Annotated in this window: 94 protein-coding genes, 1 tRNA gene, 1 pseudogene and 1 riboswitch; of the genes and pseudogenes, 52 read left to right on the top strand and 44 right to left on the bottom strand. The window is 71.1% G+C overall.

The window, feature by feature from the left end:
• From BMZ92_RS30285 to BMZ92_RS30260, 6 genes are all read left to right on the top strand, one after another.
• Positions 1-402 (top strand): transposase (locus BMZ92_RS30285; protein WP_143249980.1); only part of this gene is annotated, 402 nt, incomplete at its 5' end.
• Between the two features lie 160 nt (positions 403-562).
• The gene (locus tag BMZ92_RS30280) at positions 563-1,666 is read left to right on the top strand and encodes a PrsW family intramembrane metalloprotease (RefSeq protein WP_091514565.1); all 1,104 of its coding nucleotides are present in this window, start codon (positions 563-565) and stop codon (positions 1,664-1,666) included.
• Positions 1,667-1,801: 135 nt separating this feature from the next.
• A complete protein-coding gene (locus tag BMZ92_RS30275) occupies positions 1,802-2,686 on the top strand; it encodes a Rossmann-like and DUF2520 domain-containing protein (protein WP_091514523.1) in 885 nt (294 codons plus the stop codon).
• On the top strand, positions 2,683-3,564 hold the full coding sequence (panC, locus tag BMZ92_RS30270) for a pantoate--beta-alanine ligase (RefSeq protein ID WP_091514521.1): 882 nt from the start codon (positions 2,683-2,685) through the stop codon (positions 3,562-3,564). Before BMZ92_RS30275 ends, panC begins: the two co-directional genes overlap by 4 nt.
• A 13-nt stretch (positions 3,565-3,577) precedes the next feature.
• Entirely contained in the window at positions 3,578-4,120 is a 543-nt protein-coding gene (gene panD / locus BMZ92_RS30265) for an aspartate 1-decarboxylase (RefSeq protein WP_091514519.1), read from the top strand.
• Positions 4,121-4,891 carry a type III pantothenate kinase gene (locus BMZ92_RS30260; RefSeq protein WP_091514517.1) on the top strand — a complete coding sequence of 257 codons (771 nt, stop codon included), beginning with the start codon at positions 4,121-4,123 and terminating at the stop codon, positions 4,889-4,891. It begins immediately after the preceding gene.
• Here the strand turns inward: BMZ92_RS30260 and BMZ92_RS30255 are convergent.
• A complete protein-coding gene (locus tag BMZ92_RS30255; RefSeq protein ID WP_091514515.1) occupies positions 4,888-5,640 on the bottom strand; it encodes a class I SAM-dependent methyltransferase in 753 nt (250 codons plus the stop codon). The two genes, BMZ92_RS30260 and BMZ92_RS30255, sit on opposite strands and share 4 nt — an antisense overlap.
• A 72-nt stretch (positions 5,641-5,712) precedes the next feature.
• On the opposite strand from BMZ92_RS30255, the gene lysS reads away from it, so the two are divergent.
• Together lysS and BMZ92_RS30245 are read left to right on the top strand one after the other, a co-directional pair.
• Positions 5,713-7,224, top strand: a complete 1,512-nt coding sequence (gene lysS, locus BMZ92_RS30250) for a lysine--tRNA ligase (protein ID WP_177228938.1) — start codon at positions 5,713-5,715, stop codon at positions 7,222-7,224.
• Positions 7,225-7,373: 149 nt separating this feature from the next.
• Positions 7,374-7,718, top strand: a complete 345-nt coding sequence (locus tag BMZ92_RS30245) for a histone-like nucleoid-structuring protein Lsr2 (RefSeq protein ID WP_091514512.1) — start codon at positions 7,374-7,376, stop codon at positions 7,716-7,718.
• A gap of 311 nt (positions 7,719-8,029) precedes the next feature.
• Here BMZ92_RS30245 and BMZ92_RS30240 read toward each other — a convergent pair whose 3' ends face one another.
• A complete protein-coding gene (locus BMZ92_RS30240) occupies positions 8,030-8,845 on the bottom strand; it encodes a (2Fe-2S)-binding protein (RefSeq protein WP_091514509.1) in 816 nt (271 codons plus the stop codon).
• A gap of 310 nt (positions 8,846-9,155) precedes the next feature.
• On the opposite strand from BMZ92_RS30240, the gene BMZ92_RS30235 reads away from it, so the two are divergent.
• Together BMZ92_RS30235 and BMZ92_RS30230 are read left to right on the top strand one after the other, a co-directional pair.
• Positions 9,156-11,708, top strand: a complete 2,553-nt coding sequence (locus BMZ92_RS30235; RefSeq protein WP_091514506.1) for an ATP-dependent Clp protease ATP-binding subunit — start codon at positions 9,156-9,158, stop codon at positions 11,706-11,708.
• Positions 11,709-11,805: 97 nt separating this feature from the next.
• Complete coding sequence (locus BMZ92_RS30230) at positions 11,806-14,934, top strand: AfsR/SARP family transcriptional regulator (protein WP_091514504.1); 3,129 nt, start codon at positions 11,806-11,808, stop codon at positions 14,932-14,934.
• 632 nt (positions 14,935-15,566) lie between these two features.
• On the opposite strand, the gene BMZ92_RS30225 is transcribed toward BMZ92_RS30230, so the two are convergent.
• Positions 15,567-16,367 carry an ABC transporter permease gene (locus BMZ92_RS30225; protein ID WP_091514502.1) on the bottom strand — a complete coding sequence of 267 codons (801 nt, stop codon included), beginning with the start codon at positions 16,365-16,367 and terminating at the stop codon, positions 15,567-15,569.
• Positions 16,364-17,314: an ATP-binding cassette domain-containing protein gene (locus BMZ92_RS30220; RefSeq protein WP_091514499.1), complete on the bottom strand. Its 951-nt coding sequence runs from the start codon at positions 17,312-17,314 to the stop codon at positions 16,364-16,366. Before BMZ92_RS30220 ends, BMZ92_RS30225 begins: the two co-directional genes overlap by 4 nt.
• A 113-nt stretch (positions 17,315-17,427) precedes the next feature.
• On the opposite strand from BMZ92_RS30220, the gene BMZ92_RS30215 reads away from it, so the two are divergent.
• Positions 17,428-18,408 (top strand): endonuclease/exonuclease/phosphatase family protein, encoded by a 981-nt coding sequence (locus BMZ92_RS30215; protein WP_245783341.1) that lies wholly within the window; start codon positions 17,428-17,430, stop codon positions 18,406-18,408.
• On the opposite strand, the gene BMZ92_RS30210 is transcribed toward BMZ92_RS30215, so the two are convergent.
• Together BMZ92_RS30210 and BMZ92_RS30205 are read right to left on the bottom strand one after the other, a co-directional pair.
• Entirely contained in the window at positions 18,395-19,222 is an 828-nt protein-coding gene (locus tag BMZ92_RS30210; RefSeq protein ID WP_245783340.1) for an SIR2 family NAD-dependent protein deacylase, read from the bottom strand. The genes BMZ92_RS30215 and BMZ92_RS30210 overlap by 14 nt on opposite strands.
• Positions 19,212-19,517, bottom strand: coding sequence for an antibiotic biosynthesis monooxygenase family protein (locus BMZ92_RS30205; RefSeq protein ID WP_091514497.1), 306 nt, complete (start codon positions 19,515-19,517; stop codon positions 19,212-19,214). The genes BMZ92_RS30210 and BMZ92_RS30205 overlap by 11 nt, the downstream gene beginning before the upstream one ends.
• Positions 19,518-19,583: 66 nt before the next feature.
• On the opposite strand from BMZ92_RS30205, the gene BMZ92_RS30200 reads away from it, so the two are divergent.
• The gene (locus BMZ92_RS30200; protein ID WP_177228937.1) at positions 19,584-20,366 is read left to right on the top strand and encodes an alpha/beta fold hydrolase; all 783 of its coding nucleotides are present in this window, start codon (positions 19,584-19,586) and stop codon (positions 20,364-20,366) included.
• A gap of 76 nt (positions 20,367-20,442) precedes the next feature.
• On the top strand, positions 20,443-21,207 hold the full coding sequence (locus BMZ92_RS30195) for an SDR family NAD(P)-dependent oxidoreductase (protein WP_091514495.1): 765 nt from the start codon (positions 20,443-20,445) through the stop codon (positions 21,205-21,207).
• Positions 21,208-21,211: 4 nt separating this feature from the next.
• On the opposite strand, the gene BMZ92_RS30190 is transcribed toward BMZ92_RS30195, so the two are convergent.
• Entirely contained in the window at positions 21,212-22,099 is an 888-nt protein-coding gene (locus BMZ92_RS30190; protein ID WP_245783339.1) for a LysR family transcriptional regulator, read from the bottom strand.
• 138 nt (positions 22,100-22,237) lie between these two features.
• Here BMZ92_RS30190 and BMZ92_RS30185 point away from each other — a divergent pair, with 138 nt between their 5' ends.
• The gene (locus BMZ92_RS30185; RefSeq protein WP_091514493.1) at positions 22,238-23,083 is read left to right on the top strand and encodes an SDR family NAD(P)-dependent oxidoreductase; all 846 of its coding nucleotides are present in this window, start codon (positions 22,238-22,240) and stop codon (positions 23,081-23,083) included.
• Here the strand turns inward: BMZ92_RS30185 and BMZ92_RS30180 are convergent.
• The 3 genes from BMZ92_RS30180 to BMZ92_RS30170 form a co-directional block, all read right to left on the bottom strand.
• Positions 23,080-23,967: an HhH-GPD family protein gene (locus BMZ92_RS30180; RefSeq protein ID WP_091514491.1), complete on the bottom strand. Its 888-nt coding sequence runs from the start codon at positions 23,965-23,967 to the stop codon at positions 23,080-23,082. The genes BMZ92_RS30185 and BMZ92_RS30180 overlap by 4 nt on opposite strands.
• Positions 23,968-23,977: 10 nt before the next feature.
• Positions 23,978-24,472 carry a beta-class carbonic anhydrase gene (locus BMZ92_RS30175; protein WP_091514488.1) on the bottom strand — a complete coding sequence of 165 codons (495 nt, stop codon included), beginning with the start codon at positions 24,470-24,472 and terminating at the stop codon, positions 23,978-23,980.
• 79 nt (positions 24,473-24,551) lie between these two features.
• Positions 24,552-25,652 carry a LacI family DNA-binding transcriptional regulator gene (locus tag BMZ92_RS30170; RefSeq protein ID WP_091514486.1) on the bottom strand — a complete coding sequence of 367 codons (1,101 nt, stop codon included), beginning with the start codon at positions 25,650-25,652 and terminating at the stop codon, positions 24,552-24,554.
• Positions 25,653-25,850: 198 nt separating this feature from the next.
• Here BMZ92_RS30170 and BMZ92_RS30165 point away from each other — a divergent pair, with 198 nt between their 5' ends.
• The 3 genes from BMZ92_RS30165 to BMZ92_RS30155 are packed head-to-tail and all read left to right on the top strand — an operon-like array spanning position 25,851 to position 28,426.
• On the top strand, positions 25,851-26,753 hold the full coding sequence (locus tag BMZ92_RS30165) for a metal ABC transporter solute-binding protein, Zn/Mn family (RefSeq protein ID WP_091514484.1): 903 nt from the start codon (positions 25,851-25,853) through the stop codon (positions 26,751-26,753).
• On the top strand, positions 26,750-27,550 hold the full coding sequence (locus BMZ92_RS30160; protein WP_091514481.1) for a metal ABC transporter ATP-binding protein: 801 nt from the start codon (positions 26,750-26,752) through the stop codon (positions 27,548-27,550). The genes BMZ92_RS30165 and BMZ92_RS30160 overlap by 4 nt, the downstream gene beginning before the upstream one ends.
• Before the next feature lie 9 nt (positions 27,551-27,559).
• Positions 27,560-28,426, top strand: a complete 867-nt coding sequence (locus BMZ92_RS30155; protein ID WP_245783342.1) for a metal ABC transporter permease — start codon at positions 27,560-27,562, stop codon at positions 28,424-28,426.
• Between the two features lie 6 nt (positions 28,427-28,432).
• Here BMZ92_RS30155 and BMZ92_RS30150 read toward each other — a convergent pair whose 3' ends face one another.
• On the bottom strand, positions 28,433-29,638 hold the full coding sequence (locus BMZ92_RS30150; protein WP_091514475.1) for a DUF445 domain-containing protein: 1,206 nt from the start codon (positions 29,636-29,638) through the stop codon (positions 28,433-28,435).
• Between the two features lie 30 nt (positions 29,639-29,668).
• Positions 29,669-30,844, bottom strand: coding sequence for a DUF445 domain-containing protein (locus BMZ92_RS30145; protein WP_425425877.1), 1,176 nt, complete (start codon positions 30,842-30,844; stop codon positions 29,669-29,671).
• 211 nt (positions 30,845-31,055) lie between these two features.
• Between BMZ92_RS30145 and BMZ92_RS30140 the strand changes: the two genes are divergently transcribed.
• From BMZ92_RS30140 to BMZ92_RS30130, 3 genes are all read left to right on the top strand, one after another.
• A complete protein-coding gene (locus BMZ92_RS30140) occupies positions 31,056-32,096 on the top strand; it encodes a coiled-coil domain-containing protein (protein WP_245783338.1) in 1,041 nt (346 codons plus the stop codon).
• Between the two features lie 207 nt (positions 32,097-32,303).
• Positions 32,304-33,944: an APC family permease gene (locus tag BMZ92_RS30135; protein ID WP_091514469.1), complete on the top strand. Its 1,641-nt coding sequence runs from the start codon at positions 32,304-32,306 to the stop codon at positions 33,942-33,944.
• Between the two features lie 10 nt (positions 33,945-33,954).
• Positions 33,955-34,338, top strand: coding sequence for a VOC family protein (locus BMZ92_RS30130; RefSeq protein WP_091514467.1), 384 nt, complete (start codon positions 33,955-33,957; stop codon positions 34,336-34,338).
• Here BMZ92_RS30130 and BMZ92_RS30125 read toward each other — a convergent pair.
• From BMZ92_RS30125 to BMZ92_RS30085, 9 genes are all read right to left on the bottom strand, one after another.
• The gene (locus BMZ92_RS30125) at positions 34,313-34,861 is read right to left on the bottom strand and encodes a hypothetical protein (protein ID WP_091514464.1); all 549 of its coding nucleotides are present in this window, start codon (positions 34,859-34,861) and stop codon (positions 34,313-34,315) included. The two genes, BMZ92_RS30130 and BMZ92_RS30125, sit on opposite strands and share 26 nt — an antisense overlap.
• Before the next feature lie 263 nt (positions 34,862-35,124).
• Positions 35,125-35,292, bottom strand: coding sequence for a YegP family protein (locus BMZ92_RS37620; protein ID WP_177228935.1), 168 nt, complete (start codon positions 35,290-35,292; stop codon positions 35,125-35,127).
• Positions 35,293-35,891: 599 nt separating this feature from the next.
• A complete protein-coding gene (locus tag BMZ92_RS30115; protein ID WP_091514460.1) occupies positions 35,892-37,325 on the bottom strand; it encodes an MBOAT family O-acyltransferase in 1,434 nt (477 codons plus the stop codon).
• A 631-nt stretch (positions 37,326-37,956) separates the two neighbouring features.
• Positions 37,957-38,916, bottom strand: coding sequence for a 23S rRNA (guanosine(2251)-2'-O)-methyltransferase RlmB (gene rlmB / locus BMZ92_RS30110; RefSeq protein ID WP_091514457.1), 960 nt, complete (start codon positions 38,914-38,916; stop codon positions 37,957-37,959).
• Between the two features lie 5 nt (positions 38,917-38,921).
• Entirely contained in the window at positions 38,922-40,313 is a 1,392-nt protein-coding gene (gene cysS / locus BMZ92_RS30105) for a cysteine--tRNA ligase (RefSeq protein WP_091514455.1), read from the bottom strand.
• A 34-nt stretch (positions 40,314-40,347) separates the two neighbouring features.
• The gene (locus BMZ92_RS30100) at positions 40,348-41,016 is read right to left on the bottom strand and encodes an HAD family hydrolase (RefSeq protein WP_091514549.1); all 669 of its coding nucleotides are present in this window, start codon (positions 41,014-41,016) and stop codon (positions 40,348-40,350) included.
• Positions 41,017-41,077: 61 nt separating this feature from the next.
• The gene (gene ispF / locus BMZ92_RS30095) at positions 41,078-41,545 is read right to left on the bottom strand and encodes a 2-C-methyl-D-erythritol 2,4-cyclodiphosphate synthase (protein WP_091514452.1); all 468 of its coding nucleotides are present in this window, start codon (positions 41,543-41,545) and stop codon (positions 41,078-41,080) included.
• Positions 41,542-42,183, bottom strand: a complete 642-nt coding sequence (locus tag BMZ92_RS30090) for an IspD/TarI family cytidylyltransferase (RefSeq protein ID WP_091514451.1) — start codon at positions 42,181-42,183, stop codon at positions 41,542-41,544. Before BMZ92_RS30090 ends, ispF begins: the two co-directional genes overlap by 4 nt.
• Before the next feature lie 37 nt (positions 42,184-42,220).
• Positions 42,221-42,712 (bottom strand): CarD family transcriptional regulator, encoded by a 492-nt coding sequence (locus tag BMZ92_RS30085; protein WP_017985377.1) that lies wholly within the window; start codon positions 42,710-42,712, stop codon positions 42,221-42,223.
• 277 nt (positions 42,713-42,989) lie between these two features.
• Between BMZ92_RS30085 and BMZ92_RS30080 the strand changes: the two genes are divergently transcribed.
• Complete coding sequence (locus BMZ92_RS30080) at positions 42,990-43,679, top strand: hypothetical protein (protein ID WP_091514448.1); 690 nt, start codon at positions 42,990-42,992, stop codon at positions 43,677-43,679.
• A gap of 33 nt (positions 43,680-43,712) precedes the next feature.
• Complete coding sequence (gene radA / locus BMZ92_RS30075; RefSeq protein ID WP_091514445.1) at positions 43,713-45,071, top strand: DNA repair protein RadA; 1,359 nt, start codon at positions 43,713-43,715, stop codon at positions 45,069-45,071.
• Here radA and BMZ92_RS30070 read toward each other — a convergent pair.
• From BMZ92_RS30070 to BMZ92_RS30055, 4 genes are all read right to left on the bottom strand, one after another.
• A complete protein-coding gene (locus tag BMZ92_RS30070) occupies positions 45,068-45,595 on the bottom strand; it encodes a Uma2 family endonuclease (protein ID WP_177228934.1) in 528 nt (175 codons plus the stop codon). The genes radA and BMZ92_RS30070 overlap by 4 nt on opposite strands.
• Positions 45,596-45,767: 172 nt before the next feature.
• Positions 45,768-48,299, bottom strand: a complete 2,532-nt coding sequence (gene otsB / locus BMZ92_RS30065; protein ID WP_091514547.1) for a trehalose-phosphatase — start codon at positions 48,297-48,299, stop codon at positions 45,768-45,770.
• A gap of 50 nt (positions 48,300-48,349) precedes the next feature.
• Entirely contained in the window at positions 48,350-49,792 is a 1,443-nt protein-coding gene (locus BMZ92_RS30060; RefSeq protein ID WP_091514441.1) for an alpha,alpha-trehalose-phosphate synthase (UDP-forming), read from the bottom strand.
• Between the two features lie 89 nt (positions 49,793-49,881).
• Positions 49,882-51,396: a threonine/serine exporter family protein gene (locus BMZ92_RS30055; protein ID WP_091514439.1), complete on the bottom strand. Its 1,515-nt coding sequence runs from the start codon at positions 51,394-51,396 to the stop codon at positions 49,882-49,884.
• Between the two features lie 210 nt (positions 51,397-51,606).
• Here BMZ92_RS30055 and BMZ92_RS30050 point away from each other — a divergent pair, with 210 nt between their 5' ends.
• Entirely contained in the window at positions 51,607-51,927 is a 321-nt protein-coding gene (locus tag BMZ92_RS30050) for a GlsB/YeaQ/YmgE family stress response membrane protein (RefSeq protein WP_091514436.1), read from the top strand.
• A 111-nt stretch (positions 51,928-52,038) separates the two neighbouring features.
• Positions 52,039-52,512: a carboxymuconolactone decarboxylase family protein gene (locus BMZ92_RS30045; RefSeq protein ID WP_091514434.1), complete on the top strand. Its 474-nt coding sequence runs from the start codon at positions 52,039-52,041 to the stop codon at positions 52,510-52,512.
• Here the strand turns inward: BMZ92_RS30045 and BMZ92_RS30040 are convergent.
• The 3 genes from BMZ92_RS30040 to BMZ92_RS30030 form a co-directional block, all read right to left on the bottom strand.
• Positions 52,509-53,930: a carotenoid oxygenase family protein gene (locus BMZ92_RS30040; RefSeq protein WP_091514432.1), complete on the bottom strand. Its 1,422-nt coding sequence runs from the start codon at positions 53,928-53,930 to the stop codon at positions 52,509-52,511. The two genes, BMZ92_RS30045 and BMZ92_RS30040, sit on opposite strands and share 4 nt — an antisense overlap.
• On the bottom strand, positions 53,927-54,628 hold the full coding sequence (locus BMZ92_RS30035; RefSeq protein ID WP_177228932.1) for a nuclear transport factor 2 family protein: 702 nt from the start codon (positions 54,626-54,628) through the stop codon (positions 53,927-53,929). The genes BMZ92_RS30040 and BMZ92_RS30035 overlap by 4 nt, the downstream gene beginning before the upstream one ends.
• Positions 54,629-54,712: 84 nt before the next feature.
• Complete coding sequence (locus BMZ92_RS30030; protein WP_177228931.1) at positions 54,713-55,480, bottom strand: IclR family transcriptional regulator; 768 nt, start codon at positions 55,478-55,480, stop codon at positions 54,713-54,715.
• Positions 55,481-55,595: 115 nt separating this feature from the next.
• Between BMZ92_RS30030 and BMZ92_RS30025 the strand changes: the two genes are divergently transcribed.
• Positions 55,596-55,668: transfer RNA gene (locus BMZ92_RS30025), tRNA-Thr, on the top strand.
• Between the two features lie 65 nt (positions 55,669-55,733).
• Here the strand turns inward: BMZ92_RS30025 and BMZ92_RS30020 are convergent.
• From BMZ92_RS30020 to BMZ92_RS30010, 3 genes are all read right to left on the bottom strand, one after another.
• On the bottom strand, positions 55,734-57,227 hold the full coding sequence (locus BMZ92_RS30020) for a DUF11 domain-containing protein (RefSeq protein WP_245783337.1): 1,494 nt from the start codon (positions 57,225-57,227) through the stop codon (positions 55,734-55,736).
• Positions 57,228-57,417: 190 nt separating this feature from the next.
• A complete protein-coding gene (locus BMZ92_RS30015; RefSeq protein ID WP_177228930.1) occupies positions 57,418-58,053 on the bottom strand; it encodes a response regulator transcription factor in 636 nt (211 codons plus the stop codon).
• Positions 58,044-59,216, bottom strand: coding sequence for a sensor histidine kinase (locus BMZ92_RS30010; protein ID WP_245783336.1), 1,173 nt, complete (start codon positions 59,214-59,216; stop codon positions 58,044-58,046). The genes BMZ92_RS30015 and BMZ92_RS30010 overlap by 10 nt, the downstream gene beginning before the upstream one ends.
• A 140-nt stretch (positions 59,217-59,356) precedes the next feature.
• Here BMZ92_RS30010 and BMZ92_RS30005 point away from each other — a divergent pair, with 140 nt between their 5' ends.
• Genes BMZ92_RS30005 through BMZ92_RS29995 form a run of 3 tightly spaced genes read left to right on the top strand, consistent with a single transcriptional unit; the run spans position 59,357 to position 63,462 of the window.
• Positions 59,357-60,106: an ABC transporter ATP-binding protein gene (locus BMZ92_RS30005; protein WP_091514423.1), complete on the top strand. Its 750-nt coding sequence runs from the start codon at positions 59,357-59,359 to the stop codon at positions 60,104-60,106.
• Positions 60,107-60,120: 14 nt separating this feature from the next.
• Entirely contained in the window at positions 60,121-62,565 is a 2,445-nt protein-coding gene (locus BMZ92_RS30000) for an ABC transporter permease (RefSeq protein ID WP_091514540.1), read from the top strand.
• A gap of 18 nt (positions 62,566-62,583) precedes the next feature.
• A complete protein-coding gene (locus tag BMZ92_RS29995; RefSeq protein WP_091514421.1) occupies positions 62,584-63,462 on the top strand; it encodes a CPBP family intramembrane glutamic endopeptidase in 879 nt (292 codons plus the stop codon).
• On the opposite strand, the gene BMZ92_RS29990 is transcribed toward BMZ92_RS29995, so the two are convergent.
• The gene (locus BMZ92_RS29990) at positions 63,452-64,363 is read right to left on the bottom strand and encodes an alpha/beta fold hydrolase (RefSeq protein ID WP_091514419.1); all 912 of its coding nucleotides are present in this window, start codon (positions 64,361-64,363) and stop codon (positions 63,452-63,454) included. The genes BMZ92_RS29995 and BMZ92_RS29990 overlap by 11 nt on opposite strands.
• A gap of 56 nt (positions 64,364-64,419) precedes the next feature.
• Between BMZ92_RS29990 and BMZ92_RS29985 the strand changes: the two genes are divergently transcribed.
• The gene (locus BMZ92_RS29985; RefSeq protein WP_091514416.1) at positions 64,420-65,286 is read left to right on the top strand and encodes a helix-turn-helix transcriptional regulator; all 867 of its coding nucleotides are present in this window, start codon (positions 64,420-64,422) and stop codon (positions 65,284-65,286) included.
• On the opposite strand, the gene BMZ92_RS29980 is transcribed toward BMZ92_RS29985, so the two are convergent.
• Entirely contained in the window at positions 65,231-65,761 is a 531-nt protein-coding gene (locus BMZ92_RS29980; RefSeq protein ID WP_091514414.1) for a hypothetical protein, read from the bottom strand. The two genes, BMZ92_RS29985 and BMZ92_RS29980, sit on opposite strands and share 56 nt — an antisense overlap.
• 135 nt (positions 65,762-65,896) lie before the next feature.
• Positions 65,897-66,304, bottom strand: a complete 408-nt coding sequence (locus tag BMZ92_RS29975) for a CoA-binding protein (RefSeq protein WP_091514411.1) — start codon at positions 66,302-66,304, stop codon at positions 65,897-65,899.
• A gap of 93 nt (positions 66,305-66,397) precedes the next feature.
• On the opposite strand from BMZ92_RS29975, the gene BMZ92_RS29970 reads away from it, so the two are divergent.
• The gene (locus BMZ92_RS29970; RefSeq protein WP_091514409.1) at positions 66,398-66,886 is read left to right on the top strand and encodes a hypothetical protein; all 489 of its coding nucleotides are present in this window, start codon (positions 66,398-66,400) and stop codon (positions 66,884-66,886) included.
• Here BMZ92_RS29970 and BMZ92_RS37615 read toward each other — a convergent pair.
• Together BMZ92_RS37615 and BMZ92_RS37610 are read right to left on the bottom strand one after the other, a co-directional pair.
• Positions 66,859-67,263 (bottom strand): cupin domain-containing protein, encoded by a 405-nt coding sequence (locus tag BMZ92_RS37615; RefSeq protein ID WP_177228929.1) that lies wholly within the window; start codon positions 67,261-67,263, stop codon positions 66,859-66,861. The genes BMZ92_RS29970 and BMZ92_RS37615 overlap by 28 nt on opposite strands.
• Positions 67,263-68,187, bottom strand: a pseudogene (locus tag BMZ92_RS37610) (helix-turn-helix transcriptional regulator). Before BMZ92_RS37610 ends, BMZ92_RS37615 begins: the two are co-directional and overlap by 1 nt.
• 62 nt (positions 68,188-68,249) lie before the next feature.
• On the opposite strand from BMZ92_RS37610, the gene BMZ92_RS29955 reads away from it, so the two are divergent.
• The gene (locus BMZ92_RS29955) at positions 68,250-69,320 is read left to right on the top strand and encodes an epoxide hydrolase family protein (protein WP_091514405.1); all 1,071 of its coding nucleotides are present in this window, start codon (positions 68,250-68,252) and stop codon (positions 69,318-69,320) included.
• 314 nt (positions 69,321-69,634) lie between these two features.
• Here BMZ92_RS29955 and ilvD read toward each other — a convergent pair whose 3' ends face one another.
• On the bottom strand, positions 69,635-71,302 hold the full coding sequence (ilvD, locus tag BMZ92_RS29950; protein WP_091514537.1) for a dihydroxy-acid dehydratase: 1,668 nt from the start codon (positions 71,300-71,302) through the stop codon (positions 69,635-69,637).
• A gap of 76 nt (positions 71,303-71,378) precedes the next feature.
• Here ilvD and boxC point away from each other — a divergent pair, with 76 nt between their 5' ends.
• The 5 genes from boxC (at position 71,379) to BMZ92_RS29925 (ending at position 77,672) form a co-directional block, all read left to right on the top strand.
• Positions 71,379-72,977, top strand: coding sequence for a 2,3-epoxybenzoyl-CoA dihydrolase (gene boxC, locus BMZ92_RS29945; protein ID WP_425425876.1), 1,599 nt, complete (start codon positions 71,379-71,381; stop codon positions 72,975-72,977).
• A 1-nt stretch (position 72,978) separates the two neighbouring features.
• Positions 72,979-74,397, top strand: a complete 1,419-nt coding sequence (gene boxB / locus BMZ92_RS29940) for a benzoyl-CoA 2,3-epoxidase subunit BoxB (RefSeq protein WP_091514401.1) — start codon at positions 72,979-72,981, stop codon at positions 74,395-74,397.
• Between the two features lie 9 nt (positions 74,398-74,406).
• Positions 74,407-75,966 (top strand): benzoate-CoA ligase family protein, encoded by a 1,560-nt coding sequence (locus tag BMZ92_RS29935; protein WP_091514399.1) that lies wholly within the window; start codon positions 74,407-74,409, stop codon positions 75,964-75,966.
• The gene (locus BMZ92_RS29930) at positions 75,963-76,820 is read left to right on the top strand and encodes an amidohydrolase family protein (protein ID WP_091514396.1); all 858 of its coding nucleotides are present in this window, start codon (positions 75,963-75,965) and stop codon (positions 76,818-76,820) included. The genes BMZ92_RS29935 and BMZ92_RS29930 overlap by 4 nt, the downstream gene beginning before the upstream one ends.
• Before the next feature lie 75 nt (positions 76,821-76,895).
• The gene (locus tag BMZ92_RS29925) at positions 76,896-77,672 is read left to right on the top strand and encodes a TIGR03084 family metal-binding protein (protein WP_425425875.1); all 777 of its coding nucleotides are present in this window, start codon (positions 76,896-76,898) and stop codon (positions 77,670-77,672) included.
• Between the two features lie 558 nt (positions 77,673-78,230).
• Here BMZ92_RS29925 and BMZ92_RS29920 read toward each other — a convergent pair.
• Entirely contained in the window at positions 78,231-78,674 is a 444-nt protein-coding gene (locus tag BMZ92_RS29920) for a MarR family winged helix-turn-helix transcriptional regulator (RefSeq protein ID WP_091514393.1), read from the bottom strand.
• Between the two features lie 95 nt (positions 78,675-78,769).
• Between BMZ92_RS29920 and BMZ92_RS29915 the strand changes: the two genes are divergently transcribed.
• The 8 genes from BMZ92_RS29915 (at position 78,770) to thpD (ending at position 85,233) form a co-directional block, all read left to right on the top strand.
• Positions 78,770-79,732, top strand: coding sequence for a ring-cleaving dioxygenase (locus BMZ92_RS29915; RefSeq protein ID WP_091514392.1), 963 nt, complete (start codon positions 78,770-78,772; stop codon positions 79,730-79,732).
• A 141-nt stretch (positions 79,733-79,873) separates the two neighbouring features.
• Positions 79,874-80,641, top strand: coding sequence for a class I SAM-dependent methyltransferase (locus BMZ92_RS29910; protein ID WP_091514389.1), 768 nt, complete (start codon positions 79,874-79,876; stop codon positions 80,639-80,641).
• A 37-nt stretch (positions 80,642-80,678) separates the two neighbouring features.
• Positions 80,679-81,056, top strand: a complete 378-nt coding sequence (locus BMZ92_RS29905; protein WP_091514387.1) for a LapA family protein — start codon at positions 80,679-80,681, stop codon at positions 81,054-81,056.
• A 31-nt stretch (positions 81,057-81,087) separates the two neighbouring features.
• Positions 81,088-81,858, top strand: coding sequence for an Abi-alpha family protein (locus BMZ92_RS29900; RefSeq protein WP_218153575.1), 771 nt, complete (start codon positions 81,088-81,090; stop codon positions 81,856-81,858).
• Between the two features lie 209 nt (positions 81,859-82,067).
• Positions 82,068-82,568, top strand: a complete 501-nt coding sequence (ectA, locus tag BMZ92_RS29895) for a diaminobutyrate acetyltransferase (RefSeq protein ID WP_091514385.1) — start codon at positions 82,068-82,070, stop codon at positions 82,566-82,568.
• A 48-nt stretch (positions 82,569-82,616) separates the two neighbouring features.
• Entirely contained in the window at positions 82,617-83,870 is a 1,254-nt protein-coding gene (gene ectB / locus BMZ92_RS29890; RefSeq protein WP_091514382.1) for a diaminobutyrate--2-oxoglutarate transaminase, read from the top strand.
• 15 nt (positions 83,871-83,885) lie between these two features.
• Positions 83,886-84,278: an ectoine synthase gene (locus BMZ92_RS29885; protein WP_091514380.1), complete on the top strand. Its 393-nt coding sequence runs from the start codon at positions 83,886-83,888 to the stop codon at positions 84,276-84,278.
• A gap of 61 nt (positions 84,279-84,339) precedes the next feature.
• Positions 84,340-85,233, top strand: coding sequence for an ectoine hydroxylase (gene thpD / locus BMZ92_RS29880; RefSeq protein WP_091514378.1), 894 nt, complete (start codon positions 84,340-84,342; stop codon positions 85,231-85,233).
• Between the two features lie 473 nt (positions 85,234-85,706).
• On the opposite strand, the gene BMZ92_RS29875 is transcribed toward thpD, so the two are convergent.
• The 3 genes from BMZ92_RS29875 to BMZ92_RS29865 all read right to left on the bottom strand — a co-directional run bounded on the left by BMZ92_RS29875 (position 85,707) and on the right by BMZ92_RS29865 (position 88,060).
• A complete protein-coding gene (locus BMZ92_RS29875; RefSeq protein WP_091514375.1) occupies positions 85,707-86,591 on the bottom strand; it encodes a hypothetical protein in 885 nt (294 codons plus the stop codon).
• On the bottom strand, positions 86,585-87,064 hold the full coding sequence (locus tag BMZ92_RS29870; RefSeq protein WP_091514373.1) for a DUF6932 family protein: 480 nt from the start codon (positions 87,062-87,064) through the stop codon (positions 86,585-86,587). Before BMZ92_RS29870 ends, BMZ92_RS29875 begins: the two co-directional genes overlap by 7 nt.
• A 189-nt stretch (positions 87,065-87,253) precedes the next feature.
• Positions 87,254-88,060: an SGNH/GDSL hydrolase family protein gene (locus tag BMZ92_RS29865; RefSeq protein ID WP_177228928.1), complete on the bottom strand. Its 807-nt coding sequence runs from the start codon at positions 88,058-88,060 to the stop codon at positions 87,254-87,256.
• Between the two features lie 225 nt (positions 88,061-88,285).
• On the opposite strand from BMZ92_RS29865, the gene BMZ92_RS29860 reads away from it, so the two are divergent.
• Entirely contained in the window at positions 88,286-88,945 is a 660-nt protein-coding gene (locus BMZ92_RS29860) for a DUF3159 domain-containing protein (protein WP_091514368.1), read from the top strand.
• Here BMZ92_RS29860 and BMZ92_RS29855 read toward each other — a convergent pair.
• Both BMZ92_RS29855 and BMZ92_RS29850 read right to left on the bottom strand, forming a co-directional pair.
• Entirely contained in the window at positions 88,914-89,840 is a 927-nt protein-coding gene (locus BMZ92_RS29855; RefSeq protein ID WP_091514366.1) for an N-acetylglucosamine kinase, read from the bottom strand. The genes BMZ92_RS29860 and BMZ92_RS29855 overlap by 32 nt on opposite strands.
• On the bottom strand, positions 89,837-90,844 hold the full coding sequence (locus BMZ92_RS29850) for an SIS domain-containing protein (protein WP_091514364.1): 1,008 nt from the start codon (positions 90,842-90,844) through the stop codon (positions 89,837-89,839). Before BMZ92_RS29850 ends, BMZ92_RS29855 begins: the two co-directional genes overlap by 4 nt.
• 228 nt (positions 90,845-91,072) lie before the next feature.
• Here BMZ92_RS29850 and BMZ92_RS29845 point away from each other — a divergent pair, with 228 nt between their 5' ends.
• From BMZ92_RS29845 to BMZ92_RS29835, 3 genes are all read left to right on the top strand, one after another.
• Positions 91,073-91,801 carry a GntR family transcriptional regulator gene (locus BMZ92_RS29845; RefSeq protein WP_091514362.1) on the top strand — a complete coding sequence of 243 codons (729 nt, stop codon included), beginning with the start codon at positions 91,073-91,075 and terminating at the stop codon, positions 91,799-91,801.
• 62 nt (positions 91,802-91,863) lie between these two features.
• On the top strand, positions 91,864-93,273 hold the full coding sequence (locus tag BMZ92_RS29840) for an MFS transporter (protein WP_091514530.1): 1,410 nt from the start codon (positions 91,864-91,866) through the stop codon (positions 93,271-93,273).
• Positions 93,274-93,415: 142 nt separating this feature from the next.
• Positions 93,416-94,261, top strand: a complete 846-nt coding sequence (locus BMZ92_RS29835) for a hypothetical protein (RefSeq protein WP_091514359.1) — start codon at positions 93,416-93,418, stop codon at positions 94,259-94,261.
• A gap of 4 nt (positions 94,262-94,265) precedes the next feature.
• On the opposite strand, the gene thiE is transcribed toward BMZ92_RS29835, so the two are convergent.
• On the bottom strand, positions 94,266-94,925 hold the full coding sequence (thiE, locus tag BMZ92_RS29830; protein WP_091514356.1) for a thiamine phosphate synthase: 660 nt from the start codon (positions 94,923-94,925) through the stop codon (positions 94,266-94,268).
• 31 nt (positions 94,926-94,956) lie between these two features.
• Positions 94,957-95,065: riboswitch (TPP riboswitch) on the top strand.
• Here thiE and thiO point away from each other — a divergent pair.
• From thiO to BMZ92_RS29810, 4 genes are all read left to right on the top strand, one after another.
• Entirely contained in the window at positions 95,060-96,148 is a 1,089-nt protein-coding gene (gene thiO / locus BMZ92_RS29825; RefSeq protein ID WP_091514354.1) for a glycine oxidase ThiO, read from the top strand. It overlaps the preceding riboswitch by 6 nt.
• Positions 96,149-96,349: a sulfur carrier protein ThiS gene (gene thiS / locus BMZ92_RS29820; RefSeq protein ID WP_091514351.1), complete on the top strand. Its 201-nt coding sequence runs from the start codon at positions 96,149-96,151 to the stop codon at positions 96,347-96,349. It abuts the gene before it with no gap.
• Positions 96,342-97,112 (top strand): thiazole synthase, encoded by a 771-nt coding sequence (gene thiG, locus BMZ92_RS29815; protein ID WP_281245238.1) that lies wholly within the window; start codon positions 96,342-96,344, stop codon positions 97,110-97,112. Before thiS ends, thiG begins: the two co-directional genes overlap by 8 nt.
• A gap of 114 nt (positions 97,113-97,226) precedes the next feature.
• Positions 97,227-97,658 carry a MarR family winged helix-turn-helix transcriptional regulator gene (locus BMZ92_RS29810; protein WP_091514526.1) on the top strand — a complete coding sequence of 144 codons (432 nt, stop codon included), beginning with the start codon at positions 97,227-97,229 and terminating at the stop codon, positions 97,656-97,658.
• Positions 97,659-98,003: the final 345 nt, after the last annotated feature.

The following is a 98,003-nucleotide window of genomic DNA, read 5'->3' as shown; positions in this document are numbered from 1 at the left end:
CTTGCCCGGGTCCTGACCTCCATGCCCGGCATCGGAGTCAGGACCGCCGCCCGCATCCTGCTCGAGATCGGCGACGCCTCCGCCTTCAAAAGCTCGGCACACCTGGCCGCCTACGCCGGCATCGCCCCCGTCACCCGCACCTCCGGCAGCTCGATCAAGGGCGAACACCCCGCCCGAACCGGCAACCGCAAGCTCAAACGGGCGTTCTTCCTGGCCGCATTCGCCGCCCTGCACGACCCGACCAGCAGGGCCTACTACGACCGCAAGAGAGCCGAGGGCAAGAAACACAACGCTGCCCTCATCTGCCTCGCCCGCCGCCGCTGCGACGTCATCTACGCCATGCTCCGCAACCGCACCTACTACCGAACCCCGCAACCCAAAAACACGCCCGCCGCCGCTTGACAACCACATAGGGACACCCCGCCGCGCACCCCGGGACCAACCGACCGGCCCCACCGACGATTCGCCGGTGGCTGGGGCCGACCTCACCCCGTCCCTTCTGCGACACCGGCGCGTCACCGTAGAGTTCCGGGCTGTGACGACGGCACCCCGCAGGATCACCGTGCTGTTGCCCGTCCTCGGCCTGGTCCTGGTCGCGGTCTGCGGGCTCACCCTGCTCGCGCTCGCCACGGTCCGCGTCGGGCCGCTCGCCGTCGTGATCGGCGTGGCGGCCGCGCTCGTACCGGTCGCCGTCGTGGTCGCCGCCGTGTTGTGGGTCGACCGCTGGGAGCCGGAACCCGCGAAACTGCTGCTGCTCGCCTTCGTGTGGGGTGCGTGCATCGCGACGATCACCGCGCTGCTCATCAACAACACCGCCGAAACCGTCGGGGACCTCCTGCTGGGCAACGGCCGGGGCAGCCGGGTCAGCGCGCTCGTGTCGGCGCCACTCGTCGAGGAGGCGGCGAAGGGCTCCTTCGTGCTGCTCCTGCTGCTGCGCCGCCGCGAGGAGTTCGACGGGATCATCGACGGCATCGTCTACGCCGGGCTCACCGCCGCCGGGTTCGCCTTCACCGAGAACATCTACTACTTCGGCCGGGCGTTCGCCGACTACGGCTTCGGCGACGGCACCAGCGCCGGCGTGATCGCGGCGTTCGTGCTGCGGGGTGTGCTTTCGCCGTTCACGCACCCGCTGTTCACCGCGCTCACCGGTGTCGGCATCGGCGTCGCCGCACGGGCACCCCGCGGGCCGGTGAAGGTGCTCGCGCCGCTGGGCGGGTACCTCGGTGCGGTCTGCCTGCACGCGTTGTGGAACGGCGCGGCCACGCTCGGCGGGGCGAAGACGTTCCTCAACGTCTACTTCCTGATCATGGTGCCGATGTTCGTCGCGGTCGTGCTCGTCGTGATCCTGCAACGGCGGCGTGAGCAGCGGATCGTCGAGGCCGCGTTGCCGGGCATGGTCCGCGCGCGGTGGATCGCGGCGTCGGAGGTGGAACTGCTGTCGAGCCTGACCGGCCGCCGGGAGTGGCGCAGGCAGGCGCGGCGGCAGTCGGGGCGGCGCGCGGCGAAGGCCGTCGCCGAGTACCAGAACGCCGTAACCGAACTGGCTTTCCTCAAGCGGCACAAGGGAAATGCCGAGGCACGCCGTCGTGAGGGCGAACTGCTCGGGCAGCTGCGCGCGGCCAGGGCCGAGGCCGTCCGGCTGGCCGGTGAGCACGCCGACGGGTGAAGCTAGTCACCAACACCGGAACAACCGCCCGCGTCCGGGCTACTCTCGCGCCGTCGTCCGGTACCCGCGACCGAAGAGCGGGACTGGAACGAAATCGAGGAGCTTTGTTGCCATGAGCGTCCACCGGGGCACGCCATGACGCGGCCGGCGAGGCTCGCCGTCGGCGTCGTTTCCGCGGGCCGGGTCGGCAGCGTCCTGGGTGCCGCCCTCGCCAGGGCGGGGCACACGGTCGTCGCCGCCTCCGGGATCTCCGCCGCCTCCCACGCGCGGGCCGAACGCCTGCTGCCGGGAGTTCCGCTGCTGCCACCCGACGAGGTGGTCGGCGCCGCCGACCTGGTGCTGCTCGCCGTCCCGGACGACGAGCTGGCCGGTCTGGTCGCCGGGCTCGCCGCGACCGGGTCGTGGCGCAGCGGGCAGATCGTCATCCACACCTCGGGCGCGCACGGGCTCGACGTGCTGGCTCCCGCCGTCGAATCCGGTGCCCTCCCACTCGCGCTGCACCCGGTGATGACGTTCACCGGGCGCGAGGAGGACCTGCAGCGGATGGCCGCGTGCAGCGTCGGGGTCACGGCGTCCGACGAGGTCGCCTGGCACGTCGGCGAGGCGCTGACCGTGGAGATGGGCGGCGAGGCCGTCCGCGTGCCGGAGGCCGCCCGCCCGCTGTACCACGCGGCGCTCGCGCACGGCGCGAACCACCTCGCGACACTGGTGGCAGACTGTCTTGACCTGCTGGCCGGTGCGGGCATCCCGAACGGCGAGCGGATGCTCGGCCCGCTGCTGTCGGCCGCGCTGGACAACACGTTGCGCCACGGTGACCGCGCCCTCACCGGCCCGGTCGCCCGAGGTGACGCCGGCACGGTCCGCAAGCACCTGGCGGTGCTGGGCGCGGAAGCGCCGGAGGTCCGCCCCTGTTACACCGCCCTCGCCCGCCGGACGGCCGCGCGAGCCGAAGCGGCGGGCCTGCTCGGCGCGGACGCCGCCGCCGAAATCACCGAACTCCTCGAAGGACCCCAACCGTGACCCCCACCCCGAAGTTCACCCGCGGGCAGCTGAACACGTTCCAGACGCCCGACGACGTGGCCCGCGTCAGCGCGGCCCTGCACTCCGTCGGCCGCAAGGTCGCGCTGGTGCCGACGATGGGCGCGCTGCACGCCGGGCACCGCGAGCTGCTGCGCCGCGCCAAGCGCCTGCCGAACACCGTCGTGGCCGCCTCGATCTTCGTGAACCCGCTGCAGTTCGGCGAGGGCGAGGACTTCGAGGCGTACCCGCGCCCGCTCGACCGCGACCTGGAGGTGCTCACCGACGCCGGGGTCGAGCTGGCGTTCGTGCCCAAGGCGGGCGACCTCTACGCCGAGGGCCACGCCGTGACGGTGCAGCCCGGCCCGCTCGGCGACGAACTGGAGGGCGCCGCCCGGCCAGGGCATTTCGCCGGGGTGCTGACCGTGGTGTCGAAGCTGTTCAACATCGTGCGCCCCGACTACGCGTTCTTCGGCGAGAAGGACTACCAGCAGCTGGTGCTGATCAAGCGGATGGTGCGCGACCTCAACTTCCCCACGAGGGTCATCGGCGTGCCGACGGTCCGCGAGAACGACGGGCTGGCGCTGTCGTCGCGCAACGTCTACCTCAGCGAGGAGCAGCGTGCCGACGCCGCCGTGCTGTCGGCGGCGCTGGCCGCCGGGGCGCACGTCGGGGCCCAGGGCGCGGAAGCCGTGCTCGACATGGCGCGGCAGACGCTCGCCGCCCGGCCGGCCGTGTCCGTCGACTACCTCGAACTCAGGGGAACCGATCTGGGTCCCGCGCCCGTCGATGGAGAGGCACGCCTGTTGGTCGCCGCGAGGGTCGGCACGACCCGGCTGATCGACAACGTGCCCGTCCTGCTCGGCGCCGCAGGGGAATGAAAGGGAACGGCACATGTACCGCACGATGCTCAAGTCGAAGATCCATCGGGCGACGGTCACGCAGGCCGACCTGCACTACGTCGGCTCGGTGACCATCGACGAGACGCTCATGGAGGCGGCCGACCTGCTGCCGGGCGAGCAGGTGTCCATTGTGGACATCACGAACGGTGCGCGCCTGGAGACGTACGTGATCGCGGGCGAGCGGGACAGCGGGGTCATCGGCATCAACGGTGCCGCCGCGCACCTGGTGCACCCCGGTGACCTGGTGATCCTGATGTCCTACGCGCAGATGGACGCCGCCGAGGCGGTGTCGTTCCGGCCGCGGATCGTGTTCGTCGACGCCGACAACCGGATCAAGCACGAGGGTTCGGACGCGGCGTACGCGCCGGAGGGCTCGGGGCTGATCAGCGGCACGGTGGCGGCCAGCCCCTCGCCCACCACCACCCTCAACGGAGACGCTGCGCGTCGCGGTCCACACTCGCCCGATGCCACGTTCCCGGTGGCGGAGACCGTGGACGCCGCGAAGCTCGACGCCCTGCTGCACGCGGAGAACTAGGTGCTGCTGGCGATCGACGTCGGCAACACCAACATCGTGCTCGGTCTCTACGACGGGTCCGAACTGGTCGGGAACTGGCGGATGCGGACCGACGCGCAGATGACCGCCGACGAGCTCGCCCTCACCATGCGCGGGTTGCTCGGGGAGCACGCTGACGCCGTCACCGGTATCAGCGCGCTGTCCACCGTGCCCGCGGTGCTGCGGGAACTGCGCGTGATGCTGTCCCGCTACTACCGGCGCGTGCCGAAGGTCGTGGTGGAGCCGGGCGTGCGCACCGGCGTGCCGTTGCTCGTCGACAACCCGCGTGAGGTGGGTGCGGACCGGCTCGTGAACACGCTCGCCGCGCACCACCTGCACCAGACGGCGTGCGTGGTGGTCGACTTCGGCACGTCGACCAACGTCGACGCGATCTCGTCGAAGGGCGAGTTCCTGGGCGGGGCGTTCGCGCCGGGTATCGAGATCTCGGTGGACGCGCTCGCCGACCGGGCCGCGGCGCTGCGGAAGGTCGAGCTGGTGCCGCCGCGGTCGGTCATCGGCAAGAACACCGTGGAATGCCTGCAGTCGGGCATCCTCTACGGCTTCGCGGGGCAGGTCGACGGGCTCGTGCGGCGGATCGTGAAGGAGCTGTCCGGCGACGGCCCGGTCGCGGTGCTCGCGACGGGCGGCCTGGCGCCGCTCGTGATCTCCGAGTCCGAGACGATCACCGACCACGTGCCGGACCTGACGTTGCTGGGCCTGCGGCTGGTGTTCGAAAGGCAGTACGCCCGCTAAGAGCGCACCGCCTTCAGCACCGTCGTCACGATCAGCAGGTCGAATTCGCCCTGTGCGGTTTCCGGGTTCTTCGCGAGGAACCGCCGGAGCCGCTCCAGGGTCGCGGCCCGTTCCTCCTCGGAGGCGGTCAGCAGGTGCGAGTGCGTCGCGATCGTTTCGACGAGCGTCTCGGCGGTGCGGCGCTGCCGGTGCGGGAACTCCTCGCGCTGGTAGGCACCGAACGCGGCGTGCGGCGGCAGTTCCGGGCGCTGGGACAGCCACCGGGTGCTGGAGTTCGTGCGGGACAACTGGGCGAATTCCGCGACCCACGGCACGGATTCGTCGTCGTGGTTCCACAGCGCGACGACCGTGCCGCCCGGCCGGAGCACCCGCGCGATCTCGGGCAGTGCGCGGTCCAGGTCGAACCAGTGGAACGCCTGCCCCGCGAGCACGGCGTCGAACTCGCCGTCGCCGAAGGGGATCTCCTCCGCGGTCCCGGCGTGGGCGGGCACGCCGGGGAGCCGGCGAGTCAGCTCGGCGCGCATCTCCGGATCGGGCTCGACGGCTTCGACGTGCAGGCCCAGTGCGAGCAGCCCTTCGGAAAGCCGGCCGGTGCCCGCGGCGAGATCCAGGACCCTTGCTGCCCCCTCGGGCAGCCCCCAGCGCAGGGCGGGCAGCGGGTAGTCCGGGCGGTGCTCGCCGTAGGCCTTCGCCCGTGCGCCGAAGGAGCGGGCGCGCCGCCGGTACGCGGCAGAAGTGGGATCGGTCACCCGATCGATACTATTCGCGGGCAAAGGTAATCCGGTTGGCCCAGCGTGGGACGGGCTTCGTACCCTATGCGTATGACCCATTCCGCCGCTTCCGAGCGCCCCCTGCCCGAAGAAGACCTGCCGGAACAGATGCGGGTTCGCCGGGCCAAGCGCGACCGGATAATCGCGGAAGGTGGTGACCCGTATCCCGTCGAGGTGCCGCGCACGCACACCCTCGCGGAGATCCGGGCGAAGTATTCCGACCTGCCCGCCGACACCTCGACCGGTGACGTCGTCGGGGTCACGGGACGCGTGCTGTTCATCCGGAACACCGGAAAACTGTGTTTCGCCACTCTGCGCGAAGGCGACGGCACGGAGTTGCAGGCGATGATCAGCCTCGCCGGTGTCGGCGAGGAGGCGCTGGCCGACTGGAAATCGGAGGTCGACCTCGGCGACCACGTTTTCGTGCACGGTGAGGTCATCACGTCCCGGCGCGGCGAGCTGTCCGTGATGGCCGACCGCTGGCAGATGGCGGCGAAAGCGCTGCGCCCGTTGCCGGTCGCGCACAAGGAGCTCGCCGAGGAAACGCGGATCCGGCAGCGTTACGTCGACCTGATCCTGCGGCCGAAGGCGCGTGACGTCGTCCGCACCAGGGCCGGTGTCGTGCGCTCGCTGCGCAATTCCTTCGAACGGCGCGGGTTCGTCGAGGTCGAGACGCCGATGCTGCAGACGCAGCACGGTGGCGCCGCGGCCCGGCCGTTCGTCACGCACTCCAACGCGTTCGACATCGACCTGTTCCTGCGCATCGCGCCGGAGCTGTACCTCAAGCGCTGCGTGGTGGGCGGTATCGAGAAGGTCTTCGAGATCAACCGCAACTTCCGGAACGAGGGCAGTGACTCCTCGCATTCGCCCGAATTCGCCATGCTGGAGTTCTACGAGGCGTACGCGACGTACGACACCAACGCGGTGATGACCCGGGAGCTGATCCAGGAAGCGGCACAGGCCGTATTCGGCAGCCTCGAAGTGACACTCGCCGACGGAACGCCCTACGACCTGTCGGGTGAATGGAAGTCGCTCACCATGTACGGGTCGTTGTCCGAGGCCCTCGGCGAGGAGGTCACGCCCGACACCACGGTCGAGGAGCTGCGGGGCTTCGCCCGGGCGCACGGCCTGGAGCCGGACCCGAAACTGGGGCACGGCAAGCTGGTCGAGGAACTGTGGGAGCACCTGGTCGGGGATCACCTCCACGAACCCACATTTGTGCGTGATTTCCCGATCGAGACCTCGCCGCTGACCAGGCAGCACCGCAGCCGGCCAGGCGTGGCCGAGAAGTGGGACCTCTACGTGCGCGGTTTCGAGCTGGCCACGGGCTACTCCGAGCTGGTCGATCCGGTCGTGGAGCGGGAAAGGCTGACCGCACAGTCCCGTTTGGCCGCGGCCGGGGATAGCGAGGCCATGAGCCTGGACGAGGATTTCCTCCGGGCCCTGGAGTACGGAATGCCCCCATCCGGTGGTGTGGGAATGGGCATCGACCGGTTGCTCATGGCGCTGACCGGCCTCGGTATCCGCGAGACGATCCTGTTCCCGCTCGTGCGTCCGGAATAGTTGCCGGCCCGCTCGCACAGACGCGCAATGCAAACGAAGTTTGCGTTGTGCGCTGATTCCGGGTATTAATGTCCTAGTCAATGGCTTCGAACAGGGGCACTCGCCCCTACCCAAGACATTCGCGGCTAGTTCAAAACAGGAGGAAACTGATGGCACAGAAGGTGCTGGTCTCCCTCGTGGACGACCTCGACGGTTCGGAGGCGGACGAGACCGTCGAGTTCGGTTTGGACGGGATCAACTACCAGATCGACCTGTCCAGTGAAAACGCGGAGGAGCTGCGGGACGCTCTCGCCCAGTACGTCGAGCACGCCCGCAGGGCCGGTGGCCGCAAGCGCGCGGGCCGTCCCTCGGCGAAGCCCGCGGCCAGCTCCGCTTCGGTGGACCGCGAGCAGAACCAGGCCATTCGTGCGTGGGCGCGCAAGAACGGCTTCCAGGTTTCCGACCGCGGACGTATCCCGTCCGAGGTCGTCGAGGCCTACCACAAGAAGAACTGACCCTTCGGGGGCAATAGCCGCGTACGGGGCCGCCGGGATTACGCCCGGCGGCCCCGTTCACGTCTCCGGCTTTCTTGAACTCTGTTCTACGCTTCTGGGGCGTCCGGTCCGGCCGGTCTTCGGCATCGTCCAATAGGTCGAATTCGGTTCCGTGCTAATCCGCGACTGCAACTTGCGCGTTGCGGGTGTGATCACCGAACACGAGCAATCGATTCCCCGCGCGGACTCCGTGGCGGTACGCGCAGGGGCCCGATGGCACATTTGCCCTGTGCGCATTTACCGGACGCGCTCCCGGGGTGTAGTGGTCAAGATCACTTCGCGCGCAGGCGCGGGCATTCGGCGCACTCCGCCTCGCCGGGCAGGAGGTAGGAGAAGCAGCAGCTCTCCCGGCGGCGGGTCCAGCACCGGCCTTCCAGCCGCAGTGCCGACGCGGCCGTGAGGGGCGGGTAGCGGGCGTCGAGCACCAGTGCCGCGTCGGCGACCCCGGCGCCTTCGTCCCCGCCCTGGCGCCCGGCCCACCACAGGGCGTTGTCGAGCGCGTCCGTCGCCGCGGCCCACAGCATGCGGCGGCCGAGCCGGCTCACCGGTGCGTAGGCGGCGACGAACCGGGCGGCGTGTCCGGTGTAGCGGGCGCGCAGCGCGGCGGCCAGTGCCCGTTCGTCCCTGACGACGGTCGCGTCGGGGCAGCCCGCCGCGGGGTCGGCTGGCAGGCAGTAGAACTCGCTCCCGAGTACGGCGATCCCCTCCGGGTGCGGCCGGTCGCCGCCCAGCCGGAAGGCCAGCTCCTCCGGCCGGAGCAGCGGCACCCTCCGTTCGTGGTGCAGCAGCAGCGCCGCGGTGTAGGCGGGCACGTGCAGGTACCACGACATGACGTAACCGGCCGTGGTCCTTCCGGGTGCTTCTCCGAACCGCGCCCGCAGCCACCCGGCGAGGGCTCTGCGCCACGCCGCGAACCGCGCGGGGTCCGCCAGCAGGTCCGCGCAGCGCTGCCACTCGCCGTCCCCGGGCAGGTCGGGGCGGAATTCGGTGCGCCGCTGGAGCGGCGCCACCCTGGTGACGGAGTCGGCGAGGCCGGGCACGGCGGGGTGCCGTCGCACGGTGTCGATCACGGCCTCCCGCTGCTCCATCCGGGTGTTAGGTCTGCCTTACCTTACCGGCTTTTGGGGGAGGCGCCACCGGGGTATCCGGCGTCTGTTCGCGGTGAGCGGACAAAGGCCGCCGGCGGAATCCCCGGCGGGGGCCACGCGTTGGAAAGAACGTCAGTAAGCAGCGAAAACGCGAGGCCGGCGAAGGTCGGCGTACTGACTTCTGTGACCTGATTCGCCCCAGTGGTAGCCCGGTGGAAGCTGTCGGCTACTACAGTGGACTCACGGTGCTGAATCCATCGCCAACGCGGGATGGAGGCTCACCGCCGGCGCAGCAGTCGAGGGAGTGGGAATGTTCGAGAGGTTCACCGACCGCGCGAGGCGGGTGGTCGTCCTGGCCCAGGAAGAGGCCAGGATGCTCAACCACAACTACATCGGCACCGAGCACATCCTCCTGGGTTTGATCCACGAGGGTGAGGGTGTCGCCGCCAAGGCGCTCGAATCGTTGGGCATCGCGCTGGAGGGCGTCCGCCAGCAGGTCGAGGAGATCATCGGCCAGGGCCAGCAGGCTCCGAGCGGGCACATCCCCTTCACCCCGCGGGCCAAGAAGGTGCTCGAGCTGTCGTTGCGCGAGGCGCTCCAGCTCGGCCACAACTACATCGGCACCGAGCACATCCTGCTCGGGCTGATCCGCGAGGGCGAGGGCGTGGCGGCGCAGGTGCTCGTCAAGCTCGGCGCGGATCTCAACCGCGTGCGCCAGCAGGTGCTGCAGCTGCTGTCCGGCTACCAGGGCAAGGAGCCGGCCGAGGCCGGCGCCGGCCGTGGCGAGGGCACGCCGTCCTCGTCGCTGGTGCTCGACCAGTTCGGCCGCAACCTGACCGTCTCCGCCCGCGAGGGCAAGCTCGACCCGGTCATCGGGCGCAGCAAGGAGATCGAGCGGGTCATGCAGGTGCTGTCGCGCCGCACCAAGAACAACCCGGTCCTCATCGGCGAGCCCGGCGTGGGCAAGACCGCCGTCGTCGAGGGCCTGGCCCAGAACATCGTCAAGGGCGAGGTGCCCGAGACGCTCAAGGACAAGCAGCTCTACACGCTCGACCTCGGCTCGCTGGTCGCGGGCTCCCGCTACCGCGGTGACTTCGAAGAGCGCCTCAAGAAGGTGCTCAAGGAGATCAAGACCCGCGGCGACATCATCCTGTTCATCGACGAGCTGCACACGCTGGTCGGGGCGGGTGCCGCCGAGGGTGCCATCGACGCGGCCTCGATCCTGAAGCCGATGCTGGCCCGCGGTGAGCTGCAGACGATCGGCGCCACCACGCTCGAGGAGTACCGCAAGTACATCGAGAAGGACGCCGCGCTGGAGCGCCGCTTCCAGCCGATCCAGGTGGGCGAGCCGTCGCTCGAGCACACCATCGAGATCCTCAAGGGCCTGCGCGACCGGTACGAGGCGCACCACCGCGTCTCGATCACCGACTCGGCGCTGGTCGCCGCCGCGACGCTGGCCGACCGGTACATCAACGACCGGTTCCTGCCGGACAAGGCGATCGACCTGATCGACGAGGCCGGCGCCCGGATGCGCATCCGCCGGATGACCGCGCCGCCGGACCTGCGCGAGTTCGACGAGAAGATCGCCGCCGTCCGCCGGGACAAGGAGTCGGCGATCGACGCGCAGGACTTCGAGCGCGCCGCGCGCCTGCGCGACGAGGAGAAGACCCTGCTGGGCCAGAAGTCCGAGCGGGAGAAGCAGTGGAAGGACGGTGACCTGGACGTCGTCGCCGAGGTCGACGACGAGCAGATCGCCGAGGTCCTGGCCAACTGGACCGGTATCCCGGTGTTCAAGCTCACCGAGGAGGAGACCACGCGTCTGCTCCGCATGGAGGACGAGCTGCACAAGCGGATCATCGGCCAGGAGGACGCCGTCAAGGCGGTCTCGCAGGCCATCCGCCGCACCCGCGCCGGCCTGAAGGACCCGAAGCGCCCGTCCGGCTCGTTCATCTTCGCCGGCCCGTCCGGTGTCGGTAAGACCGAGCTGTCCAAGGCGCTGGCGAACTTCCTGTTCGGCGAGGACGACGCGCTCATCCAGATCGACATGGGCGAGTTCCACGACCGCTACACCGCCTCGCGGCTGTTCGGTGCCCCTCCGGGCTACGTCGGCTACGAGGAGGGCGGCCAGCTCACCGAGAAGGTGCGCCGCAAGCCGTTCTCGGTCGTGCTGTTCGACGAGATCGAGAAGGCCCACCAGGAGATCTACAACACCCTGTTGCAGGTCCTGGAGGACGGCCGCCTCACCGACGGGCAGGGTCGCACGGTCGACTTCAAGAACACCGTGCTGATCTTCACCTCGAACCTGGGCACGCAGGACATCTCCAAGTCCGTGAGCCTCGGCTTCTCCGCCGGAAACGACGACACGTCGCGGTACGACAAGATGAAGCAGAAGGTCAACGAGGAGATGAAGAAGCACTTCCGGCCGGAGTTCCTCAACCGCATCGACGACATCATCGTCTTCCACCAGCTCACCCAGGAGCAGATCATCCAGATGGTGGACCTGATGGTGCGCCGGGTGGAGACCCAGCTCAAGGCCAAGGACATGGCGATCGAGCTGACCGACAAGGCGAAGGCGCTGCTGGCCAAGCGCGGCTTCGACCCGGTGCTCGGTGCCCGTCCGCTGCGCCGGACCATCCAGCGGGAGATCGAGGACCAGCTGTCCGAGAAGATCCTGTTCGGCGAGGTGCAGCCGGGGCAGATCGTCATCGTCGACGTCGAGGGCTGGAGCGGCAACCCGGAGGACAGGGACGACCAGGCGAAGTTCACCTTCCGCGGCGAGCCGAAGCCGCTCGAGGTGCCCGACGCCCCGCCCGTGTCCATCGGTGCCGGCAACGACCCGCGGCACGAGGCCGAGAACGACTGACGACCGGTAGGCCGTAGCGGACGCCCCCAGGGAACTCCCTGGGGGCGTTCGCGTTGTCGGAGGTAAATCGTTCGGGGGAATCTGGGAAGCTGGAACCGTGCGCGTGGATGTGCTCGGCCCGTTGCGGGTCCGGGGGGACGACGGGGCGTCGATCGAGGTCGGCGGCGCCCGTCTGCGCATGCTCCTGGCCAGGCTCGCGCTCGACGCCAACCACCCGGTCAGCCCGGAGTCGCTCGTCGACGGGCTGTGGGGTGCCGAACCGCCCGCCGACGCGGTCAACGCATTGCAGTCCCTCGTCTCGCGGCTGCGGCGCGCGCTGGGTGACAGCGCCCGGCTGTCCTCCACCGCCGGTGGTTACGTGCTCAAGGTCGAGGAGGTCGACGCCGCCCGGTTCGAGGAGCTGGCGACGCGTGGCCGTCACGAGCTGGCGGCCGGGAACCACGCGGCCGCGGCCACGACGCTGACCGAAGCGCTCGCGTTGTGGCGCGGGGAAGCGCTTTCCGACGTCCTCGACGCACCGTTCGCCCAGGCTCCCGCCGCGCGGCTCGACGAGCTGCGGGCGAGCGCGCGTGAGGACCGTTTCGAGGCGGAGCTGGAGCTGGGCCACCACGCGGACGTGCTGGCGGACCTCGAAACCGCCGGTGCCGAGCACCCGTTGCGGGAGCGTCTCGCGGGGCTGCGGATGCGGGCCCTCTACGCGGCCGGGCGCCAGTCCGACGCCCTCGCCGTCTACGAGCACACCCGCGCCCTGCTCGCCGACGAGCTGGGGGTCGATCCCTCGGCCGAGCTCCGGCAGGTGCACCTCGCCGTGCTGCGCGGCGAACTCGCGACCCCGCGACCCGTCAACGACAACCTGCCGGTGCGGCTGACGAGCTTCGTCGGGCGCGAACGGGAGCTGGACCTGCTCGCCCGCTCGCTCGCGTCCGCCCGCCTGGTCACGCTCGCCGGTCCCGGTGGTGCGGGCAAGACCAGGCTCGCCACGGAAACCGCCGTCCGCCATCCCGACGCCGAGCGCGGCCGGGTGTGGTTCGTGGCGCTCGCGGCCGTCCGCGATCCCGGCGACGTCATCAGCGCTGTGCTCGCCGCCCTGCGTTCGCTGGACATGCGGGTGCTCAACACGCCGCCGTCGCTGCACGTCATGGAGCCGCTCGACCGCGTGACCGACCTGATCGGCAGCGCGGGCGGCCTGCTCGTGCTGGACAACTGCGAGCACGTCGTGGGCGCGGCCGCCGAGCTCGCCCACGAGCTGCTGACGCGCCTGCCGAACCTGCGGATCCTCGCCACCAGCAGGGAACCGCTCGCGATCACGGGTGAGCTGCTGTGCCAGCTGGGGCCGCTGGAGGTGCCGGAGGCGATGCGGCTGTTCACCGAGCGAGCCGCCTCGGTCCGCCCCGGATTCGCGCTCGACGAGACGACCACCGAGCCCGTGCGTGAGATCTGCCGCCGGCTCGACGGGATGCCGCTGGCGCTGGAACTCGCCGCGGCCCGCCTGCGCTCGATGACCGTGGACCAGATCGCGCGACGGCTCGACGACCGGTTCCGCCTGCTCACGTCGGGCAGCCGGATCGCACTGCCCCGGCAGCGGACGCTGCGTGCCGTCGTCGAGTGGAGCTGGGACCTGCTGGAGAAACCCGAACGCGTGCTGGCGCGGCGGCTCTCGGTCTTTCCCGGCGGTGCCACCACCTCCGCGGCGGAGGAGATCTGCGCGGACGAGCTGCTGCCACGGGAGGACGTGCTGTACGTGCTCGGCTCGCTCGTCGAGAAGTCCATTGTGGACGCCGTGGAGGGGGACGAGCCGAGGTACCGGATGCTGGAGACGCTCCGGGTCTACGGCGAGGAGCGGCTCGACGAGGCGGGCGAGCGCGAGCTGGTGGCCAGGCGGTTCGCCGACCACTACCTGCGGATCGCCGAGGAGCACGAGCCGCTGTTGCGCACCGCGGACCAGCTGCGGGCGATCCGCGTCTTCGAGGCCGAGCACGACAACATGCTCACCGCGTTGCGCAGGGCGATCGACACCGGCGACCCCGAGACGGCGTACCGGTTCACCGCGGCCCTGTGCTGGTACTGGGTGGTCCGCGGGCTGGGCGAGCAACCCGGCGCGTTCATGGGGGACGTGCTCGCCTTCGGTGACCGGCTCCCCGAGGACGTGCGTGCCGCGTTCGAGGTGCTCGCGGCGCTCGTCAAGGCGGCTCCGATGATCGAGGACATGCCCCAGCTGCGCTCGCTGGTCGACGAGTACGCGCGGACGGAGGCGTGGCGGCGTTTCCCGGCGCTCGCCCTCGCCGTGCCGATGCTGGTCTTCCTCGCGCGGGACTGGGAGCTGGCCGAACGGGAGCTGCGCCGGGCGCTGGAGCTGCCGGACCCGTGGGCCCGTGCCGCGGCGCGGTGGGTGCAGGGTTTCGTCCTCGACGACGCCGGGGACCTCGACGGCAGCGAGCGGGTGCGGGAGCAGGCGCTCGAAGGCTTCCGCGAGCTGGGTGACCGGTGGGGCGTCGCGATGACCATCGGGATGCAGGCGAGTGCGCATTCGTTGCGCGGCAGGCACGCCGAGGCGATCGCGGGGTACCGGCACGGGCTGGCGCTGGCGCGGGAGCTGGCGTCGGCCGAGGACACCGTGCAGCAGCAGTCCCGGCTGGCGAACGAGCTGTACCGGTCCGGCGACGTCGAAGGAGCGTGGCGGGAGATCCGCGAGGCGCAGCAGCTCGCTGACGAGCTGGGGCAGCTGGAACACCGCGCGATCGTCCGGTTCACCCTGATGGACCTGGCGCGGCGGGACGGGGACTTCGCGCAGGCCCGTGAGGTGCTGGAGTGGGTGACCGGGGCGGCGGAGCGGCTGCCGTTCCCGATGGCGATGGCGGAGGAGTGGGTGTCCCTGTTGAGCGCCTCGCTCGCCGTTTCGGAGGGCGATGCGGCCGCCGCGCGCGAGGCGCTGCCCACCGCGGTCCGCACCTCCACCCGGCGGCAGGACATGCCGGACGTGGCGGCCGCGGCACAGGTCGGCGCGAGGCTGCTGGCGCTGGAAGGGAAGGCGGAGCGCGCGGCGTGGGCGCTGGGGGTGACGAAGGTGGTGCGCGGCGCCTTCGACGACGGTGACCCGGAGCTGCGGGCGCTGGTCGCCGAGCTGAAGGCGGTGTTGGGGGCGGGGTTTGAAAGCGCTTTCCGGGCCGGGGCGGAGCTCGGCAAGGAGGACGCGATCGAGGCGCTGCGGCGGGAGTTCTGCGGGTGACCGGGGGTCGGTGGTCGGCCGGTGGGCGGTGGCCTGGCGAGGGACGGTACGCGGCTGGGAGGCGGCGGGGGGCTGGCGGCCTGGGTGGCGGGGGCGGTAGGCGGCCGGTGGTCGGGGCGGCGACGGGTGGCTGGCGGTCTGGAGGGGATGACGGGCGCCGGTGGCTGGATGGTGACGGTGGGCGGCCGGTCGCTGGAATGAGAACGGCGGGCTGCCTGGATGGGACGGCGGGCGGCGAACCGCCTGAACCGAGATGGTGGCGGCCGCACCCGAACAGAAACCACGGCGGCAGCCCTGAACGGCAACGGCACCCGCCTCTGAAGGGCGAGGGCGGCCGCACTTGCCCCGAGAGGTGGCGGCCGCCCCTGAACGGCGCCCCCTCAACGGCAACGGCGGGGCAGCCGCCCTTGGCCCGAGACGGCGGCTAACCGCCCGACCCGGGACCACAGCGCCCGCCCCTGAACGGAGACGGCGGCGAACCGCCCGAACCGAGACCTCAACGCTCGCCCCTGAGCGGAGACGGCGGCGAACCGCCCGCCCCAAGACCACAGCGCCCGCCCCGAAGGCCCACCCCCGAACGAAAACGGCGGGCAGCCGGTCCCGCCGGGACCGGCTGCCCGCACCCCCTGTGATCAGCCCACGCGGCGCCGGTAGGCGCGCATCGCGAGCGGGAAGAACACCAGCACGATCCCCGCGAGCCAGGCGAGCGCCCCGAGCAGCGGCCCGGCCACCTCACCGCCGACCAGCAGACCGCGCATCGCATCGGTCAGGAGGCTCACCGGGTTGATGTCGGACCACGCCCGCAGCCACCCCGGCATCGTCGTGCTCGGGACGAACACGTTGCTGCCGAACGTCAGCGGGAAGACCAGCGCGATCATGATCCCCTGCACCGCGCCCGGCGTGCGGACCAGCATCCCGACGAACACGGCCATCCAGCAGAAGCACAACCCCGCCACGATCATCAGCACAGCGCCGACGACCGCGGCCAGCGGGTTCGTCGTGATGCGGAAACCCATGATCGTCGCCATCACCAGCAGCACCACGATCGCGACCAGGTAGCGCACGATGTCGGCCAGCACAGCGCCCACGAGCGGGGCCGAACGCGCGATCGGCAGGCTGCGGAACCGGTCGAACACGCCCTTGCTGACATCGGTGTTCAGCGCGACGCCCGCGGACAGGCTCGCCATGATCGTGTTCTGCACCAGCAGCCCCGGCGCCAGCGCCTGCAGGTACGTGCCCGTGCTGCCGGAGATCGCGCCGCCGAACAGGTACACGAACATCACCAGGAACAGGATCGGCTGGAGCGTCACGTCGATCAGCTGCTCCGGGTTCTTCCGGATCTTCAGCACGCCCCGCCAGGCCAGCGAAAGCCCGTGTTGCACCGCCTTCGCGGGGCTCACCCGCTGCGGCGGCGCGAGAACAGCGGCCGTCATGCCGCCACCTCCTCAGTCGGTTTTCCGGTCAGGGCGAGGAAAACCTCGTCGAGGCTGGGCAGCCGCAGCGCGACCTCGTCCGCGACGATCCCCGCCTCGTCGAGCTTCCTGACCAAAGTGGACAGCAACACCGGGTCGGACACGGGCGCGGTCAGCAACCCGGTGTCGTCGTCCCGCATCGGCTGCACCCCCGTCAGGTCGCCGAGGATGCGGGACACCGCGTCCAGGTCCGCGAGCGACGTCGGGCGCACCAGCATGGTCTGCCCGCCGACGCGCCGCTTCAGCTCGTCGGCCCGCCCGTTCGCCACGACCCGGCCGTGGTCGAAAACGGTGATCGAGTCGGCCAGCTGGTCGGCCTCCTCGAGGTACTGCGTCGTCAGCAGCACGGTCGCCCCGTCCGCGACGAGCTTGCGCACCACGCCCCACACCTCGTTGCGTGCGTGCGGGTCCAGGCCCGTCGTCGGCTCGTCCAGGTACAGCACCTGGGGGCGGCCGACGAGGCTCGCCGCGAGGTCGAGCCGCCGCCGCATCCCCCCGGAGTACGTCTTGGCGGCGCGGCCCGCGGCCTCGGTCAGCTCGAACTGCTCCAGCAGCTCGACGGCGCGGTGCCGGGCGTCCGGCCGGGACAGGCCCAGCAACCGCCCGATGAGCACCAGGTTCTCGGTCCCCGACAGGTCCTCGTCCACCGACGCGTACTGCCCGGTCAGCCCGATCAGCGAACGCACCCGCACGGGGTCGCGCACCACGTCGTACCCGCCGACCGTCGCGTGCCCGCCGTCCGGCCGCAGCAGCGTGGCCAGGATGCGGACCGCCGTGGTCTTGCCCGCCCCGTTGGGGCCGAGCACACCCACCACCTTGCCCGTGGGGACCTCCAGGTCGACGCCGTTGAGCGCGACCGTGTCCCCGAAGCGTTTCACCAGGCCCTCCGCCCGGATCGCCAGCGACATGTGATCCTCCCTCGTCGTGGGGACCACGGTGCACCCCCGCGCTGGCAGCCCGCGCACAGCGCGCTGTCAGCAGCTGACACCGGCTTGGCAGCGGTTCGCGTAGAAAGGAGCGTGTGCAGATCACCGACAGCGCGGGCACCGCGGTCCACCAGCACGGTTCACCGGCCAGAACGCTGCGCATGATCGCGCTCGCGGTGCTGGCGCTGGGGTTCCTGGAGATCGCCGCGCTGCGGCTGCTCGGCATCGACGGCAACCGGATCACCGCCGCGTTGCTCGCGCTGACGCCGTACGTCGCCGTCGGCGGGCTCCTCCTCGGTGGGGTGTCGCTGGCCTTCCGGCACTGGTGGATCGGCGGCGTGGTGCTGGTGGTCGCGATCGCGCTGGTCGGGATGCTGCTGCCGAGGGCGTTCGCCTCCGCGCAACCGGTCGCGCACGGGCCGAAGCTGCGGGTGATGTCGTCGAACCAGTACCTCGGCAAGGCGGACGTGGCCAGTGTCGTGCGGCTGGTGCGGGAGAACCAGGTCGACGTGCTGAACCTGCTGGAGCTGACCCCGCGCGAGGCCGCCGCGCTGGAGCGGGCCGGGCTGTTCCAGCTGCTGCCGTACCGGGTGTTCAAACCGCAGTTCGGCGGCGCGGGCTCGGGAATCGCGTCGCGCTACCCGCTCACGGAGCTGTCCCTGACCGGTCCCTCGCGGATGGAGCAGCCGAGCGCGCGGGTGGACGTGCACGGCACGGCGGTCGAGGTGGTCGCGGTGCACCCGATCCCGCCGACGACCGACCCGCAGGAGTGGAAGAAGGAGATGGCGGGGCTGCCGAGGCCGAACCCGGGTGGCACGGTCCGGATCCTCGCCGGGGACTTCAACTCCACGGTGGACCACGCGACGTTCCGGGACCTGCTCGACGCGGGGTACACGGACGCGGGGCTGAGCCGGGGCGAGGGGTTCAAGCCGACGTGGCCGTCGTCGTTCTTCCCGCCGCCGGTGACCATCGACCACGTCCTCGTCGACCCGCGTGTCGCGGTGGACGGCTACCGCGTGCTCGACGTGCCCGACTCCGACCACCACGCGGTGCTGGCGGAGGTCAGCCTGCCGTGAGCAGCTCGTCCAGCGCGGTGAGCGTGTCCAGCGCGCCGTAGGGGAGCGAGACGCCGCGGCCGTGCCGGACGTCGGGCTCACGCGGGTTGATGCGGACGAGCGCGCCGTTCGCGGCGCTGGCCAGTTCGGCGTAGCGCCGGACGGTCGGCACGGCCTGGCCCGCGCCCAGTTCGAGCACGACGACGTCCGGCCACTCGCGGCGCCACTCGTTCACCGCGCGCAGCTGCTCGTCGCTCCGGCGGGACAGCCAGTCGAAGTCGCCGAACATCAGGATGTTGGGCCGCGCGAGGCGGCCGCAGTCGAGGCATTCCGGCAGCGGTTCGGCGGCCCGCATCGTGTCCTCGTCGATCTCGACGTGGAGGTCGGCGGCCGACCAGATGCGCTCACCGCACGGCACCGTGCACTGCAGGTGGTGGATCGACCCGTGCACCTCGGCGACGAGCCCGAACCCCGCCTTCTGGAACTGTCCGTCCACATTGGACGTGAAGACGGCGGCTCCGCCCGGTTTGGCCTCGCCCCACTTGCGCAGCAGCGCGAACCCCTCGTGCGGCACGGTGCGGCGGTACAGCTCCAGGCGGTGGCCGTAGAAACCCCACGCCAGGGCCGGATCCTCGGCGAAGTGCCGCGGGTCGGCCATCTCCGCGAAGCGCAGGCCCAGCCGCTCGTACGGCGGGTATGCGCGCCAGAACCCCTCATCGCCGCGGAAATCGGGCAGGCCGGAATCGACGCCCATACCGGCGCCGGCGCAGACCAGCAGGGCGTCGGCGGCCGCGATCAGCGCGGCCGCGCGGTCCAGTTCGTCGTCAGTGCGCACTGTCGAGGTCGACGACCTCGAACTCCAGCAGGCTGGCGCCGCTGGCGACCGGCTTGGCGCGCTCGCCGGAGTGCGCCTCGCGGGACGGGCCCTCGGCCCACGCCTTGAAGTGCTCCTCGGACTCCCACTTCGTGTACACGAAGTAGCGGTTCTCGCCCGCGACGGGGCGCAGTAGCTCGAAGCCGAGGAAACCGGGCTGCGAGTCGACCGCGTGCATCCGGTTGGCGAAGCGCTTCTCCAGCTCCGGACCGGCGCCCTCGGGCACCTCGATCGCGTTGATCTTGACGACTGCCATGAAAAGACTCTACTGCGACGCGGAGCGTCTCCGTTGGGGGTGGCCGTCTCGTGCCACCCTGGCAGGATGACCGAGTTGCGGGGACCGGACGCGGAGCACGTGGGCGTGGTGGACTTCGGTGGGCAGGGGCAGCCCATCGTGTTGTTGCACGGGTTGATGGGGCGGGCGCGGACGTGGTGGCCGGTCGCGCAGTGGCTGCTCCCCTACGGCCACGTCGTGGGGCTCGACGCGCGTGGCCACGGGCGCGCGGCGCGGACCGGGCCGTGGACGACGGAGCAGTTCGTCGAGGACGTGGCGGCGCTGCTGCGGACGTTCGACGAGCCCGCGGTGCTCATCGGGCACTCGATGGGCGGGCTGCACGCGTGGGCCACCGCGGCGACGCACCCGGAGCTGGTGCGGGCGGTGGTGGTCGAGGACATGGCGCCGGACCAGCGCGGCCGGACGGTCGAGACGTGGCGCGGGTACTTCGAGTCGTGGCCGGTGCCGTTCCAGTCGCTCGCGCACGTGCGGGAGTTCTTCGGCAGCACGGGGAACTACTTCGCCGAGTGCGTGGAGGAACGGGAGGACGGCTACCACCTCATCGCTGATCTCGAGGACCTGTACGAGATCGCGGCGGAGTGGGGTCGGCGCGAGTACTGGTCCTTTGTGGACGGTGTGCGGTGCCCGCTGCTGGTGGTCGAGGCCGGTGACACGGCCATGCCGCCCGGTCAGCAGGCGGAGCTGGCGGCTCGTGTGCCGAAGGGCAGGCACGTCGTGGTCGAAGGCGCTGGTCACGTCGTGCACGACGACGCCCCGGAGGCGTACCGGGGCGCTGTCGAGGCCTTCCTGTCGGAGGTGCTGGGGCGCTGAGCCGGAAAGGGCACAGTGTTTGCCCCGTCCGCTTGCGCCACCCGATCTCCCGTTCGAACCGTGGAATTCTTTCCACATGAACGACGCTGAGTCACGCGGTGAGTGGGCCCTGGTCACGGGTTCGACGAGCGGGGTCGGGCGCGAGACCGCCCTGCGGCTGGCGGAGGACGGCTACTCGATCGTGGTGTGCGGCCGCGACCGCGACCGGGCCGCCGAGACCCGGAAGGCGGTCGAATCGGCCGGCGGGCGGGCCGTCGACCTGGTCGCCGACTTCACGGACCCCGCCTCCGTACGCGGTTTCATCGCCGAGATGAAGGAGGCCGTCGGCGACGGCACCGTGGAGGTGCTGATCAACAATGCCGGAGGAGGCATGTTCTCCCCGACCGAGGACACGACGGAGGAGATGTTCGACGCGGCGTTCAACCTCAACGTGAAGGCGCCTTACCTCCTCACCGCGGCGTTCGCACCCGCCATGGCACAGCGCGGCCGCGGCGCGATCGTCAACGTCGGGAGCCTCGGCACGACCGCGGCGACCGCGGGCACGAGTGCCTTCCAGGCGGCGAAGGGCGCGCTGATGATGCTGACGAAGTCGTGGGCCGCGGAGTACGGACCACGTGGCGTGCGGGTCAACGCGGTCGAGCCCGGTTACGTCCTGACCCCGCTCAACGAGCACGTGCGCCACATGTACGGCGGGTACCTCGCCGGTGTGCCCGCGGGCCGGGGTGCCGAGCCCGGGGAGGTGGCGGAGGTGATCCGGTTCCTCGTCTCGCCGAAGGCGTCCTACGTCCAGGGTGTGACGTTGCCCGTGGACGGCGGAAAGAACGCCGTCGTCCCGTTGTGAGCCGCTAGTCCGTGGTGGCGAGGGCCTGCGCCACCGCGTGCCGGACGAACCGGGCCACGTCGGGGGAGGTGGCGGTCGCGAGCCACGCGACGTGGACCTCGCTCGGCGGCGCCCCGGTGAGGGGTAGCGCTTTGATGCCGTCCAAGGGGATCCCGGACAGCATCGGGACCGGCAGGCCGCCGATCGCCTGACCCAGTCTGACCGCGCCGACGTACTGGGCGGTGTCGTGCACCACCGGCCCCGGCCTCAGGCCGTACTGCTCGAACACGGGCGCGAGCCTGCCTGCCGCCGCCTCCTCGGCCCAGACCGGGAAGGCCTCGCCGGCGAGATCCGCACTGTGGACCGAGGTACCGTCGGCGAACCGGTGCCCTTCGTGGACCAGCACGACGTGCTCGTCTGTCCACAGTAGATCGCTGTCGACGCCTCGGCTGTCGAACGGGGTGCGCAACAGTGCGACGTCGGCCGTGCCGTCGCGCAGCTCGTCCTCCTGCAGCCCCCGGTTGGCGAAGACCGCTCGCGCCGGCACCTCCTCCGGGTAGCGCTCGTTGTAGGACCGCACCAGGAGCTCCAGCCAGCCGATCTCGCAGCCCAGTGCGGCGATCCGGAGGTGGGGTGAGTCGCCGCCGAGGCGGGTGACGCGGGCGAGGGCGGCTTTCGTGAACGAGTCGATGTCCCCGGCCTCCGCGGCCAGTGCCCGCCCGGCCGCGGTGAGCTCGGCGCCGCGGTGCTCGCGGAGGAACAACGTTGCGTCCACGGACTTTTCGAGAGCGCGGATGGCCCGGGACAGCGCCGGCTGCGTCATGCCCAGCCGCGCGGCGGCGCGGGTGAAGTTCCGCTCGTCGGCGACAGCGAGGAAGTACCGCAGCTGCCTGAGTTCCACCTCGTCCCGCACCTGCCCAGCCTGTCACGACCTGCACCCATGCCGCACCGGCATCGCACCATGTCACCCGGGACTTGGCCCGACCGTCCCCCGCGTTGCTGAGCTGGCCCCGAGGGGCAGATCAGCCGCCCCGCGGACGGAAGGGCGCACATGGCGGAGAAGGCGGTCGTCACGGGGGGCACCGGCGGCATCGGGCTGGAGGTCGCGCGGGAGCTCGCACGGCGGGGGTACGCGGTGACCGTGGTGGGGCGCGACGAGTGGCGCGGCAAGCGGGTGGCCGACAGCCTCGGCCGGGATGCCCGGTTCCTGCGAGCCGACCTGTCGTCGCTCGCGGAGGTCCGTGTGCTCGGCGCCCGGCTCGCGGCGGAGGGACCGTTGCGGCTGCTGATCAACAACGTGGGCGGCATGTGGGTGCGGCGCTGGGAAACGGTGGACGGGATCGAGGCGGCCTTCGCGCTCAACCACCTTTCGCCGCTCGTGCTGACCGAGGCCCTGCTGGACGCGTTGCAGGCAGGCGCGCCGAGCCGGATCGTGGACGTCACGTCGTCCTCCATCACCGCCGCGATGACGCTCGGCGTGCCGGAGTACGACGAGGTGGACGTGCCGGGCGAGTACTACGGGATGGCCGTTTCGGGCCGGGCCAAGCTCGCGCACCTGGCCGCGGTGCTCGAACTGGCCGAGCGCCTGCGGGGCACCGGCGTCTCGGTGTTCGCCGCGGATCCCGGCGCCGCCGCGACACCCAACGCCGCGGAGATGGAGCCCGAGATCCTGCCCCCGCCGCTGCGTCCGCTCTGGGACACCGTGTGGCAGGGGGTGCAGCGGCCGGCGGCCGAGGTGATCGCCCCGATCATCCACGCCGCGACCGCCCCGGGCTTGGAAACCGGCACCGTCTTCGATGCCGATCTCGCGCCTGCCAACGCGCTGACCGCCCCGCTCACGCCCGAGCTGGTCGCAGCGGCCCGGGGGCTCACCGAACGCGTGCTCCGGGCGGGTTAGTTCGCCGCGTGTTCGCCGGGCAGGGCGAAACGGCCGTCGGGGATCTGCTCCACCAGGCCGTCCGTCAGCAACGACGCCAGGCACCGGTCGCGGCGGCCGGCGTCCTGCGGCCACACCACGTCCAGCTTCTCCTTCCACACCGGCTCCGGCGTACCGCGCAGCACGTCCAGCAACCGGCCGCGGATCTGGCGGTCCGTGCCCGCGAACTTCTGCACGGGTTTCGCCGGGCCCGCGTACGCCGGCCGCCCCGCCCGCTGCCACGAGCACGTGTCGTAGATCGGGCAGTCCGCGCACTTCGGTGAGCGGGCCGTGCACACCAGCGCCCCGAGTTCCATCAGCGCGGCGGAAAACCGCGCCGCACGGGCCTCCTCGACGGGCAGCAACGCCTCGACGTCCGCCATGTCGCGGGTGGTCGACGGCGGCCCGGCGTCCCCGGCACCGTGCACGGCCCGCGCCACCACGCGCCGCACGTTGGTGTCGACCACGGGCGCCCGCTTGCCGTAGGCGAACGTCGCTACGGCCCGCGCGGTGTACGCGCCGATGCCGGGCAACGCGAGCAGAGTGTCCACATCGGACGGTACGACGTCGCCGTGCTCGGCCGCGATCACCGACGCGGCCGCGTGCAGCCGCAGCGCCCGGCGCGGGTAGCCGAGCTTGCCCCACGCCCGCAGCACCTCGCCCTGGCTCTCGGCGGCCAGCGCGGACGGCACCGGCCACCGCGCGAGCCACTCCTCCCAGATCGGCTGCACGCGTGCGACGGGCGTCTGCTGCAGCATGATCTCGCTGACCAGCACACCCCAGCCGGTGCACTCGGGCCGCCGCCACGGCAGGTCGCGCGCGGTGCGGTCGAACCAGTCGATCAGGGTTTCGGCGTCGATCGGCACGGCGCCCAGGTTAGCCGTCGACCTCGGTCAGGTCGCCGGTGTGCACGTCGTAGACGAAACCACGCACGTTGTCGGTGTGCGGGAGGTACGCGCTGCGCTTGACCCGCCGCATCGAGGTGCGCACGCTGTCGGCGACGTCGCGGAACGCCTCCACCGTCCACGTCGGCCGCAGCCCGGTGTCCTGCTCCAGCTCGTCCTTGAAGTCGTCCTCGGTCACCATCGACAGGCCGCACGTGGTGTGCTGGACGATGATCACCTCGGTGGTGCCGAGCTTGCGCTGGGACAGGGCGAGCGAGCGGATCACGTCGTCGGTCACGACGCCGCCCGCGTTGCGCAGGATGTGCGCCTCGCCCTGGATGAGGCCGAACAGCTCGAACACCCGGATGCGGGCGTCCATGCACGTCAGGATCGCCACGTGCAGCGAGGGCTGCGGCGAGGAACGGTCACCCCGCAACCTGTCCTCGAGCTCCTGGTGGCGCTTGAGCAGCTCCTCGATCGCGGTCATCCGTCTCCTCCCGGCATCGGTGTCGGCCTGCTCCATTTGACCTGGCCGGCGGGCACGGGGCAATCGGGACCGACGAACATCACGGTCCGAACCAGTGCTCCTCCATCGTGCGCGGCGGCGCGGAGGTCGTGCCGATGCGCAGCTCGGTCTCGAGCGTGATCACCTTCGGGTTGACGTGCTCACCCGCGGCGAGCAGCAGCTTGCCCGCGGCCCGGCCCTTCTCCAGCACCGGCTGGTGCACGGTGGTGAGCCCGAGCCGCTCGGCCTCGGCGATGCCGTCGAACCCGGTCACGGTCAGGTCGGCGGGCACGCGCAGGCCGCGGCGCTCCGCCTCGGCGAGCGCGCCGAGCGCGAGGATGTCCGAGGTGCAGATCAGGGCCGTGACCTGCGGGTACGCGCCGAGCAGCTGCCGGGCCGCCGAGGCGCCCTCGTCCACCGTGTGCTCGAAGCGCTCGACGACCGGCACGGTCGCCCAGTCCACCCCGGCCTTGCCGAACGCGGTCGCGAGCGCCTCCAGCCGGGTGCGCTGCACGTGGAAGTGCGCGGTGCGCTGGCGTTCCAGCGACACGAAGTCGTCGTTGCGGTCCCGGCCCAGCCGCATGCACAGCACGCCGACCTGCCGGTGGCCGAGCCCGACGAGGTGCTCGGCGAGCTTCGTGATCGCCGCCGCGTCGTCGGGACCCACGCGGTCGAGCCCGTCGACCTGCGGCTGGTCGATGATCACGGTGGGCACCGGGCGGGCCAGCACGGCGGCCAGGTGGGGGTCGTCGTCCGGCACCGAGTAGACGACGAACCCGTCGACGCCCGCGCGGTGCACGGCGGCGACGTCGTCGCGGCCGGGGCTGGCGGGCACCAGGTGCAGACCGACGCCGGCGTCCTCGCACGCGAGCGCGAGCCCTTCGAGCACGCCGATGGCGGCGGGGTCGCGGAAGGCGTACGACAGGTTCTCGGTGAGCAGCAGCCCGACCGCGCCGGCCTTGCGCGTGCGCAGCGAGCGGGCCACCGGGTCGGGGCCCGGGTAACCGAGGCGGCGGGCGGTCTCCAGCACGCGGCGGCGCAGTTCGGGGGAGAGCTGGTCGGGCCGGTTGTAGGCGTTGGACACCGTGGTCCTGGACACGCCGAGTTCCGCGGCGAGCGACGCCAACGTCGCCTGTCGCCTCATGCGCATAGGACGCCCCATGAGGGAACCGTAACGGTTCAGAACGGATTCCTGAAGTCGGCGCGGAGCACGTGGGGGAAGTGCTGCCCGCAACGCGGCGTTCAGACAGCCGTAACCCGGCTTGCCAAGATCGTCACCCGGTAGCGTAAGGTGAACTCGAAAACCGTTTCCAATAACTACTGACGGTGCCGCTACCTGCCACTTTCGGGAGAAGTCGTGATGCGTTCCAGTCGTTTGCCGCGCCTGATCGGCCTGGCCTCCGCCGCCACCGCACTGGTGCTGGCGCTCGCCGCGTGTGGTGGTGGTAACACCGCGGGCGACAGCGGCGGGAAGGTCGAGGCCGTCGCGTCCACCGACGTCTGGGGCAGCGTGGTGTCGGCCGTCGGGGGCGACCAGGTGCAGGTCACGTCGATCATCCACGACCCGGCCGCCGACCCGCACTCGTACGAGACCACCCCGCAGGACGCGCTCGCCGCGCAGCGGGCGCAGCTGACGCTCGCCAACGGCGGCGGCTACGACGACTTCTTCACCAAGCTGGCCGACCAGGCGACGAACGCCAAGAAGCTGGTCGCGTACGACATCGCCGCGACGGGCGATGAGAACGAGCACGTCTGGTACAGCTTCGCCTCCGTCCAGAAGGTCGCCGACCAGGTCGCCGCCGAGCTGGGGCAGTTGCGCCCCTCGGCGGCCCAGACCTTCACCGCCAACGCGAACGCGTTCAAGACCAAGGTGGCCGAGCTGCAGGCGAAGACCGAGCAGGCCGGCGCCGCACACCCGGACAGCAAGGTCATCGCCACCGAACCGGTCGCGCACTACCTGCTGGAGACCGCGAAGGTCACCGACGCCACGCCGCACGAGTTCTCCGAGGCCGTCGAGGAGGAGAGCGACGTCCCGGCCGCCGCGCTGGCCGAGGTCAACGCCCTGATCTCGGGCAAGCAGGTCAAGGCCGTCGTCAACAACGCGCAGACGGTCACGCCGGTGACGCAGCAGGTGGTGAACAACGCGAAGCAGGCCGGACTGCCCGTGGTGGACGTGACCGAGACGCTGCCCGCCGGTGCCACGGACTACATTTCCTGGATGACCAGCGAAGTCGACGCACTGGCAGGAGCACTGAACTCTTGAGTCCCGCAGCCGAGATCTCCGGCGCGAGCCTGGCCTTCGGCGGGCGCACGCTGTGGTCCGGGCTGGACCTGAGCGTCCAGCCCGGCGAGTTCGTCGCGATCCTCGGGCCGAACGGGTCCGGCAAGACGAGCCTGCTGAAGGTGCTGCTGGGGCTGCAGCCGCTGTCCGCCGGTTCCTGGCGGATCGCGAGCGACCACCCGGTCGGGTACGTGCCGCAGCAGCGGGCGATGCAGGAGGCGCTCACCCTGCGTGGCGTCGACCTCGTCGGGCTGGGGCTCGACGGGCACCGCTGGGGTCTCGGCCTGCGTGGGCTGCGGGAGCGGCGGCGCCGTGTCGCGGCCGCGATCGACTCCGTCGGCGCGTCGGCGTACGCGAAGTCGCCCGTCGGCCGGCTTTCCGGTGGCGAGCAGCAGCGGCTGCGTGTCGCGCAGGCCCTGATCGGCGACCCGGACGTGCTGCTGTGCGACGAGCCGTTGCTGTCGCTGGACCTCGGGCACCAGCGCGCGGTGAGCGCGCTGATCGACCGGCGGCGGCGCGAGGCCGGGACGGCGGTGCTGTTCGTGACCCACGAGCTGAACCCCGTTCTGTCCTATGTGGACAGAGTGCTGTACCTCGTGGACGGCCGGTTCCGGATCGGCACGCCCGAAGAGGTGATGAACTCGAAGACGTTGTCGGAGCTGTACCGGACGAAGATCGAGGTGCTGCGGGTGGGCGGCCAGATCCACATCGCCGGTGCGCAGAGCGCGCTGTGCGAGGACGAGGCGCACCACCTCGAACCGGAAGAGCGGGTGTCCTGAGTGGACCGGATGTTCGACTTCGGGCTGACCGGGCAGCTGCTGGCCCAGCCGTTCGTGCAGACGGCGCTGCTGGCGGCGGCGGTGCTCGGGCTCGTCGCGGGTGTGCTGGGGCCGCTGATCGTGACGCGGCGGATGTCGTTCGCCGTGCACGGGACGGCCGAGCTGGCGTTCACCGGCGCGGCCGGCGCGCTGCTGCTGGGCATCGGCGTGGAGTACGGCGCGCTCGCCGGGTCCGTGCTGGCGGCGCTGCTGCTGGGCCTGCTCGGCGGCCGGGAGTCCGATCGCGACTCGGTGATCGGCGTGATCCTGTCGTTCGGGCTGGGGCTCGGGGTGCTGCTGCTGACGTTCTACCCGGGGCGCACGTCGAACAAGTTCGGCATCCTGGTGGGCCAGATCGTCTCGATCGACACGACGAACATCGTGGTGCTGGTCGCCGCGGCGGTGGTCGTGCTGCTCGTGCTCGCGGGGATCTACCGGCCGCTGCTGTTCGCGAGCGTGGACCCGCACGTCGCGGCCGCGCGTGGTGTGCCGGGCCGGGTGCTGTCGGTGGTGTTCGCGGTGCTGGTGGGCATCGCGACGGCGCTCGGCGTGCAGATCGTCGGCTCGCTGCTGGTGGTGGCGCTGATGGTGACCCCGGCCGCGGCCGCGATGCGCGTGACGGCGAGCCCCTGGCGCGCGACGGTGCTGGCCGTGGTGTTCGCGGAGGCCGCCGCACTGGGCGGGATCGTGCTGTCGCTGGCGCCCGGGGTCCCGGTGAGCGCCTTCGTCACGGCGATCTCGTTCCTGATCTACCTGGTGTGCCGGGTGATCGCGTACCGCCGCGGCCGCGCGGGCAAGGTCGCCGCACCGGAGCTCGCGCCGGCACCGGCAGGCTGACGCCGCTCAGTGCAGCATCAGCAGGACCTGCAGCTCCCCGACGAGGAAACCGATCACCCCGCCCACCGCGATCAGCTTCCACTCCTCCTGCCGGAACGCCGGACGCAGCAGGTTCTCGTACTGGCGGGGGCTGAGCGCGAGCATCCGCCGCTCCACGACGTGCGCGACGTCCATGGCCCCGGTCAGGTAGCCCTCGGCGTGCCGCACGGTGTCCGGCAGCAGCGCCACCGCCCGGTCGGCCGCCGCGGTCTTCAGCTCCCGCAGCCGTGGCGCGCCGACCGTCAGCGACACCAGTCGCCCGGCCTGCTCGTCGACGGCCTTGGACACGACCCGCCGCACCATCGCGACCATCTGGTCGGCGCGCGGACCGCGCAGGATCGCGTCGAGCAGGTTCCGCGTCGTGAGCACCTCGCGCGCGATCACCTCGCCGTACTCGCGCGCGACCTCGCGGCGGCGCCGCTGGAACTTGCCCTGCAGGGTCAGCCCCAGCACCCGCACCGGCTCCCGCGGCAGGAAGATCAGTTTGATCGCGAGCCAGTCGGTGAACAGCCCGATGCAGCCGCCGAACACCGGCAGCACCCACGGGTTCTTCGTCAGCGCCCACACGACGGCCTGCACGAGCCCGAGCCCGAAACCGAAGTAGCTGCCGCAGCGCGCGATGAACGCCATCTCGGGCCGCGTGGTCTCGCGGATCAGCCGGACGAGCAGCGCCTTGTCGCGGGTGAGCCGCTGGACGGCCATGTGCTTGACGTCGAGCACCTCGTCCAGGTTCTCCCGCAGGTCCGTCACCAGGTCCTGGACGAACCGCGGCGCCGCCGCCTGCACCTGCTTGACGACCAGCTCCTGCGCCATCGCCGGCAGTGCTTCCCACAACCTCGGCTGGTACTCGGCGAGCACGTCGCGGGTGATGTCGTCGATCGCGCGCAGGAGCGGCTGCTCGATCTCCGCGGTCAGCCGGGCGGGCTCGATGCGGGCGAAGATCTCCTTGAGGTCGAGCAGGTTCGACGTGAGCAGTTCGGTGGCGATCGCCGCCATCCGCCCGCCGTGCTTGGGCACCACGCCCTGCCAGCCCAGCCACGGCGGGATGCCGACGAACTCCAGCGGGCGGAACATCATCTCGATCGCGACGCGCTTGGTGAGGTAACCGATGAGCGCGGCGACGAACGGGATCAGGAGGTACACCGGCCAGTGCGCGGCGAGGTCCTGCGCCACCTCCTGACCTCCCTCCCTTTCTCCGGGAGACTAGTGCAGCAGGAGCAGTACCTGCAGTTCGCCCACGAGACCGCCGATGACGGCACCCACCGCGATCAACTTCCACTCGTCCTGCCGGAACGCCGGGCGCAGCAGCCCCTCGAACTCCACAGGGGACAGTCGCCGCATCCGCTCGACGATCGTGTTCCGCACGTCCAGCGCGTTGACCGCGTACTCCTCGGCGTAGCGGATGGTGTCCGGCACTCGCTCGGCCGCCTTGATCGCGGCGGCCTGCTTCATCTCCTGGTACCGCCGGCTGCCCACCGCCGCGACCACCAGCGGCTTGACCAGCCCCGCCTGCGTGTCGATCGTGCGCTGCACCTCACGCGTGATCATCTGGAACAGCCGGTCGGACCGCGGGCCGCGCAGCACCTCCTCCAGCAGGTTCGGGATCGTGATGATCTCCCGCGCGATCATGTCGCCGTAGTCGGCCGCGACCTGGTCCCGCCGCTTCTGGAACACGCCCTGCCAGGTGTAGAGGCCGAAGAACTCCCGCGGCTCGCGCGGCAGGAAGATCATCTTCAGCGCGAGCCAGTCGGTGAACCAGCCGATGCCGAGCCCGAACAACGGCAGCACGATCGGGGACTTCGTCGCCGCCCACACGACCAGCTGCACGATGCCCAGCGCGAACCCGAACACCAGCCCGGAGCGCGCGATGAACCGCATCTCCGGCCGCGAGATGTTCCGGATCAGGCGGTTGAGCAGCGCCTTGTCGCGCACGAGGTTCTTCACGACCATGTGCTCCAGGTCCAGCACCTCGTCGACGTCGTGCGAGATCTCGCGCATGATCTTGGCGATCACCTTCGGCGACTCCGCCCGCACGCGGTTGAGCAGCAGCTGCCTGGCGCCCTCGGGCAGCGCCTCCCACAGCCGCGCCTGGTACTGCTCCATCACCTCGCGCGTGACGTCCTCGACGACCTCCAGCAGCGGGCCCTCGATCTGCTTCGCGAGCTCGTCCGGGTCGAGCCGGGAGAAGACCTCCTTCGGGTCGACGAGGTTGCGGGTGAGGGTCTGGGTCGCGGTCGTGGCCATGCGCTCGGCGTTGGCGGGCAGCACGCCCTGCCAGCCGAGGAACGGGGGGATCCCGACGAACTCGATGGGCCGGAACATCATCTCGATCGCGACCCGCTTGGTGACGTACCCGATCAGCGCCGCGACGAACGGCATCGTGACGTAGACCGGCCAGTGCGCGCCCAGGTCCGCGACGATCCGCTGCAGTTCCACCCGCTCCCCCTCCCGGCTCCCGCGGCAACCGTAACCGGCGGTCCGGGCCCGGCGTACTGGGCGGCTCGGCCGCACGTGCATGGTCCATCCACCGTGAGTGAAGCGTTCGAATGGCGGTATGGAATCCGGCGAGCGGACCCACTAAGGTCGCCGCATGCCCCCTGCCCAGTCCCCCATCCAGTCGACGGAACCGTCCGTCGGTAACCCCCACTTCCCGCTCGTCTTCCGCGGCTACGACCGGGTACCGGTCGACGAGCGCCTCAACCAGCTCGCCGCCGAGATGAAGGAGCTCGCCCAGGCCCGCGACGACGCGGTGTCCTCGGTGTCCGAGCTGACGAAGGCCCTCAGCTACGCGCAGCAGGAGCTGGCCGAGACCAAGGCCGCCCTGTCGCGCATGGCCAGCGACCCCAACAGCGCCGCCACCATGACCGAGCGCGTCCGGTCCATGATGCAGCTGGCCGAGGAGGAGATCGCCGAGCTGCGCCAGCAGGCGGAGAACCAGGCCGAGCAGATCCGCGCCGAGGCCGACAAGTACGACCACGACACCCGCAAGGCGACCGACAAGTGGGTCTCCGAGCGCGAGGCCGAGATCGCGGAGCGGCGCAACGAGCTGGAAGCCGAGTACCAGGCGCTCACCGCGAAGCTCAAGGCCGAGCACGAAGACCTGATGGCGAACGCGCGGGCCGAGATCGAGCGGCTCAACAGCGAGGCCGAGGCCGAGCGCGCCCGCCTCGACGCCGAGGCCGACCAGCGCCGCGCCGCCGCCGAGCAGAAGGCGGAGGAGGAGCTCTCCCTCAAGATCGCCGAGGCCGAGGAGCAGCTCGCGACCAAGGTCTCGACCACCGAGGAAGCGCTGAGCAAGAAGGTCCGCGAGACCGAGGAGTCGCTGGCCACGAAGGTCCGCGACACCGAGGAATCGCTGTCCACCAAGGTCCGCGAGACCGAGGAGGCGCTCGCCGCGAAGGTGTCCGCCACCGAGGAGCGCCTGTCCACGCAGACCCGCGAGGCGGAGGAGCGCGCCGCGGTGCTCGTCGCCGACGCCGAGCAGCAGCTGGCCGAGGCCGAGCACAACCGCACGCAGGCCGCGGAATTCAAGCGCGAGGTCACCGAACGGCTCACCGCGACGCATTCCGCGCTGCAGGAGGCGCTCAAGGAACTCGTGCCGGCGGAGGAATCGCCGAAGGTGCCCGCCTGACGTCCCATTTCCCGTTCGCAGCCGCCTTTTCGCTCACGCGGAAAGGCGGCTTTTTCGTTCCCGGATGGGCCCCGACCTGCGGTTTGTCCGCTATTAACGAGAAGTCCGAATTCCTCGGCCAAAACCCACCTGCGGGGGAAACACCATTCCGCCGTCCCGTAGAGTTCGCCATCATCGCCGGTGGTGAATTCGGGAGCGAGGCTTTCCATGGTCAAACCCGTCCAGTCCACGAAAGCAGGTACTCCGCACCTGCGCAGGTCGGTCGGCTTCTACGGCCTGATGTTCGTGTCGCTCGGTTCGATCATCGGATCCGGCTGGCTGCTCGGCGCGCTGAAAGCCGCGAAGGTGGCCGGCCCCGCGTCGTTGCTGTCGTGGGTCCTGACCGCGGTCATCATGGCGACCCTCGCGCTGGTGCACGCCGAGCTGGGCGCCGCGTACCCGATGGCGGGTGGCACGGCGCGGTTCCCCGCGCTGGCCTACGGCGTGCTCGGTGGGTTCGCCGGCGGCTGGGTCGCGTGGCTGCAGGCGGTCGCGCTGGCGCCGGTGGAGGTCGAGGCGAGCCTGCAGTACCTGGACAACATCACCTGGGTCAAACAGCACCTGAACCTGCTGCACACCGGTGGGGAAACGCTGACGGCGAGCGGGTTCGCCTGGGCTTCCCTGCTGATGCTGGTCTTCACGGTGATCAACCTGGTCGGCGTGAAGCTGTTGTCGGAGAGCAACTCGGCGACGGTGATCTGGAAGGTCGCGGTCCCGGTGCTGACCGTGGTCGTGTTGCTGTCGCTGCGGTTCCACCCCGGCAACTTCACGGCGGGCGGAGGGTTCGCGCCGTCCGGTGCGCACGGGGTGTTCGCGGCGCTGCCGGTCGGTGTCGTGTTCGCGCTGCAGGGTTTCGAGCAGGCGGTGCAGCTGGGTGGCGAGTCCCGTAACCCGCAGAAGGACATCTCGCGCGCGATCATCACGGCGATGGTGATCGGCACGATCGTCTACCTGCTGCTGGAGATCGCGTTCATCGGTTCGCTCGACCCAGCGTCCATCGCGAAGAACTGGGACAACCCGATCACGCAGGGCTCGTTCGGTCCATACGCGACACTCGCGACGCTCGCCGGCGCGGGCTGGCTGGCGTACATCCTGTACGCGGACGCGTTCGTCTCCCCGGCGGGCACCGGTCTGCTCTACCTCGGCACGTCGTCGCGGTTGTCGTACGCGATGGGCAAGGAGCGGGTGCTGCCGAAGCAGCTGGGCAAGCTGAGCGTGCGCGGGGTGCCGGTGTGGGCGATCCTGCTGTCGTTCGTGGTCGGCGAGATCATGTTCCTGCCGTTCCCCAGCTGGCAGGACCTGGTCGAGGTGATCACGTCGGCGACGGCGCTGATGTACGCGTTCGCGCCGGTGTCGATGATCGCGCTGCGCAAGCGGGACCCGGAGCGCACGCGGCCGTACCGCGCGCCGGCGGGCCACGTGCTCGCGCCCGCCGGGTTCGTGGCGGCGAACCTGATCATCTACTGGACCGGGTTCGAGATCACGTGGAAGATCATGATCGCGATCGTGGTGGGCTTCGTGTTGTTCCTCATCGCCCGCGCCACGACGAAGCCCGCCGACCGCCTGCCGGTGGACTGGAAGGCCGTGACGTGGGTGCCGGTCTGGCTGGGCGGGATGGTGCTGATCGCGTGGCTCGGCCGGTACGGCGACGGCGGCGAGCTCAAGGCGCTGCCGGAGTGGTGGGACCTGGTCGTGGTGATCGTGTTCAGCCTGGTGGTCTTCTACTGGGCGGTGGCGCTGGCCGTGTCCACGGACAAGGTGCGTGCGGCGATCGAGCGGGAGACCGAGGAACTCGTCGCGCACGGGTAGGTTGTCCCGCATGGCCTGCCGGATCAGCGAACTCGTACTGGACGTCCGTGATCCCGAGCGCCTGGCGGCGTTCTGGTGCGCGGTGCTGGGCTACGTGGAGGTCGGCAGGGAGGACGACGGGAGCATCGAAATCGGCCCGCCGGGCGTCGGGTTCGGCGGGCCGCAGCCGACGCTGGTGCTCAGCCCTTCGGCGGCTCCCAAGCGTGGCAAGCTCCCGCTGCACCTGGACGTGAACCCGACGGACCGTGAGCAGGACGCGGAACTGGAGCGGCTGCTCGCGCTGGGCGCGGTGCGCGCCGACGTGGGCCAGACGGGCACCGAGGAGTGGCACGTGCTCGCCGATCCGGAGGGGAACGAGTTCTGCCTGCTCAAGCGGCGGTTGCCGGCGGTGTGAGGCGCAGCGACACCGCGACGGTCGCGAACAGCGCGGCGCCGGACAGCACCCCGGACACGAGCGCGATGGTCGCCGCGGAGGCGCCTGCCGCGCCGAGCGCGAACCCCGCGAGGCCGAGCACGGTCAGCACCGCGCCGAGCGCGTGGAACCGGCGGAGCCGGAACACGACGGCGAGCCCGAAGAAGTGCACCCCGACGACGAACGCGATCCACGCGACGGCGAGTTCGCTGTGCCGCCACACGCCGTTGATGAGCGCGAGCCCGCCGAACAAGGCGACGGCCTCCGCGAGGACGACGAGCCAGTAACGGCGGTCGGTGAAGCCCTTTCCCTCGTCCGGCCGGGCCGTGACCCCGCGCAGCCCGACGAGCAACCCGACGGCGACGACCGCGGCCGCGATCCGCAACACGAGCGGCCACGGCGAGGGCAGCCCACCACTGTTGACCACGACGAACACCACGCCGAACACGATGGCGACCAACGACCCGACGACTTGGCCGGGCATCCTCCGGCGGGTGACGTGCATGGGGTCCATCTTTGCCCACAGGGGCAGGAGCGCGGGGCGTTTTGGATCAAGAAGCCGGGAGTGGCCCGTAGCGGTGGGCGCGGACCAGGTGCGAACGCAGTCACGGAAGCGTTGGCAGGACTGACGGCCGTGACTCGATGGACTCGATGATCCACAACTTCGTCAGTATGGCAATATCACGCTGTCCGTTTTACGGTCACAAGAGAACCCCTGTGGTCCGAGGTGGTGGTAACACTTCGGACCACAGGGGTTCTTTCTGCTTGCTACTCCTCGATGTAGCCGCTGCCGGCGTTGTCAATGATCAACTGTGCGGCGTGCCGCGCGTCTGCCTTGTTGTGGTACAGCTCGCTCGTCGCCAGAACATGACTGTTGCCGGTGACGAAGATGCGGAAGTACCACTGCGCCCCGCTGGGGCTGATCTTGAACTTCATTGTGGAAGTACCTCTCAGTCGATTTACTGTCGCGCCAAGCGGAACACTGGTCGAACTTCGACCTTCGTCCGCGCCTGACTTGCACCAGTTTGGTCCGAACAGCAGTTCGAGGCAAGTGAGCCAACCGCAACATGTTGGAGCTTCGGGTGTAGTTGCACACAACATGTAGCCGTTATCCACAACTTATCCACAAGTTATCCACAGCTCGGAATCTGCTCCCGAGCAGGGCGAGTTACATGAATGTGCTTCACAACCATCAAATAACAATCTCCGAGTTATCCACAGGTATCACTGAGGAAATATACCCATGTGGGGGATGTGTAAGAGGTGGTGTGACTGGCCGTCACACCACCAGGAATGCCTCAGGGAGGGCGCGTGGGGCGAGGCGTGCGTCCGAACTCGTCTTGGGGGATCACGAGGGGCGACGCCCGTGGTTCAGCGCTGCGACCGACGTCCTGCCGTTGCTGAGAGGAAGGGCAAGGGCCTGAGACGGCGCTGCGGACTGCACAGGCACGTCAGAGAATCTGTGCGAATCGCCGAACAGCAGTTCAGCGGCTATTCCATCTGCGACTGAGAAGTCGTGACGCGTAGCCCCACCGTCAGAACTGGTAGTACAGGAAAGGGCTGAACGTGCCGTTCGCGACCAGGATCGTCGCGTAGGCGAGGCCCGCCGTCATGACCCCGATCCGCAGCGTCGTCGCCGGGCGGGTGCGCGACGACTCCAGCAGCGGGCCCGTCACGGGGTGCGCGGGCAGGGCGAACACCAGCAGCGCGAGCAGGAGGATCACCAGGCGCTGGTTCGTCAGCGCCGCCGACACGACGTCCGTCAGGCCCGCGAAGTCCGGCAGGAACATGTGGCCGATCATCGTCAGCGCCTGCTGCAGGTCCGGCGCCTTGAAGAACACCCACCCGAACACCACGAGCACCAGCGTCAGCAACCGCCGTCCGAGGCGGGGCCAGCGCGCGGCCGGGGTGGTGTCCCAGCCGAACGCGCGCTCGATGATCAGCAGCGCGCCGTGGTAGCACCCCCACACCAGGAACGTCCAGTTCGCGCCGTGCCAGAAACCGGTCAGCACGAACACGATGCACAGGTTCCGGTAGGTCCGCGCCGCGCCCTTCCGGTTGCCGCCGAGCGAGATGTACACGTAGTCCCGGAACCACCGCGACAGCGACATGTGCCACCGCCGCCAGAACTCCGTCACCGTCACCGACGAGTACGGCCGCGCGAAGTTCTCCGGCAGCCGGAACCCGAGCATCCGCCCGAGCCCGATCGCCATGTCCGAGTAACCGGAGAAGTCGAAGAACAACTGCAGCGTGTACCCGACCGCGCCCAGCCACGCGACCCCGAACGTCATCTTGTCCGGCGGCGTCGAGAAGCACGCTTCGACCATCGGGTTCAGCGAGTCGGCGATGATCGTCTTCTTGCACAGGCCCAGCGCGAACCGCGGGAAGCCGGCCGCGATGTCGTCGAGCCGGTGGGACCGCTGCTGGGGGAGCTGGTCCGCGATCTCCCGGTAGCGCACGATCGGCCCGGCCACGAGCTGCGGGAACATCGCGATGTACGTCACGAACGACACCGGGTTCCGCAACGCCCGCCGCTCACCGCGGTAGATGTCGACGACGTACGAGATGTGGTGGAACGTGAAGAACGAGATGCCGATCGGCAGCGCGAGGTGCACGATCGGGAAGTCGCCGCCCAGCAGCCGCGCCAGGAACGCGAACTGCTGCGTCGCGAACCCGGCGTACTTCCAGATCACCAGCATGCCGACGTCGAAGCAGATCACGCCGATCAGCAACCGCTTCCGCCGGGCGGCGCGGACGTCCCACTCGTTCGGTTCGAGCGCGGTGCCCGCGAAGAAGTTGACCACCATGCACGCCAGCAGCAGCAGTGTGAACGCGCCCGCGCCGCTCGCGTAGAAGACGAGGCTCGCGACCGCGACGATGCCGTTGCGCCAGCTCCGCGGCAGCACCAGCACGGCGAGCAGCAACGCCGGCATGAAGTACCACAGGAACAGTGGCGAGACGAACGACATCGGTGCGGAGGCCCCCCATCAGGATCAGCCCGAGAACCTTAACCGACGCACGCCGCGCGCCGGGGTAAAAGGCCTGGACCTCACAGGGATCGGGGGCATCGGCGGGAGGTGGGTGGCTGTGGCTCGGGTGGCCGGGTGTCGGCGGGAGGTGGGGTTGGTGACGGGGGTGCCGGGTTGGCGACGGGAGGCGCGTTTGTTCGCCGGGGGCCGGGCGCGGACGGGAGACGGGGTTAGTGGCTGCGGTGGCCGGGCGTCGGCGGGAGGCGGGGTTTGTTCGCAGGGGCGGAGGGCCGCCCCGGGAGTGACGGGGCGGGAGCCTCGCCCGGGTGGCATTGCCGCGAGCGGAAATCCTGCCTGGGAACGGTGGCGCCCGCCACGAGCGGGAGCACCTGCCGCAGGCGGCGGCGCTGTTGAGGAAACGGCCGGGAGCAAGTGCCTGCCGCCGGGGGGCGGGATTCCCCGCCCGGGATGGCCGCATTTGCTGGAGCGGAAGACCGTCGCCCGGGGCAGCGACCGGCCGCCCTGCCCTCAAGCGTGCGAGCAGGGCGAGGGGCGCCAAGCGCGCGATCCGCCCGAAGCGCGGACCTCGTCACCCGCCGCGAGCCACCGAGCCCCGCCCGGAGCGAAAGCCCTAGATCCGGCCCGCGATCCGCCGCCTGCGGGCGACTTCCGCCAGGAGCACGGCCGCCGCCACCGAGGCGTTCAGCGACTCCACCCCGGCGGCCATCGGGATCGACACCGTCACGTCGCACGTCTCGCGCACCAGCCGGGACAGGCCGCGGCCCTCCGAGCCCAGCACGATGACCAGCGGGTCCGTCGCCAGGTCCATCGAGTCGATGTCCACCGAACCGTCCGCGTCGAGGCCCGCGACCATCAGCCCTTCGCCCGCCCACGCCTTCAGCTGGCGCGTCAGGTTCGTCGCCACCGCGATCGGCATCCGCGCGGCCGTACCGGCGCTCGTGCGCCACGCGACCGCCGTCATCCCGGCGCTGCGCCGCCCCGGCAACAACACGCCGTGCGCCCCGAACGCCGCCGCCGAACGCACCACCGCGCCCAGGTTCCGCGGATCCGTCACGCCGTCGAGCGCGACCAGCAGCGGCGGCTCACCGGAATCGCGGGCGATGGCGAGCAGGTCGTCCGGGTGGGTGTACTCGAACGGCGGAACCTGCAGGCCCAGCCCCTGGTGCACCGCCCGGTTCGTCTTGCGGTCCAGCTCCTCGCGCGGGATCTCCAGTACCGAGATGCCCTTGTCGGCCGCCATCCGCACGGCCTCGTTCACGCGGTCGTCGGCGTCGATGTTCAGCGCCACGTACAGCGTCGTACCCGGTACGCCCGCCCGCAGCGCCTCCACGACGGGGTTGCGCCCGGCGATGATCTCCGGCCCCTCGGCCTTCTTGTCCCGAGCCCGCTCGGCCGCCTTCGCCGCGGCGGCCGCCCGGCGCTGCGCCGGGTGCCCCGGCCGGTTCTCGGCGCGCGGCGTCGGGCCCTTGCCCTCCAGCCCCTTGCGACGCTGCCCGCCGGACCCCTTGACGGCGCCCTTCTTCGTCCCCGGATTGCGGATCGCACCCCGGCGCTTCGAGTTCCCTGCCATAGTTCCTACGCGTCCCTCACAGTCCACATAGGACCATCTGGTGTGTCTTCGACTGAAATCCCGGCCTTGAGCAACCGGTCCCGCACCGCGTCCGCACGCGCGAAGTCACGCGCCGCACGGGCTTCCTGGCGTTCGGCGAGCATGCCGTCCACGAGGTCGGCCAGCGCGTCCCGCGCCGGGCTCTCCGTGCTCGTGCTCTCCGCCCACTCCGGCGCCAGCGGGTCGAGCCCGAGCACGCCCATCATCGCCCGCACCGAACCGGCCGCTTCCCGCGCCGCTTCGTCGTTCCCGCCGTCGAGTGCGGCGTTGCCCTCGCGGACCGCGTTGTGCACCACCGCGACCGCGGCCGGGGTGGACAGGTCGTCGTCCATCGCCGCGGTGAACTCCGGCGCCAGCGCGCCCGGCTCGACCGCGCCCAGCCTGCTCACGGCCCGGCGGAGGAACTGCTCGATCCGCCGGTAGCCCTGCGCCGCCTCGGACAGCGCACCGTCCGAGTACTCGATCGTGGACCGGTAGTGCGGCTGCACGAGGTAGTACCGCAGCTCCACCGGTCGGTAGTTCCGCAGCATCGCCTCGATGGACACGGTGTTGCCCAGCGACTTCGACATCTTCTCGCCCGACAGCGTCACCCAGGCGTTGTGCAGCCAGTACCGCGCGAACGGGTCGCCCGCCGCGTTCGACTGGGCCCGCTCGTTCTCGTGGTGCGGGAACACCAGGTCGACGCCGCCGCCGTGGATGTCGAACTCCGCGCCGAGGTACGTCGTCGCCATCGCCGAGCACTCCAGGTGCCAGCCCGGACGGCCGGGGCCCCAGGGCGTCGGCCACGACGGCTCGCCCGGCTTCGCGCTCTTCCACAGCGTGAAGTCCCGCGGGTCCCGCTTGCCCTCGCCGAGCGACTCGCCCTGCTGCACCTCGTCGAGCTTCTGCCGCGACAGCTCGCCGTACCCCGGGAACGTGCTGACGGCGAAGTACACGTCACCGCCCGCCGCGTACGCGTGCCCGCTGTCGATGAGGCGCTGCATCAGCTCGACCATCTGCGTGATGTGCCCGGTCGCGCGGGGCGCGATCGAGGGCGGCAGGCAGCCGAGCGTGGTGTACGCGTCCTCGAAAGCACGCTCGTGGGTGAACGCCCACTCCCACCACGGGCGGTCCGCGTCGGCGGCCTTGGTGAGGATCTTGTCGTCGATGTCGGTGACGTTGCGCACGAACAGCACGTCCAGTCCACTGTGGACGAGCCAGCGGCGCAGCACGTCGTAGTTCAGCGCACCCCGCACGTGCCCGATGTGCGGAACGCCCTGCACGGTGGCCCCACAGACGTAGACGGACGCCGTCCCACTACGGGCGGGGTGGAACTCCCGCACGCTCCTGGTCGCGGTGTCGAAGAGGTGTAAGGCCACCCCGAAATGGTACGGGCCCCGCCGGGGCGGTGTGCTAGAGCACCCCGTGCGCCCGCAGCGCGGTGACCAGGCCGTCCGTGCGCTCGCTGGTGGGCAGGGGGTCGACCAGCGCGAACGCGCACCCCAGCGCGCGGGCCCCGCCGTCGGCCTCCTCGCTGTCGCCGACCATCAGCGCCTCCTCCGGCGCGACGCCGAGCCGGCCGAGCAGGATCCGGAAGATCTCCGGGTCCGGCTTGATGACGCCCTCCTCGAACGACAGCACGAACTGGTCGACGTACTGGTCGAGGCCGCGCGCGGTGAACGCGGGCCGGATGTCGAAGGCGATGTTGCTGAGCACCCCGACCTTCAGCCCCTTCGCCGCGGTGTCCTTGAGAGCCGTCTCGGTGTCGGGGTACGGCGTCCACTCGTCGGGGTCGATCAGGCGGCTGTACAGCGCCTTGGCCTGCTCGACGCGCGGAACGCCGGACTTGCGCAGCACCTCGAGGTAGATCTTCTCGTGCAGCGCCGGGTCGAGGTCGCGGTTCTCCCAGGCGTGCTGGTACTCCTCCGACAGCTGCACGACCTGCCCGGTGGGAGCGGTCATCCGCCGCATCAGCTCGGCCTGCGCCTCGATGTCGAGCGGGTCGCCGTCGGTGTCGGTGAGGTGGACCAGCCAGCTCTCGTTCTGCTCGAGCCGGAAGAGGGTGCCGGAAAAGTCGAACATCACCGCACGGATCACGCCTCCACCGTAACGGGGCGCCAGCCGCACCGGCAGGAGTTGTGAGCTACTCGGCCGGCAGCAGCAGCGCGCTCGCGACCGCCGCGATCCCCTCGCCGCGGCCGGTCAGGCCGAGCCCGTCGGTGGTGGTGCCGCTGACGCTCACGGGGCCGCCCGCGGCCTTCCCGAGCACGTCCTGCGCCTCCTCGCGGCGCTTGCCGATGCGCGGCGCGTTGCCGATGACCTGCACGGAGGCGTTGCCGAGCCGCCATCCGGCCGCCTCGATCCGCCGCCGCACCTCGGCGACGAACTCCGGCCCGTGCACCCCGGCCCAGCGCGGGTCGCCGGTGCCGAACACCGCGCCGAGGTCGCCCAGGCCCGCGGCGGACAGCATCGCGTCACACAGCGCGTGCGCGGCCACGTCCCCGTCGGAGTGCCCGGCGCACCCGTCCACGCCCTCCCAGAACAGCCCCGCGATCCAGCACTCACGTCCCCGCTCGACCGGGTGCACGTCGACGCCGGTACCGATCCTCACGCCTGCTCCTCGCTCAGCAGTGCCTCCGCGACGGCCACGTCGAACGGCGTCGCGAGCCGGAGCGCGTTCTGGTGCCCGGCGATCGTCCGCACCGTACCGGGGGGTTCGCTGACCGGGTCCACACCCCGTTCACACGCCTCACGCAGCACTTCGGGCGTGCAGCCGAGCGGCCCCTGTACGGTGCGCAGGCGGGCGCGGTCCTCGGTGGCGATGATCACGTCTCGGGAGTCCACGAGCTTGACGGTGTCCGTGACGGGGAGCACCGGAACCGCGGCGGGCGCCCCCGCGAAAACGGTTTCCGCGACCGCACGGATGACCGGGGGCGGCACGAACGCGCGCGCCGCCTCACACAGCAGGACGACGTCGGGGGCCGGGCCGGTCAGGCTGTCGAGCGCCGAGCGGATCGACTCGGCGCGGTGGGGCGAACACGGCAGTACCCGGCACCGTTGCCCGGTACCGGGTACTGCCTGCAGGATTTTTTCGAATGTGACGACTCGCCGCTCGGGGGCGAGGACGACCAGTTGCCCGGCGCAGCCCGCCTCGGCCACGCCACGCACGCAGTGGGCCAGCAACGGCTCACCACGGACGCTGGTGTCCAGCCCCTCGGTGTCGGCGAGAACGAGCGCAGCCGTGATCATCAGCGGATTGTGCCCGACCCCGTGCCGCGCCGTCCGGCTAGACCGTCGCGGTTTCCAGCACCTCGTCGAGGAGGGTCTCCGCCTTGCCCTCGTCGGTGCCCTCCGCCAGGGCGAGTTCACTCACCAGGATCTGCCGAGCCTTGGCCAGCATCCGCTTCTCGCCAGCGGAAAGGCCCCGGTCCTTCTCACGCCGCCAGAGGTCGCGCACCACTTCGGCCACCTTGTTCACGTCGCCCGAGGCGAGCTTCTCGAGGTTGGCCTTGTACCGACGAGACCAGTTGGTGGGCTCTTCGGTGTGGGGAGCACGCAGCACGTCGAAGACGCGGTTCAGACCATCCTGCCCGACGACATCCCGCACGCCGACGATCTCGGCGTTGTCGGCGGGAACGCGAACCGTGAGATCACCCTGGGCGACCTTGAGCACGAGGTACTGCTTCTCCTCGCCCTTGATCACCCGGGTCTCGATGGCTTCGATGAGTGCGGCACCGTGGTGCGGGTAGACGACGGTCTCTCCGACCTTGAAAACCATGTGTCCTCTGCCCCTTTCGCTGACTCCATACTAGCACGCGGCGAGGGGGCCCACCTAGCGGGCCGAGATCGTCCTCGCAGGTCAGGGGCCTGAAGGGGGTTCGGCGGGGGGTTGACAAATCTCCTTTCGGCGTGCTCATGCAGGTGGTCCACCGGTTGATCACGAATCCACTGTGGACGGTTCGCGGCGGCCAGTGGCCACCGGGTTCTGCCGGGTGGAACGGCCCCGGCTAGGCTCCGCATTGGTAACGCGCGGGCTCTAGGAGGGACTGAAGACCGTGAGGCTGCAGAAACGTCGTGTGCTCACCTCGGGCGTACTGGGCCTCGGCGCCGCATTGGCGCTGGCCGGGTGTGGTGCCGGGCAGATCACCCAGACCGACACCATGCTGCCCGCGGTCAACGGTGCGCTCGCCCAGGTCGGCCACATTTCGCTGCGCAACGCGGCCATCGCGAACAGCGACGAGTGCGAGCAGGCGTACGCGCCGGGCTCCACCGCCCCGCTCGTGCTGACGATCGCCAACGACAGCGGCCAGGACGACGAGCTCGTCTCGGTCTCGTCCGCGAACGCGGCCGGCGCGACCATCGACGGCCAGCGGGCGATCGTCGGCGGCAGCACGCTCGTCATCGGCAGGCAGGACGCCGCCGAGGCCGGTGCCGCCTCGCAGGGCTCCACGCCGACCTCCTCGACCTCGCCTTCGTCGTCCCGGCCGGCTTCGTCCTCGGCTTCGGCGTCCTCGTCGGCGTCGGCCCCGACCAGCTCGACCCCGGTGGGCAACGAGGGTGCCGGTATCGGCCGCGCCGTCGTGGAGCTGCAGGGCATCAAGACCGTCGTGTGGCCGGGGCAGACCATGCCGGTCACGTTCGTCTTCCGCAACGCCGGGCCGGTCACCGTCCAGCTGCCCGTCGCGGCGCCGACGAAGACCCTCACCTGCGAGCCGCAGCCGGCGAAGGCCGGCGAGGGTCACTGAGATTGTCGGTACCCCCCGCTAGCGTCTGCGTCCGTGGGCAAGAAGGGCATCAGCTACCGCTGCGGGGAGTGCGGCTACGAGGCCGCGAAATGGGTGGGCCGCTGCCCGGAGTGCCAGGCGTGGGGCACGCTCGAGGAGCGTGGTGACGCCCGGCCCGCGATAGCGCGGGTGGCGGCCGGTGCGCCGAGCGCGCCGGCGCGGCCGATCGGTCAGGTCGACCTGGAGTCCGCGCGGGCGCGGGCCACCGGGGTGCCGGAGCTCGACCGGGTGCTCGGCGGCGGGCTCGTGCCCGGTGCGGTGGTGCTGCTCGCGGGCGAGCCCGGGGTCGGCAAGTCGACGCTGCTGCTCGAGGTCGCGCACCAGTGGGCGGCCTCGGCGGAGCAGCCCGCGCTGTACGTCACGGGCGAGGAGTCGGCCGGTCAGGTGCGGTTGCGCGCCGAGCGGACGGGCAACCTGCACGAGCGCATGTTCCTGGCCGCCGAGAGCGACCTGTCGGCGATCCTGGGGCACGTCGACGCGGTGCGGCCGGGCGTGCTGATCGTCGACTCCGTGCAGACCATGGCGTCCCCGCAGGTCGAAGGGGCGCCCGGCGGGGTGACGCAGGTGCGGGCCGTCACGGCGGGGCTCGTGGCGCTCGCCAAGGAGCGGAACCTGCCGATCGTGCTGGTGGGGCACGTGACGAAGGACGGTTCGGTCGCGGGGCCGCGCGTGCTGGAGCACCTGGTGGACGTGGTGCTGCACTTCGAGGGTGACCGGCATTCCACGCTGCGGCTGGTGCGCGGCGTGAAGAACCGGTTCGGGCCCGCAGACGAGATCGGCTGTTTCGAGCTGCGTGACGACGGGATCGTGGGGGTGCCGGACCCGTCGGGGCTGTTCCTGAACCGGCACGAGGACGCCGTGCCGGGCACCGCGATCACCGTGACCGTCGAGGGCAAGCGGCCGCTGCTGTGCGAGGTGCAGGCGCTGGTGTCGAAGTCGAGCCTGCCGCAGCCGCGGCGTGCCGTGAGCGGGCTGGACTCGGCGCGGGTGGGCATGGTGCTGGCGGTGCTGGAGAAGCGCGGCGGCGTGCGGTTCGGGGAGCAGGACGTCTACGCGGCGACGGTCGGCGGGATGAAGGTGACCGAGCCTGCCGTGGACCTCGCGGTGGTGCTGGCGATCGCCTCGTCGGTGCAGGACGTGGCCCTGTCCCCGCGGCTCGTGTCACTGGGCGAGGTGGGGCTCGCGGGGGAGATCCGCAGGGTGACCGGGGTGGGCCGCAGGCTCGCGGAGGCCGTGCGGCTGGGGTTCACGCACGCCATCGTGCCGCCCGATCCGGGGAAGCTGCCGGACGGCATCCGGGTCCTGGAGGTGGCGACGGTCGCGGAGGCGTTGAACGCTGCGATGAAGGCCTAGGGCAGCTTGGCGGTGTCGATCTCGACCGGGACGGGGCCGGGAGCGGTGACGGTCTCGCCGTTGTCGGCGTGCACCACCTCGACGTACTTCGCGTCCTCGAGCCGGTAGGCGGTGAAGCTGACGGGAGGGTCGAACAACCAGAGGTGCGGGATGCCCACCTGAGCGTAGGCGGCCGTCTTGGTCTCGCGTTCGTCCTGGCTGTTGTCCTGCGACCACACCTCGACCGCCAGGAGCACGTCGCCACGTTCGTACAGCCGGCGGTCCTCGCCGACCTTCACCACCGCGAGGTCGGGGACGAGGACGGTGCGGAAGGGCGTGCTGATCCGCACGGCGACCGCGGGCAGTACCTCCAGGTCACGGCGGCCGACGGCTTGCAGCGAGTCATCGACGGCGCGAGCCAGCCGGAACGACGCCCGTTGGTGAGAGCCCGACGGGCGCGACGGTGCATACAGGTGGCCCAGGAGCAGCTCGAGCCGAGATCTCTCGGCTGCGAGCCATTCCTCGACCGTGGTCGGTCCCAGCACGGGGCCAGCTTCCCGCAGGGGTCCGGCAAGCCCCCGCCGCGGACGCGGCCCGCCGCGGTGAGGCGGGCGCGAGGTGGCCCAGGAGCAGCTCGAGCCGAGATCTCTCGGCGCGAGCCATTCCTCGACCGTGGTCGGTCCCAGCACCGCAGGGGCCCGGCAACCCCCGCCGCGCCTACTGCGCCGCGAGGAGCTTGGCGCAGCGGATGAGGCCGATGTGCGAGTACGCCTGCGGGTGGTTGCCCAGCGAACGCTCCGCGATCGGGTCGTACTGCTCCGGGAGCAGGCCCGTCGGGCCGGCCGCATCGACCATCTGCTCGAACAGTTCCTCCGCCTCGGTGCGGCGGCCCGTCAGCAGGTACGCCTCGATCAGCCACGCGGCACACAGGTGGAACCCGCCCTCACCGCCGGGCAGCCCGTCATCCCTGCGGTAGCGGTACACCGTCGACCCGCTGCGCAGCTCGGCCTCGATCGCGGTCACCGTGGACTGGAAGCGCTCGTCCGACGGGTCGATGAGCCCGGTCAGACCCACGAACAGCGACGCCGCGTCCAGGTCCGTGCCGTCGTACGCCGTGGTGAACGCCTGGACCTTATCGTTCCAGCCGTTCTCCAGCACGTCCCTCGCGATGGTCTCGCGCAGCTCGTGCCAGGCCGCCGGGATCTCCCGCTCGTACACCTCGCCCAGCTTGATCGCGCGGTCGATCGTCACCCAGCACATCACGCGCGAGTACACCCGGTGGCGCGGCACGTGCCGCTCCTCCCAGATGCCGTGGTCCGCCTCCGACCAGCGCCGCGTCACGGCCTCCGCCATCGCGCGCACCATCTGCCAGTCCTGGTCCCGCAGGTCGCCCCTGGCCTCGGCCAGCGCGCACACCAGCTCCACCACCGGGCCGAACACGTCCAGCTGCACCTGGTGGTTCGCCAGGTTCCCGACGCGCACGGGCCGCGAGCCCGCGTACCCCGGCAGGGTGTCGATGACGGCCTCCGCGCCCAGCTGGTTGCCGGACAGGGTGTACAGCGGGTGCAGGCGCTCCGGACCGGCGAGCGTGGACAGGACGCCGTGCAGCCAGTTCAGGTAGCCGTCGGCCTCCTCCAGCGAACCGAGGCCGACGAGCTCGCGGACGGTCATCGCCGCGTCGCGGATCCAGCAGTACCGGTAGTCCCAGTTCCGCACGCCGCCGATCTCCTCCGGCAGCGACGTCGTGGCCGCCGCCAGCACCCCACCGGTGTCGGTGTTGCACAGCCCGCGCAGCGTCAGCGCCGACCGGGCCACCAGCTCCGGCTCCACGTTCGGCAGCTTCAGCGCCGACGCCCACTCGCTCCAGTACCGGCCCGCCTTCGCGCGCCGCTCCACCTCGGGCAGCTCGGCCGGGCCGAGCTCCGTGGTGCCGCACCGCAGTTCCAGCACCACCGGCTGCTCCGGCGTGGGCTGCACCGTCGCCGTCGCGGTGTCGTGCAGGCCGTCGTTGCTGATCTCCCACCGGACACCCGGCGAGCGCAGCACGATCGGCTCGGACGTGCCGACCACGCGCAGGCCGTCCTCCTCCGGCACCAGGCTCACCGGCACCGCACCGAACTCGGGCCGCGGCGCGAACACCACGGTCGCCTCGCTCGCCCCCGAGATCACCCGCACCAGGTCCGTGCGGTGCGCCGGGGTTTCCGGCTCCAGGTAGTCGGTGACCAGCAGCCGCGACCAGCGGGTCTCCACGGTCATGGTGTTGGGCAGGTAGCGCTGGCCCAGCGGCAGCGCGCCGCGCGAGGGCCGGATCGAGAAGTGCCCGGCACCGGCGCCGCCGAGCAGGTCGGCGAACACCGCGGGCGCGTCGGGACCGGGGTGGCACATCCACGTCAGCCGCGCGTCCGGGGTGACCAGCGCGACCGAGCGCTCGTTGGCCAGCATCGACAGCCGCTCGATCGGCGGCGCCTGCTCGCCGTAGAGCCAGTTGCGGCGCTCCTCCAGGATGAACGCGAGCACGGTCGCGACGTCCTCGGTGCCGGGCACGCTGAACGCCGCCAGCGTCTCCCCGTCGCCGACCTTCACGCCGAGGTCAGGGCCGGACAGGCGGGCGAACGCCTTCTCGTCGGTGACGTCGTCGCCGAGGAACACCGCGGCGGTGGCACCGACCTGGTGGCGCAGGGTGTCCAGCGCGCGGCCCTTGTCGGTCTGGACCACCGCCAGCTCCACGACCTCCTTGCCGTCGGTCGTCGTGACACCGTCCCACGTGCACGGTCCGTTGTGGACCGCCTCGAGGATGCGCTGCGCGTCGGTCCGGTCGGCGCGCCGGACGTGCACGGCGATGCTGGCGGGCTTGACCTCCAGCTGCACGCCGGGCGTGCCCGACACCAGCTCGTCCAGCGCCGTCTCCAGCCTCCGGTGCAGTTCACGGGCCTGCGCGTCCAGCGCGTGCACGAACCCGATGTCGAACTCCGAGCCGTGGCTGCCGACGAGGTGCACCTCGGACGGCAGCCGGGACAGGATCGCGAGGTCCCGCAGCGCGCGACCGGAGATCACGGCGGTGGTCGTCTCGTGCAGCCCGGCGAGCGAACGCAGCGCGCCGACGGACTCGGGCAGCGGTCGCGCCTCGTCCGGGTTGGTCACGATCGGAGCCAAGGTCCCGTCGTAGTCGCACGCGACCAGCAGTCGCGGCGTGCGGGCGATCTGCACGATCGCGCGGCGCAGCTCGGCGGGCAGGGACTCGGCGGTCACCACTCCTCCTCGGGGAGTTCAAAGCAGCAATGTCGACAAGTTGGCGGGATTCAGGAAGTCGTCTCGGTTCCGAGCGCTTCCAGGAATGATCGGGCCCACCGGTCTACGTCATGGGTGAGGACCTGGCGCCGCAATGCTCGCATCCGGCGCCTGCCCTCGGCAGGGTCGAGCGTAATGGCCGCCTCCAGCGCGTTCTTCACCCCGTCGAGATCGTGCGGGTTGACGAGGAACGCGCTGGTCAGCTCGGCCGCGGCGCCCGCGAACTCCGACAGCACGAGCGCGCCGCCGAGATCGTGGCGGCAGGCCACGTACTCCTTGCAGACCAGATTCATCCCATCGCGCAGCGGGGTCACGACCATGACGTCGGCAGCGGAGTAGAACGAGGCCAGCTCGGTGCGGCTCACCGACTGGTGCAGGTAGTGCACCACCGGGTGGCCCACGCGCGAGAACTCGCCGTTGATCCGGCCCACCATCTGCTCGATGTCGCTGCGCATCCGCTGGTAGTGCTCGACCCGTTCCCTGCTGGGCGTGGCGAGCTGCACGAAGGTGACGTCTTCCGGTTTGACGCGGCCCTCCTGGAGCAGCTCGTGCAGCGCCTGCAGGCGCAGGTCGATGCCCTTGGTGTAGTCCAGCCGGTCCACGCCCAGCAGCACCGTCTTGGGGTTGCCGAGGTCGTGGCGGATCTGGGCGGCCCGCTCGCTGACCTGTTTGGTGCGCGCGAGGCCGTCCAGTCCGGCGGAGTCGATGGAGATGGGGAAGGCGCCGACGCGGACGGTCCGGTTGCCGACCTGCATCATGCCGGGCCGGGACCGCACGCCGACGGCGCCCCGGCTCGGTTCCAGGCCGACCAGGGTGCGGGCCAGCCACAGGAAGTTCTGCGCGCCGCCGGGCCGGTGGAACCCGACGAGGTCGGCGCCGATGAGCCCGCGCACGATCTCCGCGCGCCACGGCAGCTGCATGAACAGCTCGACCGGCGGGAACGGGATGTGCAGGAAGAACCCGATGCGCAGGTCCGGCCGCAGCTCGCGGAGCATGCTCGGCACGAGCTGGAGCTGGTAGTCCTGCACCCACACGGTCGCGCCGCCCGCCGCGACGTCCGCGGCCGCCTCGGCGAACCGGCGGTTGACCTTGACGTAGCTCTCCCACCAGCCGCGGTCGAACACCGGCCGCTCGACGACGTCGTGGTAGAGCGGCCACAGCGTCGCGTTCGAGAAGCCCTCGTAGTAGTCGCGGACGTCGTCGGCGGTCAGCGTGACGGGGTAGAGCACCATGCCCTCGTCGCTGAACGGGTCCACCTCGACGCCGGGCACCCCGGGCCAGCCGACCCACGCCCCCTTGCGGGACCGCAGGAACGGCTCGAGCGCGGAGACCAGGCCGCCGGGGCTCGCCGTCCACCGCTGCGACCCGTCGGGGCCCCTTTCGAGGTCGACGGGCAGCCGGTTGGCGACGACGACGAAGTCCGCCGAGCCGTTCCCGATCTCCTGCTCACTCACGCTTCGTGCTCCCTTGCTCTTCGGGCGCGGCGCCACGAAAGACTATCCCGTGACCGGCGACCAAGATCGACCGCGCGGTGCCGGAGGTGCTACTCCAGCCGTCCTTCCGACGGGCGCAACGGTCCGGCCATCCGCGGGCCCGCAAGCTTGCGCTCAAGCCTGCCCAGCCCGGTGCGGACCGGCTGGGCCAGGTACTCACCGAGCACCACGCCCGCCGCCAGCGCCAGTCCGATGGCGACCGCCTTCATCAGGGTAGAGACGTTGCCGTTCGCCTGCGTCGCGAGTTCGTAAAGGCCACGATATGTCGACAGACCGGGCAGGAGCGGCGTGATGCCCGACACCGCGACGACGAGCGGCGTGACGCGCAGCCGCCGCGCGAGCACCCCGCCGCAGAAACCGACGAGCGTCGCCGCGACCGCGGACGAGGTGATGGTGTCGAAGGTCGCGAGCACCATACTCCCGTAGACCCCGGCGCCGATCGCGCCCGCCGCGGCCGCGACCAGCATCGATCGGAGCGTGGCGTAGCTGCCGACGGCGAAGCACGCGGCCGAGCCGGCACCGGCGAGGACGACGACGGGGAGACCGAGCGCGGTCTGGGCCGGGATCTCGGGCACGACCTGGGTGAAGCCGAGGGCTCTGGCGAGGTTCAACGCGAGTGCCACACCGGTGATCAGCCCGGCGCTCATCAACGCGGTTTCCATCGTGCGGCCCGCGGCGGTCACGTTGTAGCCGGTGATGGCGTCCTGCACCGCCGACACGGTCGACAGCCCGGACAGCAGCACGGTGATCGCGGCGGCCGCCACGAGTGTGGAGAACCTGGTGGGCACCAGCCCGGTCTCGACGGCCACGGTCGCGAGCATGGTGGCCACGAGCCCGCCGACGACCTGCTGGAAGAAGAACGGCAGCGCGTACTTGTTGAGCTGGCGGCCGAGCCGGTCGATCAGCGCGGAGATGACGAGCGCGCCGACCGCGATGTCGAAACCACCGCCGATGAGCAGGGTGATGAAGAAGGCCATCCCGCCCCAGGCGAGCGTCGCGACCCAGCGCGGGTACGGGTGCGGGGCGGTCGTGATGCGGTGCAGCTCGGCGTACGCCTCCTCCGCGCCCATGTGGCCGCGGGTGATCTGCCGGACCAGCATCTCGGTCTGGGACAGGCGCGTGTAGTCGAGGCTGCGGGAGCGGACGACCCGCAGCGCGCTGACCGGGTTCATGTCCGTACCCCGGTGGCACGTCACGGTGATGGACGTGAAGATGACGTCGACCTCGCAGTGCGGCAGGCCGAGTGCCGAGGTCAGCGCGAGGATCGTCGCGGTGACGTCGGAGGCGCCCGCGCCGCTGGCCATCTGCACCTCGCCGATGCGCAGGGCCAGGTCGAGGACGAAGTTGACGGTGGCGTCGTCGGGGAGTGCCGGGCCGTGCTCGGCGCCGGTCTCGAGTGCCGGCTGCTCGCCGGTCGGGGCTTCCAGGATGTGCCAGGCCCGCCGCCGGGGCCCGCCTTGCTTGCGCCGGTGCTCTCTTTCGACGTTCTGATCCCGGGGCGCTTCCAGGATGTGCCAGCCACGCCGCCGGACCGCGGCGGTCCGGGCGCGCTGGGTGCTCTTCATGGCCCTTCACCTCCTCGCAGGGGATGTCCCCGGGGACCATCGCCACGGCCATGTCCGCTGTTGCAAGAAAGAAACAGTGGCGTGCGCCACCCTGCCGATCTTCCACACGACGGGTACCCCACGTCACCTGATCGAGACCCCGTCGGCTCGTCCCGGCCGGGTATGCCTCGGGGTGCCAGGGAAGAACAGCGAACCAGAGGAGGGTTCGAAATGGGTTTCTTCGGAGGTGTGTGGGGACTGATCGTGCTGATCGTTTCGGGCCTCGTGTTCGGCCTGATCGCGAAGGCGATCCTGCCCGGTAAGCAGGGCATCCCGCTGTGGCTGACGATCCTGGCGGGGATCGTGGGTGCCTTCCTCGGCAACCTGGTGGCCAGCTGGGTGGGCTACACCAACGCGAACGGTGGCCTGCCGTGGTTCCGCTGGGTCCTGGACATCATCGGATCGGTCGTCGTGGTGGCGATCGCGTCGGCGGTGTACCCGAAGAGGTCGCACAGCGGCACCGGCCGCCGCAGCACCGCGATGGGGCACTAGCCCCCTGACGGGTGGGGTCGCCGGCGCGGCCGGTGGCCCCACCGGTCACATCCTCGCGGCCGGGTCCGTCAGGGGTGGTGGAAGCACCGGAAGACCCTGGAGGAACCCACGATGGAAGCCCGTCTCAACGCCTTCGAGAACGCCGTCGCAGGCCAGTTCCTGCGGCGCCTCAACGCCGCGGGCGAGGTGGTCTCGAAGTCGGCACTGCCCGCCGCGACGCAGGAACTGGTGAAGATCAGGGCGAGCCAGATCAACGGCTGCGGCTTCTGCACCGACATGCACACCAAGGACGCCGCGCACGCCGGCGAGACCGCGACGAGGCTGAACCTCGTCGCGGCCTGGCGGGAGGCCACGGTCTTCACCGAGGCCGAGCGCGCCGCGCTGGAGCTGGCGGAGCAGGGCACGCGCATCGCCGACGCGGCGGGCGGCGTCAGCGACGACGCGTGGGCCAACGCCGCGAAGCACTACGACGAGGAGCAGCTCGGCGCGCTGGTGGCCCTGATCGCGACGATCAACGCGTACAACCGGCTGAACGTCATCATCCGGCAGCCCGCGGGCAGCTACGAGGTCGGGATGTTCGGCTAGACCTTCCCCGCCGCCTGGAGTTCGGCTGTCGTCACCCAGTTGCCGTGGAGGCCGTAGGGCACGCGGATCGGCAGCTTCACCGTCGCCACCGGTGGGGCGTCGATCCGCTGCGCGTCGAGGATCAGCAGGTCGCTGCGCATCTCGTCGTGGCGGCCCACCACGGCCAGCACGTAACCCTTGCCCTGTGCGGCGTCCGCGTGCGCGGGCACGAACAGCGGCTCGCCGACCGACGACGCGTCACCGACGTAGTGGGACGTCGTGCGCTTGCGGGCGAGGTCCACGGCGCCGATCCACCGGAACCCGCCGCCCGGCCGCGGCTCGCCCGGCACCTCGTACAGGCCCAGCACGCCCCAGGAGTAGGGCAGCGTCTCGAACCGGTCGTCCATGCGCGGGAACTCCCCGGCATGGGCGGTCAGCCGTTCCTCGGTGAACGTCGCCGAGTCGCCCAGGGTGTCCATCGTCCAGCGGGACAGGTAGCCCTTGGTCTTCTCGGGGTCCACGGGCGCGCCCGACAGATCCGGGAAGAACGGGAAGTAGTTCGTCTCCGAAACCGGGGTGTCGACGTGGATGTGCCGCCCGTCGTCGTAAGCACCGAGGATGTGGCTGGCGAACCGCGTGCTGCCGCGGTACCAGCGCAGGTCCTCCACGCCGCCCTTGCGCGGCAGCACGCCGAGGAACACGTCCTTTTCCGGGTCCCACGCGAACAACGGCAGGCCCTGCCGCAGCCTGCCCAGGTCCGACACGAGCGGGATGATCGGGAACACGACGAAGTTCTGCGTCACCGCGAAGTCGTGCACCATGCTCGGATACGGGGCCTGGAACCAGGTTTCGTGCACGAGGTTCCCGGCGGGGTCGGCCTCGTAGTACACGATGTCCGGCGTGCCTTCACCTTTCGCCGCGTAACCGAAGAACACCATTTCGCCCGTGCGCGGGTCGAATTTCGGGTGCGCGGTGGAGGTCTGCGACGTGAGTGCGCCGTCGAAGGTGTGGACGCCCACCGTGTCCAGCGTCAGCGGGTCGATCTCGATCGGCGGACTGTCCTCTTTGGACGCCAGTAGTCGCCCGCCGTGCCAGAACACGTTGGTGTTGGCCAAGGTCCGGTTCATCCCCGCGACGGACGGGTCGTCGGTGTAGGCGTTGCGGTACGCGCCGAACAACGCGCGGCGTGCGCTCCGCTCCGCCTGGAACCGCGGCGTGCGCACGTAACGGCTTTTGAAGTCGACGTGTCCCTTCGAGAAGCGGAACGACGTGACCATGCCGTCGGCATTGAAGGGGATGTCATTCGGCACGAACGACGGGTACTGCCGGTCGCACACCACGCGGTAGTACGTGCCGTCGAGTTGTTCGGGTACTTCGCCTTGTGCCACTTCGAGGTCGTAGATGTCGGCCTCGACCCGCATCGGCGCGTTGAAGTTCATGACCGCTTTCCCGTCACGGGGTGCGGGTAGTGGAACGGGACCACGTCGGTCGCGGGGAAGAACTCGAAGCCCTCCACCAGTTCGTCGGGGCCGAGCGGGTCGTCGGGGTAGGTCCTGGTGGCGATCATCGCGTTGAGCGGCGGGGTGTGTGCCCAGCCCTTGGTGTACTCGGCGTGCCAGAACGGGAAGTAGCCGAGGCGCTTGATCTTCCAGACGCCGTCGTCCAGCACGTACCGGTTCTCGTAGAGGCCGCCCTCCCACCACTGCTCGAACGACGTGCGGCCCCGCAGTTCCGGTGCGGACTCGTGGATCCCGGCCTGCATGAGCGCGCGGATGCGGGCGCAGGCGGTCCGGCCGTCGGGGGACACCGTCACGACGTCCTGCATCATGATGTGCTCCAACAGGAATCCGCGGAGCGGGCCGTTGTGGCCGTGGGTGAAGCGCTCGCGGAACCGGTGCAGGTACAGCCGTTCGACCCCGGCGCGGCCCTGGTACACACCGCCCGCGAACACCACCTCCCCGTCGTCGCTGAAGAGGTCCACGACCTCCTGGTACAGGCATTTGTCCAGGTAGTAGCCGTACTTGTGGTGCAGGGTGCGGATCGCCGACGCCGCTTCGAGCGTGCGCACGCGCTCCGCCAGCTCCGCCACCGTGCGCCGTAGTTCCGCGGCCTCCGTCGTCTCCTCGGTGCTCGACACGCCGATCTCCTTCGATCCGGTGCTCCTGGGCTCCACGACAGCGCGGGCGGGCACCGGCGGACAAGCGTGTGCGCGGACGTTCCCCTATGCGGAAGGGTGCACCGGGATCCCGCCACGCAGCTGCGTCTGCACGGTGTTCGCGGCGTGCAGCAGGGGTTCGACGTACGGGGCGATCTCGGCGCGCGTGCCGACGTGGGCGGCGGACGCGGCGAGCGCCAGCGCGGCGACGGGCTCGCCGCTGCCGAGCAGGATCGGCGCGCCGAGACCGGTCACCGCGCGGTCGCACTCACCGAGGCTGACCGCCCAGCCGCGGGCGCGGACCTGGGCCAGTTCGCGCAGGAGGTCGTCCCAGCAGGTCAGGGAGCGGTCGGTGAGGCGCTCCAGGCGGCGGCCGGGGTAGCGGCGGGCCAGGTCGCCGGGCGGGTGGAAGGCGAGCATCGCCTTGCCGCCGGAGGTGCAGTGCGCGGGCAGCACGCGCCCGAGCCGGGCGGCGGCGCGGCGTGGCCCGGTGCCTTCGAGGGACTGCACGAACCGGGCGCGGCGGCCCTCCAGCACCAGCAGGCTCGCGGTGAGGCCCGTCCGGTCCCGCAGGTCGGCGAGCGCGGCCGCACCGGCCTCACGCAGGGTGACCGGCGAGGTGACGCTCAGGGTGAGCTCGTGCATCGCCTTGCCGGGGCGGTAGGGCCCGCCCGCGTGGTCCTGCCGGGCGAACCCCGCGGCGACGCAGTTGGTGAGCACGCGGTGGGCGGTCGACGGTGCGACAGCCAGCTCGCGCGCCAGCTCGGTCACGGTGAGCGAGCCGCGGGCGGCCAGCAGCCGCACGGCGTGCAGTGCCATCCGGGCGGAGTTCATCGCCCTGGCCTCCTTCCCCGGCGCCTGGGGAAAGCGTTCCGCGCCCCGGGGGTGCCGCGCAAGGAGCCGCCCGTCAGGTGGTAGGGGTATCATCGGCTCGGCCTCGGGGCCATCGGCCGGCATAGCTCAGTTGGTAGAGCGCTTGCCTTGTAAGCAAGATGTCAGGGGTTCGAGTCCCCTTGCCGGCTCTCGGGAAGGGGCGGCGGAGTTCCCTTCACGAGGTCGACTCCGCCGCCTCCTGCTCATTCCGGGGTCACGCCGTCGTCTTCGGGCGGCGGCGCAGCGCGTAGCCGCCACCGAGCAGCGCGAGCGCACCACCGCCGACCGCCACGGACACCAGCGGCACCACCTCGGTCGTGACCTCGTTGGAGGTGTCGTTGCCCGGGTTGCCGTCGACCTCGTTGGACTTGACCGCCGCGGTGTTGAAGAGCGTCTGCACACTGCCGTCGGCGACGCCGGACACCGTGATCACCGCGCGCTCGTTGAACGCCAGCGGACCGCCGGTGCACGTCAGCGCCTGGCCCGTGACCGTGCAGCCCGGCGTGCTCGTGGTGACGCCGGTCAGCCCCGCCGGGAGCTGGTCGGTGACGGTGTAGCCGGTCGAGTCACCGGGACCGTTGTTGGAGACGATCAGCGTGTACGTCACCGGTTCGCCGACGCCGGCCGTCGCCGGGCCCGCCTTCACGATGGACAGGTCGGTCTGCTTGGCCGTGTTGGTGACGGTGCAGGAGATGTCGTCGCCCGGCTGCGGGGAGACCGCCACGCTGGTGCCGGTACCGGTGGGCAGGGACGTGGTGCTGCCGGCGGTGGCGTTGGTGCAGGACCACGACTGGTCGTAGTTCGCCAGCGAGCTGCCCGCGCTCGCCGCCTCGCTCAGCGTGAAGCTCTGCCCCGCCGTCCGCGGCATGGCGGTCAACGGGCCCGTGGTGGCGGTGTCCGCGCCACCGGTGGTCGCCGTCCCGACCGTGGTGCCTTCGGGCGAGGTGACCGCGAGGTCGAACGAATCGGCCGGGAGGCGCCGGTCGACCACCTGCTTGTTCAGCGTCACCTTGGCGGTCTGGACCGCGAAGGCGACCGCCTCGACACCCGTGGTGCTGTCGAGCCTGGCCGAGAACGTCGTCGCGCCGACCGACTTGACCGCGAGCGTGCCGTACGGGGCGCTCAGTCCCGTTCCGGTGCAGGACACCGTGGTCGTGCCGAACCCCGTCGCGGTGCTCGCCTGGCACCCGTTCGCCGCGGCGACGGACCCGAGCTGGGTGATCGGCGCGTTCGAGGTCCACGTGATGCGTTCGGTGTCGGCCGTGATCTCGGCGTCCCCGCTGGCGATCGCGTAGCCGCTGACCTGGGCGCCCGCCGAGTCCCGGACCACGATGTTCCGCAGGGTCACGGTGTTGGAGAAGCTGGCGGCGGCGGTGTTCGCCAGCGCCGCGTTCCCGGGCAGGCCGGGGTACAGCTGGTCCCCGAGCGGGCGGCCGGTGGCGGGACGGGACGCGAACGCGACCGAGGGGTTCGAGCCGACCGGGCGCTTGATGACGTTGAACGTCATCGTGTACCCGCCGGGCAGGGTCACCGTCATGTTCTGCCCGGCGGTGGACGAGGCGGCGGTGTCGTTGTAGGCGCTCATGTCCAGCCAGCACAACGTGCTCGCGGCCGGTCCGCTGGTGGCGTAACCGCAGCCCACCGGGTTGTCGGCGGCCGAGGCCGTCGTGGCGCCGCCCACGACGGCCAGCGCCGCGATCCCCGCCACCGAGGCGAGGCTGCCGAACCTCGCGGCGGTTCTCCGGATCCTGCTGGTTTTCGGTGTTCGAGGCATCGGTTCTCTCCACAAGTCGGATTCGTGTCCGGTCCGGTGAAGAGGACTGAGGGCCTTGCTGCGGCCTGTCGCCATCCGTCAGGAGGGGCTACTCCGGTTGAGGGAGGCCCGAAAACGGCCTACCTCAAGCGTTCACGTACGCCAGCACGGCCAGCACCCGCCGGTGCCCGCTGTCCGTCGGCGGCAGGTCGAGTTTCCGGAAGATGTTCCCGATGTGCTTGGTCACCGCGCGCTCGGTCACCACCAGCTGCCGCGCGATCGCCGCGTTGTCGTGGCCCTGCGCCATCAGGTGCAGCACTTCGCGCTCCCGCGCGGTCAGCGCGTCGAGCGGGTCGCGGCGGTTCATCAGCTGTGACACCACCTCCGGGTCGAGCGCGGTGCCCCCGGCGGCGACGCGGTTGAGCGCGTCGAGGAACTCCTCGACCCGGCCGACGCGGTCCTTGAGCAGGTAGCCCACCCCACCCGCGCCGCTCGCGAGCAGCTCGGTGGCGTACGTGTGCTCCACGTACTGCGACAGCACGAGGATCGGCAACCCCGGCAGCAACCGCCTGGCCTCGATCGCGGCTCGCAGCCCCTCGTCGCGGAACGTCGGGGGCATGCGCACGTCCAGCACGGCGATGTCCGGCCGGTGCTCCAGCAGCAGCGGCACGATCTCCGGACCGTTCGCCGCGTTGCCGACCACCTCGTGCCCGGCGGTGCGGACCAGCAGGGAGATGCCCTCCCGCAGCAGCGCGTTGTCCTCCGCGATCACTATCCGCACGGCAGCAGCACCTCGATCGTCGTTCCTTCGCCGGCAGGGCTTTCGATGCGGGCCGTGCCGTCGAGCGCGGCGACCCGGCGGCGGATGCCGAGCAGCCCACTCCCGTCGCCCTCGGTCGCGCCGCCCTGCCCGTCGTCGCGGACCACCACCCGCAGGTTCGGCCCGTCGCGCTCGACCGTGACCTCCGCGTGCTGAGCCGAGCTGTGCTTGGTCACGTTGGTCAGCGATTCGGCGACCACGAAGTACGCCGCCGCCTCGATCGGCGCGGGCGGGCGCGGCAGGTCCTCGGGGATGTGCACGGCGACCGGGACGCGCTGCCCGCTCGCCAGCGCGTGCACGGCCCCGCCGAGCCCGCGGTCGGCGAGGATCGGCGGGTAGATGCCGCGGATGACGCCCCGCAGGTTGCCCAGCGAGTCCTCGATCCCGGACTGCGCGTCGTTCAGCAGCGACCGCGCGGTGTCGGGGTCGGCGGCCAGCGCGCGCTCCGCGAGCCCGAGCCGCACCGCGACGGCCACGAGCTGCGCCTGGATCCCGTCGTGCAGGTCCCGCTCGATGCGGCGCAGCTCGGCGCCGTGCGACTCCAGCGCCTCGGTGCGGGTCTCGGTGAGCCGTTCGACCTGCTGGACCAGGAGGTCGTGGTCGGTGGGGCCGAGCAGCGTGCGTGTCGTCCACTCCTGGGCGCGCGCCGCGAGGGGCACGAGCCAGTACAGGATGGCGGCGTAGCACGCGGCCTGGACGAACGGCAGCGTCAGCGCCTGCGGCCACGTCCTGACGTCCACGAAGAGCGCCGTCACCCCGTCCGGCACCAGCCACCAATACAGCGGGGTGGTGACGCTGCTCAGGATCGCGGGCCACAGCGCGACCGCGAGGATGCCGGCGGCAAGCCCGGTGACCCCGTGCACCACGAGCCACGCCACGTCCCGCCACGTCGCGGGATCGCGCAGGGGAGCGATCCGCCGGTAGGGCGCGGGAATGCCGCGCCGGTTCCGTTCGAGCCCTGTCACGTACCGCAGGGGCTCCGCCGCGGTGGGCAGCACCGGCAGGAGGAGCACCGACACCGGCACCACGGCCAGCGACAGCAGCGCGGGCAGCGCGGTCCGCAGCGCACCGGCGAGCGCGCCCGTCGCGTCGGCGCTGCGCCTGATCGCTGCCTTCAAGGCCACCCCCCGCACGCTGCGGAACTCTACTGCGCACACCCGCCGGGGTGTACCTGGCTACACCCCCGGTCCGGGAGCTGGAGCCAGTGTGCCGCACCCCCGCCCTGCCTAGCGTCGAAATCAGCTTCAGAGGAAGGAAAAAGGGGATGTCCACAGTCCAGGACGGGCTCGTCTGCGCGGTGCGCATGGAGTCCGTGAGCAAGGTCTACGGCAGCGGCGAGACCGCGGTCCGTGCGCTCGACGACGTGTCGATCGGCTTGCGGCGCGGCAGTTTCACCGCGCTGATGGGCCCCTCCGGTTCCGGCAAGAGCACGTTCCTGCACTGCGCCGCCGGGCTCGACCGCCCGACGTCGGGGCGCGTGCTGCTGGGCGAGGACGACCTGACCAAGCTGCGCGAGGCCCAGCTGACCGAGCTGCGGCGCAGCCGCATCGGGTTCGTGTTCCAGGCCTACAACCTGCTCGACGCGCTGACCGTCGAGCAGAACATCGTGCTGCCGCTGCGGCTGGCGAACCGGCCGTTCGACCCGGAGTTCCTCGCCGAGGTGGTGCGCTCGGTGGAGCTGACCGTGCCGCTGGACCGGCGGCCCGCCAAGCTCTCCGGCGGGCAGCAGCAGCGCGTCGCGATCGCCCGCGCGCTGGTCACGCGGCCCGACGTGGTGTTCCTCGACGAACCCACGGGCGCGCTCGACACGCGGACCGCCAAGCAGGTGCTCGGCACGCTGCGGCAGGCCGTGGACCGGTGGGGGCAGACGGCGTTGATGGTGACGCACGACCCGGTGGCGGCGTCCTACGCGGACTCGGTGGTGTTCCTCGCGGACGGCCGGATCGCGGGCGAGGTCGGACCGTCCTCGCCCGAGGCCATCGCCGAGCACATGACGCACCTCGGGGAGTGGTGATCGACGTGTTCTCCATGGCATGGCGGATGATCCGCGCGCGGCGGGGCTCGTTCGCGGCCGCGTTCGTCGCGGTGTTCTGCGGTTCGGTGCTGATCACGGGGAGCGGCGTGCTGCTGGACTCCGGGTTGCGCGCCGGGGCCGCGCCGCAGCGTTACGCCACGGCGCCGGTCGTCGTGACGGCGCAGCAGGTGCTGCCCGTCACCGAGGACATGGACCAGCGTTTCGCGGAGCGCGTGCCGCTGCCGGTGTCCCGCGCGGACGAGATCGCCCGCGTGCCCGGGGTCCAGTCCGTTGTGGACGATGTGACCGTCCGGGCCGGACTGCGCTCGCCCGGCGGCACCCTGCCGCTGGTCGCACACGGCTGGTCGTCGATCAGGCTCGGGAGCGGCGCGCACGACGGCCGGGAGCCGGCCGGTGCCGGTGAGGTCGTGCTCGACGCGTCGCTCGCCGCGCAGGCGGGCGTGCACGTGGGGGACACCGTCTCGCTGGCGGTCGGTGCCGTCGCAGCGCCGTACCGGGTGGTCGGCACGGCCACGGGCACGTTCCTGTCCGACGAGCGGGCCAGGGCGCTCACCGGCAAGCCCGACCAGGTCGACGCCGTCGCCGTGTTCGCCGAGCCGGGCGTGTCCGCCGGCGCGCTCGCGCAGCGCATCGGGCAGGCCGTGCCCGGGGTCGCCACGTTCACGGGCGACGACCGGGCGGAGGCGGAGTTCCTCGACGTGGGGGCCGCGCGCTCGTTCCTGGTGCTGGTGGCGGGCTCGTTCGGCGGCACGATGCTGCTGATCGTCGCGCTGGTGGTCGCCAGCACGCTCGGCCTCGCCATCCAGCAGCGGCGCCGCGAGTTCGCGCTGCTGCGGGCGGTCGCGGCGACGCCGCGGCAGATCCGCAGGCTGGTCGGGGCCGAGACCGCGGTGCTGGCCGTCACCGCCTCGGTGCTGGGCGCGGTGCCCGGGGCCTGGCTCACTTTCCTGCTCCGCGACGCGTTCGTGGCCGCCGGAGTGGTGCCGGAGAACTTCCGGTTCACGCTCGGGCCGTTGCCGGTGCTGGGCTCCGTCGTGCTGTGCGTCGCCACGGCTCTCGCGGCGGGCCTGATCGCCGCCCGGCGCGCGGCCCGCGTCAGCCCCGTCGACGCACTGGGCGAGGCGAAGGTCGAACCGCCCCGGCTGGGCCGGGCACGGCTCGTCGCGGGCTGGACGCTGGTGCCCGTTGGCATCGGGTTCGGGATGTTCCTGCCGCTGACGACCACGGGCGAGAGCGCGACCGCGGGTGCCGCCGGTTCGGCGCTGCTGCTGGTGATCGCGGTGGCGCTGCTCGGCCCGCGGCTGCTGACCGCGACGGCCGCGGTGCTCGGACGGCTGGGGCTCGGCAGGCCCGCGTCGGGTTTCCTCGCCGACGCCAACACGAGGGCGCGTTCGCGGCGGATCGGTTCCGCGGCGCCCCCGCTGATCATGGGCGTGGCGATGGCCGCGGTGCAGATCTTCACGCTGACCACGACGGATGCGGCCGCCAGGCACCAGGCGGCCGAGGGCCTCGTCGCCGACCGCGTGCTGGTCGCCGACGGCGGGCTCGCCCCCGAGGTCGCCGACCTCGTGCGGCGGACGCCCGGCGTGACGGCCGCGGTGCCGGTCGTGCACACGCAGGCCCTCGTGACCTACGACGAACTGGGCGAGCCCTCGACCGGGGCGTTCACCGCGCAGGGCGTGACCCCCGCGGGGCTGCGCGAGGTGCTGGACCTCGACGTCCAGCGCGGTGAGCTCGACGGGCTCACCGAAGGCACGCTGGCGTTGAGCAAGAGCGCCGCCGGCACGTTCGGCGCCGACGTCGGCTCGACCCTGTCCATCCGCCTCGGCGACGGAAGGCCGTACACCGGCCGGGTCGTGGCCATCTACGGCAACGGGCTCGGCTTCGGGGACATCACGCTGCCGCGGGACGTGGTGGCGAACCCGCTGAACGACGAGATCCTGGTGTCCGGCAACGACTTCACGGCCCTGACGACGGCGCTCCAGGCCTACCCGGAGGTCCGGACCACCGACCGCGGCGCCTTCACCGCCCCTTCGGACGGCGGGGAGTCGGCGGTCACCCTGCTGCTGAACCTCGTGCTGCTCGGGTTCCTCGCGATCGCGGTGGTGAACATCCTGGTGCTCGCCACGGCCACCCGGGTGCGGGAGTTCGCACTGCTGCGGCTCGTCGGGGCGAAACCGCGGCAGGTGCGGGCGATGATGCGCGGCGAGGCGGCGATCGTCGTCGTGGCCGCGGTCGTGCTCGGCACGCTCGCCGCGCTCCCGCCGCTCGTCGGCATCAGCATCAGCCTCACCGGCGCTCCGCTGCCGAGCGTTCCCGCGCTGCCCTACCTCGGGATCGTCGCCGCCGCCGTCGCACTCGGCTGGGGCGCCATCGCACTGCCCACCCGGTTCGCCCTCCGCCCGGCCCCGGTGGCCGCGATGCGCGTCGGCGACTGACCGTCCGAGGAGACAGAGATGAAACTGCACATCTTCATCACCCGCCACCGGTTGCCCGCGTTCTTCACGATGGCGTTCGCGCTCAGCTGGCTGGCCTGGCTGCCGTATGTGTTGTCGGACAACGGACTCGGGGTCGTGCACTTCCGCTTCCCGCAGCTGCTCGGCACCCCGCAGCTGCTGGGCGTGCTGCCCGGCGCGTACCTCGGGCCGATCCTGTCCGCGTTCATCGTCACGGCGGTCGCGGAGGGCAGGCCGGGGCTGCGGCGGTGGACGGGCAGGCTGCTGCGGTGGCGGGTGAAGTGGTGGTGGTACGCCGCCACCCTGCTCGGCGTGCCGGTGGCGCTCACCTTGGCCAGCCTGCCGTTCGCACACGGGTTCGCCGTGCCGGGGGCGTCGGTGCTGGTGGCGTACCTGCCCGCGCTGGTCCTGCAGATGATCACCACCGGACTCGCCGAGGAGCCCGGCTGGCGCGACTTCGCGCTGCCCCACCTGCAGCCGCGGTTCGGCGCGCTGCGCGGCACGCTCATCCTCGGCCCGCTGTGGGGCTTCTGGCACCTGCCGCTGTTCCTCACGGAGTGGGGTGGCTGGCCGGACGTGCACTGGTACAGCGTCGTCGAGTTCGTCGTCGCGGCCACGGCGCTGAGCGTCGTGATGACGTGGGTGTTCAACCGCTCCGGGGAAAGCCTGCCGGTCGCGATGGTGCTGCACACGAGCGTGAACAACTACATGTCGGTGGCGTGGCTGGAGGTGTTCCCCGGCATAGACCCGCACAGCTCGTCGCGCATCCTCCTGATCGCCTCGACGGTCGCCGCGGTGGTGCTGATCGCCGTGACCCGGGGCCGGCTGGGGTACCGGCCGCGGGCGGCGGAGCCCGTCGAGCGGGTGCTCACGGCCTGAGCCGGAGCGCCCGGAGAGGTTCGTCTTCCCGGCGGGGAAGGCGAACCTCTCTGCATGCGGTCGTGAACTCCAGCACCCGGTCGGCCACCTCGAGCGACAGGGTGTGCTTCCGCCCCAGCCACAGCTCCACCTCCGCCGCGCGCAGGAGCCGCCGAGCGCGCCGGGCCGCGCGCCGGGCGTTGTGGGCCGTGCTCTTTTCGAGGAACACCAGCAACATCGGGACTTCGATCCGCCGCAGCGCCGACTGGGCCGGGCGCAGTTGTGGTGGCAGCCGGGGCCGGTGGTCCCGGATCCCGGCGAGCACCAGCCGCATGTCCGGGCGGTCGGCCGGCACCCCGGTGAGCTGTGCCAGGATCCGCGCCCACACCCGGTCCCGCCGGACCAGCACGCCGACCGCGCTCCACCACAGCACGGCGGGCCGGAACCGCGCCGTCACCGTCGTCGGGTCGACCGCCGCGACCGACGCGAGCCGCCCGGGGCGGTGGATGGCCTGGTACACCGCGTAACACTCGCCGCTGGAAGCGCCGACGAGGTGCACCCGCGGCAGCTCCAGCGCGGCCAGCACGTCGTCCAGCCAGCGGGTGCGCTCGGCCGCGCTGGTGATCGGTTCCCGCTGCACACTGCGGCCCGCCTCGCCGAGGGTGTCGAGCGCGTACACCGGGTGCCCGCGGTCGAGCAGCCCCGGCAGGCCCGGTGCCCACGCGGCGGCCGTACCCGAGAGGCCGGACAGCAGCACGAGCGGATCCCCCGGCCCGTCGCAGAACCGGTACACCCGCGTCGTGCCGTGGTGGGTGTCCACGTCGAGGACTTCGGCGGGCGGGCACAGGGCCATCGCTCGGTCGTAGGCCGCGAAGTAGTGCTCCGCGGCCGCATCACTGGAAAAACGCCCGATTCTCCGCATAGCCTCGACGGTAGGAACCGGCGTCACGCGTGTCTTGGACGAAAGTCGGGTGCCACATGGGGGATTGGTCGCTCGTCGTGCCGCACGCGGAGGCCGTTCGCTCGTCGGGGCTGCACCTCGCGGCTCCGCACCCGGCACTCGCCGGAGAGGTGCTCGGCTACTCAGGACGTGAGCAGGTGCTGGACGCGCCGCTGCGGTGGCGGCCGGCCGTGCTCGGCGCGGTGACGGTCACGCTCGACCTCGAAACCCCTTCCCGGATGCTGCTCGACGAAGAGGGCGCGAACCCGCATCCCCGCGATCCGGTGCTGGGGTTGCGCAGCCGTCCCCTCGCGCTCGCCGAGGAGCCGGGGCTCGTGCGCACGCTGACCGTGGGGCTGTCCCCGGCCGCGGCGTACGCACTGCTCGGTGTGCCGCTGGGAGAACTACCGCCTGACGGGGTCGCGCTGGAGCGGCTGCTGGGCAGGCACGCCACGCTGCTGACCGAGCAGGTCGCCGAAGCCGCCACCTGGCGGCGCCGGTTCGCACTCGTCGACCGGTTCCTGACGGCGCGCCTGCCGCACGGCCCTCGTCCGGCGCCGGAAGTCGAGCACGCCTGGCAGCGGCTGAGCCGCACCGGCGGCGCGCTCCGGATCGCGGCGCTCGCGGAGGAGGTCGGCTGGTCGCGGCAGCACCTGCACGAGCGGTTCCGCGCCGAACTGGGGCTGCCGCCGAAGGTCGTGGCGCGGATGCGCCGACTGCACCGCGCCGTCGGGCTGCTCGCCACGCGGACACCGGCGGCGGAGGTCGCGCACTTCTGCGGTTACGCCGACCAGGCGCATTTCACCCGGGACTTCCGGGCGCTGACGGGCAGCACCCCCGGCGAGTTCGTCAGCTCCCGGCCCTGCGCAGGACCTCGCGGACGACCAGCCGGGCGGTCGGCTTGACCGTCTGCCAGTACCAGTCGGCCCAGCGGTAGGCGACGGTGTCGGTGGTCGTCGCGCGGGCCTCGAAGGTCATCAGCGTCAGCTCGTCGCCGTACGGGCGGTGCCCGATGGAGATGGCGATCGTGCCGCGGCGGCGCCGCGAGTACGTGGCGAACTCCTGCGCGCTGACCTGCTGCCAGTCGCAGAACGGGGTCCAGAACCGGCCCGCGGCGCCGAGCACGACCTCCTCGCCCGGACTGCTGGCCAGGACCGTCCACCGGCCCTTCGTCAGGATCTCGTCGAAGCCGGGGGCGCATCTCCGCGGCCGCGGGGGGACCGTGCGGTCCAGAGCCCGCTGGAAGGCGCCGGGCAGTTCGCCGAACCGCCGGTAGGTCTGCTCCGGCCGCCCCTGCACCAGCAGGTGCTCGCGGAAGGCGAAGTCGAAGCGCGGCGTGAACTCGTCGAGCAGCGTCGGTGCGATTTGTTCCACGGTCACGGTGTCACTCCCTCTCGTGCCCGCCCTGTGCTGAGGAAATTGCGCCATATAGCGGGTAGCCGCGGTGAGGGCCGAAAGTCCCTCACCGGGCGGGGGCGTGTTCCACCTGACCGGTATCGAGTCCGAAGTGGACGATCAGTTCTTCCGGATGCGCCCGAGGGCCCTGACCACCGCGGTGCAGCGGTCCTCGACGTAGTCCAGCCCGGCCTCCTCCGCGATCCGCCGCGCCTCCGCGGACACGATGCCCTGCTGGAGCCACAGGGTTTTCGCCCCGATCGCGACGGCCTGCCTGGCGATCCCCGGTGCCTCCGCGGCGGGGCGGAAGACGTCCACGAGGTCGACGGGCTCGGGGATGTCGGTCAGTGAGCGGTACACCCGTTCGCCGAGCAGCACGTCGGCCGAGGGGTGCACGGGGATGATGCGGAAGCCCGCGGCCTGCAGGTTCGCCGGCACGGAGTGCGCGGCCTTCGCCGGGTCCCGGCTCAGCCCCACCACGGCGATGGTGTTCGCGGCGGCGAGGGCGCGTTCGGCAAGGTCAGCCACATCCTGAACAACTCCGCAGGTCGGGCGGTAATTCCGGGCGTTTCGCGCCGGAGCGTCGCGGGTAGCCAACCGACCGTAGGAGAGGAGGCCGTCGTGGACACGAACGCCTACGTGGCTTACCTGGTGGTGGCGATCCTGATGGTCGTGGTCGACGGCCAGATCATCTACCACAGCGGTAAGCGGTACCTGCTGAACTCGCGGGGCAACCCCGAGGCGGAGTCTTCGATGACCCGGCTGATCACGGTGCTGTTCCACCTCGTGGTGCTGGGGGCGATCGCGCTGCTGTCCACCATCCACTTCCCCGGCGGCAGCTCCCTGCCGTCCGTGGTCGGGCGGCTCGGCGTGACCCTGCTGGTCATCGCGGTGGCCCACGCGATCGCGATCAGCGTGCTCGCCCGGATGCGGGAGGAGCAGGCGGTCGAGGACTACAACAACCGGGTCGTCGAGAGCCGCGCCACGATCGACCGGCAGCTCAACGAGCCGACGGTGCAGCCGGTCCCCGGCCAGGAGGGCCGGGTCGCCCACGTCAGCCCGAACCTGGAGCAGGGAGGCCCCTACACCTCCGGTGACGGGAGGCTCTGAGCGTCCCACGGACCCCGCCCTGGCCTGGCCTCCTCCGGAGTGCCGGGCCAGGGCGGTGTCGTGACCGCCACGACCCGCAGCCCGTGCTCCCCGGCCCGGAACTGGAACGTCGTCCCGAGCGGGATGGTCAGGCAGAGCCCGGGCTCGAGTGTCGTGACCTCCTCGCGGTCGCCTTCCCGGCGCCACATCGCGCCGCTGCCGTCGAGGACGAACCAGATCTCCTCGACGGTGGCGTGGGAGACCGCCAGCGACACCTGGTGCGGCGCGAGTTCGAACCGCGCGAAGCTCGCCCCCGCGAGGCGGCAGAGCGGGCGCACCGCGGATCCGTCGGGTGCGCGCACCTCGGGGGCGTCGTGGACGGAGATGGTCTCGAACATCAGGAAACCGCTTTCCGGTAACGCTCGGCCAGTTCGCCCACGTGCTCCACCAGTTCCGGTGGTGCGGTCACCGTGAAGTCGAAGCCCAGCAGGCCGAGGTGCACGGCGAGCGTCTCGACGGTGTCCGCGCCGGTGTGCAGCACACACGTCCCCTCGTCGCGCGCTTCGGCGCTCGGTGAGGACCTCCGCGGGCGCGTGCACGACGACGTCCGCCCGGTACCGCCACGCCGCCGAGGACGCCCCGCGCATGACGCGGTCGGTCACCTCCTCCGGCAGGTCGCGAGGGGTGAAGCGGCGGCCGTTCGGGGTGTGCGGGACCATGCGGTCCACCCGGAACGTGCGCCAGTCCGCGCGATCGACGTCCCACGCGACGAGGTACCAGCGGCGGCCCCAGTTCACGATCCGGTAGGGCTCGGCGGTGCGCCGCGTCTGCCCGCCCTCGTGCGTGACGTAGTCGAACCGCAGGCATTCGTGGTCCCGGCACGCCGCCGCGATGGCCGTCAGGGTGTCCGCGCCGACGCGTGGCCCCGCTTCGGTCTGGGCGCGCACGGAGTAGGTCTGCAGGGTGTGCACGCGGTTGCGCAGCCGGGACGGCAGCACCTGCTCCAGCTTCGCCAGCGCACGCAACGACGTCTCCTCGATGCCGGTGACCGTGCCCGCGGTGCGCAGCCCGATCGCCACGGCGACGGCCTCTTCGTCGTCGAGCAGCAACGGCGGTAGTTCGGCGCCGGCGCCCAGCCGGTAGCCGCCCGTCGAGCCGCGTACGGCGTGCACGGGGTAGCCGAGCCCGCGCAACCGTTCGATGTCGTTGCGCACGGTCCGCGGGCTGACTTCGAGGCGTTCGGCGAGCTCCGCGCCTGTCCAGTCACGCGGGGACTGCAGCAACGAGAGCAACCGGAGCAGCCGCGCCGAGGTTTCCAACATTTTTCCAGTGTGGCACTTCATTAGGAACGAAGCTTGCCTAATGGACTGGCAGCGTGACGGGCATGACGAACATCCAGCCCTTCCGCATCGACGTCCCCCAGGCCGACCTCGACGACCTCGCCGACCGCCTCGCCCGCACCCGGTTCGCCGACGAACTGCCCGGCTTCGGCGTGCCGGTGGCCCGCGTCCGCGAACTGGTCGGACACTGGCGTGACCACTTCGACTGGCGCGCACTCGAAGCGAGACTCAACTCGTATCCGCAGTTCACGACCGAGATCGACGGGCAGCTGATCCACTTCCTGCACCTCCGTTCCGGCAGGGAGAACGCGCTCCCGTTGATCCTCACGCACGGCTGGCCCGGTTCGATCGTCGAGTACCTGGACGTGCTCGACCCGCTCACCGAGGCCGGGTTCGACGTCGTGCTGCCCTCGGTGCCCGGTTTCGGGTTCTCCGGTCCGACGCGCGAAGCCGGCTGGAGCGGGTACCGCATCGCGCGGGCGTGGACGGAACTGATGGCGCGCCTCGGTTACGAGCGGTATGGCGCGGTCGGCAACGACGGCGGGTCGATGATCTCACCCGAGGTGGGCCGCCTGGCGCCGGAGCGCGTCGTGGGCGTGCACGTCACGCAGATCTTCTCGTTCCCCAGCGGGGATCCGGCGGAGATGGCGGACCTCACCGAGGAGGAGGCCGCGGGGCTGGCGCACCTGAAGTGGTTCTGGGACACCATCGGCGCGTTCAACGTCCTGCTTTCGCAGCAGCCGCAGACGGTGGCGCACGCCCTGGTGGACTCGCCCGCGGGACTCGCGGGCTGGAACGGCCAGCTGATGGTGGAGCAGGACGTCGAGTTCGCGGTGGCGAACCTGGCGATCTACTGGTTCACCCGTACGGCGGCGTCGTCGATGCGGCTGTACCGCGAGGATTCACTGGCGGAGCCGCCCTCGGGGCAGACGACGGTGCCGCTGAGCCTGGCCGCCTTCGCGAACGACTTCCAGTCCATCAGGCGCTTCGCCGAGCGCGACCACGCGAACATCGTCTCGTGGCACACCTACGACGAAGGCAGCCACTACGCCGCCCACGACGCGACGAAGACCCTGGTGAACGACGTGGTGACCTTCTTCGAGGGGTTGCGCTAGGAGCTGTATCGAAGTGGTCTACGTGGCGGTGCGGGTAGCGGCCCCACCCGTCTCCCACCACCGCCCTCAACGGGCGCGCTGCGCGCGGCTGAGCCGATTCAAGGCGGCCACTCGCTCCGGGATCGCCTCCTCGTAGGAGGGTGCCAATTCGCAGTCATGTCGTCGCTGTCGGCGCTGTCCTCGCGAGGAACCCCCCACCCGTCTCCCACCACCGCCCTCAACGGACGCGCTGCGCGCGGCCAACCCCATTCAAACCCGCGGCGGTGCCGGTTGACGGCGCAGGAGCAAGCGGCTCCGCCACTTCGAAACACAAGCTAGGAGCAGACCGCGCCCCGGGCGGCCGAGCCGACGAGGGCGGCGTACTTCGCCAGCACGCCCGTCCGCCTCGGGGCCCGGGGTGCGGTCCACTCCGCACGCCGCCGCTCGAGTTCCTCCTCCGGCACCGCCACGTCGAGCGTCCGGGACGTCATGTCCAGCACGATCGGGTCCCCGTCGCGCACCAGCGCGATGGGGCCGCCGTGCGCGGCCTCCGGCGCGACGTGCCCGATGCACAACCCCGTGGTACCACCGGAAAAGCGGCCGTCGGTGAGCAGCAGGACGTCCTTGCCGAGCCCGGCGCCCTTGATCGCGCCGGTGACCGCCAGCATCTCGCGCATCCCCGGCCCGCCCCGCGGCCCCTCGTACCGGATCACCACGACGTCCCCCGGCACGAGCGTGCCCAGCGCGTCCATCGCGGCCTGCTCGCCGTCGAAAACCCTTGCGGTGCCTTCGAAACGTGACGAGTCGAAGCCCGCGCTCTTGACCACCGCGCCTTCGGGGGCGAGCGAACCGTGCAGGATCGTGATGCCGCCGGTCGGGTGGATCGGCTCGGTCAGCTTGCGGATGACCTCACCGTCGAGCTCGGGCGGGGCCAGCTCGGCGAGGTTCTCCGCGAGCGTCTTCCCGGTCACGGTCACGCAGTCGCCGTGCAGCATCCCCGCGTCGAGCAGCGCTTTCATCACCACGGGCACCCCGCCGACGCGGTCCACCGCGGTCATCACGTGCCTGCCGAACGGCTTCACGTCCGCCAGGTGCGGCACGCGGTCACCGATGCGGGTGAAGTCGTCGAGCGTCAGCTCCACCTCGGCCTCGTGCGCGATGGCGAGCAGGTGCAGCACCGCGTTCGTCGAACCGCCCAGCGCCATCACGACGGCGATGGCGTTCTCGAACGCTTCGCGCGTCAGGATGTCCCGTGCGGTCAGGCCCTTGGCGAGCAGCCCGATGATCGCTTCACCGCTCTCCCGCGCGAACCGGTCCCGCCGCCGGTCGACCGAGGGCGGGCTCGCCGAACCCGGCAGCGACATGCCCAGCGCCTCCGCCGCGCACGCCATCGTGTTCGCCGTGTACATCCCGCCGCACGCGCCCTCGCCGGGGCAGATCGCGCGCTCGATCCGGTCGACCTCCTCACGGGAGATCAGGCCCCGCGCGCAGGCGCCGACGGCCTCGAACGCGTCGATGATCGTCACCTCGCGGCCGTCCACCGTGCCGGGCAGGATCGAGCCGGCGTAGAGGAACACGGCGGCGACGTCGAGCCGAGCCGCGGCCATCAGCATCCCCGGCAGGCTCTTGTCGCACCCGGCGAGCAGCAGCGCGCCGTCGAGCCGCTCGGCCTGCATCACCGTCTCCACCGAATCGGCGATGACCTCGCGGGAGACCAGCGAGTAGTGCATCCCCTCGTGCCCCATCGAGATGCCGTCCGACACCGAAATCGTGCCGAACTCCATCGGGAACCCGCCGCCGGCGTGCACGCCCTGCTTGCCCGCCTGCGCGAGCCGCTGCAGCGACAGGTTGCACGGGGTGATCTCGTTCCACGACGACGCGATGCCGATCTGGGGCTTGGCGAAGTCGTCGTCGCCCATGCCCACGGCGCGGAGCATGCCGCGCGCGGCGGCGCGTTCGAGACCATCGGTCACGTCACGGGAGCGGGGCTTGAGGTCGGCCATGTCCAGCACCCTAGGCCGGTGATCCACTATCTACACAATGTTGACGATCGAAAGGCAGCTGTAGACAATCGAGGGCATGACGAAGGTGTCATTCGATCGGGAACCCGGCTCCTACCGCCACTGGAAGCTGCGCGTCGAGCCGCCGATCGCGTGGCTCGAACTCGACGTCGACGAGCACGGCGGCCTCGTCGAGGGCTACGAGCTCAAGCTCAACTCCTACGACCTCGGCGTCGACATCGAGCTGTACGACGCGGTGCAGCGCCTCCGCTTCGAGCACCCCGAGGTGGGCGCGGTGATCATCACCAGCGCGAAGGACAAGGTGTTCTGCGCCGGCGCGAACATCCGGATGCTCGCCGCCTCCTCCCACGAGTGGAAGGTGAACTTCTGCAAGTTCACCAACGAGACCCGCAACGGCATCGAGGACGCCACCGAGAACTCCGGGCAGGTCTACCTCGCCGCGGTGAACGGCAGCTGTGCCGGCGGCGGCTACGAAATCGCGCTGGCCTGCGAAAAGATCCTCCTCGTCGACGACAACTCCTCGACCGTCGCGCTGCCCGAGGTGCCGCTGCTCGGCGTGCTCCCCGGCACCGGCGGGCTGACGCGCGTGACCGACAAACGGCGGGTGCGCAAGGACCGCGCGGACGTCTTCGCCACCCGGCCGGACGGCGTCAAGGGCAGGACCGCGGTGGAGTGGCGTCTGGTGGACGAGCTGGTGCCACGGCAGGAGTTCCGCGAGGTCGTCGCGGCCCGCGCCCGCGAACTGGCCCGCCCGCGGGCGGAGAAGGGCATCGAACTGACGCCGCTGACGCGCACCGAGACCGAGGACGAGATCCGCTATCCGCACGTCACGGCCAAGCTCGGCAAGCACAGCGTCGAGATCACCGTCCGTGGCCCGCGGGGCGACGAGTGGCTGCTCCCGATGACCCGCGAGCTGGACGACCTCATCCTCCGCCTGCGCACCAACGAACCCGAGCTGGGCACGTGGGTGTTCCGCACCGAAGGCGACCCCGAGGCCGTGCTCGCGCACGAACGGCGCCTGCTCGGCGCGGGGGACTGGCTGTCCAAGGAGGTCCTGCACTACTACAAGCGCACGCTGAAGCGGCTCGACGTGACCAGCCGGAGCCTGTTCGCGTTGATCGAGCCCGGCAGCTGCTTCGCCGGCCTGCTGCTGGAGCTGGCGCTGGCGTGCGACCGGCAGTACCTGCTCGACGGGCCTCCCATCGACGACGAGGACAGCGAGGAACGCGCGTCGATCATGCTCACCGAGGCGAACTTCGGCGTGTTCCCGATGGGCAACGGCCTGTCCCGGCTGGAATCCCGGTTCTACGGCGAGAACGACCACCTCGACTGGCTCAAGCGCGAACGCGAGCGGCCGCTGGGCGCCGCGGAGGCCGTCGAGCTGGGCCTGGTCACCGACGCCCCCGACGACATCGACTGGGAGGACGAGATCCGCCTCGCGCTGGAGGGCCGCGCCGCGCTGTCCCCGGACGCGCTGACCGGGATGGAGGCCAACCACCGGTTCGTCGGGCCGGAGACGATCGAGACCAAGATCTTCGGACGGTTGTCCGCCTGGCAGAACTGGATCTTCACCAGACCGAACGCGTCCGGACCCGACGGCGCGCTCCGCCGCTACGGCACCGGGCAGCAGGCCACCTTCGACCGCAGGCGGGTGTGACATGCCGGAGAAGATCGACTACGACAGCAAGATCCCCAACAACGTCGGGCTCGCCGACGACCGGCGGCTCCAGCGCGCGCTGGAGGGCTGGCAGCCGAAGTTCCTGAACTGGTGGGCCGAAATGGGCCCGACGCTCGAAACGCAGGGCGTCTACCTGCGCACGGCGGTCAGCGTCGGGCGCGACGGCTGGGCGCACTTCGACCACGTCAACGTGCCGGACTACCGGTGGGGCATCTTCCTCGCCGAGCGCGATCCGGACCGGCGGATCGCCTTCGGGCAGCACAAGGGCGAACCGGTGTGGCAGCAGGTGCCCGGCGAGTACCGCGCCGACCTGCAACGGCTGATCGTCATCCAGGGCGACACCGAACCGGCGTCCGTGGAGCAGCAGAAGCTGCTGGGGCTCACGGCTCCTTCGCTGTACGACCTGCGGAACCTGTTCCAGGTCAACGTCGAGGAGGGCAGGCACCTGTGGGCGATGGTTTACCTGCTGCACGCGTACTTCGGCCGTGAGGGGCGCGAGGAGGCCGAAGCGTTGCTGCACCGCAACTCCGGCAGTCCCGACTCGCCCCGCATCCTCGGCGCGTTCAACGAGGAGACCGCCGACTGGCTCGCCTTCTACATGTTCACGTACTTCACCGACCGGGACGGGAAGTACCAGCTCGGCACGCTCAAGGAGTCGGCGTTCGACCCGCTGTCGCGGACGTGCGAGTTCATGCTGAAGGAGGAGGCGCACCACATGTTCGTGGGCACCACCGGGATCGACCGCGTGGTGCAGCGCTCCGCCGAGTTGATCCGCGAGCACGACACGATGGACATCGCCCCGCACGGCGGCATCCCGCTCGACATCGTGCAGCGGTACCTGAACTTCCACTACAGCGTGTCGCTCGACCTGTTCGGCAGCGAGACGTCGACCAACGCGGCGAACTACTACACGGCGGGGCTGAAGGGCCGCTGGATGGAGACCCGCCGCAAGGACGACCACCGGCTCACCGACGACGCCGCCGAGCTGCCGCGCCCCCGCGAGGACGGCACGTGGGAGACCGAGGAGCTGCAGAAGATCCTGCTGCTCAACCTGGACCTGCGCACGGAGTACATCGACGACTGCCAGTCCGGGGTCAAACGGTGGAACCGGATACTCGAGGACGCGGGGATCTCGTTCCGGTTCGCGCTGCCGCACCCTGGTTTCAACCGGCAGGTCGGCATAAACTCCGGCCACCACATCACCCCGGACGGAACGATCGTGGACGAGCGGACCTGGCGGGAGGGGCGGAAGCACTGGCTGCCCACCAGTGAGGACCTCGCGTTCGTCCGTTCGCTGATGCGGCCGGTGTACGAGCGCGGCAAGATCGCCAGCTGGGTCGCGCCGCCGCGGCAGGGCATCAACGGCAAGCCCTTCGACTACGAGTACGTGTACCTCTAGGAGGCGGCGGTGGGGTTCAACGCGGCGGACTACCTGCTCGACAGGCACGTGCGAAACGGTGACGGCAGCCGGACCGCCGTGGTCACCCCGGCCAGGACGCTCACGTACGCCGAACTGGCCGACGCGGTGCACCGCGTCGCGGGCGGCCTCACCGCGATCGGCGTGCGGCCCGAGGAACGCGTGATGCTGTGCATGGTCGACGGCGTCGAGCTGCTCACCGGCATCCTCGGGGCGATGTACGCGGGTGCCGTCCCGGTGCCGGTGTCGACGATGGTCACCGGCGCCGAGCTCGGCAAGGTGCTCGCGGACTCCCGTGCGCGCGTGCTGTGCGTGTCCGCGGAGTTCGCGGCCGCCGCGAGCGAGGCGGTCGGCCGGGCGCCGGAGGTCGCGGCGGTGGTGCTCGACCGCGCGGATCCGGCGGATTTCCCCGGTGTGCACACGCACGACTGGTCCGAGCTGTCCACTTCGGACCCTGTACTGCCGTTCGACACGTGGGAGGACTCCCCGGCGCTGTGGCTGTACACGTCGGGCACCACGGGCGAGCCGAAGGGCGCGATGCACCGGCACGCCAGTGTGCGCGCCGTGTGCGAGACCTACGGCAGCCAGGTGCTCGGCATCCGCCCCGGGGACCGTTGTTTTTCGGTCGCCAAGCTGTTTTTCGCTTACGGCATCGGGAATTCGGCGTTCTTCCCGTTGTCCGTGGGCGCCTCCGTCGTGTTGGAAGCCGGACGCCCCAGTCCGCAGTCGGTGGCCGAACGGGTCCGCGCGGAACGCCCCACGTTGTTCTTCGGCGTGCCCACGTTCTATGCCGCCCTGCTCGCGAGCGACATCCCCGATGACACGTTTGTCTCTGTGCGGCAGGCGGTTTCAGCCGGTGAACCACTGCCGTCTGTCCTTTTTGAACGGTTCCTGGCCCGGTTCGGCGTGGAGATCCTCGACGGCATCGGGTCCACGGAAGCGTTGCACATCTTCCTGTCCAACCGTCCCGGCGCGGTGGTGCCCGGAACCACCGGCACAGCGGTACCGGGTTACGAAGTGGAGATCCGGGACGCGCTCGGCGTGCCGATCGACGCGGTGGGCGAGCCGGGTGAGCTGTTTGTGCGCGGGCCGTCGACTGCGTTCGGGTACTGGAGCCGGTACGATACGAGCAAGCGCGTGTTCCAGGGGGAGTGGCTGCGGACGGGCGACAGTTACGTGCGCAACGCCGACGGCACCTACACCTGCCTGGGGCGGTTCAACGACATGCTGAAGGCGGGCGGGATCTGGGTGTCGCCCGCCGAAGTGGAGCAGAGGCTGTTGCAGCACCCGGATGTGGCGGAGGCGGCCGTGGTGGCGGCGCCGGACGCGGACGGTATCGACAAGCCGGTCGCGTGTGTCGTGCCGGTGGCCGGGCGGGTGGTCGAGCCCGGCGCGCTGATCGAGTTCTGCCGGGAGGGGCTGGCGTCGTTCAAGCGGCCGCGTGCCGTGGTCGCGGTCGCGGAGCTGCCGAAGACGGCGACGGGCAAGATCCGCCGGAACGTGATCCGTGAGCAGGTCCGTGACTCGCTGCGCCCGGGGGCGCTCGCGTGATCGACGGTTTCACGGTGGTGGACGCGCATGTCCACGTGCCCCGGCTTTCGACGTTGAAACAGGCGTGGCTGGACTGGGCGGATAAGTTCTCGGGCCCGCACGACTGGCGCGCCGCGTACGACCCGGCCGGCGATCCGGTTCCGTCCGCTTTGGACTCGTTGCTCGAGGCCGAGGGCGTGGACCGGGCGTTGTTGTTCTGCGAGTACAGCCCACGGGCGACGGGCATCCAGCCGATCGAGGACCTGCTGCCGATCGTGGAGCACAACCCGTCGCGGTTCCGGCTGGTCGCGAACGTCAACCCGTACCTGCACCACCCGGTGGCGGCGGAGGTGGAGCGGCAGCTGGGGCTGGGTGCGGTGGCGCTGAAGATCCACCCGGTGCACGGCGCGTTCTCGCCCGCGGAGAAGGAGCTGTACGCGGCGTACCAGGTGTGCGCGGAACGCGGGGTGCCGGTGATCATCCACTCGGGCACGAGCAGTTTCCCCGGCGCGCGGGCGAGTTTCGGCAATCCGGAGCTGATGTCCGATGTGGTCGAAGACTTCCCGGACGTGCAGTTCGTGTTCGCCCACGGTGGTCGCGGCTGGTGGTACGACGTGGCGGCGTTCCTGGCGCTGGCGAAGGACAACGTGTGGCTGGACCTGGCCGGCCTGCCGCCGAAGAAGCTCCCGGAGTACTACGCCCGCTTCGACTTCACACGGCTGGCGGAGAAGTTCGTCTTCGGCACGGACTGGCCAGGCGTGCCCGGTACGGCCCGCAATGTGCGCGCGCTCGCGGAGTTGGGTCTCCCGGCGGCTGTGTTGCGCGCGGTCCTGTCCGGCAACGCCGCGAAGCTGTTCCCGGGCCTGGGCGTTTAGGGGGTGCGGGGTAAGGACGGCGTTCGAAGGGGAAAAGTTCGGCGGTCCGGTACCGCTCCGGCCTAGCCTGGCCGGGTGAGGGTGGACTACGGCCTTGACCTGTCCGGGGTTCCGCGGGACCTGGCGTTGTCCGGTCTGGTGGCGGAGGGGGACGAGCTGGACGCGGTGGTGTCGGCAGAACCCGACTGGTCCAAGCCGACGCCCGCGGTGGGGTGGACGATCGCCCACCAGATCGCGCACCTGGCGGCGGCCGATGCGAACGTCCTCATCGCGATCCGGACGCCGGAGGCGTTCGGCGCGGTGCTGGAGGAGGTGGAAGCCGGGGGCAGCGGGCACGCGGACCGGGAGGCCGCCGCGGGTGCGGCGCAGCCGCGGTCGGAGCTGCTGGAACGGTGGCGCGCCGGCCGGACCGAGGTGGCGGCGGCGCTGCGTGACGTTCCGCTGGAGCACACGTTTCCGTGGTTCGGCTCCCAGCTGACCGCGGCGCTCATGGTCCCGCTCCGGCTGATGGAGACTTGGGCGCACGGGCAGGACGTCCTCGACACGGTGGGGGTTCGGCGCCGCCCGACCGATCGGCTGCGGCACATAGCCACGTTGGGGTTCGTGGGGCGCGGACTTTCGTTCCACGTCGCCGGATTGCCGCTCCCGGCGGAGCCGTTCCGGGTGGAGCTGGCGGGTCCCGGTGGGGAGGTCTGGACCTGGGGCCCGGAAGACGCCCGGCAGCGGGTCCGGGGCAGTGCTCTCGACTTCTGCCTGCGGGTGACCCAACGCAGACCCCGAGCCGAGACCGACCTCACCGCCACCGGCGAAGACGCCCAGAAGTGGCTGGACATCGCAAGGATCTTTCTTTGAGCGATCGCATGGCGGCTGGGGTGTGAGCCCGGCCCCAGTCGTGGGCCCCGCTTGCTACCAGACGAGGATCTTGATCCGGCCGAAGCAGGCCCTGCCTCCCGATCCGGCCTTTGTGGCCAGGGGACTTCCTGCCGCTCTCCGCCACCCGGTGTTCGCCGTCGTCGGTCCGGGGCGAGGCAAGCTCCCTCCCGCCGAACCCGCCTTCGCGGCTTCCCGCCGCTCCTCGCCGCTGCCCCAGCCGCCGCCCCCGGCGCCCTGGCCCGTTTCGCCGTCCTCGGGCCGAGGCACGCCCCACCTCTCGAACCCGCCTTCGCGGCTTCCTACCGCTCCCCGCCGCCGCCCCGGGCCCGTTTCGCGTCCGCGGGCCGAGGCAAGCCCCGCTTCCCGAATCCGCCTTCGCGGCTTCCTACCGCTCCCAGTCGCTGCCCCGGGGACCCGGGGCCGTTTCGCCGTCCCCGGACCGAGGCAAGCCCGCCGTCCGAACCCACCCCGGTCACCGACCCACCCCCGCCTCCTGCGGAGCCAAACTCACCGCGCGGAGCAAGACCGGCCTTCCAGCTACTCCCCGTTGACGCTCCGCAGCGTGCGCATCGCCTCGGCGAGGGCCTTTGAGGCGTCCGGGCCCAGCGGCTCCAGAACCCTCCGCCGGAGGATGGACGCGCAGAACTCGCGCGCCTGTTCGGCCACCCGCTTCCCGTACTCCGTCAGGCACGCGTAGGTCACCCGCCGGTCGTTCGGGCTCGGGCGGCGGACGATCAGGTTCGCCGCCACCAGGCGGTCCGCGACCTTCGTGAACCCCCCGCTGGACAGCGCCGCCTCGGTGGCCAGCCGCGTCATCGGCATCTGGTACCCGGGCGTGCGGACGAGCCGGATCAGGATGTCGAACTGCGCGGGCGAGAGTCCGAACCGCTCACCGATCTCACCCATCAACTTGTCCTGCGTCGCGACGTAGCCTTCGATCACCAGGCCCCACCACGTCACGATCTCGTCATCCTCTGCCACGCGAACAGTATACGCGGAGGTATCTTGCGGGAATATATCTTGCGAGCGAGAGGTTTCCGAGATAGCTTCTTCCCATCCCCTCGAAGGAGGACCGGATGTCCATCAAGACCAGCGGCCTGCACCACGTGACCGCGATCGGCGGCGACCCGCAGCGCAACGCCGACTTCTACCTGCGCACGCTCGGGCTGCGGCTGGTGAAGACCACCGTGAACTTCGACGACCCGGGCACCTACCACCTGTACTACGGCGACGAGTCCGGCAAGCCCGGCTCGCTCATGACGTTCTTCCCCTGGCGCGACGCCCCGAGCGGCACGCGCGGCACCGGCCAGGCCACCACCACCTCGTTCTCCGTGCCGCCGAACTCGATCGGCTGGTGGAAGGACCACCTCGCGGAGGCCGGGATCACCACCGGCCGCATCGCCAACCGGGATGGCGAGGACGTGCTGACCTTCGACGACCCGGACGGGCTGCGGCTCGCTCTCGTCGCGCACCCGCAGGGCGACCCGCGCGACCCGTGGGACAACGGGCACGTGCCCGCCGAGCACGCCATCCGCGGCCTGCACTCGGTCACGCTGTCGGTCGCCGAGGAGGAGGCGACCGCGGAGATGTTCCGCGAGCTGGGCCTGACGTTCACCGGTCAGGACTCGAACCGCCTGCGGTTCAGCGCCGGCGAGGGCGGTCCCGGCACGATCGTCGACGTGCTCGTCACCCCGGACGCACCGCGCGGCCTCGTCGCGGCGGGCACCGTCCACCACGTCGCGTGGCGGGCGCCCGACGAGCAGACCCAGGCTTCCTGGCGCGAGGAGCTGGTGGACCGCGGCGTGAACGTCACGTCCATCCTCGACCGCCAGTACTTCCGGTCGATCTACTTCCGCGAACCGGGCGGCACCCTGCTCGAAGTGGCCACCGACGCCCCGGGCTTCGCGATCGACGAGCCGCTGCTGGAGCTGGGCCGCGCGCTCAAGCTGCCGCCGTGGCTGGAGCCCGACCGCGAGCAGATCGAGCACACGCTGCCCAAGCTGAACCTGCCCAGCGAGAACAACCCCGAGCGGGCGTGACCACGCTGGAGTACGAGTTGATCGAGGGCGGAGATGGCGGAACCGTTCCGGAGAGCGGACCGGACCAGTGAGGGAGCCCGGCGGGCACCAGATCCCCCTCGACGCCGGGGCGGAGGCGAAGCGCTGGTTATCGTCGGCGGCATGAGCGCCGTCGAGCGGTGGGCCACGCGCCTCGCCGAATGGGCCATCCCGCCGGAAATCCTGACGCGGGCGCCCGAATCGCCCTGGGAGCCGACCCGCGAAGTGTTCGTCCGCCGGGTGGACCGCCAGCTGGGTGAGCCCGCGACTCCCACGCACCGGGCCGTCAGCGGGGCAGTGCTCGACGTCGGCGCCGGAGCGGGCGCGGCGAGCCTGCCCTGCGCCGCCAAGCTCACTCGCATCACCGCCGTCGACACCGACTCCGCCCTGCTCGCCTCGTTCGCCGAGCGCGCGAAAGCGCTTTCCCTGCCGTACGAAGCCGTCGAGGGCCGCTGGCCCGACGTGCACGAGCAGGTGGGCGAGTTCGACGTCGCCGTGTGCGCGAACGTCCTCTACAACGTGCCGGACCTGCCGCCCTTCCTCACAGCACTCGCGCGGCACGCCCGGCGGGTCGTCGTCGAGCTGACCGAACGGCACCCGATGGCGCGGATGAACCCCCTGTGGCGGCACTTCCACGGCATCGAGCGCCCCGACGGGCCGACCGCCGCCGACGCCGTCGAAGCCGTCCGCGAGCTGGGGTTCGAGCCCGAGGTCGTGTGCTGGGAGAAGGACGCCGCCCCGATGCCGTTCGACGAACTGGTCGCCGTCACGCGCCGCCGCCTGTGCCTCGGCGTCGAGCGGACCGCCGAAGTGGCGGCCGTGCTCGAACGCGAGCCGCTGGAAAAACGCCGCCTCCGGACGCTGGTCTGGTCACCCGATCGGACGGTGTGAACCAGCGAGACTCCGCCGTCCGGCCGATAATTCGGACATGACTTCCGCGCAGGACCCCGAGTCCACCACCGCGGCACGACCCGAACCAGCGTCTCCCGCGGGACAGCCAACCCCGGACGCCCCGGTGGAGCCCACCGCCCCGCCGCGTCCGGCGCCGATCAAACGGACCCGCGTCAGCGGCACGTGGGTGGCGGTGATCGTCGCGCTGATCGTCCTGGTCTTCCTGCTGATCTTCATCCTGCAGAACCTGGCGTCGGCGACCGTCAACTTCCTCGGCATGAGCGCCGGCCTGCCGCTCGGCGTCGCGTTGCTGCTCGCCGCGATCGGCGGCGCGGTGCTCGTCGCGCTCATCGGCGCGGCCCGGATCATGCAGCTGCGGCGGGCGACCAAACGGGCGAGCCGAGCGGTCCGCTGACCGGCGGCACGCTGCCGCTAGCATTTGCGGCGTGACCAGCGAGGGCCTGTCCGCCGTGAACGCCGCGCAAGACGACGACGGCCTGCTGCGCCGCGTCGGCAGGCTCGCCGGTCTCGCCGCGCGCACGGGCGCGTCGCTGGCAGGCAGGCTGCCCGGGCTGGAGAACGCGGGCGAGGGCCTGCGCCAGGTCGAACGCCAGGTCCTCAGCGGCCTGCGCCGTCGCCTCGACGAGTTCGACGACCCGTACGTCGTGGCGCTCAGCGCCGCGGGGACGCGCGAACCGTCCGGTGAGGTCGTGCCGGCGCCCGAGCCCCTGCGCGCCGCGATGAAGGAGCTGCTGGACCGGTCGGTCACCTTCGACCGGGACCGCGCCCGCGAGTACCTGTACGCCACGGTCCTGCGGCAGCTCACCCCGGACGAGGCCCGCATCCTGGTCGTGCTGTCGGACGGCGAGCCGTATCCCGTGCTCGACGTCGTCGCCCGCGGCGAGAAGATCCTGCTGCGCAACGCCTCGACCGTGGGCAAAGCCGCCGGCGTGACCCTGCCCGACGAGGTCCCGAGCTACGTGACCCGGCTCGCCGGGCTCGGTCTCGTCGACGTCACCGCCGAGGACCCGGCGCTCGGTTCGCAGTACGAGGTGCTGGCGACCGACGAGCTGGTGCGGACAGCGGCCGCCGGGGCGCGCCGGGTCAAGCTGGTCCGTCACACCCTGCGACTGTCGCGGTTCGGGTCCCGCTTCTGGGCGTCCTGCGATCCGACGGCGGCCGATTCGCGTGACGTGACCCGGACCACTACCGTGTAACGAAACCGGCAGCCGCAGCGCTTCTCCGGTGGCGATCCGGGAAACCGGCCACCGCGGCGGGTCCGTGCTGGGCGTATAGCACATCCAGCCGCGAAAAGGTACATTTTTGTTGTTATTGTCACATGTGTTTCGTCGTCGTTGCAGGTAGTCAACGTGCGCGCTTCGTCTTGCGCTGAACGGGCTAAGAACCTCTGTTAGCTTGTTTTGACATGTCCGGAAAGCACTTGATCGACTTCCCGACCAAGGCCGACGGCGCTGCGCTGTGGCGAATCGCACGGGATTCGCAGAAGCTGGATCTCAACACGCCATATGCGTATTTGTTGTGGTGCCGGGATTTCGCTGACACCTCCGTCGTGGCCAAAGTGGACGGTCAGGCGGTCGGTTTCGTGATCGGGTACCGCAGGCCTTCGGCGCCCGACACCGCGCTGGTGTGGCAGGTGGCCGTCGACGCGTCACAGCGCGGACGTGGCCTGGCCGGGGCATTGCTGGACGAGTTGTTCACGCGTCTGGTGGGCCGGGGCGTCCGCTACCTGGAGACGACCGTGACCCCGGACAACGAAGCATCGATAAGGACGTTCGCGTCGTTCGCGAAACGCTGGAACGCGCCGATGGAGCACACGGAACTGTTCGCCCGCTCGGACTTTCCGGCGGACAGCGGGCCGCACGAGCAAGAGGATCTGTACCGAATAGGCCCGCTTTCCGCGCAATAACGTGGAATTCGGCGATCCGCAAGCCAGCAGTCGGGAGTGGAATAGCCAGTGAGCATCTTCGAAAAACTCGAGTCCGAGGTGCGCAGCTACAGCCGTGGCTGGCCGGTCGTCTTCGACCGGGCCGTGGGCAGCCGCCTCTACGCCGAGGACGGCACCCCGTACCTCGACTTCTTCGCGGGGGCGGGGGCGCTCAACTACGGGCACAACAACCCGGTCCTCAAGCAGGCGCTGCTCGACTACATCGCCCGCGACGGCGTGACCCACGCGCTCGACATGTTCACCGTCGCCAAGCGTGACCTGCTCGAGACGCTGGAGGACAAGATCCTCAAGCCGCGCGAGCTGGACTACAAGGTCATCTTCCCCGGTCCCGGCGGCGCCAACGCGGTCGAGGCCGCGCTGAAGCTGGCCCGCAAGGTGACCGGGCGCGAGTCCGTCATCAACTTCACCAACGCCTTCCACGGCATGACGCTGGGCGCGCTGTCGGTCACCGGCAACTCGATGAAGCGCAGCGGCGCCGGTGTCCCGCTGGTGCACGCCACGCCGATGCCCTACGACCAGTACTTCGACGGCGCCTACCCGGACTTCCTGTACTTCGAGCGGCTGCTCGACGACTCCGGCAGCGGGCTGAACGAGCCGGCCGCGGTGATCGTGGAGACCGTGCAGGGCGAGGGTGGCATCAACGCGGCGAGCCTGGAGTGGCTGCGTGGCCTGTCCGACCTGTGCGAGCGGCACAACATCCTGCTCATCGTCGACGACGTGCAGATGGGCTGCGGCCGCACCGGTCCCTTCTTCAGCTTCGAGGACGCCGGCATCAAGCCGGACATGGTGTGCCTGTCGAAGTCGATCGGCGGCTACGGGCTGCCGATGGCGCTGACGCTGATCAAGCCCGAGCTGGACGTGTGGGAGCCCGGCGAGCACAACGGCACCTTCCGCGGCATCAACCCCGCGTTCGTCACCGCCGCCGAGGCGCTGCGGACCTACTGGAGCGACGACGAGCTGGAGAAGTCCACGCGCGCCAAGGGCGAGCGGATCGGCGCGGCGCTGCAGGGCATCGTCGAGGCCTACCCCGAGGCGAACCTGACCGCGAAGGGGCGTGGCCTCGCGCGTGGCCTCGAGTTCGAAAGCGGCGAGATCGCCGGGAAGGTGTGCGCCGCGGCGTTCGAGCGGGGCCTGCTGATGGAGACCTCCGGCCCGGACAGCGAGGTGGCCAAGATGCTGCCGCCGTTGACGCTGACCGACGCCGAAGTGGGCGAGGGGCTCGAGATCATCGACGCCTCCGTCAAGGCAGTACTGGGCAAGTAGAACGGGAGAGAAGCTTTGATCGTCCGTACCCTCGACGAGATCACCGACACCGAGGCCGACATCAAGGAGCCGAACTGGCGGAGCAAGCGCATCCTGCTCGCCAAGGACGGCGTCGGCTTTTCGGTGCACGAGACCACGCTGTACGCGGGCACCGTCAACGACTTCTGGTACGTCAACCACATCGAAGCGGTGTTCGTCTACGAGGGTGAAGGCGAGGTCACCAACAAGGCGACCGGCGAGACCCACCAGCTCCGGCCCGGCTCGATCTACGTGCTCAACGACCACGACAAGCACCAGGTCCGCCCGAAGACCGACATGAAGACCATCTGCGTGTTCAACCCGCCCGTCACCGGCCGCGAGGTGCACGACGAGAACGGCGTGTACCCCCTGATCACCGAAGAGGACTGACGCACCACCCCCGCCACGCACGAAGAAAGGGAAGCCGAGGAGGCGAACCGTTTTGACCACCATGGACACCGGGATCGAGGACCTCTACCCGACGCGGGTCACCGGCACCGCGGAACCGATCGACCGGACCGACCCGACGGTCTGGGGCACGGAGGCCGACGGCCCGGACGACGCGGCGACGCTCGCGTCCCACGACGCGAAGGGCTACCACGTCGTCGAGGGGCTGCTGTCCCCCGCCGAGGTGCAGACCTACTGGCAGGAACTGGTCCGGTTGTCCGGCGACGAGGAGCTGAAGGCCGACGAGCGGGTCATCACCGAGAAGGCGAGCGGCGAGGTCCGGTCGATCTTCGAGGTGCACAAGATCAGCGAGCTGATCAGCGAGCTCATCCGTGATCCGCGGATCCTGGACCGGGCGCGGCAGATCCTCGGCTCCGAGGTGTACATCCACCAGAGCCGGGTGAACTACATGCCCGGGTTCAAGGGCACCGGGTTCTACTGGCACTCGGACTTCGAGACGTGGCACGCCGAGGACGGGATGCCGCGGCCGCGGGCGGTGAGCTGCTCGATCGCGCTGACCGACAACTACCCGTTCAACGGCGGGCTGATGGTCATGCCGGGTTCGCAGCGCACGTTCGTGCCGTGCGTCGGCGAGACCCCGGAGGACTACTACAAGTCCTCGCTGAAGGAGCAGGAGATCGGCGTGCCGAGCCAGGCGGACATCACCAAGCTCGCCGCCGAGTACGGCATCGAGCAGTTCACCGGCCCGGCGGGCTCGGCGCTGTGGTTCGACTCGAACATCATGCACGGCTCCGGGAACAACATCACGCCGTTCCCGCGGTCGAACATCTTCCTGGTGTTCAACAGTGTCGAGAACGCGCTCGTGGAGCCGTTCGCGGCGAGCAAGCCCCGGCCCACGTTCATCGGCAGCAGGGAGTTCACGCCCATCACGCGGTGAGCGGGAAATCACACCGGCGAACCGTGGGTCGGTTGTAGCCGCTCCAGCGCAGGCTGTTACGGTGAGCGCCACCGCAACGGCGGAGTCCGGAGCGGCCCCAGGTTGTCGTCGGTGGTGTGGGTTCTCCTTGCTCGGGTGAGTCCTGTACGACCGCTGACAATGAGATCGGCGGGGGCGTTTTCCGCCCCGTCGCATGTTTCACCGGGACGGCCTCGTGCCACCAGATCGGGACTGGTGGCACGAGGCCGTTTCGTTGTCCGTTTTCGCTGCCCGGCGGTGGATATGGAACCCGGCGGCGCGACCCGGTGGCCCACCGCCCACACCCCACCCTCGTTCCCGATCCCCAGCTTCCCCAGCGGCCGGCGCGGTGGGTCCAGGGTGGCGAAGCCATCGCGAAGCGACGCCGGAGGCGCCCTTGACGCACCGTGACGGCCGTTGAACGATGCGAGATCGGGGGCGGGGGTGGGCCCCTGTCACTGGTCGAAGAGGTTGACCTCGGGCGTGATCTCCAGCAGTTCGTGCACCGGGCGGCCGCGGCGGCCGTCGATCGTCGTCGTGCGGACCACCCGCAGCCGGGCGGTCACGGGCCGGTCGAGGTTCTCCTTGATCTGGCCCAGCAGGTCCGGCGCGACGGCGCCCTGGATGGTCCCGCCCGACTCGCGCTCCAGGTAGAAGATCCGCCGCCGCGTGCGGACGCCGTCGAGGCGGCCGGAGACCGTCTCGTACCCGACCGCCTCGCGGGACTCGCGCAGGCTGCCGTGCAGCACCTTCGCCTGGTCCAGGGTCATGCTGCGGGCCACGTCGTCACCCGAGGTGGGGGTCAGCTGGATGCCGATGCCGACGTTCTTGACCACCGCGTTGACGATGTCGCTGACCGCGTTGCGCACGGTGTCGCGCTGCAGCAGGACGGCGTCGAGCGCGCCGTCGTCGGAGCCGTTGGCGGGCAGGAAGTCGCACAGCTCCTTCACCGCGCGCTCGGACAGGCTCTCGATGCCGTCGTGGATCAGCGCGTCGTCGAGCGCGGGCTCGGGGAAGCCGAAGAAGATCGTGTTGCCCGCCTGACCGCGCTGGATGAGCGGCGCCTTGTCCCGGTCCGTCGGCTGGACGTAGGTGACCTCGGCCTGCGGGTTGCGGATGATGTGCCCGATCTTGGCCGTGGCGTCCTGCAGCGCGCGGCTGATGTCGGAGAACGTGTACGCGTCGAGGTTCGTCGAGCCCAGCATCGACACCCGCAACAGCGGGGAGCGCGACGTGCGCTCGAACTTCGCGTGCGCCGCCATCGCCGACGCGCGCGCCAGGTCGTCGAGCCAGGTGCCGCCGGGGATGTCGTCGGCGATCCTGCGGAACTCCGTCACCAGATCACCTCGGGGAAGCCGCGCGTGCCGGACATCGACCAGGTCTGCGCCCAGATGTCCTCGTCACCGGGGAAGCACAGGAAGCCGTCGAGCAGGCCGCCCACCGGTTGCACCTGGTCCAGGTACATCGCGGGCTGGCCGATGATCACCCCGCGCAGCGTGAGCAGGCCGTAGAGCGCGTCGCGGACCGGGCCGGTCATGCGCTTGAGGCTGCCCCAGTCGTCCGGCATGAGGACCACGTCCAGCCCGCTGGGCACGTGCTCGGTGCGGGCGATGAACGCGCCGCCGATCCAGGCCCGTCCGCTGGGGATGACGCGGGCGACCGCGCCGAGGTAGCTGTTGAGCGCGCTGAACAGGATTTCCCGCTCGTTCTGGTGCGGCGCGTCGAAGACGAGCCGCTCGTAGATGTCGGCGAGATCGGCTGGCAGCCGCCCTGGCGGGAGTACGCCCTCCATGGTCCAGTGCGGGAGCGGCATGCCTGAGAACTTAGCAGCGGCGCGGAGCGCCTCCGTTGAGGGTGGTGGTGGGGAAGTGGCTGGCCTTAGCAGTGGCGCGGAGCGTCTCTGTTGAGGGTGGTGGTGGGGAAGTGGCTGGCCCTATCAGTGGTACCTACGGCACTGGCCAGGGTGGTGGGCGGCACCATCGGCGCCACCCACCACCCTGCTTCAGCGGGTGTGCGCGTGCTCGTCCGAGGACGACAGCGACGGCAGCACGAACGGCGTGAGCTGCGGGCGCTTCGGGGACAGGCCGTCACCCATCGACTCGCCACGCAGCTGACGGCGGATCCACGGCAGCAGGTGCGTCTTGCCCCAGGCCAGGTCCGCCCGGCGCAGCGCCACCCAGTTGCGCGGGAGGTCGAGCGCGGGCCACGGCTCGCGCCAGTCCTCCGTCACCGGGACGCCCAGCATCTCCGCCGCGCGCAAGGCGATCCGGCGGTGGCCCTCGGCGGTGAAGTGCAGCCGGTCGTCGCTCCACGCGCGGGGGTCCCGCAGCACGTCCATGGTCCACAGGTCAACCACCTGCGCGCCGTGCCGGGCCGCGATCGCCCACAGGTTCGTGTTGTAGATGCCGATCTTGCCGCGCAGCACGCTCATCACCGACAGCGTCTTCGTGTCGGGACCGTTGAACAGCAGCACCTCGATGCCGGCGCCCCGCAGCGCGGCGACCACCGAGTCGATCTGCGCGGAGATCTCGTCCACGTCGGTGCCGGGGACGATGACATCGTTGCCACCACCGCAGAACGTCACCAGATCGGGTTTGAGTTCGAGCGCCACGGGTACCTGTTCGTCGACGATCTCGGCGAGCATCTTGCCGCGCAGCGCAAGGTTGGCGTACTGGAAACCGGGTGTGTCCCCCGCGAGGATCCCGGCGAGCCGGTCGGCCCAGCCGCGAAAGGTGCCGTCGGGGAGTTCGTCGTTGAGGCCCTCGGTGAAGCTGTCACCCAGGGCGACATAGCTGTCGTAGCCGTACACGCTGCGATCCCCTCTCTCCAGCACCGATATTCAGTTCCCCCCAGGAGCCAACACCGCGAGGATGCACTCCTGTTCCCGACCTGCGCCACCGTCGGTTTCCCGTGAGGTCACAGTCTCTTACGTTGTCGGTCACCCGCGCCTCCGTATTACCGCCGTGCGCGGCGCCCTGTGGGCAAGATCTCCCCGGACGTTCCCGGAACGGGATTCTTCGGGCAGCATGTAAGGGTGACCTCACAAGGGACGCGGGAGCGGGAGTCGCTGGCCACGGTGCTCGGTGGCCGCAAGGGTGCGGTGGACGCGAGCCTGCCGCCGCTGGCCTTCGTGCTCGGCTGGCTGATCGCGGGGAACTCGATCGCGTGGGGCTCGGCGGCCGCCATCGCGACGGCCGTCGTCGTGGGCGTGTTCCGGCTGGTGCGGGGGGACAAGGCGCGGGCGGTCGTGGTGAGCCTCGCCGCCGTGATCGTCGCCGCGCTGATCGCCCTGCACACCGGGCGCGCGCAGGACTTCTTCCTGATCCAGCTGCTGTCGAACATCGCGAGCGCCCTGCTGTGGGCGGCGAGCGTGGTGGTGCGGTGGCCGTTGCTGGGGGTCGTCGTCGGGTTGCTGCTGGGGCAGAAGACGCGCTGGCGCCGTGACCCGGACCTGCTGCGCGCGTACTCACGGGCGAGCCTGACGTGGTCGTGCCAGTACCTGCTGCGGGTGGCGGTCTACCTGCCGCTGTGGTGGACGGGCCAGCTGGTCGCGCTCGGCATCGCGCGCACGGTGCTGACGTGGCCGCTGCAGGCGCTGACGATCGCGGTGAGCGGCTGGGTGCTCTACCGGACCCTGCCCGACGACCATCCGGGCCTGCGGCTCAAGGAGCCGGAGCAGGAGGAGCAGGCCTGACGGCGCCCTCGCCGTAGGCCTCGACCGCGGCGAGCCACGCCGCGCCCAGCACGCCATCGGTGCTGGTCAGGACGTCGAGCCCGGCCAGTTTCGCGCGCACGCGCTCGCCGACGGGGCCCGCCAGCACGCTCCCCACGAGCACCACCGGCGTGTCCTCGCCCGGCTCCCGGGCCTCGCGGGCGAGGCCGGCCAGCAGGTCCGCGGCCCGGTCGAGGATCGGACCCGCGTCGGCCGCCGTGCTGACCAGCGGGGCGAACCGGGCGAGGCGGATCGGCGCCTCCGCGTTGGCCACCGTGATCAGCTGTTGCCACGCCAGGAGCGGATCATCCGTCTCCACCTCCGCCTCCGCGAGCACGGACCGCGCCAGCTCGCCGAGTTCGCGCCGGGCGGCGAGCGCGTCCAGCGTCGCGCGGACGGCCTCGCGGCCGAGCCAGAACGCCGAACCCTCGTCGCCCAGCAACCAGCCGTAACCGCCGGCCGTGGCGACCAGACGCCGCTTGCGGATGCGGCCCGCGATCGACCCCGTGCCCGCGACGAGCACCGTGCCGTCCGGGGCGGAGGTCGCCGACGCGAACGCCACCTCGGGATCCGTCCGCACCTGGACCTCGCCGAGGCCGAGCCGCTGCCAGGTGGCGTCGAACAGCTCCGCCACCGCGGGGTCGGTGAGCTTGCTGCTGCCGGCCATGCCGACGACGCAAGCGTTTGCCTCCTGCACGTTCAGCCCCGACAGGCAGCCCTCGATCGCTTCCGCGAGGTGGGCGACCGCGATCGACGGCGAGTGCGAGTTGGGGTTCGCGCCACCGGAGCGGCCGGTGCCGAGCACCGTGCCCGCCGCGTCCACGGCGATGGCGCGGGTGGACGTGCCGCCCGCGTCCACCCCGATGACGAAGCTCATCGCGTCCTGGTCACCTTCAGCAGGCCGCGCGGGCTGTCCGGGTCGCCACCGCGCGCGACCGACAGGCCCAGCGCGAGCTGCTGCACCGGCAGCACCTCCAGCACCGGCGCCAGCTCCTCGGCCACCGCCGGGACGGGGATCCGCAGCGCCGCGGGCACGTCGTCGGCCGCGGAACCGAGCGCCAGCACGTCCGCGCCCCGCTCGGCAACCGCTTTCAGCACGTCCTGCATCGCCGCACCGCCGCGCCCGGTGCCGGTCACGGCGAGCACCGCGGTGTCCTCGTCGATCGCCGCGACGGGACCGTGCAACAGGTCAGCACCGCTGTACGCGCGGGCGGCGAGGTAGCTGGTCTCGGCGAGTTTCAGCGCCGACTCCAGCGCCGTGGCGTACGAGTAGCCGCGGCCGGTGGTGATGATGCGGTTGACGAAGCGGTACCGGTCCACCGCGCGCTGCACGGGCGCCTGCAGCGCCTGCTCGGCGAGCGGGCCCAGCTCGGCGGCCGCGGAGCCGTCGCCCCCGCGCACGGCGTCGATCAGCAGGTACAGCGCCAGCAGTGTGGCGGAGTACGTCTTGGTGGCGGCGACGGCACGCTCCGTGCCCGCGCCGATGTTCACGCCCAGTTCGGCCGCGCGGTGCAGCGGGCTGTCCGGCGTGTTGGTGACCGCGACGGTCAGCGCCCCCTGCTTGCGCGCGGTCTCGGTGAATTCCAGCAGGTCAGGGGAGCCGCCGCTCTGGCTGACGGACACGAGCAGGACGTCGCGCAGGTCGGGGCGCGCACCGTAGAGTGTGACGGTCGACGGGGACACGAGCCCCGCCGGCAGCCCGAGCATTACCTCGATCAGGTACTTCGCGTACAACGCCGCGTGATCGCTCGACCCGCGCGCGGCCAGCAGCGCGAACCGCGGCGGACGGTGGGCGATGACCTGCGCCACCTCGGCGATCTCCGCGCGCCGGGCCACGAGGCCGGCCAGCACCTCAGGTTGCTCGGCGATCTCCGCTGCCATGTGCTGTCCGGGGCGGGTCATAGTTCTCCCTTTCGTGCTCCTGCGATTGTGCGCGTGGTCGGCACCGTGCCGCCAGGGCGAACCGAGGCCGGAATCCGGTAGGTTTTCCCGCATCTTCGCAGCATTACCCCTTTAAGGTCTAGACCAATACTAAACCCGGGCGGGAAGACGGGGCGAAAGGGTAGTTTCTTCTCGCGCCGGGAGGCGTGTCGAAAGAGGGAGTCGGTCATGTTGGAGTCACCCACGCGCGGGCAGCGCGAACCGAAGTACTGGGCGTTGAAGCAGCACCTCCTCGACCTCCTGGAGAGCCTGCCCCCCGGTTCGCCCATCCCCACCGAGCGTGCGCTCGCCACCGACTTCGGGGTCTCCCGCACGACCGTCCGCCAGGCGCTCGCCGACCTGACCGCCGAAGGGCGCCTGCACCGCGTGCAGGGCAAGGGCACCTTCGCCGCGGAACCCAAGCTCGCCCAGCGCCTCCAGCTGTCGTCGTACACCGAGGACATGCGGGCGCAGGGCCGCGAGCCGTCGTCGAAGCTGCTGGAGATCGAGGAGCTGCCGTCCGAACCGGAGATGTCGAAGCTGCTCGGCATCCGCAGCGGCGCCAAGATCCTGCGCATGCGCCGGCTGCGCCTCGCTGACGGCGAGCCGATGGCGCTGGAGACCACGCACCTGCCGCTGTCCCGGTTCCGGGGGCTGCGCAAGCACATCTCGGGCGGCGGCTCGTTGTACGCGGTTCTGCGCGAGCAGTTCGGTGTCCAGATGGAACGCGCCGAGGAGACGATCGAGACCTCGCTCGCCGGCCCCGTCGAGGCGGAGCTGCTCGGCGCCGACGTCGGGATGCCGGTGCTGCTGCTGTCCCGGCACTCGTTCGGTTCGGACGGCAAGCCCGTGGAGTTCGTCCGTTCCATCTACCGCGGTGACCGGTACAAGTTCGTCACCACCCTGACCACCCCGTGACCGTGCGCTGGGGCACCGCGCGGGCGCGCGGTGTCCTCGCCACCACCATCCTCGGGTCCGGGATGGCGATGCTCGACGGTTCGATCGTCAACGTCGCGCTGCCCAGGATCGGGGCGGAGTTCGACGCCTCGGTGGCGGGTCTGCAGTGGATCCTCGACGGCTACCTGCTCGCGCTGGCGGCGTTGATCCTGATCGCGGGTTCGCTGGGCGACCGCTTCGGCAGGCGGCGCGTGTTCCTCGTCGGGGTCGTCTGGTTCGGCGCGGCTTCGCTGCTGTGCGGGCTCGCCGTGTCCACGCCGATGCTCGTCGTGACGCGCGTGCTGCAGGGTGTCGGCGGCGCGTTGCTGACACCGGGTTCGCTGGCGATCCTCCAGTCGTCGTTCGCGCAGGAGGACCGGCCGAGGGCGATCGGCGCGTGGTCGGGGCTCGGCGGGCTCGCGGCGGCGGCCGGGCCGCTGGTCGGCGGGTTGCTGGTGCAGGCGTGGTCGTGGCGGCTGGGTTTCCTGATCAACCTGCCGGTGGCGGTCGCGTGCGTCTGGCTCGCCCGCCGCTACGTGCCCGAGTCGCGCGACGAGACCGCGGAAGGGCGGCTGGACGTGACCGGGTCGGTGCTGGGCGCGGCCGGGCTCGCCGGGGTCACGGCGGCGCTCGTCGAGGCGCCGGCCCGGGGTGTGGCGGACCCGCTGGTGCTGGTCGCGGGCGCGGTGGGGCTCGTCGCCCTGGCCGCGTTCGTGGTGCGGCAGCGGCGGTCGGCGGACCCGCTCGTGCCGCCGCGGATGTTCGCCGACCGCACGTTCACGGCGTCCAACGCGCTGACGTTCGTCGTGTACGCGGCGCTCGGCGGCGTGATGACCCTGCTGGTGCTGCAGTTGCAGGTGTCGCTGCGGTACTCGCCGACGGCCGCGGGCCTGGCCGGGCTGCCCATCACGGTCGTCATGCTCGTGCTGTCGGGCCGGTCCGGCGCGCTCGCGCAGCGGATCGGCCCCCGCCTCCAGCTCGTCGCGGGGCCGTTCGTGCTGGCCGCGGGCATGCTGCTGCTGACGCGCGTCGGACCGGGCTCGTCGTACCTGGGGACCGTGCTGCCCGCGGTCCTCGTGTTCGGGCTCGGGTTGGCGGCGGTGGTCGCACCGGTGACGGCGACGGTGCTCGCCGCGGCACCCGCCGAGCACGCCGGGGTCGCCTCGGGGGTCAACAACGCGATCGCGCGGGCGGGCACGTTGCTGGCGATCGCCGTGTTGCCCGCGGTCGCCGGGCTGTCCGGGGAGTCCTACGCCGATCCCGTGGCGCTCACCGCCGGCTGGCGGGTTTCGCTGGTCGTCTGCGCCGGTCTCGCGGCGCTCGGCGGCCTGCTCGCGCTCGGCGTCAGCAACTCCGTGTTGAAGCCGGAACACGTTGGGCCACAAGGGAAAGACCATGGGCAGCACTGCCTGCACTGCGCGGTCGACGGGCCGCCGACGCAGGTGGGCCGGTGAAGTACCCGTGAGTATTCGAGTCCACTGTGGACAGACGCCGTGGTGCGGCTCACGAAACTGCTAACACCGGGAGCATTTCGATCGACTAACACGTTGAACACCGTGGTATCACGGCGTGGCAACCTGCGAGCAGATCGGAATCATGGCCGAGGAAGAAAAAGAGAAGTCCGGCCTCAAGCCGGCACAGGTGGTGGCGTCGGCGCTGGCCGCGATCACGGCCGCGTTCCTGGGCTCGACGCTGGGGGTGGGCGGCACGGTCGCCGGTGCGGGGATCGCCAGCATCATCACGACGATCGGCAGTGAGCTGTACCTGCGTTCGCTGAAACGCACGAAGGAAGCGGCGCGCAGGACGGCGGAGATGCTGGCGCTCAACGACACGCGACTGCGCCAGGAGACGCGGTTCGTCGAACCGCCCGCGACGTCGGTGAACCCGTTGGTGCAGCCGACGCGGCAGGTACCCGGGGGCGGCGCCGCACAGCCGACGCAGCACATCCCGATGGCGGGCGCCGGGCAGTCCGCCGCCGGTCAGCGCACGGTCTACATCCCGAAGCCGGGGGCGACGGGCATGACGGGGATGCGGACGACGGTGCTGGCGGCGCCGGAGAAGCCGGCCAAGAAGCCCTGGTGGAAGAACCGGTGGACGCTCATCGTGGGCACGAGCGTGGCGGCGTTCGTCATCGGCATGCTCGCGCTGACCGGGTTCGAGTCCGTGACCGGGCACGCGGTCTCCGGCGGCAAGGGCACGACGTTCAGCCAGGTCGTCGGCGGCGGTGGCAAGTCCGGCGGGTCGGAGCCGACCACGGACACGACCAGGACGGTCACGGAGACCCCGTCGTCGCGCTCGCGCTCGTCGGCGCCTTCGTCGACCACGCGGACGTCGACCTCGGAGTCGGCGACGCCCACCCAGGAGGAGACGCAGTCGCAGACCAGCGCCACTCCCACCCAGTCGGCGACGCCGACCCAGAGCGCGGCCCCGACCAGCGGCTGAGCCGTCAGCGCAGCCGCTCGGCCAGCCGCCGGGCGGCTTCACGCGGGTCGTCGGCCTCGGTGATGGCCCGCACCACCACCACTCGCGAAGCGCCTGCCTCGAGCACCTCGGGCAGGCGCTTTTCGTCGATTCCGCCGATGGCGAACCACGGGCGGCGCGCCCCGGCCGTCGCCCGCACCAGGTCGAGCCCCGGCGCGGGACGGCCCGGCTTCGTCGGCGTCGGCCAGCACGGGCCGGTGCAGAAGTAGTCCACGCCCGGCTCCGCCTCCGCCGCGCGCGCCTGCTCCACCGAGTGCGTCGAGCGGCCGATCACCGGTCCGTCGCCGAGGATGCGGCGGGCGACCGGCACCGGCAGGTCGTCCTGGCCCAGGTGCAGCACGTCGGCGTCCACGGCGAGCGCCACGTCCGCGCGGTCGTTCACGGCGAGCAGCGCGCCGTGGCGGGCACACGCCTCGGCGAGCACCTCCAGCGCCGCCAGCTCCTGCTTCGCCTCCAGGGGAGCGCCGCCCGTCTTGTCGCGGAGCTGGATGATGTCGACCCCGCCGGCCAACGCCGCGTCGGCGAACTCCGCGAGGTCGCCGCGGTCCCGCCGCGCGTCGGTGCACAGGTAGAGCCGTGCCTCGTCGAGCCGCTTCCTGATCTGGTCCCCGCTGAGCCCTGGCATGGTCGTCACGGTAGCCGACGGGTTATGGTGGAGGGGTCCGCACGGGAGCCCGAGGCACGGGCTGAGAGGGAGCCGCGACCGCTCCGACCGTGGAACCTGATCCGGATAATGCCGGCGCAGGGAGCGTGATTTCTGTGGTCGAACGAGTAGCCGTGATCGGCGGCGGGGTCATCGGTCTGTCGGTGGCGTGGCGCGCCGCGCTCGCGGGGCACGACGTCACGGTGGTCGATCCTTCGCCCGGCCGCGGGGCTTCGTGGGTCGCGGGCGGGATGCTCGCGCCGGTCACCGAGGCGTGGCCCGGTGAGGAGGCCGCGCTGCACCTCGGCGAGGAGTCGCTCCGGCGCTGGCCGGCGTTCGCGGCGGAGTTGACCCGCGACGGGGGTGATCCCGGGTTGTCGACCGCGGGCACAGTCGTGGTCGCGCTCGACCGGGGTGACGCGGAGCAGCTGGAAGTGCTCGCCGGATACCTCGCCTCACTGGGGCGCGAGGTCGAGTCCGTCACCGGTCGTCAGTTGCGGGCGCTGGAGCCCGGCGTCAACGGGATCCGCGCGCTGCTCGTGCCCGGTGACCTGGCGGTGGACAACCGGCGGCTGCTGCGGTCGTTGCAGGCCGCGGCCGTCCGGCGGGGTGTGAAGTTCGCCGACGACGAGGTGACGGATCTCGAACCCGGCCGGGTCCGGACGCTCGCCGGTGAGGTGCGGTGCGACGTCGCCGTCATCGCCGCCGGGGCGCGGAGCGGCCGGCTGCACCCGGCGCTCGCGGTCCGGCCGCTGAAGGGCGAGATCCTGCGGTTGCGGGCGAGGCGCACGAGCCTGCCGCCGCCGGCGCGCACCGTGCGGGGCGTCGTCGAAGGGCGGCCGATCTACCTCGTGCCGCGTGACCACGGGGAACTCGTGCTGGGGGCGACGCAGTACGAGGCCGGGTTCGACGAGACGGTGAGCGCGCGGGGCGTGCGTGAGCTGCTGGAAGGCGCCGAACGGATCTTCCCGAGCATCGACGAGTACGAGCTCGTGGAATGCGCGTCCGGGCTGCGCGCGGCGAGCGTCGACACCGTGCCGTTCATCGGCGAACTGAGCCCCGGCGTGCTGGCTGCGACCGGTCACCACCGCAACGGGCTGCTGCTGGCACCGGTGACGGCGGACGCGGTCGTCGCCCTGCTCGGCGGCGCCCCGCCGCCTCCGCACGTGGCGGCGGCCGATCCACACCGGCTGGGAGAGAAGTAGATGGAAGTACAGGTCAACGGCGAGTGGCGGGCCTTCCCCGACGGCACCACGGTCGCCGGGCTGGTCGAGGCGCTCGGCACGGCGCCGCGTGGCATCGCCGTGGCGCTGGACGGCGAAGTCGTCCGGCGGGGCGACTGGGACGACGTGGTCGTGCCGGCGGGCGCGCGGCTGGAGATCCTGACGGCGGTGCAAGGTGGGTGAGACGGTGGACGGGGACCAGCTGGTCATCGGCGAGCACAAACTCGGCTCGCGGCTGATCATCGGCACGGGCGGCGCGGCGAACCTCGCGGTGCTGGAACGCGCGTTGGTCGCGTCCGGCACCGAGCTGACGACGGTCGCGATGCGCCGTGCGGACGCCGAGGGCGGCTCCGGGGTGCTGGAACTGGTGCGGCGGCTGGATATCGGGCTGTTGCCGAACACGGCGGGCTGCCGGAGCGCGGCCGAGGCGGTGCTGACGGCGCAGCTGGCGCGGGAGGCGCTGGAGACGGACCTGATCAAGCTGGAGGTCCACGCCGACGACCGGACGCTGCTGCCGGACCCCATCGAGACCCTCGACGCGGCGGAACGTCTGGTGGCCGACGGGTTCACCGTGCTGGCGTACACGAACGACGACCCGGTGCTGGCGTTGCGGCTGGAGGAGGCGGGCTGCGCGGCGGTGATGCCGCTCGGCGCGCCCATCGGGACGGGCCTCGGGATCCGGAACCCGCACAACATCGAGCTGATCGTGTCCAGGGCGGGCGTGCCGATCGTGCTCGACGCGGGCATCGGCACGGCTTCGGACGCGGCGCTCGCGATGGAGCTGGGCTGCGACGCGGTGCTGCTGTCCACGGCCGTGACGCGCGCGCAGGACCCCGAACGGATGGCGCAAGCGATGCGCTCGGCGGTCGTCGCGGGACGGCTGGCGCGGGGCGCGGGCCGCATTCCACAACGATTCTGGGCGCAGGCTTCTTCTCCCGCCCGCTGACCCTGGGTTGCCGAGAACGTCCGGATTACGGTGTTCACCGTACCCAGACGTGGGGTGCACGTATCGTGGTCCGAACTCTTGGCAACGGGGGACGGCGAGCAGAAGGAGCTCGAGGTGAACACGTCGACGACCGAGGACGTCGCCGGGCGGTTGTTCCTGGCGGTGGGCAGGCTGTCACGATCTTTGCGGCAGGCGGGCAGTCCCGGTCCGGGGCACGGTTCGATCTCCGCGCTGGCCACGCTGGTCGCCTCGGGCCCCATGCGGCTGGGCGACCTGGCGGTGAAGGAGGGCGTCGCGGCGGCGACGATGTCCCGCATCGTGGCGTCACTCGTGGAGTCCGGCTACGCCCGGAGAGAACCCGACCCCATCGACAGGCGAGCCTGGCTGGCGACGGCCACGGAGGACGGCGAGCGGATGCTGTCGGGCGTGCGTTCCACGAGGGTGCACGAGCTGAACAAGCGCATCGACCGCCTACCGGAGGAGCTGCAGCGGGATCTCGCGGCTGGCCTGGTGGCGCTGGAAGCGCTGCTGGTGGATGAGGATTAGGGGGCCGTCAGGCCCGCAGTACACCCGAGAGTTGGGTGATCATCCCGTCGCCTGAAACCGGGCGATCACTTTGGGCCAGGGCCGCAACATGCGCTGGGACTCGCGCTTGCTATGCCAGGCTTGCGGCTCTGGAGCAAAGTGATATGCACAAACCGCAGGCGACGGGATGATCACTCAACTCGACCACCCACCCCAAGGTGAGGTCCCTTTGGGCCCATCATCCTGGAGCCTGCCCGCCGGCCAATACCGCTAAGTTAGGCGGGGGTTGGGGTCTGACACGCGTGGCGGGGCTCCTGTGGTGGCGGGGTTTTCTCTCTACCATGTGGGCGTGCCTCGGGTTGGTCA

The organism is Amycolatopsis sacchari, assembly GCF_900114035.1.
Classification (GTDB): Bacteria; Actinomycetota; Actinomycetes; order Mycobacteriales; family Pseudonocardiaceae; genus Amycolatopsis_E; species Amycolatopsis_E sacchari.
This window is presented reverse-complemented; position numbering and strand designations above follow the sequence as displayed.

What these genes read in the sequence shown, in the direction of transcription:
- BMZ92_RS30275 (WP_091514523.1), top strand. Translation starts at nt 1,802, where the DNA reads ATGACGCGGCCGGCGAGGCTCGCCGTCGGCGTCGTTTCCGCGGGCCGG.
- panD (WP_091514519.1), top strand. Translation starts at nt 3,578, where the DNA reads ATGTACCGCACGATGCTCAAGTCGAAGATCCATCGGGCGACGGTCACG.
- lysS (WP_177228938.1), top strand. Translation starts at nt 5,713, where the DNA reads ATGACCCATTCCGCCGCTTCCGAGCGCCCCCTGCCCGAAGAAGACCTG.
- BMZ92_RS30245 (WP_091514512.1), top strand. Translation starts at nt 7,374, where the DNA reads ATGGCACAGAAGGTGCTGGTCTCCCTCGTGGACGACCTCGACGGTTCG.
- BMZ92_RS30240 (WP_091514509.1), bottom strand. Translation starts at nt 8,845, where the DNA reads ATGGAGCAGCGGGAGGCCGTGATCGACACCGTGCGACGGCACCCCGCC.
- BMZ92_RS30235 (WP_091514506.1), top strand. Translation starts at nt 9,156, where the DNA reads ATGTTCGAGAGGTTCACCGACCGCGCGAGGCGGGTGGTCGTCCTGGCC.
- BMZ92_RS30225 (WP_091514502.1), bottom strand. Translation starts at nt 16,367, where the DNA reads ATGACGGCCGCTGTTCTCGCGCCGCCGCAGCGGGTGAGCCCCGCGAAG.
- BMZ92_RS30220 (WP_091514499.1), bottom strand. Translation starts at nt 17,314, where the DNA reads ATGTCGCTGGCGATCCGGGCGGAGGGCCTGGTGAAACGCTTCGGGGAC.
- BMZ92_RS30205 (WP_091514497.1), bottom strand. Translation starts at nt 19,517, where the DNA reads ATGGCAGTCGTCAAGATCAACGCGATCGAGGTGCCCGAGGGCGCCGGT.
- BMZ92_RS30200 (WP_177228937.1), top strand. Translation starts at nt 19,584, where the DNA reads ATGACCGAGTTGCGGGGACCGGACGCGGAGCACGTGGGCGTGGTGGAC.
- BMZ92_RS30195 (WP_091514495.1), top strand. Translation starts at nt 20,443, where the DNA reads ATGAACGACGCTGAGTCACGCGGTGAGTGGGCCCTGGTCACGGGTTCG.
- BMZ92_RS30185 (WP_091514493.1), top strand. Translation starts at nt 22,238, where the DNA reads ATGGCGGAGAAGGCGGTCGTCACGGGGGGCACCGGCGGCATCGGGCTG.
- BMZ92_RS30175 (WP_091514488.1), bottom strand. Translation starts at nt 24,472, where the DNA reads ATGACCGCGATCGAGGAGCTGCTCAAGCGCCACCAGGAGCTCGAGGAC.
- BMZ92_RS30170 (WP_091514486.1), bottom strand. Translation starts at nt 25,652, where the DNA reads ATGGGGCGTCCTATGCGCATGAGGCGACAGGCGACGTTGGCGTCGCTC.
- BMZ92_RS30165 (WP_091514484.1), top strand. Translation starts at nt 25,851, where the DNA reads ATGCGTTCCAGTCGTTTGCCGCGCCTGATCGGCCTGGCCTCCGCCGCC.
- BMZ92_RS30155 (WP_245783342.1), top strand. Translation starts at nt 27,560, where the DNA reads ATGTTCGACTTCGGGCTGACCGGGCAGCTGCTGGCCCAGCCGTTCGTG.
- BMZ92_RS30145 (WP_425425877.1), bottom strand. Translation starts at nt 30,844, where the DNA reads ATGCCGTTCGTCGCGGCGCTGATCGGGTACGTCACCAAGCGGGTCGCG.
- BMZ92_RS30140 (WP_245783338.1), top strand. Translation starts at nt 31,056, where the DNA reads ATGCCCCCTGCCCAGTCCCCCATCCAGTCGACGGAACCGTCCGTCGGT.
- BMZ92_RS30135 (WP_091514469.1), top strand. Translation starts at nt 32,304, where the DNA reads ATGGTCAAACCCGTCCAGTCCACGAAAGCAGGTACTCCGCACCTGCGC.
- BMZ92_RS30130 (WP_091514467.1), top strand. Translation starts at nt 33,955, where the DNA reads ATGGCCTGCCGGATCAGCGAACTCGTACTGGACGTCCGTGATCCCGAG.
- BMZ92_RS30125 (WP_091514464.1), bottom strand. Translation starts at nt 34,861, where the DNA reads ATGCACGTCACCCGCCGGAGGATGCCCGGCCAAGTCGTCGGGTCGTTG.
- BMZ92_RS37620 (WP_177228935.1), bottom strand. Translation starts at nt 35,292, where the DNA reads ATGAAGTTCAAGATCAGCCCCAGCGGGGCGCAGTGGTACTTCCGCATC.
- BMZ92_RS30115 (WP_091514460.1), bottom strand. Translation starts at nt 37,325, where the DNA reads ATGTCGTTCGTCTCGCCACTGTTCCTGTGGTACTTCATGCCGGCGTTG.
- rlmB (WP_091514457.1), bottom strand. Translation starts at nt 38,916, where the DNA reads ATGGCAGGGAACTCGAAGCGCCGGGGTGCGATCCGCAATCCGGGGACG.
- BMZ92_RS30100 (WP_091514549.1), bottom strand. Translation starts at nt 41,016, where the DNA reads ATGTTCGACTTTTCCGGCACCCTCTTCCGGCTCGAGCAGAACGAGAGC.
- BMZ92_RS30090 (WP_091514451.1), bottom strand. Translation starts at nt 42,183, where the DNA reads ATGATCACGGCTGCGCTCGTTCTCGCCGACACCGAGGGGCTGGACACC.
- BMZ92_RS30085 (WP_017985377.1), bottom strand. Translation starts at nt 42,712, where the DNA reads ATGGTTTTCAAGGTCGGAGAGACCGTCGTCTACCCGCACCACGGTGCC.
- BMZ92_RS30055 (WP_091514439.1), bottom strand. Translation starts at nt 51,396, where the DNA reads ATGAAGAGCACCCAGCGCGCCCGGACCGCCGCGGTCCGGCGGCGTGGC.
- BMZ92_RS30050 (WP_091514436.1), top strand. Translation starts at nt 51,607, where the DNA reads ATGGGTTTCTTCGGAGGTGTGTGGGGACTGATCGTGCTGATCGTTTCG.
- BMZ92_RS30045 (WP_091514434.1), top strand. Translation starts at nt 52,039, where the DNA reads ATGGAAGCCCGTCTCAACGCCTTCGAGAACGCCGTCGCAGGCCAGTTC.
- BMZ92_RS30040 (WP_091514432.1), bottom strand. Translation starts at nt 53,930, where the DNA reads ATGAACTTCAACGCGCCGATGCGGGTCGAGGCCGACATCTACGACCTC.
- BMZ92_RS30030 (WP_177228931.1), bottom strand. Translation starts at nt 55,480, where the DNA reads ATGAACTCCGCCCGGATGGCACTGCACGCCGTGCGGCTGCTGGCCGCC.
- BMZ92_RS30005 (WP_091514423.1), top strand. Translation starts at nt 59,357, where the DNA reads ATGTCCACAGTCCAGGACGGGCTCGTCTGCGCGGTGCGCATGGAGTCC.
- BMZ92_RS30000 (WP_091514540.1), top strand. Translation starts at nt 60,121, where the DNA reads ATGGCATGGCGGATGATCCGCGCGCGGCGGGGCTCGTTCGCGGCCGCG.
- BMZ92_RS29995 (WP_091514421.1), top strand. Translation starts at nt 62,584, where the DNA reads ATGAAACTGCACATCTTCATCACCCGCCACCGGTTGCCCGCGTTCTTC.
- BMZ92_RS29990 (WP_091514419.1), bottom strand. Translation starts at nt 64,363, where the DNA reads ATGCGGAGAATCGGGCGTTTTTCCAGTGATGCGGCCGCGGAGCACTAC.
- BMZ92_RS29985 (WP_091514416.1), top strand. Translation starts at nt 64,420, where the DNA reads ATGGGGGATTGGTCGCTCGTCGTGCCGCACGCGGAGGCCGTTCGCTCG.
- BMZ92_RS37615 (WP_177228929.1), bottom strand. Translation starts at nt 67,263, where the DNA reads ATGTTCGAGACCATCTCCGTCCACGACGCCCCCGAGGTGCGCGCACCC.
- BMZ92_RS29955 (WP_091514405.1), top strand. Translation starts at nt 68,250, where the DNA reads ATGACGAACATCCAGCCCTTCCGCATCGACGTCCCCCAGGCCGACCTC.
- ilvD (WP_091514537.1), bottom strand. Translation starts at nt 71,302, where the DNA reads ATGGCCGACCTCAAGCCCCGCTCCCGTGACGTGACCGATGGTCTCGAA.
- boxC (WP_425425876.1), top strand. Translation starts at nt 71,379, where the DNA reads ATGACGAAGGTGTCATTCGATCGGGAACCCGGCTCCTACCGCCACTGG.
- boxB (WP_091514401.1), top strand. Translation starts at nt 72,979, where the DNA reads ATGCCGGAGAAGATCGACTACGACAGCAAGATCCCCAACAACGTCGGG.
- BMZ92_RS29915 (WP_091514392.1), top strand. Translation starts at nt 78,770, where the DNA reads ATGTCCATCAAGACCAGCGGCCTGCACCACGTGACCGCGATCGGCGGC.
- BMZ92_RS29910 (WP_091514389.1), top strand. Translation starts at nt 79,874, where the DNA reads ATGAGCGCCGTCGAGCGGTGGGCCACGCGCCTCGCCGAATGGGCCATC.
- BMZ92_RS29905 (WP_091514387.1), top strand. Translation starts at nt 80,679, where the DNA reads ATGACTTCCGCGCAGGACCCCGAGTCCACCACCGCGGCACGACCCGAA.
- ectA (WP_091514385.1), top strand. Translation starts at nt 82,068, where the DNA reads ATGTCCGGAAAGCACTTGATCGACTTCCCGACCAAGGCCGACGGCGCT.
- thpD (WP_091514378.1), top strand. Translation starts at nt 84,340, where the DNA reads ATGGACACCGGGATCGAGGACCTCTACCCGACGCGGGTCACCGGCACC.
- BMZ92_RS29870 (WP_091514373.1), bottom strand. Translation starts at nt 87,064, where the DNA reads ATGCCGCTCCCGCACTGGACCATGGAGGGCGTACTCCCGCCAGGGCGG.
- BMZ92_RS29855 (WP_091514366.1), bottom strand. Translation starts at nt 89,840, where the DNA reads ATGAGCTTCGTCATCGGGGTGGACGCGGGCGGCACGTCCACCCGCGCC.
- BMZ92_RS29850 (WP_091514364.1), bottom strand. Translation starts at nt 90,844, where the DNA reads ATGGCAGCGGAGATCGCCGAGCAACCTGAGGTGCTGGCCGGCCTCGTG.
- BMZ92_RS29845 (WP_091514362.1), top strand. Translation starts at nt 91,073, where the DNA reads ATGTTGGAGTCACCCACGCGCGGGCAGCGCGAACCGAAGTACTGGGCG.
- BMZ92_RS29840 (WP_091514530.1), top strand. Translation starts at nt 91,864, where the DNA reads ATGGCGATGCTCGACGGTTCGATCGTCAACGTCGCGCTGCCCAGGATC.
- BMZ92_RS29835 (WP_091514359.1), top strand. Translation starts at nt 93,416, where the DNA reads ATGGCCGAGGAAGAAAAAGAGAAGTCCGGCCTCAAGCCGGCACAGGTG.
- thiE (WP_091514356.1), bottom strand. Translation starts at nt 94,925, where the DNA reads ATGCCAGGGCTCAGCGGGGACCAGATCAGGAAGCGGCTCGACGAGGCA.
- thiS (WP_091514351.1), top strand. Translation starts at nt 96,149, where the DNA reads ATGGAAGTACAGGTCAACGGCGAGTGGCGGGCCTTCCCCGACGGCACC.